At 57.0% G+C, this 89270-nt stretch carries 78 protein-coding genes, 4 tRNA genes, 6 pseudogenes and 1 other annotated feature; of the genes and pseudogenes, 43 read left to right on the top strand and 45 right to left on the bottom strand.

Annotation, left to right across the window (positions count from 1 at the left end):
* Window positions 1–533 (bottom strand): glutamate--tRNA ligase family protein (locus AD944_RS13015; RefSeq protein WP_248845821.1); only part of this gene is annotated, 533 nt, incomplete at its 3' end.
* A gap of 392 nt (window positions 534–925) precedes the next feature.
* Between AD944_RS13015 and AD944_RS13010 the strand changes: the two genes are divergently transcribed.
* Entirely contained in the window at window positions 926–1489 is a 564-nt protein-coding gene (locus AD944_RS13010) for an HNH endonuclease (protein WP_035382261.1), read from the top strand.
* 27 nt (window positions 1490–1516) lie between these two features.
* Here AD944_RS13010 and AD944_RS13005 read toward each other — a convergent pair whose 3' ends face one another.
* Window positions 1517–1816, bottom strand: a complete 300-nt coding sequence (locus tag AD944_RS13005) for a hypothetical protein (RefSeq protein WP_035382322.1) — start codon at window positions 1814–1816, stop codon at window positions 1517–1519.
* A 207-nt stretch (window positions 1817–2023) separates the two neighbouring features.
* The gene (locus tag AD944_RS13000) at window positions 2024–2272 is read right to left on the bottom strand and encodes a heavy-metal-associated domain-containing protein (protein ID WP_006560329.1); all 249 of its coding nucleotides are present in this window, start codon (window positions 2270–2272) and stop codon (window positions 2024–2026) included.
* A gap of 82 nt (window positions 2273–2354) precedes the next feature.
* Between AD944_RS13000 and AD944_RS12995 the strand changes: the two genes are divergently transcribed.
* Window positions 2355–3035, top strand: coding sequence for a hypothetical protein (locus tag AD944_RS12995; protein WP_045541584.1), 681 nt, complete (start codon window positions 2355–2357; stop codon window positions 3033–3035).
* 182 nt (window positions 3036–3217) lie between these two features.
* Here AD944_RS12995 and hpnR read toward each other — a convergent pair whose 3' ends face one another.
* Together hpnR and ndk are read right to left on the bottom strand one after the other, a co-directional pair.
* Window positions 3218–4759: a hopanoid C-3 methylase HpnR gene (gene hpnR / locus AD944_RS12990; RefSeq protein ID WP_045541585.1), complete on the bottom strand. Its 1542-nt coding sequence runs from the start codon at window positions 4757–4759 to the stop codon at window positions 3218–3220.
* A gap of 393 nt (window positions 4760–5152) precedes the next feature.
* A complete protein-coding gene (ndk, locus tag AD944_RS12985; RefSeq protein WP_045541586.1) occupies window positions 5153–5575 on the bottom strand; it encodes a nucleoside-diphosphate kinase in 423 nt (140 codons plus the stop codon).
* A 129-nt stretch (window positions 5576–5704) separates the two neighbouring features.
* Here ndk and AD944_RS12980 point away from each other — a divergent pair, with 129 nt between their 5' ends.
* The 4 genes from AD944_RS12980 (at window position 5705) to AD944_RS12965 (ending at window position 11009) form a co-directional block, all read left to right on the top strand.
* Window positions 5705–7603 (top strand): ABC-F family ATP-binding cassette domain-containing protein, encoded by a 1899-nt coding sequence (locus tag AD944_RS12980; RefSeq protein ID WP_045541587.1) that lies wholly within the window; start codon window positions 5705–5707, stop codon window positions 7601–7603.
* A 386-nt stretch (window positions 7604–7989) separates the two neighbouring features.
* Window positions 7990–9114 carry an AI-2E family transporter gene (locus tag AD944_RS12975; protein ID WP_045541588.1) on the top strand — a complete coding sequence of 375 codons (1125 nt, stop codon included), beginning with the start codon at window positions 7990–7992 and terminating at the stop codon, window positions 9112–9114.
* A gap of 73 nt (window positions 9115–9187) precedes the next feature.
* Window positions 9188–9865, top strand: a complete 678-nt coding sequence (locus AD944_RS12970) for a response regulator transcription factor (RefSeq protein WP_035382268.1) — start codon at window positions 9188–9190, stop codon at window positions 9863–9865.
* A 418-nt stretch (window positions 9866–10283) separates the two neighbouring features.
* Window positions 10284–11009, top strand: a complete 726-nt coding sequence (locus AD944_RS12965; protein ID WP_045541589.1) for an SIMPL domain-containing protein — start codon at window positions 10284–10286, stop codon at window positions 11007–11009.
* Window positions 11010–11252: 243 nt separating this feature from the next.
* On the opposite strand, the gene infC is transcribed toward AD944_RS12965, so the two are convergent.
* The 4 genes from infC to AD944_RS12945 all read right to left on the bottom strand — a co-directional run bounded on the left by infC (window position 11253) and on the right by AD944_RS12945 (window position 15963).
* Window positions 11253–11774, bottom strand: coding sequence for a translation initiation factor IF-3 (gene infC / locus AD944_RS12960; protein ID WP_035382270.1), 522 nt, complete (start codon window positions 11772–11774; stop codon window positions 11253–11255).
* 173 nt (window positions 11775–11947) lie between these two features.
* The gene (thrS, locus tag AD944_RS12955) at window positions 11948–13879 is read right to left on the bottom strand and encodes a threonine--tRNA ligase (RefSeq protein ID WP_006560201.1); all 1932 of its coding nucleotides are present in this window, start codon (window positions 13877–13879) and stop codon (window positions 11948–11950) included.
* Between the two features lie 204 nt (window positions 13880–14083).
* Complete coding sequence (locus tag AD944_RS12950; RefSeq protein ID WP_045541616.1) at window positions 14084–15025, bottom strand: glycosyltransferase family 9 protein; 942 nt, start codon at window positions 15023–15025, stop codon at window positions 14084–14086.
* Between the two features lie 20 nt (window positions 15026–15045).
* On the bottom strand, window positions 15046–15963 hold the full coding sequence (locus AD944_RS12945) for a tetratricopeptide repeat protein (RefSeq protein WP_236709143.1): 918 nt from the start codon (window positions 15961–15963) through the stop codon (window positions 15046–15048).
* Between the two features lie 108 nt (window positions 15964–16071).
* Here AD944_RS12945 and AD944_RS12940 point away from each other — a divergent pair, with 108 nt between their 5' ends.
* From AD944_RS12940 to AD944_RS12915, 6 genes are all read left to right on the top strand, one after another.
* On the top strand, window positions 16072–17334 hold the full coding sequence (locus AD944_RS12940; RefSeq protein WP_045541590.1) for a glycosyltransferase family 4 protein: 1263 nt from the start codon (window positions 16072–16074) through the stop codon (window positions 17332–17334).
* Window positions 17335–17379: 45 nt separating this feature from the next.
* Window positions 17380–18201: an NAD kinase gene (locus AD944_RS12935; protein ID WP_006560487.1), complete on the top strand. Its 822-nt coding sequence runs from the start codon at window positions 17380–17382 to the stop codon at window positions 18199–18201.
* Between the two features lie 82 nt (window positions 18202–18283).
* Window positions 18284–19306: an OmpA family protein gene (locus AD944_RS12930; protein WP_052427092.1), complete on the top strand. Its 1023-nt coding sequence runs from the start codon at window positions 18284–18286 to the stop codon at window positions 19304–19306.
* A 32-nt stretch (window positions 19307–19338) separates the two neighbouring features.
* A complete protein-coding gene (locus tag AD944_RS12925; protein ID WP_006559967.1) occupies window positions 19339–20400 on the top strand; it encodes a hypothetical protein in 1062 nt (353 codons plus the stop codon).
* Between the two features lie 2 nt (window positions 20401–20402).
* Window positions 20403–21383 carry a peptidoglycan -binding protein gene (locus tag AD944_RS12920; protein WP_045541592.1) on the top strand — a complete coding sequence of 327 codons (981 nt, stop codon included), beginning with the start codon at window positions 20403–20405 and terminating at the stop codon, window positions 21381–21383.
* 212 nt (window positions 21384–21595) lie between these two features.
* Window positions 21596–22630, top strand: a complete 1035-nt coding sequence (locus AD944_RS12915) for a TraB/GumN family protein (RefSeq protein WP_236709144.1) — start codon at window positions 21596–21598, stop codon at window positions 22628–22630.
* Window positions 22631–22799: 169 nt separating this feature from the next.
* Here the strand turns inward: AD944_RS12915 and rnhA are convergent, their stop codons facing one another.
* Genes rnhA through ispH form a run of 3 tightly spaced genes read right to left on the bottom strand, consistent with a single transcriptional unit; the run spans window position 22800 to window position 25274 of the window.
* Window positions 22800–23288, bottom strand: coding sequence for a ribonuclease HI (gene rnhA / locus AD944_RS12910; protein WP_006559970.1), 489 nt, complete (start codon window positions 23286–23288; stop codon window positions 22800–22802).
* On the bottom strand, window positions 23278–24252 hold the full coding sequence (locus AD944_RS12905; protein WP_045541593.1) for a homoserine kinase: 975 nt from the start codon (window positions 24250–24252) through the stop codon (window positions 23278–23280). The genes rnhA and AD944_RS12905 overlap by 11 nt, the downstream gene beginning before the upstream one ends.
* A 20-nt stretch (window positions 24253–24272) precedes the next feature.
* Window positions 24273–25274, bottom strand: a complete 1002-nt coding sequence (ispH, locus tag AD944_RS12900) for a 4-hydroxy-3-methylbut-2-enyl diphosphate reductase (RefSeq protein WP_006559972.1) — start codon at window positions 25272–25274, stop codon at window positions 24273–24275.
* On the opposite strand from ispH, the gene AD944_RS16845 reads away from it, so the two are divergent.
* Complete coding sequence (locus AD944_RS16845) at window positions 25273–25443, top strand: hypothetical protein (RefSeq protein ID WP_006559973.1); 171 nt, start codon at window positions 25273–25275, stop codon at window positions 25441–25443. The two genes, ispH and AD944_RS16845, sit on opposite strands and share 2 nt — an antisense overlap.
* An 80-nt stretch (window positions 25444–25523) precedes the next feature.
* The gene (locus tag AD944_RS12895) at window positions 25524–26114 is read left to right on the top strand and encodes a hypothetical protein (RefSeq protein ID WP_035382328.1); all 591 of its coding nucleotides are present in this window, start codon (window positions 25524–25526) and stop codon (window positions 26112–26114) included.
* 279 nt (window positions 26115–26393) lie between these two features.
* Here the strand turns inward: AD944_RS12895 and AD944_RS12890 are convergent, their stop codons facing one another.
* Window positions 26394–26573: a CsbD family protein gene (locus tag AD944_RS12890; protein WP_035382276.1), complete on the bottom strand. Its 180-nt coding sequence runs from the start codon at window positions 26571–26573 to the stop codon at window positions 26394–26396.
* A gap of 252 nt (window positions 26574–26825) precedes the next feature.
* Window positions 26826–26972 (bottom strand): annotated as a pseudogene (locus AD944_RS16470) (TetR/AcrR family transcriptional regulator); the annotation flags it as partial.
* On the opposite strand from AD944_RS16470, the pseudogene AD944_RS17655 reads away from it, so the two are divergent.
* Both AD944_RS17655 and AD944_RS17745 read left to right on the top strand, forming a co-directional pair.
* Window positions 26928–27721 (top strand): annotated as a pseudogene (locus tag AD944_RS17655) (aldehyde dehydrogenase family protein). The pseudogenes AD944_RS16470 and AD944_RS17655 sit on opposite strands and share 45 nt — an antisense overlap.
* 38 nt (window positions 27722–27759) lie before the next feature.
* Window positions 27760–27960 carry a hypothetical protein gene (locus AD944_RS17745; protein WP_261763917.1) on the top strand — a complete coding sequence of 67 codons (201 nt, stop codon included), beginning with the start codon at window positions 27760–27762 and terminating at the stop codon, window positions 27958–27960.
* Between the two features lie 69 nt (window positions 27961–28029).
* On the opposite strand, the gene AD944_RS12880 is transcribed toward AD944_RS17745, so the two are convergent.
* Together AD944_RS12880 and AD944_RS17280 are read right to left on the bottom strand one after the other, a co-directional pair.
* Window positions 28030–28851 carry a lipid II flippase Amj family protein gene (locus AD944_RS12880; RefSeq protein WP_201785443.1) on the bottom strand — a complete coding sequence of 274 codons (822 nt, stop codon included), beginning with the start codon at window positions 28849–28851 and terminating at the stop codon, window positions 28030–28032.
* A 534-nt stretch (window positions 28852–29385) separates the two neighbouring features.
* Window positions 29386–30234: a hypothetical protein gene (locus AD944_RS17280; RefSeq protein WP_179946461.1), complete on the bottom strand. Its 849-nt coding sequence runs from the start codon at window positions 30232–30234 to the stop codon at window positions 29386–29388.
* Between the two features lie 238 nt (window positions 30235–30472).
* Here AD944_RS17280 and AD944_RS12870 point away from each other — a divergent pair, with 238 nt between their 5' ends.
* Together AD944_RS12870 and AD944_RS12865 are read left to right on the top strand one after the other, a co-directional pair.
* Window positions 30473–31066, top strand: coding sequence for an energy transducer TonB (locus AD944_RS12870; RefSeq protein ID WP_045541595.1), 594 nt, complete (start codon window positions 30473–30475; stop codon window positions 31064–31066).
* A 222-nt stretch (window positions 31067–31288) separates the two neighbouring features.
* The gene (locus AD944_RS12865; RefSeq protein WP_045541596.1) at window positions 31289–31867 is read left to right on the top strand and encodes an energy transducer TonB; all 579 of its coding nucleotides are present in this window, start codon (window positions 31289–31291) and stop codon (window positions 31865–31867) included.
* 245 nt (window positions 31868–32112) lie between these two features.
* On the opposite strand, the gene AD944_RS12860 is transcribed toward AD944_RS12865, so the two are convergent.
* The 5 genes from AD944_RS12860 to AD944_RS12840 all read right to left on the bottom strand — a co-directional run bounded on the left by AD944_RS12860 (window position 32113) and on the right by AD944_RS12840 (window position 42623).
* Window positions 32113–33474: an ABC1 kinase family protein gene (locus AD944_RS12860; protein ID WP_006558310.1), complete on the bottom strand. Its 1362-nt coding sequence runs from the start codon at window positions 33472–33474 to the stop codon at window positions 32113–32115.
* 3 nt (window positions 33475–33477) lie between these two features.
* Window positions 33478–35313, bottom strand: coding sequence for a M3 family oligoendopeptidase (locus AD944_RS12855; RefSeq protein WP_006558311.1), 1836 nt, complete (start codon window positions 35311–35313; stop codon window positions 33478–33480).
* A 156-nt stretch (window positions 35314–35469) separates the two neighbouring features.
* Complete coding sequence (gene gltB / locus AD944_RS12850; protein WP_045541597.1) at window positions 35470–40026, bottom strand: glutamate synthase large subunit; 4557 nt, start codon at window positions 40024–40026, stop codon at window positions 35470–35472.
* Window positions 40026–41474 carry an NAD(P)-dependent oxidoreductase gene (locus AD944_RS12845; RefSeq protein WP_045541598.1) on the bottom strand — a complete coding sequence of 483 codons (1449 nt, stop codon included), beginning with the start codon at window positions 41472–41474 and terminating at the stop codon, window positions 40026–40028. The genes gltB and AD944_RS12845 overlap by 1 nt, the downstream gene beginning before the upstream one ends.
* 195 nt (window positions 41475–41669) lie before the next feature.
* A complete protein-coding gene (locus tag AD944_RS12840) occupies window positions 41670–42623 on the bottom strand; it encodes a complex I NDUFA9 subunit family protein (RefSeq protein WP_045541621.1) in 954 nt (317 codons plus the stop codon).
* A gap of 294 nt (window positions 42624–42917) precedes the next feature.
* On the opposite strand from AD944_RS12840, the gene AD944_RS12835 reads away from it, so the two are divergent.
* Both AD944_RS12835 and AD944_RS12830 read left to right on the top strand, forming a co-directional pair.
* A tRNA-Leu gene (locus AD944_RS12835) sits at window positions 42918–43004 on the top strand.
* A gap of 688 nt (window positions 43005–43692) precedes the next feature.
* The gene (locus tag AD944_RS12830; RefSeq protein ID WP_169794908.1) at window positions 43693–44775 is read left to right on the top strand and encodes a PAS domain-containing protein; all 1083 of its coding nucleotides are present in this window, start codon (window positions 43693–43695) and stop codon (window positions 44773–44775) included.
* A 226-nt stretch (window positions 44776–45001) separates the two neighbouring features.
* Here AD944_RS12830 and AD944_RS12825 read toward each other — a convergent pair whose 3' ends face one another.
* From AD944_RS12825 to AD944_RS12795, 7 genes are all read right to left on the bottom strand, one after another.
* The gene (locus tag AD944_RS12825) at window positions 45002–45772 is read right to left on the bottom strand and encodes a hypothetical protein (RefSeq protein ID WP_045541600.1); all 771 of its coding nucleotides are present in this window, start codon (window positions 45770–45772) and stop codon (window positions 45002–45004) included.
* Window positions 45773–45947: 175 nt separating this feature from the next.
* Window positions 45948–46070 carry a hypothetical protein gene (locus tag AD944_RS17605; RefSeq protein WP_254906878.1) on the bottom strand — a complete coding sequence of 41 codons (123 nt, stop codon included), beginning with the start codon at window positions 46068–46070 and terminating at the stop codon, window positions 45948–45950.
* A 178-nt stretch (window positions 46071–46248) separates the two neighbouring features.
* Window positions 46249–46815: a hypothetical protein gene (locus AD944_RS12815; RefSeq protein ID WP_052427093.1), complete on the bottom strand. Its 567-nt coding sequence runs from the start codon at window positions 46813–46815 to the stop codon at window positions 46249–46251.
* A 65-nt stretch (window positions 46816–46880) separates the two neighbouring features.
* Window positions 46881–47177, bottom strand: a complete 297-nt coding sequence (locus AD944_RS12810; RefSeq protein ID WP_045541601.1) for a hypothetical protein — start codon at window positions 47175–47177, stop codon at window positions 46881–46883.
* On the bottom strand, window positions 47174–47590 hold the full coding sequence (locus AD944_RS12805) for a cell wall hydrolase (RefSeq protein ID WP_045541602.1): 417 nt from the start codon (window positions 47588–47590) through the stop codon (window positions 47174–47176). The genes AD944_RS12810 and AD944_RS12805 overlap by 4 nt, the downstream gene beginning before the upstream one ends.
* Complete coding sequence (locus AD944_RS12800) at window positions 47587–47979, bottom strand: hypothetical protein (RefSeq protein WP_035382287.1); 393 nt, start codon at window positions 47977–47979, stop codon at window positions 47587–47589. The genes AD944_RS12805 and AD944_RS12800 overlap by 4 nt, the downstream gene beginning before the upstream one ends.
* A gap of 252 nt (window positions 47980–48231) precedes the next feature.
* On the bottom strand, window positions 48232–50550 hold the full coding sequence (locus tag AD944_RS12795; protein WP_045541603.1) for a TonB-dependent receptor: 2319 nt from the start codon (window positions 50548–50550) through the stop codon (window positions 48232–48234).
* A 129-nt stretch (window positions 50551–50679) separates the two neighbouring features.
* Between AD944_RS12795 and AD944_RS12790 the strand changes: the two genes are divergently transcribed.
* A complete protein-coding gene (locus AD944_RS12790; RefSeq protein ID WP_045541604.1) occupies window positions 50680–51012 on the top strand; it encodes a hypothetical protein in 333 nt (110 codons plus the stop codon).
* A gap of 15 nt (window positions 51013–51027) precedes the next feature.
* A complete protein-coding gene (locus AD944_RS12785; protein ID WP_045541605.1) occupies window positions 51028–52521 on the top strand; it encodes a PepSY-associated TM helix domain-containing protein in 1494 nt (497 codons plus the stop codon).
* A 513-nt stretch (window positions 52522–53034) separates the two neighbouring features.
* Here the strand turns inward: AD944_RS12785 and AD944_RS12775 are convergent.
* Together AD944_RS12775 and AD944_RS12770 are read right to left on the bottom strand one after the other, a co-directional pair.
* On the bottom strand, window positions 53035–54708 hold the full coding sequence (locus tag AD944_RS12775) for a S10 family peptidase (protein WP_082741157.1): 1674 nt from the start codon (window positions 54706–54708) through the stop codon (window positions 53035–53037).
* Window positions 54709–54813: 105 nt separating this feature from the next.
* Window positions 54814–55611, bottom strand: a complete 798-nt coding sequence (locus AD944_RS12770) for an N-acetylmuramoyl-L-alanine amidase family protein (RefSeq protein ID WP_086898429.1) — start codon at window positions 55609–55611, stop codon at window positions 54814–54816.
* Window positions 55612–56428: 817 nt separating this feature from the next.
* Between AD944_RS12770 and AD944_RS12765 the strand changes: the two genes are divergently transcribed.
* From AD944_RS12765 to AD944_RS12730, 8 genes are all read left to right on the top strand, one after another.
* Window positions 56429–59359, top strand: a complete 2931-nt coding sequence (locus AD944_RS12765) for a ribonuclease E/G (protein WP_045541607.1) — start codon at window positions 56429–56431, stop codon at window positions 59357–59359.
* A 125-nt stretch (window positions 59360–59484) separates the two neighbouring features.
* Entirely contained in the window at window positions 59485–60234 is a 750-nt protein-coding gene (hisG, locus tag AD944_RS12760) for an ATP phosphoribosyltransferase (protein WP_006560086.1), read from the top strand.
* Window positions 60231–61544 carry a histidinol dehydrogenase gene (gene hisD / locus AD944_RS12755; RefSeq protein ID WP_045541608.1) on the top strand — a complete coding sequence of 438 codons (1314 nt, stop codon included), beginning with the start codon at window positions 60231–60233 and terminating at the stop codon, window positions 61542–61544. Before hisG ends, hisD begins: the two co-directional genes overlap by 4 nt.
* Window positions 61545–61615: 71 nt before the next feature.
* Window positions 61616–61834, top strand: a complete 219-nt coding sequence (gene infA / locus AD944_RS12750; RefSeq protein WP_003622234.1) for a translation initiation factor IF-1 — start codon at window positions 61616–61618, stop codon at window positions 61832–61834.
* Between the two features lie 4 nt (window positions 61835–61838).
* Entirely contained in the window at window positions 61839–62471 is a 633-nt protein-coding gene (locus AD944_RS12745) for a Maf family protein (RefSeq protein ID WP_045541609.1), read from the top strand.
* Entirely contained in the window at window positions 62468–63559 is a 1092-nt protein-coding gene (locus tag AD944_RS12740; protein WP_045541610.1) for a ribonuclease E/G, read from the top strand. Before AD944_RS12745 ends, AD944_RS12740 begins: the two co-directional genes overlap by 4 nt.
* Window positions 63552–63734, top strand: a complete 183-nt coding sequence (locus AD944_RS12735; RefSeq protein WP_006560082.1) for a DNA gyrase inhibitor YacG — start codon at window positions 63552–63554, stop codon at window positions 63732–63734. Before AD944_RS12740 ends, AD944_RS12735 begins: the two co-directional genes overlap by 8 nt.
* A 55-nt stretch (window positions 63735–63789) precedes the next feature.
* Window positions 63790–63865: transfer RNA gene (locus AD944_RS12730), tRNA-Phe, on the top strand.
* A 1478-nt stretch (window positions 63866–65343) separates the two neighbouring features.
* Here AD944_RS12730 and AD944_RS12720 read toward each other — a convergent pair.
* Window positions 65344–65643 carry a YggT family protein gene (locus AD944_RS12720; RefSeq protein WP_006558819.1) on the bottom strand — a complete coding sequence of 100 codons (300 nt, stop codon included), beginning with the start codon at window positions 65641–65643 and terminating at the stop codon, window positions 65344–65346.
* A 116-nt stretch (window positions 65644–65759) separates the two neighbouring features.
* On the opposite strand from AD944_RS12720, the gene AD944_RS12715 reads away from it, so the two are divergent.
* Window positions 65760–65835, top strand: a tRNA-Ala gene (locus AD944_RS12715).
* A 311-nt stretch (window positions 65836–66146) separates the two neighbouring features.
* On the opposite strand, the gene AD944_RS16840 is transcribed toward AD944_RS12715, so the two are convergent.
* Window positions 66147–66323: a hypothetical protein gene (locus AD944_RS16840; protein WP_156105402.1), complete on the bottom strand. Its 177-nt coding sequence runs from the start codon at window positions 66321–66323 to the stop codon at window positions 66147–66149.
* A gap of 431 nt (window positions 66324–66754) precedes the next feature.
* Between AD944_RS16840 and AD944_RS12710 the strand changes: the two genes are divergently transcribed.
* Window positions 66755–67249: a Spy/CpxP family protein refolding chaperone gene (locus AD944_RS12710; RefSeq protein ID WP_035378602.1), complete on the top strand. Its 495-nt coding sequence runs from the start codon at window positions 66755–66757 to the stop codon at window positions 67247–67249.
* An 84-nt stretch (window positions 67250–67333) separates the two neighbouring features.
* Here AD944_RS12710 and AD944_RS12705 read toward each other — a convergent pair whose 3' ends face one another.
* Complete coding sequence (locus AD944_RS12705; RefSeq protein WP_035378604.1) at window positions 67334–67795, bottom strand: hypothetical protein; 462 nt, start codon at window positions 67793–67795, stop codon at window positions 67334–67336.
* 123 nt (window positions 67796–67918) lie between these two features.
* On the opposite strand from AD944_RS12705, the gene AD944_RS12700 reads away from it, so the two are divergent.
* Both AD944_RS12700 and AD944_RS12695 read left to right on the top strand, forming a co-directional pair.
* Window positions 67919–68128 carry a hypothetical protein gene (locus tag AD944_RS12700; RefSeq protein WP_035378606.1) on the top strand — a complete coding sequence of 70 codons (210 nt, stop codon included), beginning with the start codon at window positions 67919–67921 and terminating at the stop codon, window positions 68126–68128.
* A 113-nt stretch (window positions 68129–68241) separates the two neighbouring features.
* Window positions 68242–68490, top strand: a complete 249-nt coding sequence (locus AD944_RS12695; protein WP_145912782.1) for a hypothetical protein — start codon at window positions 68242–68244, stop codon at window positions 68488–68490.
* A gap of 82 nt (window positions 68491–68572) precedes the next feature.
* Here AD944_RS12695 and AD944_RS17600 read toward each other — a convergent pair whose 3' ends face one another.
* The gene (locus AD944_RS17600) at window positions 68573–68701 is read right to left on the bottom strand and encodes a hypothetical protein (RefSeq protein ID WP_261763918.1); all 129 of its coding nucleotides are present in this window, start codon (window positions 68699–68701) and stop codon (window positions 68573–68575) included.
* A gap of 367 nt (window positions 68702–69068) precedes the next feature.
* Here AD944_RS17600 and AD944_RS12685 point away from each other — a divergent pair, with 367 nt between their 5' ends.
* Window positions 69069–69446: a hypothetical protein gene (locus tag AD944_RS12685; protein ID WP_045541615.1), complete on the top strand. Its 378-nt coding sequence runs from the start codon at window positions 69069–69071 to the stop codon at window positions 69444–69446.
* 194 nt (window positions 69447–69640) lie between these two features.
* Window positions 69641–70180, top strand: coding sequence for an RcnB family protein (locus AD944_RS12680; RefSeq protein WP_231873651.1), 540 nt, complete (start codon window positions 69641–69643; stop codon window positions 70178–70180).
* 127 nt (window positions 70181–70307) lie between these two features.
* Here the strand turns inward: AD944_RS12680 and AD944_RS12675 are convergent.
* Window positions 70308–71276, bottom strand: a pseudogene (locus AD944_RS12675) (MIP/aquaporin family protein).
* Between the two features lie 916 nt (window positions 71277–72192).
* Window positions 72193–72273 (top strand) — a sequence feature (AL1L pseudoknot).
* A gap of 99 nt (window positions 72274–72372) precedes the next feature.
* Between AD944_RS12675 and AD944_RS17740 the strand changes: the two are divergent.
* Together AD944_RS17740 and AD944_RS17735 are read left to right on the top strand one after the other, a co-directional pair.
* Window positions 72373–72498 (top strand): annotated as a pseudogene (locus AD944_RS17740) (IS3 family transposase); the annotation flags it as partial.
* A 73-nt stretch (window positions 72499–72571) separates the two neighbouring features.
* A pseudogene (locus tag AD944_RS17735) lies at window positions 72572–72922 on the top strand (integrase core domain-containing protein); the annotation flags it as partial.
* Window positions 72923–73104: 182 nt separating this feature from the next.
* Here the strand turns inward: AD944_RS17735 and AD944_RS12665 are convergent.
* From AD944_RS12665 to AD944_RS12655, 3 genes are read right to left on the bottom strand one after another with little or no spacing between them, the layout of a single operon-like run.
* Window positions 73105–74454 (bottom strand): CotH kinase family protein, encoded by a 1350-nt coding sequence (locus AD944_RS12665; protein WP_045541625.1) that lies wholly within the window; start codon window positions 74452–74454, stop codon window positions 73105–73107.
* 8 nt (window positions 74455–74462) lie between these two features.
* Complete coding sequence (locus AD944_RS12660) at window positions 74463–75491, bottom strand: tail fiber domain-containing protein (protein WP_045541626.1); 1029 nt, start codon at window positions 75489–75491, stop codon at window positions 74463–74465.
* A gap of 3 nt (window positions 75492–75494) precedes the next feature.
* The gene (locus AD944_RS12655) at window positions 75495–75989 is read right to left on the bottom strand and encodes a hypothetical protein (RefSeq protein ID WP_082741159.1); all 495 of its coding nucleotides are present in this window, start codon (window positions 75987–75989) and stop codon (window positions 75495–75497) included.
* A gap of 831 nt (window positions 75990–76820) precedes the next feature.
* On the opposite strand from AD944_RS12655, the pseudogene AD944_RS16460 reads away from it, so the two are divergent.
* Window positions 76821–77572 (top strand): annotated as a pseudogene (locus AD944_RS16460) (IS5 family transposase).
* 334 nt (window positions 77573–77906) lie between these two features.
* On the opposite strand, the gene AD944_RS12645 reads toward AD944_RS16460, so the two are convergent.
* Both AD944_RS12645 and AD944_RS12640 read right to left on the bottom strand, forming a co-directional pair.
* Window positions 77907–77983 (bottom strand) — tRNA-Arg (locus AD944_RS12645).
* A 232-nt stretch (window positions 77984–78215) separates the two neighbouring features.
* Window positions 78216–79268 carry an alpha/beta fold hydrolase gene (locus AD944_RS12640; protein WP_236709150.1) on the bottom strand — a complete coding sequence of 351 codons (1053 nt, stop codon included), beginning with the start codon at window positions 79266–79268 and terminating at the stop codon, window positions 78216–78218.
* 476 nt (window positions 79269–79744) lie between these two features.
* Here AD944_RS12640 and AD944_RS12635 point away from each other — a divergent pair, with 476 nt between their 5' ends.
* Window positions 79745–79960, top strand: a complete 216-nt coding sequence (locus tag AD944_RS12635; RefSeq protein ID WP_006558838.1) for a zinc-finger domain-containing protein — start codon at window positions 79745–79747, stop codon at window positions 79958–79960.
* A 604-nt stretch (window positions 79961–80564) separates the two neighbouring features.
* On the opposite strand, the gene AD944_RS12630 is transcribed toward AD944_RS12635, so the two are convergent.
* A complete protein-coding gene (locus AD944_RS12630; protein ID WP_045541628.1) occupies window positions 80565–81050 on the bottom strand; it encodes a hypothetical protein in 486 nt (161 codons plus the stop codon).
* 258 nt (window positions 81051–81308) lie between these two features.
* On the opposite strand from AD944_RS12630, the gene AD944_RS12625 reads away from it, so the two are divergent.
* On the top strand, window positions 81309–81845 hold the full coding sequence (locus tag AD944_RS12625; RefSeq protein WP_035379926.1) for a DUF1269 domain-containing protein: 537 nt from the start codon (window positions 81309–81311) through the stop codon (window positions 81843–81845).
* A gap of 126 nt (window positions 81846–81971) precedes the next feature.
* On the opposite strand, the gene AD944_RS12620 is transcribed toward AD944_RS12625, so the two are convergent.
* Together AD944_RS12620 and AD944_RS12615 are read right to left on the bottom strand one after the other, a co-directional pair.
* Window positions 81972–83204: an MFS transporter gene (locus AD944_RS12620; RefSeq protein ID WP_045541629.1), complete on the bottom strand. Its 1233-nt coding sequence runs from the start codon at window positions 83202–83204 to the stop codon at window positions 81972–81974.
* A 62-nt stretch (window positions 83205–83266) separates the two neighbouring features.
* Window positions 83267–84172: an amidohydrolase family protein gene (locus AD944_RS12615; RefSeq protein WP_045541632.1), complete on the bottom strand. Its 906-nt coding sequence runs from the start codon at window positions 84170–84172 to the stop codon at window positions 83267–83269.
* A gap of 276 nt (window positions 84173–84448) precedes the next feature.
* Between AD944_RS12615 and AD944_RS12610 the strand changes: the two genes are divergently transcribed.
* A complete protein-coding gene (locus AD944_RS12610) occupies window positions 84449–84967 on the top strand; it encodes a thioredoxin family protein (RefSeq protein ID WP_052427096.1) in 519 nt (172 codons plus the stop codon).
* Window positions 84968–85115: 148 nt separating this feature from the next.
* Here AD944_RS12610 and AD944_RS12605 read toward each other — a convergent pair whose 3' ends face one another.
* Together AD944_RS12605 and AD944_RS16835 are read right to left on the bottom strand one after the other, a co-directional pair.
* Window positions 85116–86237 carry a glycosyltransferase family 61 protein gene (locus tag AD944_RS12605; protein ID WP_052427097.1) on the bottom strand — a complete coding sequence of 374 codons (1122 nt, stop codon included), beginning with the start codon at window positions 86235–86237 and terminating at the stop codon, window positions 85116–85118.
* A gap of 318 nt (window positions 86238–86555) precedes the next feature.
* The gene (locus AD944_RS16835; protein WP_156477260.1) at window positions 86556–86729 is read right to left on the bottom strand and encodes a hypothetical protein; all 174 of its coding nucleotides are present in this window, start codon (window positions 86727–86729) and stop codon (window positions 86556–86558) included.
* A gap of 73 nt (window positions 86730–86802) precedes the next feature.
* Between AD944_RS16835 and AD944_RS12600 the strand changes: the two genes are divergently transcribed.
* Window positions 86803–89070, top strand: a complete 2268-nt coding sequence (locus tag AD944_RS12600) for a protein-disulfide reductase DsbD family protein (RefSeq protein ID WP_045541635.1) — start codon at window positions 86803–86805, stop codon at window positions 89068–89070.
* The last annotated feature ends 200 nt before the right edge of the window (window positions 89071–89270 follow it).

Genomic DNA, 89270 nt, shown 5'->3' with positions numbered 1-89270 from the left:
TCTGCTTCTGCTTCTGCTTCTGCTTCTGCTTCTGCTTCCAGGCTGGCTTTTTCACGCACCAAGGCAAGTGCTTTTTCCATATCCAACCGCAGAACGTGTGGCTTGCCTTCCGCCAGACGCCGCGCCCGCTCCGGCCCGCTGAGGTGACGGCAGGTTCCGGGATAGAGCAGACTGCCATCCGGGGCAGTATGTGGGGCGGAGAACATGCCCGCCTGTTCCCGTGCGATTTCCGAGCGAGTGCAAAAGCACGGATACAACACCCCCAGCCGGTCAAGCTCCGCCAGCGTGCGGGCATAAGCGGTCATGCGGGCCGACTGATACAGCACCGCGCCATCCGGCTTCAGGCCCAACCAGTCCAGATCTTCCAGAATGGCGGTAGCGTATTCAGCGCGGCAGCGTTGCGGATCAATATCCTCCATCCGCACCAGCCAACGACCGCCCGGTTTTGCGTATCGCCACCCGAACAAAGCCGACGCCACATGGCCAAGATGCAGGAACCCGGTTGGACTCGGTGCAAAACGGGTGACCCACATTCACACTTTCCCCTTTACAGTCTGCAACAATCCCTTCCCACCAAAATGCCGTTTGAAACGCCGGCATCTGAAGGCCGATAACCGCCCTCCGGGGCTGAAAAACCAGATGTGCCAGCAGGGTGGCTGGCATCGAAACGACACACCAAGACAATCAGCCACAAACACGCCTGCCCGACCACCCTGACAGATTTTTCAAACAGCCTCCAGATGACGCCAATAGAGAAATAATACTGTTTTATGAAATACTTGCGCGTTTTCTTGCTGCAAGCCCGGTTATCTGCAATACTGTTGACACAAAGTGATCTCGACGACGCACCTCCAACGGCGTTCCGCTCAGAGTTTATAACGCCAGTGTTGAAGCTGCGCCCTCACGAGAAACAGGGAGGCGGGTTTTGGCTGATGGCAGTACGCTGAATTTTCCGGCACTGGTCCTTAATGCGGATTTTCGTCCGCTCTCTTACTTTCCGCTCTCGCTCTGGTCTTGGCAGGACACAATGAAGGCCGTGTGTCTGGACCGGGTTTCTGTCCTGAGCGAATATGATGCTGAAGTTCATTCCCCCCACCGCACCTTCCGCCTCCCCAGCGTTATTGCGCTGAAAGACTACGTTCCAGCCGCCCGGAAACCAGCTTTTACCCGCTTCAATGTTTTCCTGCGGGATAATTTTTCCTGCCAGTATTGCGGTGACAAATTCCCCACACATGATCTGACATTTGACCACGTGATTCCGCGCTGCAAGGGTGGGCGCACCACGTGGGAAAACGTGGTAACGGCCTGCGGTGTCTGTAATCTGCGCAAAGGCCCGCATCTGCCGCATGTTATTGGCATGCTGCCCCGCGCACGGCCTGCACGGCCTACATCATGGCAGTTACAGGATAACGGGCGCGCTTTCCCGCCAAACTATCTGCACGAAAGCTGGCGTGATTACCTGTATTGGGACACGGAACTGGAAAGCTAGGGCAACAGCCCAACCGCCTTTCGGCGCTTATTTGGTATAGCTGTAACCGTATTCATCCGCCTGCTTTTGCAGGTCTGGCGCATCTTTCAGGTTCAGGGGCAGCGGGTGTGCGTTTTTCTCACCCAACACCAGATTATGGTTGCTCATACGCTGGCAGGTATTGGCTGCAAGCGGAAAGCTGAGAAACATGGGGCCCTTCATCTGCTTGCGCAGGCAGGACACATCCGTATCCAGCAGCGGCACCCGTCCAATTTCAGAAGAACAGCCGCCCAGCAGCGCCAATCCACCCAGCATCATGCCAAGGCCGAGGGTCTTTTTTGCTCGCATTCCCACCAAACTCACCATTTCCGTGCGCCATGGGGCTTTTGCCCCAGCCTTACCGGCGTCACATTGCCACGCCTGCTGCACGCAGCATAGAGCACCGGCTGGCACATCCCCCCCGTGCACACCGCATGACATGTCATGCCCAAGGAGGACTTTACTGCACCGGATGTTATCCGCACGTTCTGGCCCCATAATGAGAGCCACAATGCATCAGCTTACGTCGTACCCGGCACCCCGAATGGCGTTCTGTAGGGAAGACGTTCCAGCCCGCTGAGGGTCATACTGAATCTTCACTTCCCCGGTTGCCAGATTGACATCCGTATCCTGCACCCCATCCACGGCGGCCAGCGCGCGCTTGATGGCAGAAACACACCCGTCGCAGGACATTCCTTCGACAATGAAACTTGCCGTAGCCATAAGTCCATTCGCCTCCCATTTTGTCATGACTGCATGCAGCATACCGCACTTATTGGCCTGCCTAAAGCGGGGTCCTTACTTTCATCCCCTGTGCGCCGTGCCACAGGTGCGATAAAACCAGCCTATGCAGAAAATTCGCTCTGTTTCCCCATCGGCTTCCGCGCTTCCGTCTGCCTGGCGAGATACCGCGCCCCACCGGCTGATGCTCACAGCTTTGCTGAACATGCTGGATAACGCGCTGCTCACCACAGACAGCGCCACCCGCACACTGGAACACTGGTGCCGCACCCATCACCTTGCCGGAGGCACGCCTGCCGCACCCGCTGTCAGAGCAATTCTTGTGGATACCCCCCAGCGCCCGTGCCCAGATAGTTTACGTGTGCATCTGGCCCTTCCCGCACAAGGAGAGAAGGCTCTGCGCTATCGGCATGTGCGGTTGATGTGCGGCAGTCTGGTACTATCCGACGCAGAAAACTGGTATCTGCCTGAGCGCCTGACGACAAAGATGAACACAGCGCTGGAAACCACAGACACCCCATTCGGCCGTGCCATTGCAGATCTCGCATTCACCCGGCAGTTGGTGGTGGCAGAACGGCTATGGTCCCCTCTGCCACAGGGATGGGAAAACACCCCTATCCCCTCCGGGACAGGCGAGACTCTGGATCTGCCACCGCAAACCCTGCGCCATCAGGCCGTGCTGCATCAGCCCGATGGGTTGCCACTCAGTGCCGTGATTGAAACCTATACCAGCGCGGCCTTCCACTTTCCGCCGCCTGACATGCCGGACGACCAGACTAAAAACTGACCGCGCCCCGTCTGATCGTCTGATCGTCTGAACGTCTGAACGTCTGAACGTCTGAACGTCTGAACGTCTGAACGTCTGAACGTCTGAACGTCTGAACGTCTGAACGTCTGAAGCGTGCTGACTAGACCGGGGCCTGTGTCAACAGGCTCCGGCAGGTCTCACGTGGCTGTTTCGTTTTCCGTTCAGACGTTTTCGCCCATCCGGGTTTCGTCCACAAACTTTTCTGTCTTGTCATCCAGCGCACGGGTTTTGCGTCCACCGGGGCCGTGCACATACAGATCCTTGCGGTCGATGGATTTCACCACATCGGGCTGGATCGGCATCAGGTAACGGGCCTTGCGCATATGGTCAGCAAGCTGCAACTGCGGGTTGAAGACCGAGTTGAACTTCCACAGCATCTTCACAAAGTTGGTCTGCCCCTTCAGGAGCAGCCGTCCGGCAATGCCTGCGGTATCCTTGAGCGCCTGCCACCCCATATGCTTGGTGTTGAGCACCTGCTGGGTTTTCACCAGTTCCTCATAAAACTCAGGCAGTGGCAGCTTGGTGGGCAGAACAGCGTGCTGAATATCAAACAGGCGATAGTCACGCGTGGTCAGGCGGCGCGCTTCCCTGTGCCAGATTTCCGTGCCCGGATAGGGGGTGGTGACGGAAATATTCACAATTTCCGGAATTTCCAGACACCACTGGCGCACGGCTTCAAAGCGGCTACGGTCCCAATCGGGGTCAGCAATAATGTTGATCGCCACAATCAGACCTAGTGAACGGGCGTAATCCAGCGCTTCAAAATTCTTGTCGAGAGAAACGCGTTTGCGGAACTGCTTCAGCCCTTCCTCATCCACCGCTTCCATACCGATGAAGATGTAGGAAAGACCAATTTCGCTCCAGACCTTGAACACTTCTTTGTTGCGCAGCAGCACGTCTGCACGGGTTTCAAGGTAGTATTCTTTCTTGATGCCACGTTTCTTGATCTCATTGGCAATGGCCATGCCGTGCTCTTCATGCACAAAGGCCACGTCATCCACAATGAAGATACCCGGCTCCTTGATCTCCTCCAGCTCATCCGCAATCACCTGCGGGCTGGCGGTGCGGTAGGAGCGACCATAGAAGGTCCAGGCGGAACAGAATGTGCAGTCCCACGGGCAACCACGCGCAAATTCGATAGACGCCGCCGGATCAAGCGTGCCGATAAAATACTTGTTACGGTGCCGCAGAAGATCACGCGCAGGGCGGATATCATCAAGGGATTTCACAAAAATGGGCGGCGGGCCTTCCCCATCCATGGTGACCACACCAGGCACTTCCAGAATATCCGTACCGTCTTCCACCGCCTTCAGCAGCGTGCCAACGGATGCGTCACCCTCCCCTTTCAGGATGCAGTTGACCGCCCCTTCAGACAGCGCCAGCACATCCCGCGCGATAAAAGAGACGGAGTGCCCTCCAATGAACTGGAAAATATTGGGATAATGCAGGCGCGTTGCGCGGCAGAGATCAATAATTTCCGGTACATTGGCCAGATAACTGCCTGAAAAACAGACCGCATCAGGCTGGAAATCATGCACCAGCTTCCAGTAATCCTTATGGGTCTCAACCTGTAGATCAATAATCCGGACATCGTGCCCGGCATCACGCGCCGCCCCGGCCACCAGTTCCAGGCCAAGAGGTTCGAGCCTGAGAAACACTTTTGTGTACATCAGAGCACTGGGATGAACCGCCAGAACTTTCATGCCATTCCTTTCGGTAGCGGCAGATGCAAACGCAGCATCGGGCCGAATGTGTCAGCAAGAGTTGAAGGCGCAAACTATAAACTATTCGCCTGCGGGAACATGGAGACAACCTGCCATCACCCATGCATCTGACGGCCACCTTGCTGAAAGGTGTATCAAAAAAGACAATAATGCCTTGATTTGAAAGATTTTACTTTTGGCCGTCTTATAAAACGCACGCGCCGATCCGTGGATGCATGTCACTTATAACTTCTGCGTGCAGCACAGGCCCAAAAACAGAACAGGCCCGCACCCGGCATCCTGACGCATCATGCGCAGAATGCCCGGCCGGGCCTGTTGCTGAACCGTGCCTGCGCCCTGTTCAGGGCATCAGGCGCGGTGCCTCAATTCTTCTCAGGGAAGAATTTCGGTTTCCGCAAAGAAGAAGCGGATTTCATTGGCAGCGTTTTCTGCGCTGTCAGAACCGTGCACGGAGTTTGCTTCAATGCTTTCAGCAAACTGAGCGCGGATGGTGCTGGCTTCGGCCTTTTTCGGGTCCGTAGCGCCCATCACGTCGCGGTTTTTGGCAACGGCGTTTTCGCCTTCCAGAACCTGCAGCACAACCGGGCCGGAGATCATGAAGGACACCAGATCGTTGTAGAACGGGCGTTCCTTGTGCACAGCGTAGAAAGCGCCAGCCTGGGCCGGGGTCAGCTGCACGCGCTTCTGAGCCACAATTTTCAGGCCAGCGTCTTCAAACACGGCGTTAATCTTGCCGGTCAGGTTGCGGCGGGTTGCGTCGGGCTTAATGATGGAAAGAGTGCGTTCTGTCGCCATCTTGGGTTCTCCTCTGTGGTTCAGCCGCCAGAAACGCGGCCTTTCAGCCTGCTCCTCTAGAGCATATTCGCGCAGGCTGGTAGGTACTTCCCTCATCAAACGACACTTGCAGCAGAAACGAGAGCCCCGTTGAGTCTTCTTGTCATCTCAGACCTTACCCTCCGCATTGCAGGCCGCACCCTGCTTGATCAGGCTGACCTCTCTATAGAGCCAGGCCGCAAGGTTGGGCTTGTGGGGCGCAACGGTGCCGGAAAATCCACCCTACTGGCTGCCATTGCGGGCGATATTGCGCCAGATGGCGGGGAAATCCGCCTCTCTGCCCGCGCACGCATGGCCCGTGTGAAGCAGGAAGCTCCAGCCGATGGTGCCTCGCTGATCGAGACGGTTCTGGCCGGAGACACCGAGCGCACGGCCCTGTTGACCGAGGCTGAAACCGCAACAGACCCCGTGCGCATTGCCGAAATTCACGAACGCCTGCGCGCCATCGGGGCGGAGAGCGCCCCTGCCCGTGCGGCTTCGGTTCTGGCGGGTCTTGGGTTTAACGCAGAAGCCCAGCTTCGCCCTGTGTCAGACTTTTCGGGCGGCTGGCGGATGCGTGTGTCTCTGGCTACGGCGCTGTTTCTGGAGCCCGACCTGCTGCTGCTGGACGAACCAACCAACCACCTGGACCTTGAAGCCACGCTCTGGCTGGAAACATGGCTGATCCGATTCGCCGGTGCGGCGCTGATTGTCAGCCATGATCGCGGCCTTCTGGATTCGTGTGTGGATGCCATTGCCCATCTGGACAAAGGCAAACTGACCCTGACCCCCGGCGGATACGAAAATTTTGTACGAATCCGCACCGAGCACGCCCTGCAACAGGCCCGGCAGGCAGAAAAAATTGCGGCCCAGCGTGCCCATATGCAGTCCTTTGTAGACCGCTTCCGCGCCAAGGCCACCAAAGCCCGGCAGGCACAGGCACGGCTGAAAGCGCTTGAAAAGCTGCCCGCCATTGAAGCCGTGGTGGAAGATGCGCCCACTCGCTTTGCCTTCCCTGAGCCGGAACAGCTTCCGCCCCCCATGCTGACCATGAACCGCGTGAGTGTGGGCTATGGCGGCAAGCCTGTGCTCTCCAACATCTCGCTGCGGCTGGATATGGAAGACCGTATTGCTCTGCTGGGGGCCAACGGTAACGGGAAATCCACCTTCGCCAAACTGGTGGCGGGGCGACTTGAACCACTCTCAGGCACGCTGGAACGCAATCCGCGATTGAAGATCGGCTATTTTGCCCAGCATCAGGCCGAAGAACTGGTGCTGAATGATACCCCGATAGACCATATGGCCCGCGCCCTGCCCAAAGCGCTGCCCCCCGTTATCCGTGCCCAGCTTGCCCGCTTCGGGCTGGATGCGGACCGGGCAGAAACCCCTGTGCGCGACCTCTCGGGTGGTGAAAAAGCCCGCCTTCTGCTGGCGCTGGCCACACGGGATGCGCCCCAACTGCTGATTCTGGACGAACCGACCAACCATCTTGATCTGGATGCGCGAGATGCGCTGGTGCGTGCCCTTTCCGAATTTGAGGGCGCCGTGCTGCTTATCAGCCATGATCCGCATCTGGTGGAACTGATGGCAGACCGCCTGTGGCTGGTGGCAGATGGCAAAGTGACGCCTTTTGAAGGCGATATGGCGGAATACAAAAGCTGGCTGATTGAACAGAACCGCTCCGCCAACCGCAGCGCCAAACAGCAGGACACAGCCTCCCAGCAAAGCAGGAAGGATGACAGGCGCGAACGGGCAGAGGCCCGCAAGGCGCAGGCCCCCCTGCGCAAGATCATCAAGGATGCCGAATCCCGGCTGGCCAAACTGGCCACCGAACGCACCAAGATAGAAGCATCGCTGGCAGACCCCGCCCTTTATACGGATGGCAAGGCAGAAGATGTCACCCGCCTGAACACCCGGCTGGCCGCCATTGGCAAAGAACAGGCAGAGGTTGAAGAACGCTGGCTGGAAGCCGAAGCGGAACTGGAAGCCGCCAACGCCGAGGAAGACTGAATGAGGCAGCAAGGCGGCCTCCTATCGGGGCTAGCCCTCCTGCTGCTCGGCATATTTTTCACGGCCTCTCTTACTATCGTGCGTCCTTATCCTCACCGTCTGTTTCCGTGAGTCTGCGGCTTTCTGCACCTGTATTCAGGACGCATCCTGCAATGTTCTTCCGTCCACTCCTTGTCCTTCTACAACAGGGGCGCAGGAAAAGTCCTTGAAGTGCCAGCTCTTTCCCGCCAGACATTTCTGCAATGGTTTAGGGAATACATCCCGCAAATTGTTTCAAAAATGACACTCCCTTACGGAATATCTGACTTTATTACAGTCCGTAATGCACCCAGGGCGCCTGTTCTGCCGTTGTCTGACCTACGCCTTATTGTGAAAGAGCCTTTTTTATGACGTCCGACTCTTCTTCTTCCACTGTAGATACTGCAACAGATACGCCGCTCCCTGCTCCGAATGCTGATAACAGCCCCGCCGCATGGCTGGGCAGCATCACGCATATTCTCCGTCTGACGCTAGCCCTTGCCGTCATTGCCCTGACGGTCTGGCTGCTGGGTGATGTTCTGACCGTTATTTTTGCCGCCACACTGTTTGCCGTGGTTCTGCATGGTCTGTCGCGTATTCTCGTGAAACATCTGCACATGCGGTACGGTTGGGCGCTCTCGGCTGTCACGGTTGGGTTGATTGCGGCCGTGGCGCTGCTGATCTGGGGCAGTGGACCGGCCATTGTCAGTGAGGTCTCACGCCTGCAGGATGCGCTGCACCAGCAGGAAACCTCTCTCCGCGCAACGCTGGAGAGCAGTCCTACCGGCCAGATGATTCTGAATTACCTGCCTGCCTCTCTTGGCGGGAAACAGGGTGGCGGCAGCAGTCTCGCTTCTCTGGGGTCGCGCATTGCAGGCTCCATGACGGGCATTGTGGGCTCCGCGTTTGGCGCACTGGGCACCATTGTGGTCATTCTGATTGCTGGCCTGTATTTTGCCATGTCTCCCTCACTTTATGCCAACGGCGCGCTCCGGCTGGTGCCCGTAACCCAGCGCCCCCGCGCCAAAGCCCTGATGCTGCGCGCAGGCCAGAGCCTGTGGGCGTGGGTGGCCGGGCAGTCTCTGGACATGCTGGTGGTAGGCACGCTTTCGGGCATTGGACTGTGGTTTATCGGGGTACCTCTGGCGCTGGCGCTGGGCGTGCTGGCGGGCCTGTGTAACTTTATCCCGTATATCGGGGCGATCATGGGGGCGGTGCCTGCCCTGCTGCTGGCACTTTCTCTTGGCACGCGCGAAACCATAATGGTGGCGGCGCTTTATAGCGTCATCCAGTTTGTAGAGGGGAATATTCTCGCCCCCGTCATCCAGCGCCATGCTGTGCAGATGCCCCCAGCCATTACCATTCTTTCGCAAACCTTATTCGGTGCCATCCTCGGCTTTCCGGGTTTGATCTTCGCCTCGCCTCTCACTGCTGCACTTCTTGCCATTTTTGATGGCCTGACACCCCCGTTAGGAGAGGACGAACGCGTATAGACACGCTATCGTGACACTGGAGTAGGAAGACCGTAATCTTTTGGTAATTCGTTCCGGAGTCAAAGTTCAGGTAATGCGCATTCTTGTTATCGAAGACGACCTCACGGTCAGAAATTTCATCGCCAAAGGCTTATCAGAGGCCGGACATCTGGTAGAGCAGGCTGACAACGGCAAAGATGGCCTTGCGCTAGCCATCAATGAAAAATTTGACATCGTCATTCTAGACCGTCTGCTCCCCCATGGAGTGGACGGCCTGCACCTTATCAAAACCCTGCGCGGGCAAGGCAACCTGACTCCGGTGCTTATGCTCTCCGCTCTGGCAGAGGTGGAAGACAAGGTGGCTGGCCTTAAGGCTGGCGCGGACGATTACGTCACCAAACCGTTTTCCTTTGCCGAACTGGAAGCCCGCGTTGAGGCGCTGGTCCGCCGCAGCAGAAACGAAATCCAGCCCCAGACCCGCCTGACGGTAGGAGATCTGGAAATTGATCTGCTGTCCCGCGGTGTGAAACGGGCCGGACAGAGGATAGACCTTCAGCCGCGTGAATTCCGGCTGCTGGAATTTCTGATGCGCCACACAGGGCAGGTGGTTACCCGCACCATGCTGCTGGAAGGCGTGTGGGATTACCATTTTGACCCGCAGACCAACGTGATTGACGTGCATGTCTCCCGCCTGCGGCAAAAGATCGATAAACCCTTCGGTCGTCCGTTGGTGCATACTGTGCGCAACGCTGGCTACATGCTTCAGGAATAGGTTTTCCGTAAACAGAGCAGTCCTCCCAAAGCGGGAGTAACTTTACTCTGTTTGTTGCAACTTACTCGCATAAGCGCCGCTGCGAACCCCGCGGCGGCGCACTCTCTCCCTTATCTGAAAATACATTCGGAAACCGGCAACCAAGGTTAACTGTCTGCGCAGATACACACGCCAGATCCGGCACCCTCTACCATTCCCCTCTGCACACGGTTTCTCCCGTCCCTTTCCCGCTTCTTCTCTTCCATTCGCCGAAACAGACGTAAAAAAGGCATGCTCTCCAGATTTCCGCCATGGATGTCCTGTAATATTGAAAATGAAGACTGTTTCAGAACGTTGCGGTGGGGCTGGTTTGAAAGATCCTCTTTCCTGGCCAGTATTGCTGTCTTTGCCGCGCTATAAAATAAGGACAATATCTGCCATGAGCCGCTTCTTTTCTCTCCGCTACGCAGCCCCGGTCGCTTGCGCCATGGCCATGTTCAGCATTGGGCCGGCCCATGCACAGGACAGTAAAGCCGAAGACTCTTATACCAAACTGGACCTGACAGGCTCGGGCTCAGTGGAAGCTCCACCGGATCAGCTTACCGCCAGCTTCCGTGCCCAAAGCCGCGATAGCAGTGCTGCCGCCGCCCAGCAGGCCGTTAACACACAGGTGCATAAGGCCGCTGAACTTGCCGAGCAGGCTGGTGGCGTAACCGCAGCCATTCTGCATTATTCGGTCTCTGAAATTCGCGGCGAAAAGGAAAAGCAGGCGTCCTCATGGTCCGCCAGCCAAACCATGACCTTCACCGCGCCAGACGGCAAAACCCTGCTGCCCCTGACCGGAAAACTTCAGGCCAATGGTCTGCTTCTGGAAGGGCTGGAATGGTCCCTTTCTCCGCAGAAGCAGCAAACCCTTCTGCTGGAAGCCGAAAAAGCGGCTGTTGCTGATCTAAAAAAACAGGCCGAGACTCTGGCCGCGTCCCTTGGGCTCCATGTGGTGCGTTTTGTCACGGTCTCTGTTTCTGGCACGCCGTTTCCGCGCCCTATGTTCATGGCCGCCATGGCCGCCCGTAGCGTTGCGGATGCTGCTCCCCCGCCTTCCAGCACTATGGAAACGCAGACGGTCCGCGCTTCCGCCAACGCCACAGTACTTCTGGCCCCCTGAACTGAGAAGAACGCAAACGCACCTCTTCCCCGCTTATCCGGTAGGCCCAACTCTCACGCCATTGGTTCTACCGGCCAACCGAAAGGGACGTGCTACCAGACTTGCAGGATCTTCCGCCAAAAGGCCGCAACCAGAACTACCCCTCAACAAAAAAGCGCGTTGTGCAAGATCCTGCACAACGCGCTTTTTTATATCAGTCAGACACAAGCCTGAGAGGTCTCTGACAGGCCGTCCTGCCCCCTGTTACCGCGGTGCGAGCACCATGATCATCTGGCGGTTTTCAAGGCGCGGCATCTGCTCCACCTTGGCCAGTTCATCCATTTCCGTGCGGATACGCTCAAGAACCTTGATCCCCAGTTCCTGATGCGCCATTTCACGCCCACGGAAGCGGAGGGTCACCTTGACCTTATCGCCATCCCCCAGGAAGCTTTTCACGGAACGCATCTTAACCTGGTAGTCATTTTCGTCGATATTCGGACGAACCTTGACTTCCTTGATTTCGATAACCTTCTGCTTCTTGCGGGCTTCGTTGCGCTTTTTCTGCTGCTCGTACTTGAACTTCCCGTAATCCAGAATCTTGGCAACGGGCGGCTCAGCGTTCGGGCTGATTTCAAGAAGATCAAGCCCAACGCCGTAAGCACGCGCAAGCGCATCACGGGTGGTCAATACACCGGCCATCTCGCCGTTTTCGTCAATCAGACGAACCTGCGGTACACGGATCTCCTCGTTAACACGTGGTCCCTCGCGGGTGGGCGGCGCGGGAATAGGGGGTCTGGCTATGGTCAGCTCCTGTCATGGATTCAATAAACAAACAAAAGCACCCGCTTGGGTGCTTCCGCTCTGCACAGTATTATGTGCGCAATTCCGGGGCATTTATCAAGCGTGTCCGCGCAGAAAACGCCGTCATCCCTGCCTTGTTCCAGATCGCACCCTGGTTTTTACATTTTTTTGCGCATATCCGGCGGTGTGGCCTCTGCGGCAAGACGGGTAACGGCCTCATCAAAGCCCAGATTTTCCTGATCCGTGCTGCCCAACCGCCGCATAGCCACGGTGCGCTGCTCTGCCTCACGTCGGCCAACAACCAGAATAACCGGCACACGCGCCACGCTGTGCTCACGAATCTTGGCGTTGATCTTGTCGTTCCGCACGTCAGCCTCAGCCGCCAGACCAGCCTCCCGAAGGGCGGCTGTCACTTCCTCGGCATAGGGTGCGGCATCACTCACAATGGAGGCCACCACAACCTGCACAGGCGCCAGCCACAGCGGGAAGCGGCCCGCATGCTGTTCGATCAGGATACCCAGGAACCGCTCAAAGGACCCCAGAATGGCGCGATGCAGCATGACCGGGCGGTGCCGCGCGGAGTCCTCACCGATATAGCTGGCATCGAGTCGTTCCGGCAGAACCAGATCGACCTGCAAGGTGCCGCACTGCCAGTCCCGCCCAATGGCGTCACGCAGCACAAACTCCAGCTTCGGCCCGTAGAACGCGCCTTCACCGGGGTTATATTCATAGTCCACGCCAGCCACGGTGCAGGCTTCTTTCAGCGCGCTTTCCGCCTTGTCCCACGTGGCGTCACTTCCGGCCCGCTGTTCAGGGCGATCAGCAAACTTCACGCGCACATGTTCAAAGCCCAGATCCTTGTAAACCGCATGCAGCATGTGCACGAACTTTACAGTTTCATCAGCAATCTGGTCTTCGGTGCAGAAGATATGGGCGTCATCCTGCGTAAAGCCACGCACACGCATCAGGCCGTGCAGCGCGCCTGAAGGTTCATACCGGTGGCAGGCCCCAAATTCCGCCATGCGCAAGGGTAACTCACGGTAGGACCGCAGGCCATGGCGGAAAATCTGCACATGGCACGGGCAGTTCATGGGCTTGAGGGCGAGTGTCTTGTCCTCATCCTCAACCGTGGCCACAAACATGTGGTGGCGGTATTTGTCCCAGTGGCCGGAGGCCTCCCACAGGGCGCGGTCCACCAGTTGCGGCGTGCGCACTTCCTGATAGCCGTTGCGGGTCTGGGCCCGGCGCATATAGTCCTGCAACGCGGAATACAGACGCCAGCCCTTGGCGTGCCAGAAAATCTGGCCCACGGCTTCTTCCTGAAAATGGAACAGATCCATTTCCCGCCCGATGCGGCGGTGGTCGCGCCGTTCAGCTTCTTCAAGCTGGTGCAGGTGTGCATCCAGCTCCTTCTGGTCACGCCACGCCGTGCCGTAAATGCGGGTCAGCATGGGGTTGCGATGGTCCCCACGCCAATAGGCCCCGGCCACCTTCATGAGCTTGAAAGCGGTGCCCACATCCTTGGTGGAGCGCAGGTGCGGCCCACGGCACAGATCCAGCCATTCGCCCTGACGGTAGATGGAAATGTCTTCATCTTCCGGCAGATCACGGATCAGTTCGGCTTTGAAGCGCTCGCCTTTTTCTTCAAAGAAGGCAATGGCTTTATCCCGTGGCCACACTTCCCGCACAAACGGTTCTGCGTTGGCCACAATTTCCTTCATCCGCGCTTCAATGGCGGCAAAGTCTTCCGGGCTGAACGGCTCGTTGCGGTAAAAATCGTAATAGAAACCGTTTTCAATGGACGGCCCGATGGTGACCTGAGTTCCGGGGAACAGGGATTGCACGGCCTCGGCCAGCACGTGGGCCGCGTCATGCCGGATCATTTCCAGCGATTCCGGGTCCTTGCGGGTAATGAAGCGGATGGATGCGTCCTGTTCAATCGGACGGCTGATATCCTGCAACGCCCCATTTACTTCCATGGCAAGCGCCGCCTTGGCCAGACCGGGGCCGATTGACCCGGCGATGGTCGTGCCCGTTACCGGCCCGTCAAAACTGCGAACGGATCCGTCGGGCAAGGTGATGGCAGGCATGGAAGAACTCCAGAATACTGAAAAGATGAAAAAAAAACGTTCAGAAACCGTCTGATACACCCGCAACCGGCGGCAGGGAGAGGGCTTGGGGGCTGAAAGGATGGATTTTGAAAGCCCGATGCGAAACACCGGGACAAAAAGCCAACGCATTCAGACGCAAAAAGCCCCGCCAGACCACGCTGACAGGTGTCTCAAACAAGCCTCTTAATGACGCCACGAGAGCGCGGCTGCAACCCTATCAACAGAAAGTAGAGCCAGATCACGCACAGAAAGCACACAAACCTGCCCCGGCGCGGCCCCTAAAGGCGCGGTAAGGGCCGGATTGCTCTCGGCAGAGAACAGCACCACACAACGGCACCCCATCAGGGCGGCCACATGCATGGGGCCAGTATCATTCCCCACGGCCACTGCGGCACGGCCCAGAACACCGGCCAGATCTGGCAGGCTGGTCTGGCCGGTCAGATCAAGGGCTTGCGGGCATAACTGGCGGATCATTTCGGCAAGCGGTTTATCCGCCGCGCCCCCCACCACCACGGGCAGAAGCCCCTGCGCCACCATTTTCTGCGCCAGTTCTCCGTAACGGCGCGCAGGCCAGCGCTTGGCAGGCCGATGCGGCGCAGCCCCGGGCACCAGCACAGCGTAAGGGGATGGAAGATGCGGCCCTCTTCCAGCCAGCCAGCTTACATCCGGCTGCACAGGTACATCCTCAATCCCGGCCATGCGCAGCTGATCACGCTGGCGGGCGCGGGTGTGCATGTCATCCCGCCATGGATTGGCATGAGCCAGTGCGGCGTGCGCCACATGGCCTGACCACTCCGGCCGACCCGCCAGCCAGAAATACCGGGCCGTGCGGCCAGAGGTCTGAAGATCATAAACCCGATCATACCCGTGCAACTGCGCGCGCAGAGCCATGACCCCTTTCAGGTTGCGCCAGCGGGAACGAGCATCCACCTCGACCGCGTCAAACCACGGCGCGAGCCTGCCTAATTCCGCAAATGGTCGCGTGGTCAGGAGCGTGATATGAGCATGCGGGTGCGCCTGCCGGATGGCCTGAAACGGACCAAAGCTCTGCACAAAATCTCCCAGCGCGCCTAGCCGGATCACCAGAATACGCTCTGGCTCCGTCTTCTGTGGCCCGCCCCGCATGACACCCTGCCCTTGCGTTTTCACGGAGACTCCGCATCCGCAGCATCAGGATCTGCCGCCAGCACAGCCAGATCCTGCCGGGCCAAGTCGGCCTCATGCCCATCCGGGGCCAGATCAAGCACACGCTGCCAGTCTGTCCGTGCGCCCACGGCATCGCCCACCTGCTCGCGGATGATCCCTTCCTCAAGCAGGGCAGCAGGGTTTTCTGGCGCACGCGCAAGGGCAAGGGCCACATGCTCCCGCGCCTTGTCCAACTGGCCGCATCGCCGCTCGGCCGAGGCAAGAAGCACATAAGCCTCTGCTCCCGCTGTGGGGGTATGCGCCACCAATGCGCCCAGTTCCGCCACCACCGCCTGCGGGTTGTTCAGTTCCAGCAGGGCCCGGGCCTTGGCGACACTCAGCGCCTCATCTCCGGGGCGAATGGCAAGGGCGTAATCCGCCACCCGCACTGCATTCTGCGGCATCCCGGCGGCAAGCCACGCATCCACGGCCTCTACCGCCATGATGGCCCGCACACTGGCCGAACTATCCGGCCCGGAAAATGGCTCCTTGGTCACCAGATCATCCAGTTCCTGCGCGGCTGTCTGCTCGTCCCCCAGTTCAATCAGCGCCAGAGCATGGCAGTGCCGGGCTGCGCGATCTCCCCCATGGTGCAGCCAGTCCTGCGCGTAATCCCGTGCGCCAAACGGATCTTCCCCCACCATGGCCAGACACGCATCAGCCGTCCATGCAGCCGCTGCATGCCCTGCCCCGGGGGTGGCGGAGCGATCACCTGCCTGCCCAGGAGACGCCGCACGGGGTTGTTCATGAACATGGAGGGTGCTGAGCGTTTTATCCGCCTGCGGCAGGGCGCGGGCTGGCTGGGCCACCAGCAACAGCCCCAACCCCAACGGCACGCACAAGGCCGAACCACGCACGGAAAAAGACAAATCAGACATCACACCCGCCATAGGGAAACAAGCCTGCGTACCGGTCAACCCGCAACTTGGCAACGCAGGCACACTGCGGAGTGGTCTGTGGCGTGAAAACCATGCTAACAGCCGAACATGACTAATCCGCCATCTTCTCCCGTTATCCTGCAAATCCTGCCTGCGCTGAATCAGGGTGGGGTAGAACGGGGCACGCTGGAAATGGCGGATGCCATTACCCAGGCTGGGGCAAAAGCGGTGGTTGTCAGCGCCGGGGGGCGGCTGGTGCCCGCGCTGGAACGGCTGGGGGCCACACATATCATGCTGCCAACCTGTGGCAGCAAGAACCCGCTTATTATCATGCGCAATGCCCGGCATCTGGCACGCATCATACAGGAGCATCAGGTCTCTCTTGTTCATGCCCGCTCCCGCGCGCCAGCCTGGGTGGCACGGCTGGCGTGCCGCCGCACGGACACACCGTTTGTCACCACCTGGCACGGCGTGCATGCCAACTCTTTTCCCGGCAAGAAACGCTATAACGCCGTTCTGGCCGCAGGGGACCGTGTGATCGCCATCAGCCGCCATATCGGCCAGCGGCTGGCGGAGGAGTATCATGTGGGGCCAGACCGGCTACGCGTTATTCCCCGTGGCGCGGATATCCGGCAGTTCAGCCCGGAAGCCGTAAGCGGCCAACGTGTCCATACCCTTAGCGAGGCATGGGCGCTTCCGCCGGATACGCCCGTTATTCTGATGCCCGGCCGGCTGACGGAGTGGAAAGGCCAGCGGTTTCTGCTTGATGCCCTCGCCCGCCTGAAAAAACAGGCCCCAACCTTGCCGTGGTATTGCGTGTTTGCAGGCTCCTGCCCCGCCAAAAGCAGCTACGGGCAGGAACTGGCCACCTATGCCCAGACGCTGGGCCTTGCCGAACAGGTGCGTTTTGCTGGCCATTGTCAGGACATGCCAGCGGCCCTCGCACTGTCAACCGCTGTGGTCATTCCGTCCCTGCGGCCCGAACCCTTCGGGCGTGTGGTGGTGGAGGCCCAGGCCATGTGCCGCCCGGTGATTGTCACCAGCCATGGTGCCGCGCTGGAAACCGTGCAGCACGGCATGACGGGCCTGAGCGTGCCGCCCGGTGATACCGAGGCCCTGGCTGATGCGCTGTCCGCCGTGCTGCATGCCGCGCCAGAAGGACGGCAGGCCATGGGGCAATCCGCCCGCGCCATGGTGCTGGAACACTACACCACCCTGACCATGCAGACCGCCACCCTTGCCGTGTATGATGACATTCTGGGCACCTGCCTGGCTGAACAGTTCGCCCTCCATGTGGCGGAAGCCCAGTGGCAGGCGGAAGCGGAGAAAAATGCGTTCCCCCTCCTTCACCCCACCGCCGTTGCAGGATAAGGAAAACCCTTTGTTTTCCGCACAATCAGCCATGGGGCGACTGCCATGACCTTCAGCCCGATCCCGGCCCAGCCGCCCTTGCCTGCTGCACAGGATGTTCCGACCCGCATTGCCTTCATGGCCGCCCCCACCGAGGCCGCACGCCATGAATTTGACCGTCTGGCCCGCCAGTATGGCAACGTGCACCCCGGCGAGGCCGAAGTGATTGTGTGCCTGGGGGGCGATGGCTTCATGCTGGAAACCCTGCGCGTGGTGCTGGAAGAAAACCTGAACGTGCCGGTCTATGGCATGAACTGCGGCTCCGTCGGGTTTCTGATGAACCCCATGCTGGAGGAGGATCTGCCCCAGCGGCTGGCCACCACCCAAGCGGCCCAGTTGCACCCGTTGCGCATGAAGGCCACGCAGGTTTCTGGCGAGGTTTTTGAAGCCCTTGCCCTGAATGATGTGTTCCTGTTCCGCCAGACACGGCAGGCCGCCAAACTGCGGGTGGATGTGGATGGCATGGTGCGCATGCCCGAATTGATCTGTGATGGCGCACTGGTGGCCACGCCTGCAGGCTCCACCGCCTATAACCTTTCCGCCCATGGGCCCATTGTGCCACTGGCGGGCAATATGCTGCCGCTAACCCCCATCTGCCCGTTCCGCCCCCGGCGCTGGCGGGGCGCGCTGCTGCCCTCTACCGCGCATGTGGGCTTCACCATTCTGGAACACGAGAAACGGCCCGTTGCCGCCGTGGCAGATTCGATCGAGATCCGGGATGTTGTGTCCGTTCATGTGCATGAAGACCGGAGTTTGGCCGTAACCGTGCTGTTTGACCCCGGCCAGACCCTTTCTGAACGCATTACGGCCGAACAGTTCTCAGCCTGATGCCGCATATTCGCCCCTTTGCGGGCGGAAAATGCGTTCACCCATTCCACCCGGCCTCTTTTCTGGTTTAGTCTTGCCCGTAATGCAGAGCACCCTTCTCCCATCGCCGCGTCTCGCTGCGCTGTGCGCCCTCCTCCTGCTGCCCGCCGCTGGCGCGCAGGCTCAGGTTGTCACCAATTCTCAGGCGCTGGATGCTCTGGGCGGCGCACCCGCACAGCAGGCTGCCCCCGCGACCAAAACCCCGCACGCTCCGGCGCATCCCTCCGCCGGGCACCGGCCCGTGGCGCATAAGCCGGTCATGCAGCCGCCACTCACCAGCGCCCCTGCGGCATCATCCCAGCAGACGGCTACGGCTACGGCTACGGCTACGGCTACGGCAGTAGGCACCCAGTCATCCGACCGCACCAACAGCAATTCGGTCTCAAAAACCACCCAGCCTGCCCAACCGCAGACCACACCCGCAACTGGCACTGGCACTGGCACTGGCACGCAAGGCCACGCTGCCTCACCGGGGCACACAAGTTCCTCTGTTCCAAACGGCGGACAGGCAACCAGAGCAACCACCGCGCAACCAGCGGCAGGACGGACAACAGGGCAGAGCACCACACAGGCAGGCAAACCTAGCAACGGGCATGTGCCGCCCTCACCCACCATTCCACCTGCGCCGCCACCGGACCCCACCCTGACCCCGGCCCCGCCGGATATCGAGATCCACCCCTTCCCCGTGCCGCCGCAGCCTGCGGTTGATCTGAACGCAAAGGGTGCGGTCACCACTATTCCCGGCGGCGTAAGGCTGACCTTTGCACCGGGCTCCTCCGCCCTAAACCCGGAGACCCATCAGGCCATTCTGGCGTTTGGGCAGCGTCTGTCTGACAAACCCCATGTCCGCGCACTGATTGATGTTTACAGCTCCGGCGCTGCGGATGATCCCTCCCTGCCGCGCCGCATGGCGCTGGCGCGCGGGCTGGCGGCCCGCAGCGTGCTGATGAATGGCGGTACGCCCTCCACCCGCATCTATCTCCGTGTGATTGGTGTGCCCAAAACACCTGCTCCGGATGGCGTGCAGGATTACATGGACATTTATCAGTCTGACGCTGTCCCCTGACGATTCCCCTCTAAAAATCGGAACCGAAGAGCATGACCCGTCCTACACAGTATCTGTTCAGAATGATCGGGTTCCTCGTCTGCGTGGCGCTTGTGGCCGCCACGCTCTGGCGGCCCCTGCGGGATGCCTTCTTCAGCAACCCTCTGCTTGACGGCCTGATTCTGGGCATTCTGGCCGTGGGCGTGGGCTGGAACATGATGATGGTCCGCCGCCTGATGCCGGAAGTGCGGTGGGTGGAAACCATCCGCCAGTCCCGCGCCGGGCTGACAACTGCCCCCGCCCCCCGCCTGCTGGTGCCACTGGCCACAGCGCTGGGCTCCCGGCCTGATCATCGCGGGCAACCTATTGCGCTCTCCACACCGGCCATGCAGGCCGTGCTCGATTCCGTCTCCGGCAGGCTGGATGAGGGGCGTGAAGTCTCCCGTTACATGACGGGCCTGCTGATCTTTCTGGGCCTTTTGGGCACCTTCTATGGCCTGCTGCTGACCGTGGCCGCCATTGCAGATGTGATTGCGGGCATGTCCGTTGGCAGCGGGGATCTGGACGCCATGTTCGGGCAGCTTAAAACCGGGCTGGCCAAACCGCTGCACGGCATGAGCACGGCGTTTTCAGGCTCTCTGTTCGGGTTGGCGAGTGCATTGGTGCTTGGGTTTCTGGACCTGACGGCAGGACAGGCCCAGAACCGCTTTTTTAACGAACTGGAAGAATGGCTGGCCGAACAGACCCGCTTTGGCGCGACAGGCTCCGCATCGGCCCCCGCCACGGAAGGCGGTGCGCCCATTCCCGCCTATATTCAGGCCCTGCTTGAACAGACAGCGGAAAATCTGGAATCCCTGCAAAATCTGGTGCGGGTGAGTGAAGCCCGGCGCGAGAAGGAAAGCGCTGTTCTGAGCAAACTGTCTGACCGGCTGGAAGGCACCGCCACCCAGACGGAGACCCTGCACAATATTGAACGCCTGCTGCAAATACTGGTGCAGACTTCAGAAGAAGGCCGCACCCGCATGACAGCGGATTTGCGGAATGATCTGCGCGTGCTGGCCCGCACCATTGCGGCCGCGGCCGATAACGCGCCTCATACCCCGAAAGCACCCTGACCATGGCCCGCCGCCGCAGAAAACTGCATGCCGGGCTGGATGCATGGCCCGGTTATGTGGATGCCCTTTCCACCCTGCTGATGGTGGTTATTTTTGTGCTGCTGGTGTTCGTGATGGGGCAGACCCTGCTCTCCGCGGCGCTCAACCGGCGTGAGCATGTGCTGGAAAAGCTGGAGGGACAGGCAGCCGAACTCTCCCGCCAGCTTGATACGGAACACGCCCGCAACCATGCGCTGAGCGATACCGTAACCGGCCTGCAAACCCAGCACCAGAAAGATGCCTCGGCCCTGGCCGCTGATGCCGCCGCCATTGAAACCGCCAAAAAAACAGCCGATGCCGCCACAGCCCTGACCGTGGCCGATCAGGCACGCATCACCCAGTTGGATGATACGCTGACAGACCTCAACGCCCGTCTGGCCGCCTTGGGTGAGGCGCTTGATGTCTCGCAAAAAAACGTTCAGGCGCGTGATGCCAAAATTACGGATCTGGCCGCAAAACTGAATACGGCACTGGCGAACAAGGTGACGGAACTCAGCCGCTATCGCTCGGAATTTTTTGGTCGCCTGCGGGATATCCTGCACAACCAGAAGGGCGTGCATGTGGTGGGAGACCGCTTTGTCTTCCAAAGCGAGGTGCTCTTTCCCGTTGGCAGTGCTGATCTTTCTGCTGAGGGCAGGAAGGAAATCACCACGCTGGCGCATACGCTCAAAGAGGTAACAGCCCATATTCCGGCAGATATCCCATGGATTCTGCGCGTGGATGGCCATGCAGACCGGCAGCCCATTCACACTGCCTTCCCCAGCAACTGGGAGCTTTCAAGTGCGCGCGCCATTACCGTGGTCAAGCTTCTGGTGGCGGAAGGGATTGACCCGCACCGTCTGGCGGCCACCGGCTTTGCGGACTACCAGCCGCTCGACGCCCAGAACACGCCAGAAGCCTATGCCCGCAACCGCCGTATTGAATTCCGCCTGACAGACCGCTGAGAAGCGGCCTGCACACGCAGAAACCGGTGCCAACAGGCACAACCCGCCGCAAAGAGCGTTAGCCAAAATAACCTGTTAGTCGTCTCTGCCTCCAACACACACGAGGCAGAGACATACAAACAAATTCTTCACACAGTTCTTTCGCGCATCTGGTATTTCAACAGGATACACACTCAACAGTGTCCTTATCTCTGAGCCAGAATAGGTTTTTTATGAGATCCCATTCAAAGCGCACCGTGATTACAGCCGTTCTTTCAGTCACCACCCTTTTCAGCACCAGCATGAGCCTTCATTCCTCCGCAGCATGGGGGCAAGCCGCCACGCCGCCGCCAGCCGCATCATCCTCCTGCCCTGTCGCTGCGCACATGCCCTCTGCTCCAGAACTCAAGGACATTGCCCGCACGGCCACAGACCGGGGGTTTTTATGGCAGGTGACCAGCGACGGTCATTCCTCTTGGTTGTATGGCACCATGCATGTGGCCAAGCTGAACTGGGCCTTTCCCGGCCCCCTCATACGGGCAGCCCTCCGCCAGAGCGACACCATTGCCGTGGAGCTCTCCCTGTCTGATCCCGCCACCTTGCAGGTATTACGCGCTAAAGAAGACCCTGCCCGCCTTCAGCATCTTGTTGATACACACCGCAAGGCCCGGCTGGATGAGATTGCCGCACAGCAATGCCTGCCGCCTTATGCGTTTGATGCGCTTGCCACAGGAATGGAAGCTGCCGCTCTTGTTTCCCTCAGTGGCCGCAAGGATGGGATTTATCCTGATTACGCCATTGATTCCGTCATACAGGGATATGCCCGTTCCGTACACAAACCCATTGTGCCGCTTGAAACAGCCACTGCCCAGCGGCAGTTACTGATTGGGACCACCGCAGCAGAAGAAGATGCCCTGATTGATGACGCCCTGCATGATCTCAGCTCTGATACAGGCCGTAAGGAGCTCTTGGCCATAGCCACCATGTGGGCCAACAGTGACCTGAACAAACTTGAGCATTATCGGGAGTGGTGTGACTGCTTGAAGACCGCGCAGGAAAAAGCCCACACCAAAGCCATGCTGGATGACCGCAATATAGAAATGGCAAGGAAGATCATCCAGATGCACATCAGCGGCCATAAGCTGTTTGTGGCGGTCGGTGCCCTGCATATGAGCGGCCCTAACGGCCTGCCCGCCCTGCTGCGCAAGGAAGGGTTCAAGGTCACGCAGATAGTACCCGCACCATCAGCGACAGCAAGCCAGCTTTAAAGGCCATATGGGCAACCAGCGCGGCAGAACCGCGAGGGGATTTCGAGTCTGAAAAGGCGGATTTGATCAGATGCTGCGGGTCTGGCTGAACGAAATTCCAATGCGTTCAGCCGCAAAAGGACCCGCTTCATACTCCCCTGAAAGACGCTTCACGCTGTCTTTCAGATTTTCAGGAGAGCGTTTCTTCAATCAGCTTGCGGGCTTCCGTCGCCAGAACGTCCACACGCTCGTTTTCCGGCACGCCGGAATGGCCTTTCACCCAGTGCCAGGACACATCATGCTGTTTGGCGGCATCCAGCAGCCTGCGCCATAAATCCATATTGGCAACCGGATCACCCGAAGCATTGCGCCAGTTGCGGCGCACCCAGCCCGTGTGCCAGCGGGTAATGCCGTTGCGCACATATTCGCTGTCCGTATGCAGGCGCACCACACAGGGGCGCTTCAACGCTTCCAGCGCCTCGGCCGCGGCGGTCAGTTCCATACGGTTGTTGGTGGTTTCCGCCTCCCCGCCTGAAAGCTCCCGCTCCGTGCCCTTGAAGCGCAGCAGCACACCCCAGCCGCCAGGGCCTGGGTTCGGGCGGCATCCGCCATCGGTCCAGATTTCCACCACATCCTGCGCTGCCTCTGGCGCATTTGCCGGTGCGTTTTCAGACGCCATATCCATCCACATTCTCCGTCGCCAGATGGAAGCGTAGCCGCTTGAGGTAATCCAGCGGGTCTTTGGGGGTTACCAGCGCATCCGCCGGGGTGTTGATCCAGTCGTACAGCCGCGTCAGCAAAAAGCGCATGGCGGCACCCCGGGCCAGAACAGGCAGGGCCGCAAGTTCCGGCGCGCTTAACGGCCGAACATCCTGATATCCCTGCAAAAGCTGGCGGGCAAACGTTACGTTAAAGGAGCCATCCACGTCAAAGCACCAGGCGTTCAGGCAGATGGCAATATCGTAGGCCAGAATATCCGTGCAGGCGAAATAGAAATCAATCAGGCCGGAAACGCTATCACGCAGAAAGAACACGTTATCCGGGAACAGATCAGCATGAATCTGCCCACGCGGCAGGTCCGGGTTGCCGTCACGGCCCGGCCAGAGGGGCAGAATATGGGCAAAAGCGGCATCAAGCTCTGCCTCCAACCCCCGCTGAACGGTTTCTGCTCCACTGCGGCAGGAATTCAGCAATGGCTGCCACGCCGCAGGCCCAAGGCTGTTGTGCCGCACGGGAGCGTAGCTGCGTCCGGCCTCATGCAGTTGGGCCAGCGCCCGCCCCAATGGGCGACAATGGCAGGTACGAACCTTACGAGGCCACACGCCGGGCAGAAAAGTGGTAATGGCGGCAGGACGGCCCGCCAGTGTTTTCAGGGTGGCGCCTGTTTTATCTGCCACAGGCTGCGGGCAGGTCACCCCCTGCACCGCCAGATGCTGCATCAGGCCGAGAAACCAGGGGAGTTCACGCACATTCACCCGCTTTTCATACAGAGTGAGAATAAAATCCCCCTGTGTGGTGCGCAGTTGAAAGTTGCTGTTTTCCACCCCTTCGGCAATGCCACGGAAGGCAACCAGCCCCCCGATGGCATAGTCAGCAAGAAACGCCTCAAGCGCCTCGTCACTCACATCCGTGTAAACGGCCATATAGCAGCAGCAGCCTCTTTTTAACCGAGCGGGGCCGGCAGGCGGAAGGTCACGTTTTCTTCCTTCACCGTGCGTTCATCAATGCACAGCGTGTACCGCTTGGCCAGTTCCGCCACCATTTCCTGCACCAGCGCTTCCGGCGCGGAAGCCCCGGCCGTAATGCCCAGCGTGTCCACGCCTTCCAGCACGGACCAGTCCAGCGCGTTCAGGCGCGGCACCAGCAGCGCACGGGTAGCCCCAGAACGTTCCGCCACTTCCCGCAACCGCTGAGAGTTGGAGGAGTTGGGAGAGCCGATCACGATCACCAGATCACATTCCGGCGCAATGGCCTTCACGGCTTCCTGGCGGTTGGTGGTGGCGTAGCAGATATCCTCACGCCGGGGGCCTTCAATCAGCGGGAACCGCTCACGCAGGATATCCACAATTTCCGCCGTATCATCAACGGAAAGGGTGGTCTGGGTGATAAAGGCCAGACGGGAAGGATCAGCAGGCTGCACGCTGCGGGCTTCATCCGCATCATTGATCAGCGTCACGGCACCCGGCGGCAACTGGCCCATGGTGCCCACCACTTCCGGGTGGCCCGCATGGCCAATCATCAGAATATGGCGGCTTTCCGGGCCACCACCGGCAAAGTGGCGCTCGGCTTCACGATGCACCTTGGACACCAGCGGACATGTGGCATCCAGATACAGCAGATTGCGGCGCTCGGCTTCAGCCGGAACGGTCTTGGGCACACCATGGGCGGAGAACACAACATGGCCATCGGGCGGAACCTCATCCAGTTCCTCCACAAAAATGGCGCCCTGGGCTTCCAGCTCTTCCACCACCGTACGGTTGTGAACAATTTCATGCCGGACATACACCGGCGCGCCATAACGGCGGATGGCTTCCTCAACCACACGGATGGCGCGATCGACCCCGGCGCAGAACCCGCGCGGGCCAGCCAGAAGCACTTTAAGAGATTTGCCATGAGAGGCCGTGGCGGTCTCTGCTGTGGCAAGGGTTTGAGTTTGATCGGGCATGGTGTTCCCCAAACTTGCGGCGGACGGTATAGAAGAAGTGGCTATGACAAAGCATATTGAAAAAAGGCTATGCCCGAAACCCGGAGAAGGCACGGTAACCGTGCGCATGGCCTACGCAAAGCGCGGGGCGGATGCAAGCCGTTTTCGGGCATCGGAGCCCCACGTTTGATAGGTGTGTCTGTCTTTAGTCCTTTTTTGGTCCTGTTTTCTGCCTGTTCAACCCTTTAACTGATGAGCCCGGATTCGCACATGCCGCATGACCTTTCCCACCCACACCGCCTGCTACCGCGCGTTGCGCTGTCCGGCTTTGTGGCACTTGGCCTGCTGACCGCACTGGCCGGATGTGGAGATGAAGAAAGCCAGTCCGTCTCATTCGCGCCCAGCTGCCCGCTGACCCATATCCCCCCCGAAGCGGCGGATTACTACCAGTATGAAGGCAAAACCTTCACCTTCCCGCATCTGGTCACGCGTGCCAGCATTCTGAAGTTGCAGGGGGATTGTCTGGCCGCAGGCCGCAAGGACCTGCAAACCCGAATCGCGCTGCGGTTTGTGGTCAGCCGTGGCATGGCCGCGCATGATGGCACGGTCACCCTGCCGTGGTTCATTGCCGTGGTGCATGGCGATAAAATTGTGAACAAGCACGTGTTCCACCACACGTTCCAGTTCCCGGCCAATCTGTCCAGTTACACCACAGATACGCATGTGGTGACGGTTGATCTGCCCATTCCGCCCAAGAACACGGAATCCGACTACCGCTTTGAAGTGGGCTTCCAGTTGACCAAGGACCAACTGGATTACAATGAAACACACCTGAAAAAAGTGGACTATCAGGCCTACTAAGGCCTGATACCACCGAGCCGTACCTTACCTAATAAAGGAGGGATACGGCTCGGTGGCCCACTGGAAAACTCGCCCTCTACCTGACACTCATACGAATGTCTGACATAGCCGCCTGCCCTATCGGAGAGAAGGTGCCCTACGGACTACGCGCTCTTTGAGACAAGGTCATCGTGCATCGCATTGGCGGACAAAAGAGCCTCAAGAGAGCTTGCGCGCTCCCGCCATAAAAAAAGAGCGCCTTGTTCAGGCGCTCTTTCCCCAAAAACCTGTCAGATCCGATCAGAGGTCGTTGAGTTTACCTTTTACGGTGCCCTTGGCCTTTTCAGCATCACCTTTGATTTTCTGTGCCTTGCCTTTGATTTCCAGTTCCGGGTCGTTGGTCACTTTCCCAACGCTTTCCTTGACAGAACCCACAACCTTGTCAGCAGCGCCTTTAACTTTGTCAGTAAATTCGCCCATCGGAATTCTCCTTGATACTTTTGGGTCCGGTCAGCCAGACCCTTACCAACATTAACGCGCCATGCTCTTCCGGGTTCACACGCCTCCACTTCTTCTCGTGTTAAAAACACTCAGCCTGCTTTTTTTTTCCGGTCATGCCCGAAATTAAAAAAATGGTGCGGAACCACTCCCCATCGCTCTCCCCATAGTGCCGGCGGACGCCGCGCTCCCTTCTGGTCCATGCGCCCCGTGTGTGGGCTTTGACCACTCTCCGCAACACACACCATCCAGCAGCACGTCCAACGTGGCGGGAACGGGGTCTGGCCCCACTTTTTTCTCCAGAAGCTGACCGTTGATGCCCAACAGCGCCAGACCATGGACCTGCGCCCAGCACGCTGCCGCCAGTGCGCTGATGGCAACCGCGCCATGCTCAAACCTTCGGAACTCACACCTGCCACATCGGCAGTCATCACCCAGATTGTGCAGGCTGTTTTTACCCCAGAGCAGGTTTCCGTTGTGATGGGCGACGCAGAAACCGGGGCTGCATTCACGGCTTTGCCGTTTGATCATATCCTGTTCACAGGAAGCACGGCAGTTGGTAAAAAATTGCCGCGGCGGCCGCCAAAAATCTTACGCCGGTTACACTTGAACTGGGCGGCAAATCTCCCGTGGTGATCGAACCCGGTTTTTCCATGAAACGTGCGGCGGAACGTATTGCATTTGGTGAACTGATCAATGCCGAACAAACCTGCATCGCACCGGATTATGTGCTGGTCCATAAAGCGGATCAGAACGCTTTTGCCACAGCCTTTCAGGACACCGTAAAAAAGCTTTATCCACACGGCTATGCTGGATCTCCCGATTATACAGCCATCCTCAACCAGCATCACTACGAACGGCTGAACCGCCTGATTCATGACGCCCAGACGCTTAAGGCGCGTGTTATCCGGCTGGGAGAGGATTCACCTGCCGATCATCTCCTCGCCCCCGTTCTTGTGCTGGACGCAACACCCGAAATGGCCGTCATGCAGGAAGAAATTTTCGGGCCTGTCCTGCCTGTTCTGACATACTGGCATCCCGATGAAGCCATCGCCTTCATCAACGAACGCCCTCGCCCGCTGGCACTGTATTATTTTGAAAAAAACGCCATGAACTCAACAGGGTTCTGAAATATACCGTTTCAGGAAATGTCACGGTCAATGACACATTGCTGCATTACGCTCAGGAAGATCTGCCCTTTGGCGGCGTAGGAGAAAGCGGCATTGGAGCCTATCACGGAAAGGAAGGTTTCATGGCCCTCACCCACCCACGCGGCATTTACAAACAGGGCCGCTTCAACGCCGCACCCCTCCTCCAGCCCCCGTTTGAAAAGCTGACCGATATCATCACAAATTTTATGACACGATGAGAAAGAATAGTTTACCAGAAAGCGAATAAAAGAAATGTTTGCGACGCCGACCATTGCCTTCGTCAAAATTTAAACGTGATTGGCAATCCATGCGATCATGAGGGCTGCGGGAAGAAAAAATGCCTGTGCGATCACCGTGCCCACCAACCGACTTAGGGATATCCAGACAATAGTGCGACGAAACAGACTGGCGTCCACGCGCCCTTCAACGACATCATCTGTCATGACCGAGAGCTGGGGATCTATCAACGCAAAAAGCAGTATTGTTGCAACGCCGTTGATAACCGCGGAAAGCTGTGAAGCCGTGACGCGATAGGCGGGGTTAAGATAACCAGCATAAAGCGATGCCAAGACCCCTACCGTAATGAGCGCTTGGGCCAAAACATTGCCCAGAAGGACACCCCACCCTACCCCGCGTTCTTTCTTCATGGCACGCATATGCCCACGCGTAGGCCAGGCTATTGATTGTCTGATGGCCATCAGCCCGGCTGGGCTGGCTGTTCTCGCCAATAAGCGCGCTGTCGATCGATGGCGTTGAAAATAGCCTATGGCTTTTACAAACATTCGTTGTCCGGTCGGCACCATCACAATGCCGATAAAGACTGCGATTGTCGCACTCAATAGAACAAGACGAAAATCGCCGAGCAAAGCATCGCCACCACCCGAAGCGAGACGCATCTCGATCCTCTTTGCAAGAAATGGCCCAAGAAAACTGTTCGAAGTCCGACTGACCAAGACCAACATATTGAAAAGCGCAAAGCTCATGGCAATCCGTCCTGTCCGACCCCCCGCGATGCGTGCGGCGTACGCCAGTGTGCCGATGAGGTTGATGCCTGCCGTCAGCAGACAGATGATGACGAGTTGCTGGTCCATGCCGCAGAATACACGCATTACAGAAATCTACTCTACCTGTTTTTCTGCTCCAACATGGCGGGCTGATTTCTCGCTGCGGCTATCCTTCCCTCAGTGGAAAGAGATAGACTAAAGAACTGGTCAGGGCTGCGACCCGCGTTTCAAGATCTGCACCCCGATTTGAATTGTAACAGACCCAGAAAGCATCCATTAAATTCGTTGATTGATCTGGAGAAGCTGCGGTTACAACTTTAGGGGCAAGTAAAGAGGCAAAAATGGTCGTAAGAACGGTACGGCGCGTTATTGAAGGCTTACAATCAGGTTGCCAGAACAAATAAGACATTATGCGAAAACTCCCTCCATGCCTTCTACAATCTCGGCATCATGATCTAAAATCAACGTCAATCCGTTCACGTGCGCCTACACCCGGGCTCAGGACTGGTTGCAGCGTCGGTCTGATGTGACTTGACTGGTATCAGATAGAACGGTCCCCACTACCCGATCCGGCAAACGTATCGACAGGTAAGAACCTGTGGCTTTATTAGACACTCTGAGATTTCCTGAAGAACGTTATCAAAACCACGCATCAAGAATAGCTGGCTCAAGATAGGGCATCAGTTGCACAAGATACGACCATTGCGCGTCAAAGGCCGCCTGCTTGAGGAGGGGGCGGTCGAACATCTCCAAGACGGCGCGTCCAAGTTCATCGTTCGATGCATCATATCCGACGTGGATATCCATCGCACGCCTGTCAATCATCTTGGCCTTGGAGAGACGAAGGCAATCGAAGGTTGAGCTAATTCTGGTGACACTGTGGCTATTGAGCACCTTGTCTGCTTCCACGCCGAACTCGGCTTTCAGTTGCGACTTGAGGGTAACGCTTCTCTCCCCTGCCTTCTGATGGATGCTGGCGATATACTCCTTTCGCACTTCTAAACTATCGTTCCGAATGTGCGTATGACAGGACGAGTTTGACAGAGCGTGTCTTACATAGGCTCCAAGTTGGGCAGGCGACATCGGCAGCGCCGCATACATGATGGGGTGGTCAGGATCGCACGTAGATGTATCGTACGCCCACTGCACGCTGACAACACACTTCTTATGCCGTCCAATGCTGATGGACCGTCTCTGCGCAGGCGGCTTGTAAGGATGGAAGCGATTCAGCATTGGGCTGGCAGCAGGCCGGGCTACAACGTCAAACCATGTAAGGTTCATGAGACGGCTTTGAACCCAGGTCCTGTTTTCTCGGCGATAGGCGATTATCCCCATTGGCGGAGCGTCCTTCCCAAACTCAGTCCGGTTCAGGACCAAGGCTGGCCTACGCTTCAGGAACCAAGGTTTATATAATCTGGAGTAAGGCGCGTTTGGTTTCTGCACCGCTTTGGGGCGGATGAGGTCTCCTACGAGGTAGTCATCAAACATGCCACTACTGCTCCGCTCATGCGTCTGAACCTTTTAACAGGCTCAGGGCTCATAGCCAGAATATAATGGTTGCGCGAAGCAGATAACTGAGGAGATGGCTCTTCTATTCACCTCTTATCGGCCGTTTATTCAAACTGTAAGCCTCATATATGTATACCTGTGGCACGATGCTTTCATTTGAAAAATACTGATCTCTTCCTGTAGTCTCACGTCCATCTTACCAGCATAAGGCCTGTCGATGGCTCCCGCGCCTTTTGATCCACCGCCTTCCCCTGGTCGTTCTCCGCAGGAGGATGAGCAGCCTGTGCTCTCTGCCCGGCCCCAGAAGCAGAAGAAAGCGGCTCATGCCAGAAGCTGGATTGTTGGTGCGGCCGCAGCCTGTTGTGGTCTTTATGTGCTGATTATGGGTATCGCCCATCAGCCCGATACGTCTCCAACCCAGACATCCGCATCATCAGGCAGCTACGCCTTTCTGGATGACAATCACAAGCCTGTCTTGAACAGAGTAGAGACACCACGCCTGCGCACTCCACCAGAAATGAGGGACAAAGGTATTTCCGGTATCAGTATTGTAGGGTGCGATATTGGTGAAGATGGCAAGGCCCATGCCTGCCGTATAGAACGGGGCACCAATCCTTATTTCAACCGCGCGGGCATGGAGTATATGGCCCGCGCGGTTTTCTTTCCTGCCATGGAGCACGGCAAACCGGTTACACGGCATTTTCGTATGCGGTTGTTTTTCGGCATAAAGCCGGAGCAGGCACAGTCCTTCGCCAAATATGGACCACCGCTTTTTACCGGCGGCCCCACTCTCCTACCTTATCTTCCGTGAAAAAAGGTCTGCGAAAAACACGAGTATTTAAGAAACAAAAAATCAGATGCAGCCCATAGAAAACAAAGAGCCACTAGCCCCCCAGACAGATTTTCTTGAGTGCTCTTTGCAAAAACGGAACTATAGAAAACGTGAGGATGGTCCTGTACGCTTTTTATTGAAACGGGGTAGCCTCTGCCGGTAGCCTGTCCTCTTGCTCCGCTCTCCTGATGAGGCTGCTTCATGGCTTCTGCCCCGCCTGACCCTGATGAAACTCAAAAACATCAGCCGCCTCCGGTAGAACCAGTCGCGCACCCACTGCTACAAAAGCAGGAAGAGGCCCCCAATGCCAAAAGCTGGATACTGACCGCCGCAACGGCATGCTGCGGGCTGTATGTGCTGGTGATGGGGATGACACAGCCGAAGCCACACCCTGCGCCGCCCCCGCCTACACAGTATAATGGCTTTGTGGATGATAACCGTGGACCACACCTCAACAAACTGGCCACGCCCCCACCCTATTACCCGACGCTCATGGAGCAACGGAACATTACCGGTATGGCGATAGTGGGATGCGACATTGATGAAAAAGGGAAAGCCCATGGCTGCCACATTGAAAAAGGGACCAACCCTTATTTCAATCAGGCCGGACTGGATTTTATGAGCCACGCCGTTTTCTTCCCGGCAATGCAGCACGGCAAACCTGTAAGCCACCCTTACCACCAGCGAATCAATTTTCGCATGGGGGCGCCCCAGTCCACCCCGAAATATGGTCCCCCTCTTTTTACGGGTGAGCCAATATTCCTGCCCTTCCTCCCATAAGAGTCTGTTTAAAAACTCAATGGTTGGAAATTACTGCGGGCTTTTGGGGAATGAAAAACAGAAAATTTGGAGGCTTGATGAAACGTTGTTGGGATGCCCGCCCAACACACTCAGCCCCCAGAAACGTAGTCCGGCTGATCTGGCTGACGCTTCAAACAAACCTGCATGAAGAAGGCAGAACCCGATTGGCAGGAGAGACTGAAAGAGCACGGGCCTTTGCCGTCTCTCCTGCGGCAGATAACCCGTTACGTTATCGGCGTTTCAGGAAAGCGTGCGGCTGCCACGGCAGCTTTCTGGCGTTCAGCCAAAGCCTGCTCATCAAATTCCGCAATGATTTCATGGAACAGTTGATACCAGTTCATCTTCACCTTCAGGCGCATGAAGACTGAACCAAGCCCCACGGCAGAACGGTCCACCAGCACAAATTCGCGCGGCAGGCGAACGCCGCCCGTGCGCTGCAGACCTTCATGCACTTTTGTCAGCACTTCGCGCCCGAACACAGGGTTGCTGTCTTCCTGAATGAACCGTTCACGGTCGTCCATCAGCGGAGCGTACAGGAAGCCCGCCCATTCGTTCAGTACGTCCACCTTTTCAGGCGTCAGGTTCGTAAAGCCCCAAGCGGCGTAAGCCTCCGTCGCCATGGCTTTGTCGCCACTCTGCAAGGCCCGGTAGAGGTCAATGTTCCCCTTGATAAAGGACGGCTGGAAAATACGGATCGCCCCGAAATCCAGCAGGTTCAGCCCGTAATCATCGCGCAGGGTGAAGTTGCCCATATGGGGGTCACCATGCACCACGCCATATTGATACAGCGGCAGATACCATGCACGGAACAGGGAGCGGGCAATCTTCTTTTTCTGCTCCTCGGTCAGTCCGGCTTCAATCGCGGCGTTCAGACTGCGGCCGCTCACCCACTCCATGGTCAGCAGGCGATGAGTAGAAAGTTCATCAATCGGCGCAGGAACCGTGATCTCCGGGCAGTCAGCCAGAATAGCGCGATACAGCCGCATGTTTGCGGCCTCCCGCGTGTAGTCCAGTTCCTCCCGCAGGCGTTCGGCCAGTTCCTCCACCACATCATCCTGCCGGATGGCGTTATCCAGCCGGTGGTAGACACCAATGGCCATACGGAACTGCCGCAGGTCAGACTCCACGGCGGCTTTCATGTCCGGATATTGCAGCTTGCACGCCACGCGACGGCCGTCTGTCAGCACGGCCTGATGCACCTGCCCCAGACTGGCAGCCGCCGCAGCTTCCCGCCCGAAGGAGCGGAAATGTTTTTCCCAGCCCGGGCCGAGTTCCGCTGCCATACGCCGGCGCACAAAGTTCCAGCCCATGGGCGGGGCGTTGGCCTGAAGTTCGGCCAGTTCCTTGGCATATTCCTCCGGCAGGGCACCGGGAATGGTGGACAGAAGCTGGGCCGCCTTCATCAGCGGGCCTTTCAGCCCCCCCAGCATGGATTTCAGATCTTCCGCGTGGGACGCGCCACCAGACCGCAGGCCTATCTTGTGTCCGGCCATGCGGGCGGCAATGCCGCCTACCGTGCCCGTGGTCTGCACCATGCGGCGCAGTTCCCCGAACATGCCGCTGTTATCAAGATCACGTTCTGCCATTGCTCAGGCCTGCTCCAACTGGTCAATAAAGCCGGAAATCACATCCAGCCCCTTGCGCCAGAAATTGGGGTCGGACGCATCAAGCCCGAAGGGGGCCAGCAGTTCCTTGTGGCGCAGCGTGCCACCGGCTTCCAGCATGGCAATATATTTGTCCTGAAAGCCCGGAGTGCCATCCGTGAACACACCATACAGGGCGTTCACCAGACAGTCCCCAAACGCGTAGGCATACACATAGAACGGTGAGTGGATGAAGTGCGGAATATACGCCCAGAACACATCATAGTCCGGGGTAAAGTTGAAGGCCGGACCAAGGCTTTCCGTCTGCACCTGCCGCCAGATCTCGCCAATGCGTTCGGGCAGCAGTTCACCGCTCTTGCGTTCATCATGCACGCGGGTTTCAAATTCGTAGAACGCAATCTGGCGCACCACGGTGTTGAGCATATCTTCCACCTTGCCAGCCAGCAGGGTGCGCTTGCGGGCAGGGTCCTGCTCCGCATCCAGCAGGGACTGGAAGGTGAGCATTTCACCAAACACACTGGCCGTTTCAGCCAGTGTAAGCGGCGTGTTGGACAGGAAGTAGCCCTGCCTGGCTGCCAGAACCTGATGCACGCCATGCCCAAGCTCATGCGCAAGCGTCATCACATCCCGCGTGCGGCCATGATAGTTGAGCAGGATGAACGGATGCGCGGACGGCACGGTGGGGTGCGCGAACGCACCCGGTGACTTGCCAGGTGCAGGTGGCACGTCAATCCACGGATGGGTGAGGAAGGTGTTGATCACCTTGCCCATGCGCGGGTCAAACCCATCATAGGCTTTCTGCACAATCTGCTTGGCTTCGTCCCACGGGATCTTGCGGTCTTCACAGCCGGGCAGCGGTGCATTGCGGTCCCAATGCTCCAGCTTGTCCAGCCCCATCCATTTGGCTTTCAGCGCGTAATAGCGGTGCGCCAGACGCGGGTAATCCTGCCGCACGGCGGAAACCAGCGCATCCACCACCTCGTCTTCCACCATGTTGGAAAGATTGCGGGAGGATGTGGGCCGCGCATAATGGCGCAGACCATCAGAGATAGCCTTATCCTTGGCCAGTGTGTTAGTAATCAGCGCAAACAGGCGAATATTGGCTCCGAACACGGCCCCAACGGCCTTGCCTGCGCGTTCACGCACACCGCGGTCAGAATCGGAAAGCCGGTTCAGCGCATCGCCAACCGTCACCTCCTCGCCATCCAGCGTGACACGCAAGGCGGCAATGGTCTCATCAAACAGGCGGGACCAAGACTGCGCTCCGGTAACGGATTTTTCCAGCAGTACCTTTTCCACCTCATCAGAAAGCTGATGCGGGCGGAACAGGCGCGTATCACGCAGGAAAGGCTTCCAGTGCGCCAGTGCGGGGTCCTGCAACTTCTGCTCCAGATCCGCATCTTCAATGCGGTTCAACTCCAAGGTGAAGAACAGCAGATAAGCAGAGATATCGGTCAGTTTTTCATTGATGGACTGACTGAACCGGCTAATGGCGGCATCGGATGAATTGGCGGCAAACAGCAGGGAGGCGTAGGAGCCTGCCTTGCCCAGAAGCTCCTCAATGGCTTCCCCTTCCGCAATGGCCTTGGCCAGATCCGCGCCGGACAGATCTGCCAGCTTGCCCTGATACCGGGCAGCAAAGGCTTTGGCCTGCTTTTCAGCCGTAGCCAGATCCTGCGTCAGGGCGGGATCATCCATCCCGGCATACAGCGCGGAAAGGTCCCACCGGGGGAGCGCCGGAGCCTCGGCAGAGGCAGGAGAAGACACAGCCGTTTCAGCGGCCAGAGCCGGAAACTGCTGAAAACGGGGGAGAAGCGTCATGTGTTGCATGGGGCCACTGTAACGCGCAATTTTGCTACGCGCGACCCCACAGAATGCAAGACGGATCACACTGCAAACAGAACGGGCGGGGAGAAGGCTTTCGCCCCCTGCCCCGCCCGTTTGCGGCTGGCCTGTTCAGTGTGCCTTGCGGCCTGTTCAGGCAGACTGTTTCTGCGCTTCCTGCGGCACCTCAAAGCCGATAATCCGCGCATAATCCTGCGGAACAATCTGCCAGAAGCGCGGCAGAACCTCATCCCACTTGTGCAGCAGCATGGTGGCGTAGGGGGAGCCCGTTTCTTCAACGTGGCGTTCCACCAATGCTTTCAGTTTATCTGCCCATTCGCCCTGTGCAACGCGCGTCCAGAGCAGAGACTCCGGATTCACCTTGCGTTCAAAGCTGTTGTCATCATCCAGCACAAAGGCCATGCCGCCGGTAAAGCCCGCGCCAAAATTGTCACCAATGGGCCCAAGAATCACCACTGTGCCGCCTGTCATGTATTCACAGGCGTTAGACCCACAGCCTTCAATCACGGCAACCGCGCCAGAGTTACGCACGGCAAAGCGCTCACCGGCCTGACCTGCGGCGTAAAGCTCGCCCGCCGTGGCGCCATACAGCACCGTATTGCCGATAATGGCGTTCTGGTTGCACACCAGCAGCGAGGACGGAGACGGCCGCACGCTGATGGTGGCGCCGGAGAGGCCCTTGCCCACGTAATCGTTGGCGTCCCCCAGCACTTCCAGCTTGATGCCCTGCACCGCAAACGCCCCCAGAGACTGCCCGGCAGACCCGCGCAACCGCACCGTAAGGTGGCCCGGCGCCAGCGTTTTCATGCCAAACTGCCGCACAATCAGGGAAGACATGCGCGTGCCAATGGCGCGCTGCGTGTTCTGCACATTATAGTGCAGTTGCATTTTCTCCCCGTGGTCAAACAGCGGCTTGGCATCACTGATCATCTGCGCATCCAGCGTGTCCGGCACCTCGTTCCGGCCATCCAGCGTGCAGTAACGGGCAAACGGCCCCGGATCTGCCTGAGAGAGCAGAGAGTTCAGGTCCAGATCATCCAGATAATCCGCACCACGGGAGACCTGCCGCAGCAGATCGGTCCGGCCGATCACCTCGTTCAGGGTCCGGAAGCCCAGAGACGCCAGAATATTGCGCACATCTTCCGCAATGAAGGAGAACAGGTTGATCACCTTCTCCGGCGTGCCTTCAAACTTCTTGCGCAGTTCTTCATCCTGAGAGCACACACCCACCGGGCAGGTGTTGAAGTGGCACTGCCGCACCATGATGCAGCCCATGGCCACAAGGCTGGCCGTGCCAATACCAAACTCCTCAGCCCCCAGCATGGCAGCAATCACTACGTCACGCCCGGTCTTGATACCGCCATCCGTGCGCAGCTTCACACGGTGGCGCAGACGGTTGAGCATCAGCACCTGATGCGCTTCCGCCAGACCCAGTTCCCACGGCAGGCCCGCATATTTCACGGATGTCTGCGGGCTGGCCCCTGTGCCGCCGGAATGACCGGAAATGAGGATGGCATCAGCTTTCGCCTTGGCCACGCCCGCAGCAATGGTGCCAATACCAGACCGCGCCACCAGCTTGACGGTGACAGTCGCCTCCGGATTGATCTGCTTCAGATCATAGATAAGCTGTGCCAGATCCTCGATGGAATAGATATCGTGATGCGGCGGCGGAGAGATCAGCGTCACACCCGGCGTAGCATGGCGCAGTTTGGCAATAAGCTGCGTCACCTTGAAGCCGGGAAGCTGCCCGCCTTCACCCGGTTTAGCACCCTGCGCCACCTTGATTTCAAGCTCACGGCAGTCATTCAGATACTGCGCGGTCACCCCGAAGCGGCCGGATGCCACCTGCTTGATGGCGGAAGATGCGTTATCACCGTTCGGGCGCGGCTTGGCGCGTGCAGGGTCTTCCCCACCCTCACCGGAATCAGACTTCGCGCCAATGCGGTTCATGGCGATGGAGAGCGTTTCATGTGCTTCCGGGCTCAGCGCGCCCAGCGAAATGGCAGGCGCAATCAGCCGCTTGCGCAGCAGAGTGATGCTTTCCACTTCATCTACCGGAATAGGCGTACGCCCTTCACGGAAGTCCAGCAGATCCCGCAGGGCCACAGGGGGCTGCGCCCGCACGGCATCCGCGTAGCGTTTGTAGATGGTAAAACTGTCCGTTGCCACGGCGGTTTGCAGCATATGGATCAGCGTGCCATCAAACGCGTGCTGCTCCCCACTGCGCCGCATTTTATACAGGCCGCCCACAGGCAGGGCGAGGGTTGTGGCATCCCATGCCTCGCCATGGAAGGTCAGCACATTGCGGGCAATACCGGAGAGGCCGATACCCGAAATACGAGACGGCATGCCGGGGAAGAATTCCGCCGTCAGCGCGCGGGAAAGACCGACCGCTTCAAAATTGCACCCGCCACGGTAAGACGCCACAATGGAAATACCCATTTTGGACATGATCTTGAGCAGGCCCTTGTCCACCGCCTTGCGGTAGCGTTCCATGCATTCACGCAGGCTGAACGTGCCAAACAGGCCCCGGCGATGCCGGTCTGCAATACATTCCTGCGCCAGATACGGGTTAACCGTGGTGGCCCCTACCCCGATCGTGACGGCAATGGCGTGTACATCAAGCGCTGTGGAGGTCCGCACGTTCAGGGACGTGAAAGTCCGCAGGGAGGTGCGCACCAGATGCGTGTGCACCGCGCCGGTGGCCAGAATCATGGGAATATAGGCACGGCTGGGAGACTGGTTCTCGTCACTCAGGAACACATGCGTGCACCCGCCGCGCACGGCTTCTTCCGCTTCACGCCGGATACGGGCAATGGCTTCGCGCAGCCCTGTCTCGCCATCCTTTACCGGGAAGGTGCAGTCAATCACGCAGCCAGAAGCACCGCAGAACGCCCGCAGAGATTCATACTCGCCAGAGGTCAGAACCGGGCTGGGCAGTTGCAACATTTCACACTGGTCAGCAGACTGATCCAGAATATTGCCCAGATTGCCCAACCGGGTGGCAAGGCTCATCACCCGCGATTCCCGCAGGGAGTCAATCGGCGGGTTGGTAACCTGACTGAACCCCTGACGGAAATAATGCGCCAGCCCCCGATAACGGGGAGAAAGCACGGCCAGCGGCGTATCATCCCCCATGGAGCCAATGGCTTCCGTGCCATTTTCAACCATGGGTTGCAGGATGGTTTCCAGATCTTCCAGCGTGGTGCCAACGGCCAACTGGCGGCGGCGCAGTTCCTCGCCCTGATAATTCACAGGCTCCGTCACATCGGAGCGCACAATGGAACCAATTTTCTGGATACGCCCCACCCAGGAAGAAAATTCCTGACGGGCGGCCAGAAGATCCAGCAGTTCTTCATTGCCATACAGTTTGGGTGCTTGCAGATCCACGCCGATCACGTCACCCGGCCCAAGGCGGCCACGCTTGACCACATTGGCTTCGGGCACCCGCACCATGCCGGTTTCAGACCCTACAATCAGCAGGCCATCAGCCGTTACGGTATAGCGCAGGGGGCGCAGGCCGGAACGGTCCAGCCCGGCGATCACCCACCGGCCGTCCGTGGCGCACAGGGCGGCGGGGCCATCCCACGGTTCCATCACGGCGTTGCAGTAGGCAAACATGTCCCGGTGGGACTGCTTCATGGAGGAATTGCCCCCCACGCTGGCAGGCACCATCAGCGCCTTGGCCGCAGGCGCATCCCGGCCAGAGAAGGTCAGCAGTTCAAACACGTTATCCAGAATGGCGGTATCAGACCCACCCGCCTGCACCAACGGTTTGATATCCTCCATCCACGGGTCAAGCTCTGGATGAGACAGCCGTGTTTCATGGCTTTTCATCCAGTTGACGTTACCGGAAATGGTGTTGATTTCCCCGTTATGGGCCAGCCGCCGGAATGGCTGCGCCAGCTTCCATGTGGGGAAAGTGTTTGTGGAATAGCGCTGGTGATAAATGGCAAACCGGCTGACAAAGCGCTTGTCCAGAAGATCCGGATAGAACTCGGTCAGATGCTCGGCCAAGAACATCCCCTTATAGATGATCGAACGGCAGGAGAGCGAGCAGATATACAGGTCCACCTGCGCCGCAATGGCCGCTTTCTCGATCTTGCGCCGGATGACGTACAGATCACGCTCAAACGCATCTTCCGCCTTGCCGGGCAGATTGCGGATCATGATCTGTTCAATTTCCGGCCGGGTGGCGTTCGCCTTTTCCCCAATGCAGGACGTATCAATCGGCACCTGACGCCAGCCGTAAATGCCGTAACCAAACGCCAGAATCTCGGTTTCAATAATCTGGCGGCACTGTTCCTGCGCGGTCAGGTCCGTCTTGGGCAGAAACACCTGCCCCACAGCAATAATGGTGCCGTCTTCCGGCTGATCACCCGTGCTGGTGATGGCATCGGCAAAGAAATCCTGCGGAATTTCAACGTGAATCCCCGCGCCGTCACCCGTTTTACCATCAGCATCCACCGCGCCGCGGTGCCAGATGGCACTCAGCGCCGCAATGCCGGCTTCCACCACATCACGCCGGCTTTTGCCATCAAGGGCGGCAATCAGACCAACGCCGCAGGAATCACGTTCATCCGCAGGGTCATACAGCCCTTCAAGCGCGGCAACGTTGTTGTCCCATGCTTCCAGAAAAGCCTCGGCGCTTTCACCCATTCCGGTGTTCGGGAGCTTGTCCATATCCATTACCCCTGCTCCGCCACGGCATCGGCCGATGCGTTTGCTTTAATCCATTTATGAATGCGTTCGGCGGCATCCCGCCCATCCCGGATGGCCCACACCACAAGGCTGGCGCCGCGCACAATATCACCCGCGGCAAACACGCCCGGCAGGGTGGTCATGAAGCTGTCCTGCCGCACCTTGAGCGTACCCCAGCGCGAAACTGCCAGATCAGGCTGTCCCCACAACTGCGGCAGGGGTTCCGGATCAAACCCAAGCGCCGTGATAACCAGATCGGCATCCAGCGTGAAAGAACTGCCTTCCAACGGCTCAACGGACTGACGGCCCGTAGGGTCCGCCATGCCCAGCTTCATGCGGGTGGCGCGCACGCCTGTCACATGGTCATCACCCAGAAACGCTTCCGGGGCGGCCAGCCAGACAAACTCCACACCTTCCTCTTCCGCATTTTTCACTTCCCGTGCGGAGCCCGGCATATTGGCCTTGTCACGCCGGTAGAGGCATTTCACGGATTTTGCCCCTTGCCGGATGGCGGTGCGCACGCAGTCCATGGCGGTATCCCCACCACCCAGCACCACCACGTTCTTACCTGCGGCATCCAGCCCTTTGGCGTCCTCAGGCAACGTATCACCCAGAGAACGACGGTTGGAGGCGGTCAGATAATCCAGCGCGCGTTCAATGCCGGGCAGGCCAGCACCGGGGCCACCAATTTCACGGGCCTTGTACACGCCAGTGGCAATCAGCAGGGCTTCATGCTTCTTGCGCAGCTCCGCAAACGGGATCTCGCCCTCCGCATCTCCAACACCCTGCCCCAGATGGAAGGTGACGCCACTGTCTTCCAGCAGCCTGTGGCGGCGGGAGACAATGTCCTTCTCCAGCTTGAAACCGGGAATACCATAGACCAGCAGGCCGCCTACGCGGTCATATCGATCATACACATGCACCTGATACCCAACGGCGCGCAGGCGTTCCGCTGCAGCAAGCCCTGCCGGGCCAGCACCCACAATACCAACGGATTCCGGCCGTTCGCGCAGCGGGCGGGTGGGCTTGACCCATCCGTTCTCAAACGCGGTATCGGTAATGTACCGCTCCACAGCACCAATGGTCACGCTTTCAAAACCGGGCTCAATCACGCAGTTGCCTTCGCACAGGCGATCCTGCGGACAGATGCGGCCACAGATTTCAGGAAACGTGTTGGTGGCGGAAGAGACCTCATACGCCTCCTCCAGCCGACCGTTTGCGGTCAGCATCAGCCAATCGGGGATATTGTTGCCTAGCGGGCAATGCACGGAACAGAACGGCACGCCGCACTGGGAGCATCGGCTGGCCTGTTCCGCTGCCTTAACCGGTTTGAAATCTTCATAAATCTCATCGAAATCGGCCCGCCGGTTCTGGGCGGTCCGTTTTTCAGGCTGCTGCTGCGCAACAGAGACAAATTTCAGCATCGGTGTGGTCATGCGGCAATTCCCGGAGAAAGGGCGCGTCAAGACAGACCTCGCCCCCAGACAAGCGAACCTCAGGTAGCGCCTTACCCCATGCAATGAAAAGACAGTATTGCTGTCCTTTCTTTCTTTTTTACCGATTCAGATCAAAATAAACCAAAAATCCTATATGATTTAAGTATCAAACCGGACCTATATGCCCCTAACCTCTTATTCTGGAACCATAACACCAGATCGACCACCGCCAGCCCGATATCGGTCCAGATAGAAGGGCACGGTGTTCTCAATACTGCGCGGCGCGATACCGAGTTCCTCAAATCCCGGCTGGCCGGGGGGCACCACATTATCCTCGGACAACATCCGCAACTGATCACGCGTGATCAGCTTGCCCGGCAGCCGCTCAAAAATACTGGCCTGCAAGGATGCCAGCGCAGAAGGCACAGTAAACAGCAGGCGGTCACGCTGCGTTTCCTTGAGCACCCACTGATAAATCTGCCGCATGGTGAGAACTTCCGGCCCGCCCAGAGACCAGATCTTTCCCGCAAGCGTGGTATCAAGCGCAATGCGGGCCAGTGCCTGCGCCACGTCTCCCACAAAAACCGGCTGCACACGGGTATTGGCGCCATAGACCGGCAAGATCGGCAGATAGCGGGCCATCGTGCCGAACAGATTGAAGAAATGATCTTCCGGGCCAAAGATAATGGAGGGCCGCACGATCGAGGCGTGCGGAAGATGGCGTCTGACAGCATCCTCCCCGGCAGCGCGGCTACGCCCGTAAGCGGAAGCGGCTGAGGGAGATGCCCCCAGGGCGGACATCTGAACAAAACTGTCCACACCGGCAGCGGCGGCAAGACGCGCCACACGCTCAGCGCCCAGCACATTCACGGCCTCCAGCCCCTGCCGGGATGTGGAGCCCAGCACACCTACCAGATTGACGACGATGGACGCGCCTTCCACCACGCAGGCCACGGAAGCATCATCCAGCACGGAGGCATAGAAAGGCGCAATCTGCCCCACCCGCCCCAGGGGGCGCAGAAGAGTCGCACGGTCGGGCCGCCTGCTGGCCACCCTTACGGTATAGCCGGCCTCGGCCAGATTCTGGACCACATACTGCCCAACAAAGCCATTGCCACCCAGAACTGTTGCAATCTTACCTGTGCTCATTCCCAAAAAACCTTCTACTTCCCTCATCAGGACTGGGGGCGTTCAGCACGCCTTAATCTTTTAGTGCGCGCCGTCACGTTTCGGTCCGCCCTCTGGCTCCTGCCCACCCCTTTGAAATACGGCCAAAAGCCTTTGGCAGGCGGGCGTTTCAGACTGTGTTCCATTCCACTCCACAGGGCCAGAGCGCTGCACCACACAAATCTGTCAGATATTTTTCATTTTCTCTGTTGACGGCCCCTTAAAGGCAGAGTAAATCCCCCTTCACCACCCCGGAACACTCCGGGTTGCCTCTGAGCCCAGATGGCGGAATTGGTAGACGCGCAGGTTTCAGGTATCTGTGGCCGCAAGGTCGTGGAAGTTCGAGTCTTCTTCTGGGCACCAACATATCGCAGTTTACTGCGAATGTTTACAGGGTTTGGTGTAATTTGGTCGAGTGACTGGCTCACTTACCAAATTACACCCACCCCCTCTTATTTTACAATTTTGATTTCGTAAAATGTGCGTAAGATACCCTTCGCGCCTCTGCGTGGTTGACTTTGTCAGGGTTAACCTGTCCCGCGTAAGTCAATGACAGCATAGCACTCTCCAACCCAAGACACTGCGTAAGACTCTGTCAGGTCAACCAGAGGCTATTTTGTTACCGCTTAGAAGCGCCAGCTTTCCCTGATGCTTTCCGGACTCCAAGCTCTCAACTCCTGTTTTTCCGCCCACAAAATCCAGCCCCTCTTTTTACGGCTGATTTTTCACACAGACTCCGGCACAGAGAGACGTAAGTTGCCTACTCTGAACACCCTTCCGGCTATGCTGACAGTGCAGATGGAATATTCATAATAAAAACAAACAAAAATAACGGCTCTGCTGACATTCCGCGTCATTTCCCGATATTCTTGACTATGTCATGAGAAATTTAATCAGTGTTTATCCATAGTGAATATAACGGAAACTAATTTTAATATTTTCTTTACTCTTTCTTTACCTGCAAAATATTGCCATTTTTTCATGAAACCCTAATATTCAAAGGTCATCGCGTCCTCTCCCGCCTATCCACACAGAGCTGAACATGGAAAATATGGAAAAAGCAGCCGAGACATATGCCAAGACTCTTTTTCCTGCCTTGAATACGGCCTCTCCCATTGCGCTTCCTGATATGCAAAACGCCATGCTTGATGCCACACCAGACTGCATCAAGGTGTTAGCGCTCGATGGCACTCTTCTGATGATGAATCGCGCAGGATGTCAGGCACTGAACGTTCCGCAACATACGGGCTTTGGCATGCCGTGGCTGTCCCTTCTGCCACCCGAAGTCCATGAGGAAGGAGAAAGGGCGCTCAAGAAAGCCGCACGCGGTGAAAAAGCCCGCTTTCAGGGCAAAAGCCGTGTGGAAGATGGATTTATGTATTGGGATAATATTCTCATCCCCCAGATTGCTGCTTCTGGAAACACGGCCACTATTTTATGTGTCTCCCGTGACATCACGCAAACCACCACACTACGGCTGAAACTGGAGCATGCGCTTGAGCGGGAACGCATGCTGACACAGGAAATGCATCACCGCATTGGCAATCTTTTTGCCGTTGTAAACGGGCTTGTCACCCTTTCTGAAGAAGAAGCCTCACACCCTGACGCCACGGAAAGCGCAACCCATATTTTAAAAAGAAAACTCTGTGCCCTTGCCCGTGTCTCCTCTCTGGCGCGCCATGCAAAAGGGGATGATCCGCTTCAGGCCGAGGCCATGGATTTACACGGCATTCTGCAAGCCGTGCTGCAACCTTACGGAACACGCTGTGCACTGCATGGAGCCCCCATCAGCGTTGCCAAAAATGAAGTCACCCGGTTTTCCCTCATTTTTCATGAACTGGCAACAAACTCCATGAAGTATGGCGCTTTGAGCAGTTGCCATGGCCTTGTCTCCCTCGAATGGGCGCAGGAAGACCATCACCTACGTTTCAAATGGAAGGAAACGGGCGGCCCACCTGTTTCTGCCCCTCCGCATGCAGTCGGCTTTGGCAGTGGCTTGCTTGGGCGCCTTATTTCTTCTGCAAAAGGAGAGGTTACAAAAGACTGGCAGCCGAAAGGGTTGATTGTCACTCTCTGCTTCCCCCACCAACCTACGCTCCCCTCCGCAGAGCACGTCTCGTCGGAGGCGCTCTGAACACAGGGACCAATACGCTTTCAGGTGCAGGGACCATACCTCCCTTCCGATCCCGTTTGCACGACAGATTTCAGGTTTGCAGAAACCACCGCGCCAACGCACTCCCTAGCGCTGGGCACGCCAGCCTGCCCGAACAGAGCAGGCAGCTTTTCCACTTATCCCCAGATTCTGCGGATGGTTGCGTGGGTAAGCCTGTGGATAGCGGGTACAGTTTTGGGGGATTATGTCAGCAGCTTAAAACCGCTCCCAGAAAAGCAGCATTCTCAGCCCTCAGCTTTTCCAGATCATCCCCTGTTGGGTAAAGGCCGCCCGGCAGCATGAGTTGCGGCCATAACACGCCATGCACTTCCATCAGGCGGGAGCGCAGCCAGCGCCATGTGCATTTCTGGCGCGTCCCCCACGTAAGCAGCGTGACCAGATCATCATCCGCCGTTCCGGCATAATCCCAGACCAGCACACAATGCCCACCCCAGGAACCGGGCCGCTGGTCTCCCGGCGTAAGAGTGTCCCACACGCCCGAGGCCTGATCAGCCAGCGCCAGTTGCACCCCCACGTAGGCCGCACCAAGGCCCGCAACAATCAAGCGTAGGGTGTTAAAGTCCCCCTCCTCCGCCGTGCCCCACAAAGGGTAGAACGTCTGCGTGGCCAGTCCGTATCCGGTACGCCCGGCACAGGCCAGAACATCCACCTCCACTCCCCCTTGATCCGTTACGGGGCGGGAGGGGTCATAGCCTGTAGAAAGACTATAGAAACGAAGGGCATCCTGCTCTGTTACGGCCACCTGAAATCCGGCAAGCGCTGCCGTGGCCCGAATATGGTTGGCCAGCCCGACCGATGTGCAGTCCCCCACCCGGTCGTTCCCCAACAAGAGAGGGGCCGGATCAACATGGTCACGCACCAGACGCGCGGGAGCCTTTCGCGCCATCATCCGCAAACCGGACAGCCGCGGTTGCCCAGCCCGACGCTCCGCAGGCCGACATCCCAATTTTCTTTGCATAGGTATCCTGAAAAAAAATAACGCCGCATCAAGTGTCAGGCTGACATCTCTTTGCGGCGCAGAATCAGACAGGCAGCACACCTGCCTGTCCGGCTACGTTTCTCTGATAAAAACGTAGTTTAAAAAGCAAAAATACTCTCCGGACAAGGAAAGCATGGTCACACTTTCAAGGGCCTTATTTATTCCGTAGTGCCTTGGCCACCATCATGAAGAACACGGCCAGCGCCACGCTCACGGACACAATAACCCGCGCGGCTGGTTTCTGCCGTTTCTGAAAATCTTCAGAGAGTTTTTCCATTGTCTCATTCCTTGTTGCTATCATGACACAACGTTTGCCTGCACCTGTTGTTCCCGCCCCTGCAATCACATCAGGCATCCGGCCATTGCTGCTGACGCCGACACAAGACAAACAGAACAACCAGCATGGTCTGGCCACCCAATACCTGCCAAAGTACATAGCAAAGCATGCAGCCCCATCACAGGCGCACTCCGAGCACAGCAAGGGCTGCGCTCTCACTCATACGCGGCACTCTTTCCTCTGCCCGACTGCTCATGCTCACCATGGCCTGCATGAGAGACACAATGGTTTCCGCCGCAGTCACGCCAAGGGCAAGTCTGCTCTGAACCGTGGGGGAGGGGTGTCCCTTCACCTGTGCGTGCAACAGCGTTGTAGCAGCCGTAATGACGGTTTGAAAATCAGCCAGAATGGACTGAAATGCCTGTTTGACAGAGGCCGAATTGTAAGAAACAGTCAGGCTTCCATGCGCCTCTTTTTTTAGAACATCCAGAGCAGCCAGAACATTTTTCGCACACACTTCTACAACTGCAACGGCGGGTGCGCCCAGCGCCTGCGCCACATTGGGCACAGCCAGAACCATCTGTGCAAAATTATATCCAGCCTGCGCATAGGCCTCCACTTTGCCCACATCCAAAGTCAAGGATGTTACAGCCCCTTTGGTGGTCACCGTGCAGGCTGTCAGCACACTCCCCAGGCAGGCCAGACCACCTGACCGTATCACCCCGCGGCGTGAAATCTGCTTCATACATCTTGCTCCATAAAAAAAGCCGCCCTGAGGCGGCCTGTTATTGTGCATCTGAAAAAGGAAAACTACTGTCTGGCTTTGCCTGACGTATCAGGTGCCTGCGGCTGCGGCACCGTATGCTGCCCCGCCGCAAGATGGTTGGCGGCCCACCCAAAATTCAGGCCGATAACAGAAACCAGTTTATAGGCCATCATCCAGCCAGACCCGGTCTGCGGCGCGGGTACCGCCGTGGCAATGGCCCCGCAGATAATCACGATTGTGCATAAAACTGTATCCCACGGTCCGGGAACTTCAGAAACCAGAAGGGGAACAAGCGCAACAATACCGCTGATCTTCCCTCCGGTGACAAGAGCCTGCTTCATGATCCATCCCCCTTAAGGCCCACCCGATAAAACGCGTGATGACCAATTGTTTTTCTGTAAAACCTGCCACGCGCCCAGAAGGGCGGTGGTGTACGGCAATCAAAGTAATGATCCGCGCCATCTGTCAGGTCCGGCAGTTGCCCCAGCTCCATCTGAAACGCCAGTAACAGGGCTTCATGAAACTGTGGATTTTCTGCAGTTACGGTCAGAAGTTTTGTCCGGTTTGGGTCCTGTGTTCTCCAGCAGGAAAACTGGGATGGCGCACGGCAGACAGAGATTACATCCCGCCCCCACCATCCCGGCTTGGCCACGCGATTATGCACCACGTTCAGTACGGCCTGCATACCCTGCGCGCCCTCGCCTCTGGCTTCCCCCCATGCCGTACGGGCGGCAATATTCACAGGCGTCCTCATGCACCACCTGCCAGAAAATGCGTCCAGAAACGCCACAGGGCATCCCCCATCTGCGCCCAACTCAGCAATGTGGTTGCGCCTGCAATCACCGTTACAGTAATCCAGTTTGCCAGACGGATTCCGCCTTCTATGCGGGCAAGCCGATCAGAAACTTCCGCATCGCGCCGGTGTGTATTGCGGCTCATGGCATCAACACGGCTCATAATCTCCTGCCGCGTGCAGGCCGCATTATCATCTACAGCCTGTGTCAGATCCCGCCGCAATTCAGAAAACTGGCGTGAAAGGATGTCCAGACCATCGCGCAGATGATCATGGCCGCCTTCCACCCGCGCCACACGTTCACGCAGAACAGCGACTTCCTCCGCCGTTGCGCATCGATTATCTTGCATGATGTCTATCCAGAAACAGAAAAACCACCCCGAAGGGTGGTTTCAAAAACAGAAGTGTCTGTAACAGACATCTCCCAATCTGGTTCTGTCCTAAGACTGACCACGCGCGGGCTCAAGCTTATTGTTGAAATTGCTCGCACGGTGGGGAGACACCTCCCTGGAGCAACACGGCAGGGGCCGGGGGGCGACTGTCAAAAAGAAAGGCTGAACAGCCGCCCGTAACGTATGCGCCTGATACTGTCTTCCCGTTTTTTACAAATCTGCCGTGAAGGAGAATTTGAATGTTCTTGGCAGGCCCTGCAATAGATAGCCATTGAACGCGGATGACCAGTAACGGGTGTTTGCAATGTTATCCACGCCAAAACGCAAGGTAAGCGGTTTATGTTGCACCGCAAACGTATAACGCACGCCCAGATCAAACCGTGTCCAGACAGGCAGATGCAGCGTATTGGCGGTATTGACCCACTGTTTGCCGGTATTGACCACCCGCCCGACCACAGTGCCCCCTTTCAGGAAAGGCAGATCATATTCCAGATTACCGTTAATGGTATAATTCGGCACACCAATGGCGCTATGGCCATTATTTTCTCCCCCTGCCGTACGCCGCAACTGTGCATCAATCAGCGTTGCACCACCGTTAAACCGCAGGCCGGGCAGTATCTGCCCGTTAATATTCAACTCCACCCCACGGTTGCGTTGCAGGCCGTCTGCACGGAAAATCAACGCCCCCTCATTCCCATACGGTTCCGTGTAGGAATTGGGCTGGGAGGTTTGATAAAAAGCCAGTGTGGTCGTGAAACGTCCAATATCGTATTTAGCCCCCACTTCATACTGCACGCTTTTGTAAGGCGGGAAAATCTGCCCCAGATTGACAACATTCGCGCCGGTGGCTCGTGGCCCCTGCGCCAACCCTTCTATGCGGTTGAAATAAAGGGAGGTGCGGCGTGTTGGATGAATCACCAGGCCGACAACAGGCGTAATGGCACCACGATCATAATGGGCGGTCAGCCCACCGCCATTATAGGCGTAGCCGTTGATCAACATGTTCTGATACCGGAAGCCCGCCGTAAGCGCGATGCGATCATGCCAAAAGGACATGGTGTCTGAAAAATACAGGCTGTAGAGGCGTGTCTGGCTGTTGCGTTTGGGATTATTGATGTCCCCACCCACCAGATTCTGCACCAGTGGCGCCGCATAATTGGGATGATACAGATTGGTCGCCACGGAGGAGCCCCACGCCATGGCATAAGCAGTGTCAAACTCCTCCCACAAGCCAGACCCACCGGCATTCATTTCATGCTTGACCGGCCCTGTAGTGAAATGGGCCCGCACCCCGGCGCGCGTACTCTCATTGGTCTGCACAACGGGCACATACATGCTGCCGCTGGTGCCTGCGCCGGTCCGACCATCAGAAAGAGTGAGGGAAGAATAGTCCCCCTTTTCGTTCCCTCCCATGCCGCCAAAAGCAGCATAGGCTGTAAGATGTTTTGAAAAATCATGCTCTACGTTCAGCATGCCGAAAATGTAATTGAGTTCGTTATATGTCCAGGCCTGCCCATAATTATGGGCGGGAGACGGCGCGCGGGGCACATGGGTTACGCCACTGCCCAGAAACACACCGGGCCGCCCCCAGTCCACGCCCTGATTCTGGTAATTCATATCCACGGAAATACGGGTGCGATCATCATGCCAGTCAAAATCTGCGCCCACTGCGGCGCTGTGTCTGCGTTCATGATCAATGGATGTCTGGCCGGAAAGCCCGGCCACGTTCAGGCGCAGCCCATAGGCTTTATCCTGCCCAAAACGCCGCCCCACATCCAAACTGCCGCCCCCCGTGGCCTTGCTGGTATAATCTCCCGTTATGCGAGTAATGGGCGTATTTTCCGCATGTTTGAACATGAGGTTAATGTTGCCACCAATGCCAGTGCCGCCGGGGGCTGCCCCGTTCAGAAACGCACTGGCTCCGTTGAGCACCTGCACCTGATCATACAGTTGCGGAGAAACAAGCTGACGCGGCGTGATGCCATACAGACCATTGATTGCAATATCATCACCATACACAGGAAAGCCGCGTATAATGAACATTTCAGAGAAATTGCCGTAGCCGTAAGTGGTGCGCACGGACGGATCATTCTCCAGCACCTGCCCCAGTGTCTGCGATTGCTGGTTGAGAATAAGGCTGGACGTATAACTGCGGATATTGAAGGGCACATCCAGCCCCTTCTTGGTGCCCAGAGCCCCCAACTGACCGCCGCTGATAACTTCCATCTGGTTCCGGCGCTTGGCCTTGACCACAATCTGCTCGTCCGCACTGGCGGAGGATGATACACCGCTCTCTCCCTGCGGGGCACCTGCGGGCGCGGGCGGAGGAGCTATGTCCGATCCTGCGGGCTGCGAATTGCCCGCATGGGAAGGTGTCTGCGCTACAGCAGGGATTGCTTTGCCCTTGGACGCTGGCGTTTCCGCCGCGCCCGCGCGGGCAGTTCCCGCACCTGTTACAATGATAGCAGTCGCCAACAGGAGGTGACGCCTATACCGGCCAAGGGAGAACAGGCATCGCGTCATGATCATTCAAACCTTCACAAAGAGCATCTTGATTGACCCCCTCATACGCAATTGATAGCTATTCGCAAAATTGATTTATTGTCATACACTCCACAAACCCTGTCCTCCTCCTTTCAAACGCTGTACCACACCCCCATGCCAGACGCCGTCAGAAAGCCCGTTTCCCGCCCCGCAGCGCCTGCTGCGCGGAGGCGGATTGAAAAACGCCATGCCGTTTACAAACGCATGGCGCAGTTGGCCACTGCTGCCGTGCTCGCCTATCTGAGCGCTCATTTTATTGTCATGCATACGGTGCTGCGCGACGGTGTGGAAAACAGGGTGGCCATTACAGTGGCAGAAGCGGTTGCCACGGCAGCGTTGCCGCTTTTGCTGCTGCTGGGGTATGGCGCACGCACCCATGGGTGGGGGCTGTGGATTTTGTTGGCGCTGTGCGGCCTGATCGCTGCGTGTAACCTCATCATGCCATGAAAGACACCGTTCTTCATGCGTGACACATTTCGGGTTCATATGGGATGGCTGCACAGCTGGGTCGGGTTTCTGGCCGGGCTGGTGCTGACATGCGTGTTTGCCACCGGCACGCTCAGCGTGTTTGACAAAGAAATAACCCAGTGGATGCAGCCGGAAGTCTCTCTGGACAAACCGCCTGCGCCCACTGCCGTGGCGCTGCAACGTGCAGCAGAAACCATGGTGACGGAGCAGGAGAAAGACCTGTTTGCCTTTATAACGCTCCCCTCCCGCCGGGACCCGGTTATCCGGGTGCTACATTATGATGGGCATGAATTTATTGGCCCGGTGCTGGACCCTGTGGATGGTCACCGTTTTCCGGCACGCCAGACAGCAGGCGGCCAGTTTTTCTTTGATTTTCACTACGCCTTGCGCAATGGCCCGGTACTGGGCTGCACCATTGTCACCCTGCTGGGCGTCTGCCTTCTGCTTACGGTAGGTTCTGGCATCGCCATTCAGATCAAGGCCATGTGGCCGGATCTAATCCTGTTTCGTCCCTTTGGCGCACGCCCCCGTGCGTGGCTGGATGCTCACCTTGTGACCGGCGTTCTATTTCTACCTTTTCTGATCATGATCACCTACACAGGCACAGTTATACGTGCGCGCGATATCCTTCCGCCGCACCCCTTCCTGCCTGCGCAACAGGCGGCTGTTCCGGTTCCTGCGCCAGCCACACCCCCGGCAAAAGGAAACACCCCGGCTCCCACATCGCGCACAGGCCCCATGCCGCCCCCACTGGGGCCGTTGATCAGCCGTGCGCAAGAGATCATGCATGCCGAACGGTGCGAACTGATCATATTTTCCAAAGACCAGATCCGTATTTTTCGCAATGATGACGCCAGTCTGTTCCTGACACGTGATCTGGTAACATTCAGCCGTACAGATGGACATTTCATCAGTTCCCTTATTCAGAAAGGGGCAGCTGTCCGCACGGTAGAACTCCTGCACGGCCTGCATTACGCCCGTTTCTCCTCGCCTCTCCTGTCCTGGCTTTATTTTCTCTCCGGTATGGCCTGCACCGTGCTTATGGGCAGTGGGCTGGTGCTGTTCCTGATGAAGCGCCGCAAAACATCCGGACAGATGATCCTGTTCCAAACAGCGGAAGGCCTGACCATAGGGGTTCTGGTTGGTCTTCCGTTAGCCATTGCAGGGTTGTTATGGGCCAACCGCCTTTTGCCCGCCCACATGCCAGACCGCATGCACGCGGAAATTCAGGTATTCTTCGCACTCTGGATGCTTTCTGCCCTTCATGGGCTTGTCTGCGCGTTCAAAAACACGGCCTCCTCCTGCTGGCGCACGCAGCTTACAGGGCTGGCCTTTGTGGCGCTCGGCCTGCCGGTGGTTGACGTTCTTACCCACAGTCATGGCTGGCGGCATGATGCAACACGCTATTACACGCTGGACGCGCTGATCATACTCATGGGGCTGGTAGCATTGATCATAGCCAGAAAACTGCACAGGCACGCGTCATGATCAGCCTATATGTGTTTGTTGCGTGGGCCTGCGCATTCTGGGCGCATGAACGCCTCCAGCCCCGCACCTGCAAGCTTTTTCCGCTCGCCCAGAGCCGGAGAAAAGCGTATCAACTTCTCCGGTTCTGCTGGCCTGTTCTCGCACTTTTTCTGTGTCTGTATCGGGACTTTGAGAAAGGTCTTCTATACTGGTTTGGTTTGGGAGCATTGGCAGGGCTTGCCGTCAGCGTCCTCATGGCCATCCTGAAGCACACGCAAAGCAGGCTACCTTAACGGAAAGAGACGTCTACGCCCCAATCTCTGGAGACATGCGCTCTCTCCTTTACCACATCAGATGTCAGGCACGCAGGGTAGAACGCCACAGCCGTAAGCTGACACCGTACCTTGAAAGCCGCAAAGATCATAGGAAACGCCGCAGCGAGACGACTGGTTAAGACAAGCCACTGCTTTCACATATAAAAAACCCGCCAGACTGATCTGACGGGCTTTTTCAAAATAGGCTGAACGGACTATTTTATTTACCAGCAAGCGGTGAGTAGGTGCCGGTAATGAACTTAGCCACGTTATCATGCAACTGGGCCAGAGAGTCCTGATGCGCATAGACCATGTGCCCGGATTCATACTGCACAATCTGAATATTCTTGCTCAAATCATGAGAAATCGGCAGATGCCGCATTTCATAAATCCCCTCGAAATACGGGGTTCCCAGATCATAATAGCCCTGGTTGAGCATCACTTTCAGGCTGGTGTTATGCTTCATGGCCGAGGCCAGATCAGGCAGCACATTTACAGCCCCATGAATGGGGAAATCCGTATTCGGCTGCGCGTGTGAGAAATCCCACTTTGTAATGGCGTCTGAGAAGAATTTGTATTCCTGATACCCATCACCCACCACGGAGCTATTGCCGTAATGCAGCGTGTTGCGCGCGTAATCATTAAACGCAGCAATATAGGCGGAAGACATGGCCGAAGATTGCGGATCATAAAACGGATATTGGGAAAGCTGGTCCATGGTGGGGCCAGAGAAGCGGCTATCCAGACGCCCTGTATCAACCCCTTTATCCCCAAGAAGGGTTTTTTCAAATTCTCCGCCGTTTACGCGCAGATCTGCCTTTTTGATGTAGTCCACAGGCAGGCCGGTATAGTCATGCAGTTTCTGGGCAATGGCATCCCGTTTTTCTGGCGTGATGCTGTTTCCATCCTGCAGGGCGGCCGTATAGTCCGTTAGCGCAAAATGCTCCACTTCCTGCAAGAAGCCCTTCAGATCGTTCGGCTGATTGGGAATACGCTTGTGATACCACGCCGTGGCGGCATAGCTGGGCAGGGCCAGCACATAAGGCTGATCCACCGAGGGATTCATCTGCGCGGCATCAATATCGTTATCGTAGTTCAGAATTTGTGAGAGCAGGATAACGCCGTTCAGATCAATGCCTTTATCATCCGCCAACTGGTTGGCAACAATGGCGGAACGGGTGGTGCCGTAGCTTTCCCCAAACAGATATTTGGGGGAATTGTAGCGCCCATAGCGGGAAAGAAACTGGGCAATGAAGTCCGTAAAGGCACGGGCATCTGCATCCGTGCCAAAGAACGTTTTTTCCTTGTCCGTGCCGGTCAGACGGCCATAGCCGGTGCCGGGCGCATCAATAAACACAAGGTCAGATACATCCAGCAGACTGTCATTGTTGTTCACAATGGCATAGGGCGCGGCAGGTGTGTGTGCATCATCCGCCGTAACAACCTTTTTGGGGCCAAACGCACCCATATGTAGCCATACGGTGGAGGAGCCGGGCCCACCATTATAAATGAATGTAATGGGGCGATTTTCCGGGCGAACACCTTTCTTGAAATAGGCCACATAAAAAATGGAAGCCGCTGCTGGTGTTTTTTTATCCTTGTCCTCATCAGGCAGAACGGCGTCATCCCAGCCTTTGGGATGCACTATCAGCGTGCCGGAGACAGCCTGATAGTCAATATGCGCCCCATGCACCGTAACGGAGCCGGTGGAGGTCACGCTCTGCGGTTTGGTAAAAAAGTCTGCCGCGCCATCCTTGGCCTTGGCAGTTTCAGCGGCGGGTTTGGCGTCTTCAGCCCATGCGGCTGGCTGCGCAACCAGCATACCGGCCCCCAGCACGGAAACGCTGGCCAGAAGGGAGGCCAGTTTTACGCCGGCACGATAGCTCTGTTTCATCTCTTTGCATCACTCAGTCATGTTATAATATTTCATTTTATAAACAAACCGAGCCACCCGCCAAGAGGGTTCCTTTCCGTTTGGTAACAATTTTCCCGTTGTCTTTTACCCCAACCCAACCCCGGCGGAGGCAAAATACCGGTTGACCGCGTTACACATGGCCCCCGCCACCATGGCCCGGTGCCCGGCCTGCCGCAGCGCGGCTTCATCCAGACGGTTGGACATGAAGCCCATTTCCACCAGAACAGATGGGATCTGCGCCGATTTCAGCACGGCAAATGCGGCGTGCCGATGTGGGTGCGGCAACAGCGCGATGCGGGTCTGGAAGGAAGACACCACGGCACTGGCCATATGGGCCGAACCCCGGCGCGCCTCTTCCGTCACCAGACTGGCCAGAATCTGCTGCACTTCTGGCGATGCCCCCTGCACCAGCGGGCCGCCAAACCGGTCTGCACTGTTTTCTGTCTGGGCAAGGGCCGCAGTCTGACTATCAGATGCGCCATGGGAATGTGTGTAAACGCTTGCCCCCCGCACGGAGGCATTATGCAGCGCATCCGCATGCATGGAGATAAACAGGGACGCCCCGTGCTGTTGCGCCAGTTCCACGCGGCCATCCAACGGAATGAAGCGGTCAGACGTGCGCGTCATCGCCACGCGGTAGCGGCCCGTGCCCACCAGTTGGCGTTGCAGTTCCGCCGCCGCTGCTTCCGCCACGTGTTTTTCATACGTGCCAGAAAAGCCAATGGCTCCGGGGTCCTTCCCGCCGTGGCCGGGGTCCAGCATGACAAGAGGCAGGGCTGGCTTGGCCTTGCCCACAATGGCAGGGGCTGACAGCGTATGCTTTGCAGCGCCGCTACCACCATGCGCGGCGGCCTGCGCTACAGAACCAGTTGCCCCCAACATCACCAGACCTGCCCCGCCCCTGATGAGCCCGCGCCGCGTGGGCAACAGAAGGGAACCTGCCGAAAAACCGGCCTTGGCATGATATGGGAACACGCTGCTTTGCTCCTTTGGCTCCAGCCCCGCGGCATCCCCTTCAGCAGAACTGCCCGGAGAGACACCAGTGGCAACCTGACACAAACCGCCCTCTGCAGCAAAGGGGCCTGCGGCCTCCCCTGCCTGGCCTTTCAGCCCGGATGCCGTAGCCCTATGGCTGGCCCACACAGGGGCTGGCGCTCCCTCCACCGTATGGAACGTGGGCATGAAGAAAGGCTGTAATGGCTGGTGCTCTGGCGGCATGATTTCTCGCACCCTGAAAATTGCGACGATACTGAAGAAAGATAATGTCCAAACCATGACACCGTAGAAAGGTCTAAAAAACAGTTATTCTGAATGGCTTGCGGTTTGTTGCACTTTGCGTCATGGTGAGTAGGCATGGCCCAAGGCAGATTGCCCGTCATGCATCCTGTTTCCGCTCCTTTTCACGTCAAAGGGCGCGGCTGGCGTTACAGCGCCGCCCCGCGCGGATGGGAGCAGGAAATTTTGGTTGAAGGATACATGACCATCGCCCGGAGCCTATACGTTGAGCGCATGACCAGAGGGGAAACAGACTCCTGTTTTCGTGCCTCTGCCGTCACCTCACTGTCCGGGTTGGCCGCTGCCCCTCATTATGTCGTAAATACCTATTCTCGCCTGCCGGAAGAGCCCCCGTTCCGTGCCCACCCGCCCAAGCGGACGCACCGGACAGGCCGGCCACCGGCACACCGGAGTTTTTCTTTTTATGTCAAAGCGTATGCTGATCGATGCGACGCACGCGGAAGAAACGCGCGTTGTCGTTATGGATGGAAACAGACTTGAAGATTATGATGTTGAAGCGGCTGCAAAAAAGCAGCTCAAAGGAAACATCTACCTTGCCCGCGTTGTTCGCGTAGAGCCCAGCCTTCAGGCCGCCTTTGTTGAATATGGCGGCAACCGCCATGGTTTTCTGGCCTTTAGCGAAATCCACCCGGACTACTACCAGATTCCGGTTGCCGACCGTGAAAAGCTGCTCGCCCTGCAGGCTGAAGAAGAAACCCTGCTGGATGATGCCGACAACGGGACCGATGAGACCGAAGCCGAAACGGATCTGACGGAGTCTGACGAGTCCGAAGACGCGGAAACCGAAGCCTCCGCCGAAGGGAACGAAGACGCTCCCCGCACCAATGGCCGCAGCAAGACCCCTGATTATGTCGGCGGTGAAACCGACACTGGCGAAGAAGCGCTGATCCAGAAGCGGATTGCCCGCTTCATGCGCAACTACCGTATTCAGGAAGTCATCCGCCGCCGCCAGGTGCTGCTGGTTCAGGTGGTCAAGGAAGAACGCGGCAACAAGGGTGCGGCCCTTACCACTTATATCTCGCTGGCTGGCCGCTATTGTGTGCTGATGCCCAACGCGCTGCGTGGCGGCGGGGTGTCCCGCAAGATTACATCCGTAGCAGACCGTCGCCGCCTGCGGGATATTGTGTCCGACCTCAACCTGCCCCGTGGCATGGCCATGATTGTGCGGACGGCAGGCGCCCAGCGGCCCGGTCCGGAAATTACGCGTGACTGCGAATATCTGCTGCATCTGTGGGATGATATTCGTGAACTCACGCTTCAGTCGGTCGCTCCCGCGCTGATTTACGAGGAAGCAAGCCTTGTAAAACGCGCCATCCGCGATGTGTACACGCGTGAGATCAATGAAATTCTGGTGGATGGAGAAAGCGGGTGGAAAGCCGCGCGGGACTTCATGCGCCTGCTCATGCCCCAGCACGCCGAGAAGGTGCGCCTGTGGAACAAGGAAAACCAGCCGCTCTTTACCCACTATCATGTGGAAGGGCATCTGGACGCCATGTTCTCGCCCGTGGTTTCCCTGCGGTCTGGCGGGTATCTGGTCATCAACCAGACAGAAGCCCTTGTTGCGATTGACGTGAACTCCGGCAAGGCCACAAGCCAGCGCAACATTGAAGAAACAGCCTTCCGCACCAATCAGGAAGCGGCTGATGAAGTCGCGCGCCAGCTCCGCCTGCGTGATCTGGCTGGCCTGATTGTGATCGACTTCATTGATATGGAGTCCCGCCGCCACAACACCATGATCGAGCGCCGCCTGAAAGACGCGCTGCGCCATGATCGCGCCCGCATCCAAATGGGCTCCATCTCCCATTTCGGGCTACTGGAAATGTCCCGCCAGCGGCTGCGCCCGTCCGTGGCGGAAGCTGCGTTCACGCCCTGCCCGCACTGTCAGGGCACCGGCATGGTGCGTGGCATTGAAAGCTCGGCCCTGCATGTGCTGCGCGCTGTGGAAGAAGAAGGGGCACGCCGCCGTGCGTCCGCCATTACGGTGCATGTGGCCGGAGAGATTGCGCTGTATGTGCTGAACAACAAGCGCGACTGGTTGGCGGAAATCGAAAAACGCCACCACATGGAAATCCTGTTTGCGGCGGATTCCTCCCTGCCTATCCCGGAAATCCGGATTGAGCGCCGCCAGCCCCCGCGGGTAAACCGTGCGCCAACCGTTCTAGCACCCATTGAAAATGTGGTGGCAGATGAAGCGCCGGTGATTGAAGCTCAGGCCGAGGCTCCTGTCGCTGCCGCTGCTATTGCAGAGACAGCCGCCGTGCCGGAAACGGCTGCCGCAGGTGAGGACGAGCCGCGTCGTCGTCGCCGTCGCCGTCGTCGCCGTGGTGGCAACGGGAATCGGGAGGAAGCTCAGCACAGCCAGGATCAGGCACCTGAACAGATTGCACCGGTTGCCGCAGCGGAACAGCCTGCCCCCACACAGGCAGATGCCGACTCCGAGGCAACAGATAATCTGGTTCCGGGCCGTCGCCGCACACGTCACTCCCGCGTGCAGCGTGAAGAGCAGCCCCAGATCCGGGTTGCGATTGAGGAAGGTCCGGCTCCGCGGCCGTCCCGTCCCACATGGCAGGGGCCGACCCCTGCCAACCCGTTTGGCGGCAGCATCGATATTTTCGATCTGATCGAAAGCAGCATGGCCGAGCCGGAACCGGCTCCACAGCCTGCCCGCACCCCGGCCCCTGCCAAGACGTCCGCTCCGGTTGAGCCCGTAAAGGCTGCCCCGGTCATTGTGGAAACGGAAGCCGTGGTGGAAGCCGAAGCGCCTGCTTCAGTCTCCGCTGCCCCGCAGGTGGAAGAAACGGTGGAAACCGTTGCTGTTGAGCCGGAAGAGGCAAAGCCTGCCCGCAGACGGCCCACACGCCGCCGCCGCACGGCAACGCGGACCGCAGAAGAGGAAGCCCCCGCAACTGCGGCGGAGGCTCCGGAACCTGCTGCTGAAAGCGTTGACGCAACTGCCGAGGAAGAAGCCCCAAAACCGCGCCGCCGCCGTGTGACGCGCAAAAAGGCCGACCCCACAGCCAAAACCGAAGCCGCACCTGAAGCGGATGCCGAGGAAGAAGCCAAGCCCCGCACCCGCCGCCGCACCACGCGGAAAAAGGTGGAGACGGCTTCCGTTGCAGACGCTGCTGACGCTGAAGCTCCGGCTGTAGAGGCCGAAAAGCCGGCAGCACGCCGCCGCCGCACGGCAGCCAAAGCGGCCTCTGTCGCCACAAAAACCGAGGCAGCTCCGGCGGAAGACAGCAAGGACGCGGCTGATCCTTCCGTGGTGCAGCCGATTGTCATTGATGATGAGCAACCAGCTTCCCGCCGCCGCACTGGATGGTGGCGCCGCTGAGCTTTCTGCCCGGAGAGACGCATTAAGTCTCTTCGGGCAGGTGCTCTGCCTTTGATACCGGGCCGCCTTGTGCTAGGAGTGCCGCCGTCACGCACTCTTGCCCCTGCTGCCCGACCGGAGTTTTCATGACCGTGCCTCAGCCTGACCTTCAACCCGTACGCCCTTTGGGCACGGAAGAACGGGCCCCCATGGTGCTGGCTCTCCCCAAAGGCCGTATCCTGAAAGCGGTTACCCCCCTGCTGAAACAGGCAGGGCTGGCGCCCAGTGATGATTGTCTGGGCGATAACAGCCGCAAGCTACGTTTTCCCACGCAAGACCCCTGCGTGGATGTTGTGCGCGTGCGCTCCTTTGATGTGGCAACCTTTGTCGCCTCTGGCGGGGCGCAGGTAGGCATCTGCGGCGCAGACGTGCTGATGGAATTTGACTACCCTGAAATCTATGCCCCGCTTGATCTGGGCATTGGCGCATGCCGGATTTCCATTGCCCAGCCCAACACCCTGCCGCATGACCCCGCCGAATGGGCGCGCTGGTCCGAGGTTCGGGCTGCCACCAAATATCCCGCCGTCACCCGCCGTTATTTTGCGGCTCGCGGCATCAACGCCAATATTGTCCATCTGCATGGCGCGATGGAACTAGCCCCCATGCTGGGCCTTTCCCGCCTGATTGTGGATCTGGTGGATACCGGCTCCACCCTGCGCGCCAATGGCCTGCGCGAAGTGGAAACCATTGCGCACGTAACCAGCCGCCTGATTGTGAACAGAACGGCGCTGAAAACGCGGCCTGAAGAGATTTCAGCCATTATCAACAGTTTTCGCACCGCCCTTGAGGCCAACGCCCGACAGACCGAAAAAGCTGAGGCAGAACAGTCTTCATGAAACGCCTTGATATCCGTGACCCCGGCTTTGAAGCCGCTTTCTCCTCCCTTCTGGATGCGCGGGAAGAACAGGGGCAGGAAGTGCATGCCCCCGTTGCGGACATTCTGGCCCAGGTGCGGCGTGACGGAGATACGGCCCTCTGCGCGCTGACGGAAAAATTTGACCATCTTCCCCTCACGCCCGAAAAACTGGCGTTTACAGCAGAGGAAGTGGAAAAAGCCCGGACGCAGGTCAGCCCGGATCTTCTGGCTGCGCTGGATGTTGCGGCAGACCGCATTGAATCCTTCCATAAGGCCCAGATGCCACAGGATATCCGCTACACGGATGATGTGGGGATGACACTGGGGCTCCGCTGGATTCCCTTGGATGCCGTGGGCCTGTATGTGCCGGGTGGCAAGGCGGCCTATCCTTCCTCCGTGCTGATGAACGCCATTCCCGCCCGTGTAGCCGGGGTGGAGCGTCTGGCCATGTGCGTGCCCACACCCAACGGTGTGATCAACCCGCTGGTTCTGGCCGCGGCACACCGCGCCGGCGTGACAGAAATTTACCGTGTGGGCGGGGCACAGGCCGTAGGGGCCATGGCGTTCGGCACCAAGACCATTCGCCCGGTTGACCGTATTGTTGGCCCCGGCAATGCCTATGTGGCGGAAGCCAAGCGGCAGGTGTTCGGCCATGTGGGAATCGACAGCATTGCCGGGCCGTCTGACGTGGTGGTGATTGCCGATTCGGCAACAGACCCGCGCCTGATTGCACTCGATCTTCTGGCGCAGGCCGAACATGATGAACTTGCGCAGGCCACGCTGATCACCCCAGATGCCGCGTTTGCTGATACCGTTATTGCGGCAGTTGAAACGGAACTGCGTACCCTCACCCGGTCTGCCATTGCGGGCGCAAGCTGGAAGCGTAATGGCGCTGTTCTGATTGTGCGCTCGCTGGAAGAAGCAGTCACATTGGCCAACCGTCTGGCCCCGGAACATCTGGAACTGATGGTGGATGATCCGGAAAGCCTGTTTGCCCGTGTACGGCACGCTGGCGCGGTTTTCCTTGGCCGTTTCTGCCCGGAAGCGGTGGGCGATTACGTGGGTGGCCCCAACCACGTACTGCCCACATCACGCACCGCGCGCTTTGCCTCTGGCCTGTCTGTTTTTGATTTCATGAAACGTACCACGTTCCTCTCTGGCGGGCCGGATGCGCTGCGGCGTATTGGCCCTGCCGGGGTGGCGCTGGCACATGCGGAAGGGCTTGAAGCCCATGCGCTGAGCATCTCGGCCCGGCTGGATGTTCTGGCAAAGGGAACACCTAACGCTTGACCGGATACGGTCCCTCACCCATATCTGCTCATCCCAACTGTAACGAGGCTTGAAAATGAACGAAGGACGCCATGTCTAAAGAAGACATGATTGAATTTAGCGGCACAGTGACCGAACTGCTGCCCAACGCGATGTTCCGTGTGAAACTCGACAACGAACACATGATTCTGGCACACACCAGCGGCAAGATGCGCAAAAACCGTATCCGCGTTCTGGCTGGTGACCGCGTGAACGTTGAAATGACACCGTATGACCTTTCCAAAGGTCGTATCACTTTCCGCTTCAAGTAAGACGATGACCGCCTCCGGGCCTGCTGGCGCGGAAACAGCGGTGCGTCCTGCATTTGTGCTGGCTTCGGCATCGCCCCGTCGGCTGGACCTTCTGGCCCAGCTGGGGCTGACGCCAGACCGCGTTTTTCCCGCCAATATTGATGAAACACCGCAGCGTGACGAACAGCCGCGCCCATACGTGCGCCGTATGGCGGCAGAAAAGGCCGCGGCTGTTGCCCATCAGATAACAGAACCTGCCCTTGTGCTGGGGGCTGATACGGTTGTGGCCCTTGGCCGCCGTATTCTTCCCAAGGCGGAAGACCGGGAAACGGCACGCAAATGCCTGACCCTGCTTTCCGGCCGCCGCCATACGGTGCTCACAGCCTTGCGCTGCGTGCCTACTGCTGCGTGGCCTGATGGCCGCACGGGAGAGCGCGTGGTGGAAACGGCTGTCACTTTCTCCCGCCTCACCGACCATCAGATTGAGGCCTTGCTGGATGCCGGAGACTGGCAGGGCAAAGCGGGGGGGTATGCTTTGCAAGGGCATGCTGCCGGGTTTATCCGCTTTATTTCCGGTAGCGCCTCTGGTGTCATCGGCCTACCCCTGTTTGAAACGGCGCAACTGCTCCGTGGTCAGCCGGGCCACTGGCTTCCGTGAGCACCGTTCTCCGCGTTGCCTTCTTCCCCGGCGAGCTTCGGCTTGCCGTTACCCAGCACAACACTCTTCTCGACTACGCTCTGTGGCGGCCTGCCGCCCCTGATGGGGTAGGAGACGTGTATCAGGCCCGCATCAGCGCCCTTATGCCCGCCATGGGTGGTGCTTTTGTGGATCTGGGCAAAGGGGAAAGCGGTTTTCTTCCCATACAGAACGGAAAGGACCCCGTTACGGAAGGCCAGATGCTTACCGTGCGCGTAACCCGTGCGGCGCAAGGCGGCAAAGGCCTGCGTGTGCAGGCACAGGAACCACCTGCCACACCCCTGCCAGACAAACCCTGCCTGCTAACCCGTGGCCCGACACCACTTGAGCGACTGGCAGACCGCTGGCCACAGGCGCGCATCACTGTGGATTCCGCTGCTGCGGCGGCACTGATCCCCCCAACCTTGCGAGACCGTCGTGAGCAGGCCCTCAGCCCTTTCCCTGAAGCCATAGCCCACGCCTGCGATGCACTGGCGGAGGCAAGCGTCTCCCTGCCCGGCGGCATGACGGCGAGCATCACGCCCACCCCTGCGCTGATCGCCATTGATATGGACGCGCCCCCAACGGCAACAGGCTGGACGAAACAGACGGCCCAGTTTGCCGCCAACCGGGATGCTCTGCCCGCCCTGTTTCAACAGATCAGGCTACGCAACCTCTCCGGGGCTATCCTGATTGACCCTGCAGGCCTTTCCACCCGCAAGCGTCAGGCCCTGCTGGAACCCATTAAAGCGATGCTACAGGCAGACCCATTGCGCCCACGCTGCCTTGGTATTACGGCGCTGGGGCTGGTGGAAATTGTCCGGGCCCGTATCCACCCTTCCCTGCCGGAACTCCTCTCCTGCCCGCATGGACAGGCTCTAGCAGCCTTGCGCATTATTCTTGCCAATCATCCCGACGCGACCCAAATTCGAGGTGGGCTGGGGATCATCACCGCGCTGGAAAAAGACCCGCAGGCACTGGCGGACTGCATTACCCAGCGCGGCAAGGCTCTGGCCGTAACACTTGACCCTTCCCTGCCGGATTTTTTCTGGACGACTGACCATGACTAAAACAGCTTCCTGCCCCGTGTGCGGCAAACCTACCCAGCAGGCCACACGGCCGTTCTGCTCCCAGCGCTGCGCGGATATTGACCTCGGGCGCTGGTTTACCGGGCAGTACCGCATCCCCGGCCCCCCGGTTGACGAAGAAAATATGGAGAAAGACGAAAGAAATGACGAAAGGTGACTTGATCCCGCACGCAGGCTGAGATAAACCCCCTCTCACGCCGCGAGGCTGCGGTGCCCAAGTAGCTCAGTTGGTAGAGCATGCGACTGAAAATCGCAGTGTCGGTGGTTCGATCCCGCCCTTGGGCACCATTTTAGACTCCCCCTAGAATCGTGAAGCTTTGATGTGTATTTTCACAGATGTTTGTGCATCTGGCAGGAAATACTTCCTCAGACTTTGGGCCATAAGCGCGTCGCACAGACACAGTCTGTTTTTTTGGTGCTCTTCCAATGGCGGCATCTCTCATGGAAAGCGCATAATATTCTCAGGCCAGGATGCACGCCTGAAGGCGTCCCATAGCCCTCACTTCGGGCGTTCCCTCTGACCATCAGCAGGAACGCCGCGAGGTCACGCCATCTGCGGAATCGTGGCGCTATTTTACAGGTGTGTTCAGTTGGTTGAGGCTCTTCTATTCGTGTGATGCGAAAGCCGGCAGAAGCAACGGCATTGAGATAGTCTCCGATAGTCCTTGGAAAACGAGGGACAGAGAACGGCATTACATTCTCATCTTTGGGGCGATCCCCAAATTTCCAGTTCTCTATAAAACTTTGTTTGCTGAAATAGCGTGCAACGCAGAGGCCGGTTGTCTGACCGTGGTCATCCTTCTGCCATTTCAAGCCCGGTGTAATAAAACAAGGATGCAGCACACTGAATGCAATGAACCCGCCCGGACGAAGCAGAGCGTCTTCTTGATGCTCCAGCCCAGCTTCATGCGTCTTACCGGCGCATGTTACCTTGCTGCCCCTCTGTCTGCCTGCACATACGCAATTATATCACTCCTTCTGCACAATGCCTGACCAGCAACGTTCGCATCTGGAGTTGCGATGATGAAATCTGAAAGAAAGCAGATTTTATAAACAATATTCTTGAATACTCCCGCCTCTTCAATTACCGGAAGCATCGTGCCCTTGAAAAAACCTGGGTGTTACCATGATCAAAAAGAACAAAAATGTTTGACCAAAAAACATAATATGCAGAACTTTGAAAATTGGCATATCTGTTGATTGCGCCTTTATGGCCTGCAATAACACCATGAAAATCCTCATCTGGAGGGTTCTAAAAACCCCTATTTTAATTTTTATAATAGTAGAAATATCAATGGGTTACGATTTTTTATACGGGCGGGAAAGAAGGGGTTTTGAAACCCTCCATCTCCTCTGGTGAAGCCTATAAAATCAGGACAGACAAAATATCGAATCTGTTTTCGTAAATAAAACCCATTCGGAAAATTAAATAAATAACGAGAAGGTTATAAAAATAGTTGAAACGCTATGGCAGAGTAAAAAACGTTTCTCATAAGACCTGATCAGGAAAACGTTCTCCACCCACAAAACATTCAGGCCAGCATGATACAAACTGCTCCAAAAGTGCTGGTATTTGTTCCTACCTAAGAAGAGCGACCTTAGCCTCCCTTTGCAGCTATGCGCTTGTAAGACAGAAAAGAAGGTGAGCTACCCCTGTTTAATAGTAATGGAAAACCGTGCACTCACAAAAAAGGGCGTTCGTGACCGAACGCCCTTAGGATAAAAAACAAGGCGATGCGAACTGCTTCACATCGCCCCTCTGTGGCCTAACGCATTATCAGCATTCTGAACAATTCAACCAGAATGGGTTGCACAACATATTGAATACCCAGCAACACAACCATGGGGCTGAAATCTATTCCCCCCGGCATGGGCAACAGGCGCCGCACGGGTTCCAGCACCGGTTCTGTCAGGCGATTAAAGAACACGCCCACCTTCCAGACCAACTGGTTACGGCTATCCAGAATGCCGAACATGCAAAGATTGATGAAAATGCAGGACAGGAGCAGAATCCAGCAATAAATGTTCAGCAACCGCATCAACAGTGAAAAAAGGCCAAACAGCAAGCGGCAACTCCTTTGAATTCAAAGCATTGAAGGCGAACACCTCCATGCCAAAACCATGCCACAATACAGCTTGACACGCTATTAGTAAGCCCTATACACCCAAAAACCATACAGGCGGGGCTGTAGCTCAGTTGGGAGAGCGCCTCGTTCGCAATGAGGAGGTCAGGGGTTCGATTCCCCTCAGCTCCACCATCGCCTGTCTTAATTCTTTGATTTAAAACGTTTTCCCTGAAAAATTGTAAACTTGACCGTCGTGTTTTTAGTGATGCCCAAGTTCTTTGGCTTTTTGGGTGACTTCATTTTAATGGGGATTATAGTGCAGCACAGAAGCAGTGGGCGGCCCTTACTTTAATTTCGCAATAAACGAATAAGCTAAGCTCTGTTCTCGTGCGCGTTGAGATTAAGAACAGGCTCGAAACCACCTGCTATAAAAAATGCCTGCATGGGCGGTCCCATACAGGCATGATGTCAGCCCGTTGCAGCAGGCCACCTGAAAAACAAATTCAGGCCTGTTCAATATTGTCCTGCTTCACGCCGTGTCCTGCATAGGCCCCCATAATAATGCCGGGCAACACGAATGCGGCTGTGAAAGCAGCAAAACTGATATCATGCAGCCCCAAGCCGAACAGAATAAGATCCACCCCGAAAAAAATGATAGCGCCGTACAAGCCCATATCCATGCCTCCAATGTGCGCCAGTGGGAAAAGCGGCTTTTTTCACCAGCCTTTTTGGCCACAGGCAGCATAAAAAACATGAAGTTTCCGCGCCTCCATCTATGCAGGAAACGCAGTAACCTCTGTTTTTGGAGGCTACTCTTTTTTCTTGATACGTCAATTCTGTATTTTATACCTGAAGTAACAGAACAAATTTGGTCTTGTTTTATATCACACTATATTGAGTTATTTTATTTTTAAATAATTCCTATTTATTCGTTTTTTGGATTAAATTCTGTTTTTTTAGCCGTTTTCCTTCCAGATCAGGCGGGAGCATCATTTTATCGCTTCCTCCACAAATGCGCCATTTTATCACCACATATCCCTTCCTATCATGGCTCTATGGAAAGGTGCCTGCACGGTGCCTCTCCCTTTGATGACGACATAAGGCATTTGGAATGAAAAAAGCTTTGCTGGCCACGGCCCTTACTTTTGGAATGTTCACGGCGGCAGGCTCTTTGGCCCGGGCTGATGAAACTTCCGCGCCGCCGCCACCTCCGCCGCACCATGGCATGTGCCACCCGCACGGCCACATCCTCTCTCTGGATGGCGTTAAGCTGACATCTTCTCAGAAAAAGAAGATCAAGGCGATCATGGAAGCAAACCGTCCAGACCCCAAAGCGGATATGGAACAGGAACACGCCATTCATGAACAGATCCGCACACTACTGACCACACCAGGTCAGGTTGATACCAACCAGCTCACAGCGCTTACGCAGCAGTTGGATACCCTGCGCACCAACCGCGAAACCCAGCACCTGCAAAAAGAAGTGCAAATTCATGATGTGCTGACCAAAAAGCAGCTTGCTCAGATTGCTGCCAAGAAAGAAGAAGCACCCTGCCTTCCGCCGCCCCCGCCGCCTGCCCCTACTGCCCCCGCAGCGGACAAGTAAAACCACAAGAAAGGCTGCCTCTCGGGGCAGCCTTTTTACTGGCAAGCAGGCTTCCTATGCTCCACGGTATCGACGCGAACCAGACTAGCGCGTCTCTTCCATATGAATATCCTCCGCATGCAGATCGGGCATATCGTCTTCTTCCGGCCTGCAGGGAATAGTTTTAACGTTTCTCTGGCTCTGCGCGGCGTCCTCCTCATCCTCAGTAGGCGGTTTGTGCCGATCAAAGCCATTCTGACGGAACCCATCATCCTGCCCCAGGGAATGACCGGGACCGCCTGTAAAGCCACCCATGGCCTGCTGCATACCCATACCGGCAAGGCCACCCGCCACACCCCCTACACCGGGTATGGCATTCAGGGCCATTGGCATGGCACCCCCAACTGTTTTTCCTACACTGCTGAGAAATGTGCCGTGCATGCCATGACGGGCCTGGCCTGATGGCCCTTGCTGGCAGACACTCTGTGCGTCATCATGCCGATGAGAGGCGCATCCCGCCAGAAACAGGCAGACACACGCAAGGCCCACGGCCGGATTTTTGATCATTCACACGCCTGACAGTTCGTTTTTGTGCCAGATCGACGTGCGGAAGCATTGTGACGAAAACAGGGCTCTTTCTGTCAGACTACGCTACAAGACGCACATATTTGCCGCAGGAGTATCTCCCCTATGCCAGAAGAGAACTGGACCGAAGAAAACCCCGAAGATGCCGAAGCGGATGCGCGGGCAGACGCCATTTTCCGCGAGGCAGGTATTCCCGCACCCCAGCCAACAAACCGGAGTTTTCTGGTGGCGGTGATCCTCCCCGTTATTGTGACAGGCGTTTTGCTGATTGCCGGATTATGGATGTTTGCTGGCCCGCTTGGCCTTTATAATTGACGTGGGCTTCCTGATTTTTTCATCCCGGCCTTTATTGCCTCTGGTTCTGCCATAAATTTTTCGTTTTCCTACCGGATGCTTCTTTTCCCATACGCTTTTTGGAGATGTTATTCGTGAAACCGAAAGCCCTCACTGCCCTTGCTGCTCTTCTGGCAACGTGTACTCTGGCCGCCTGCATGCCTCCGCCCCCTGGAGGCGACAGAATGGGTGGTCCTGGTGGCCCCGGCGGAGGGGGAAATGGTGGCAAACATGGCGGACATTACAGTGGCCGGGAAGGCGGCGGCCCTGGTGGCGGCTACGAAAACCAGCAGGGCGGCAGACAGTCTGGCCCCTATGGCAGCATGGGCGGCGGCGGTTACTGAAGCAGTATTTCCACAAAAAAGCCTGCCCTCCAGCACGGAGTGGCAGGCTTTTCCACACGATTTTCAGGCTAGCGCAGCCGTATCAACGCCCTACCTTTTTATCCGGATCTTCCTGTGAGGGCGGATCACTGGCCGGAAAACTTTCTTTCAGAGACTCATCAAGTTCACGCTCTTTCTTCGATGGTTTCTTCTCTTTTTCAGTTTTCGTCATCACGATACCTCCCGCGTTTTTAACGCACGGAAAGTCATCCTGCTCCACATTAGCGCGTACACACTTTTGCGAGGCCTTTTTACCTCCCCTTGAAACAACCCTCACAAAACGGGCGCTCTTACGTCACACAGCAACGTACATGCCCCATTCTGTCCAAACAAGCCTCATCAGGCCGTTGTGTGTAACGTAAATATGTCTGCCCTCCCGGCCTATAATCATAATTACACCATGGTTCATTTGCTGGTTTTCAAAACATCCTTTGTGAATAGCTGATATTTTCATCCAGCCCTTTATTAAAATCATCCTGATCCATAACGTCCGCCTGAACGCTGGCAAACAAATTGGCCAGCGGAAAGGATATTACGAGATGAAAAAAGCACTTATCCTCGCTGCGGCCTTTGGGCTTGCCCTGCCTGCCATGGCACAAGCTCAGGATGACTCTTCCTATCAGTCCCAAAACGGTCATTTCTCCCATAATGGTGAATCTGGTGAACGCGGGCATGGCACTGGCAGCCAGTATGGTGACCGGGGCCCGATGAACGGCATGCAGGATATGCAAAGCATGGGGAGCAATTCTGATAATCGGCGGGGCGGCAACATGGAGCGTATGAGCAACATGCGCGGTAATCGTGAAGAGGGAGACAGTAACGGTGGCAGCCGCCGGGAGAACAGGAGAGAACGGGGTAGCCACAACCACCAGTCTCGCAGCGATAACGACCAGCAGGACGGCAACCAGCAGAACTGATCTACTCCTCCAGAGTTTCCCTCAAGAAAGGCGGCTTTACGGGGCCGTCTTTTTTTAATGTGATTTGTATCAAAACAGATACACCGCAATCAGACCGATACGCGGCAAATACTAAACGCAAAACATGCGCTTAGGGCTCACAAAAACACCCACTGAAGGCAGCGACACCTATCCTTCTATGTTGGAGGAACTCCATGCTGCAACGCCACAATACAGCCTCAAAAACAGGCCACCGTTTGCATGAGGGCATTTTCCCCCTGCACGACAGAATGCTCCCTTATGCGAAGGAAAAACGGGTGAAAACACAGTCTATTGCGGCATTTCTGGCAACCGGCATCCTGATGCTTGGTTCGCCTGCTTTGGCGCAGCAGTTTGGTCCAGGTAACCAGCGCGGAGGCTTCTATCAACAAGGCGGCCGAGACATGCGCGCTACTCCCCCGCCCCCACCGCGTGGTGGACCGGGCGGCCAGATGAGGCATGGCCCCAGAGGCGGCCGAGGCGATAACTTTGATAATTATGACATGAACCGCAGATGGCAGCGCGGGGACCGTTATGACGGCCCATACAGTGACCGCTGGGTTGTTAATAACTGGCGCGGGCGGCCCGGTCTGTGGGCTCCACCTTCCGGTTACCGCTGGCTCCAGTATGGCAATCAGTTCCTGCTGACCAGCATTGCCACGGGTGTTATTGCGGGGGTGGTGAGCGGAGCCATTGCATCTTCCATGGCTCCTTAATTTTTTCTCTCCCACAAAGGCTACCCGCTCCGCGCGGGTGGCCTTTGCATCATGGCCTGTAAAAGCAGGAAATAAAAAAATCCTTACATATTCTGGTGTGTCAGGCTACCGCCTTCACCAACCAATTTCATATGTCATCTTCTACTGTGCGTTGTTTTTGTAATTCTGAGATCATTTGAAGATGCTGTTTATACTCCTCATAATGCTCAGGGGCCTCGTGGACAAAATGCGGGTCATCCATATGCGGCACACGCCCATGATGCCCGAAATTGACCAACCGTGCTTCCATAAGATGAATTTTGCCCAATATATCCGCCTGAATGGCGATAACAGCAAGAGAAGACCCGATAAAAGGGCCTAGCAGATAAATCCACAAGCCATTCCAGTTACCTGCAAACAGATCTGGTCCGAACGAACGCGCAAAATTGGCACTGTTGCCGGAAATCCAGGCGGTAAGTGGGTTCATCACAAAAAAGAAGATCCCTCCAATCCAAGGGGTGATCCACTTGAAACGCGGATGCGCCGCCAACCAGTATAGTGTGGCAATCAACAGACCCGTAACCAGTATTTCAGAACCAAGCGCAAACCAGACAGGCACGCCCGTATAAGGCACGGTCGCGCCGTAATGCACGGCCAGCGCATGCACTTTCCATGAAGAGAGAAAATATCCTGCGCCATAAACAAGCGCTGTTCCCAAAACAGCACCGATAATCTGAGAAATGATGTAACCCAGCGCATCAATCTACACGATTTTTTTTGAGAGCATGAAAGCCAGTGTGACTGATGGATTAAGATGCGCCCCGCTGACCTTGCCAAAGGGGGTCATTGCCGCGACTGTTCCAGCCGGCCCGAAACATAATCCGCACAATGCCGCCTGAATGGCAGGATGCAGAGCGAGATGATCCCCTATCCATGAATGGGGTGCTGAGAGCAGAATAACGCAGGCAAGCCCGACCACCATGAGCACCGCAGTGGCAACCATCTCACACCCATAAAGCCGCCAGTGAAAGGGGCGTTCAGGATGCGGCTCCCCCGCCAGCGGTCGATCATGAAAATGAATGTGGAAATGCGGCCAGTGAATGTGGGGTAATCGGATATGTGGAAGGTGGAAGTGCGGCAAATGAAGATGCGGCAGAACGTGGGACCAATCTCTTTTCTTCTCGTCTTGTGGCATCTTGCATTCCAGTAATATTCATACAATACGCACATTCTGAATATCTGCGCTGTGCGTGTCATGCTCAATACAGAATGTGGCCATTACAATCATAAAATTCAACATAACGTTTTGTTGATAAACATTATAATTACAATACTTATTTAACATTATTATTTATATGGAGAACCTTGATTATTCTGACCATCTATTTTTCGGGACTTATCCTGCTCAGAACTCTTCATGCACGCTTATGCGGCATACGTTAGGCGCTTGATGTTCACGTGGAGGATTTGCAGTCCCTATCCCGGCTTTTCTACCCGCAACTATATTAACAGATTGTGATGCTAGTGTGACTTAAAAAAGAAACACCTTGAGAGACCTCAAGACAGCATAGTGTCCAGTCGGCGTTGCCGCTCGTCCCGTTGTATTCGATTTGCGCCACTCGTCCCTACTGCAACCGCGCAACGAGGTGGCAGGGGCCCCGCCCACCGATATCAAGCTCCAGACTAAAAGGGGTCTTGATGTTAAGCAGTCCCTCTAACTGCTAGGTCAGGTTGAATTGCCCTGGGTTTTGTGGAGACAGCCGGACCCGATAGGTAAGAGATAATTATGAGTAACAAATCGTAGCGTTTTCCGCCTGAATTCCGCGACAGTGCAGCCCGCATGGTTCTGGAAGAAGAGAAAAACCATCCGTCCCGTTGTTCAGCAGTGATGATGATAGCGCCAAAGCTGGATATTCATCCTGACACGCTGTCAAAATGGACCCGTCTTCATGAACGAGCAATGCACCTGCGGTAAGTGAGCTTCCTGATCGGGAGAGATCAGGCAACCGGAGCGTGAGAACCGCGCATTGCGGCAGGCCATGACACGCTTCATTGAGGAACACCGGCAGACATATGGTGTCGGGTCAATCTGCAAGGTTCTGCCGATTGCGCCATCTGTCTATTATGCCCCTGTAGCCAGGCAAAAAAATCCCTTTGTGTGCAACCAGAAAGACAAAGAGCTGTGTCATGAAATCGGCAGAATATGGAACGATAACTTCCGTGTCTACGGAGTACGCAAGGTCTAGCATCAGCTCAGACGCGAAGGCAGGACTATCGCCAGCTGCACGGTAAAGCGGCTGAGGCGCCAGATGGGACTAAAAAGTGTTATTCGTGGCAAAGGGACCAGACCCGCAACGTCCCTGCCGATAGGATCTGTTTCAGCGTCAGTTCCATACACCTGCCTCTGACAGGCTCTGTGCCAGAGGTAGCCTGAGGGAAAAGTGATCCATCATTCCGATAAGGGTAGTCAATATGTGTCTATTCGCTACACGCAAAGGCTGGTTGAAGCAGGCCTCGTTGCCTCTGTCGGAAGCGTTGGGGATTTTTCTATGATAACGCCTTGGTGGAGACTATCAACGGCTCTACAAAACCGAACTCATCTATCGGCAAGGACTATGGAAAAACAAGGAAGCTGTTGAGCTGGCAACGCATAAGTGGGGCGACTGGTTCAACAATCGGCAGCTCCTGTCCTCCATTGGAAACATCCCGCCAGATGAATCACACTTTTGTGCACAACAGAAATCACATGCATTAGCCGCTTAGTTCAGATAAAAAACGTCTCCACAAACCTGAGGCAATTCATCTTCCGTATGCCCATCGACAATGGACCGCAGGTCATCATCCGACGCGGAGGCATCAGCCTCGCTCATGTGCCTGTTATGTGTTTTTAGGATACAAAAAAACCGCCCAACGGCGGCAAAAGTCATCGTCAGACGGTCAGGTTTTTACCCGCTGTAGCCCCACTGCTGATCCAACCAGGATATACGCCGATTAATCCAGTTCAGGATATAACCGATCTTTGCCTGAACATTCGTACCCCACATGGTGTTGTCAGTCTCAACATCATCAGGGTCCATCAAATGGGTTGTTTCAAAGACCATTTGAAACAAGGATGTCTCAGAAATAACACCTATTTTTCTAAGACTGGCATACCTAAACCGAATAACCTGCGCAAAAAACTGGTTGAGATCGTAGAAAATACCATTGGTAAAACGGTTTACGTTGCTCACAAACCCCATCCCCTCTGGAGTGTTTAGTGTGCTTGTTCCAGTGTTTCCAAATAATATCCCGAAAGTTTCATCCAGATCATAAGCGCATAGATGCCAAAGTCCTGATGTACTGGTAGCATCCCATGAGGCGAGCATGACATTATTCATGAACGCGTCGTTACTTCCAACAACTTCACAAAATAGAATATAGTCTATCCATGAAGAAACATTGATATACTGCTCTGCATTGGCCAGAGTATCCGCCCCAGAGTAAACATTCCCAAAATATGTAAACAGCCTGTTTATGACAGCAAACTGTTTTGGAAATTTCTTTGATATGTCATCCTGGTCATCATAACCCTTGAGTTTCGGACTACTAATGGCCCACCCGCTACTATCAAACTGATACCAGGAATTAGCACCCGTTCCATGAATGTGCTGCGGCTGTAGCAGATAATGCATAGGATTTTTCTCATCAATGAGATAATCCTCATTAGGAGCCGTGGACCGGAATGTATAAAGACCGTAAAAATCCGAACCAAAATACAGAGCACAAGGAAACCCTTCTGTGGAAAAAAGGGCGCCGGATCTTAATCCATTATCGTTTACCTGATCGTAGGCCCAGGCGTGCAATGGCACGATCATATTGTCCGGAAAAGAGCTTGCACGCCGAATTGCGCGCCATACTTTCCCGGCAGTCGTATCCCGCACCATGGACCGATCAGAATTGCCATAATTCTTGTTGGGACCCTGACCATAGGCTTTCAGGTCAATCTTGTTCGTAGGCACCCACGAGCCAAGTTTGACGGAAAATTTGTCCTCTGTTGCCTCGGTTTTCAGTTTCAATTTGAAATTGTGCTTTGGGTCAGCCATGGAAGACTGACCTTGCCATGAGATATCAGCAGCACACCTGAAAAGCATATTTTCACCCTGCATCAGAGCACATTTCACACTTGTTGTATCACTGGATGATGCAGGCAAATCTCCCGTCAGAATCATACGAAATTGCCCTGACGGACGCGGGATCTGCACAGAGGTCTGGGCGCTGTTCAGCGCCCAGATTGTATTGTCAAGAATATCGCTCATACATCACCTCAAGCGGCTATAGAAGACGTGGATTTGCTTTCCAGCGCAGCCACACGCGCCTCAAGATCAGCACGTTCCAGTTTTTCACAAAACAGACCAAGAGAAAGCAGTTCAGCATATCGAATGGTTTCTTGAGTTGCCTGGGTCTTACCATCGGTCTCGTAAACAGGCTCGATAGACATTATTTTCTGACCATCAACGGCCTTGGTGACAATCTGCTTTTTGGGTGTGGAACACCACACACCAAAGTCAGCAGCATCCAGTCCCTCCGCCTTGAACGCAGCGGCCACATACTGTGCAATGACACCAATATGCTGTCGGCCGGACTGACCGGATTTGAGGGTATAGACGACACCAGAAATGGACGCCCATACGACACGAAGCTTAGCAGTTACATCCGCATATGTAGCATTTCCAAGCGTGCCGATGATATTTTTGTCATTCAAGTCAGAAATGACATCAACAGCGGTCTGAGACGTAATACCAGACCATGCATTATTAGATGACCCAAGGGTCATTGTATTAGAGGACAGGGGTTGAAAAGCCGTCCCCTGCAAAGCGCAAGTCCCATCCGTATTGCCTGTACCATTCATACCGATAAAAACAAAGTCTGGGTTGGCCGCGACACCTGTCCCTGTATAGAACTGAAACCTGATCCAGTCTTTAAGACCCGTATGGCCAATGGAAAAAGATCGTGCTCCAGAGTTGCTGGCACCCACAGCCATATTTCCAGGAACATTGGCATTCCCTGAACCATCCAGCGCAGCATATCCGCCAGCGATGTTAGCACTGCTGGACGTAATTGCCTTGCTGGCCTGAGACAGCGCCTCTGTAGCCTGCGCTGCTGCGGAATTGGCTGTGTTAAGCGCAGAAGCAGCATTGGCTTTTGCCGTTCCTGCATCAGTCGTATTCGTCACGACCTGTGCGGCCAGATCAGCCAAGCTGCCAGCCGTCGTTCTGCCAGTTGGTGTCACAGTGGCGGCGGAAGCATCACCACCAACAGTTTCAAAAACAGGATTACCAGTTGCTACAGACATAATTTATACTCCAGCGGCGCACAGGACGCCGTTATTGTTCCAGGTATTGGGGAAATAGATGGTACCGTCGGTCATGATGACGCCACCATTTGAAGTAAGGCCTGTCGGCAGAGCAGTTGCGCCTGCCATGTAAACATTGCCGTTCAGCGACACGTCATCTGGTAGCTCACCTACCTGACGCGCCAATCGAACAACATCGTTCTGATCAACGTAATATGTGCCTGACGGCAGTTGATCGGCCCGCGCCAGCACATCGGATAAAGTCTTGCCTGTGCTGCCAATTTTTGTGGCATCGTCTAGCGGGATATCAGGCGTAAGCACCGCAGGCTCGGTGTCAGTCGCGGCCTGGCCGCCCTGCTCCGCAGATACTGCAAATTTCGCAGCAGCAGTCACGCCGCCCGATGTCACAACGCCAATGACCGTATCCGTCACTGAGACGGAGGATGCCAGCGGCAATGCAGGGATAGGTGTCCCTGAGGACGTGGTTGTCCTCGACACTATGGTGTTCCGTCCATATGGACGCCTCCAGTTTTGAGTTGAGCATCAGACACAAAAAACTGGCTACATAAAAGCCGGTTTTCAAGAAATCCTGACAGGATATGTCCTGAGTAAGGATGACCACGCGTGCAAACAAGGACATTTTTAGAACATCCACAAATAAGGAGCGTGTCTGCATCTAACGTAAAACGCAAGGTAATGCGCACCAAAGAGGCAACAGAGTACCTTGCGTTGTCAGTAAGCGCATTTCGAGCATTGGCGATAAAAGAACTTGAAAGCATCAAGATCACAGAAGGCCGGAAGGAAACGCGTCCAATTAGGCTCTCTCGAATTTCTAATCATCCAATGGAAAAAATCTGATGAATACCTAAACTTGAGGAAAAGCACTCAGGCCGTGTATAATCTGTTCTTGCAACGCATACGCTCAAACCCGGCTGGATGCGGTCCTTTTGCTGAAACGAAAGCTCAGCATGCGATGGCCACAATCAACACTCTTGGCGATGCCACCACCACTCGAACGCACATCCGCGACTTCTCAGCCAGTTGATGCTGTTCGCTATTGGCAAAAGCTGGCGAGAGGATGATCCAACGGTATCGGTGAAGGTTAAACGACAAAAAAGCGAAGGTATCCATGCTTGGACAGATGCAGAAATAGATCAATACCTGCAAAAATGGACGAGTGGAACGCAGCAGAGGCTAGCGCATGTCTCTGGATACCCATCCACTCAGATCTGAAGGGATGAGCTAGGGTCAATCGACATTCAGGATTCCCAAATAGGCTAATCGCTGCTTCATAGGTCTCCGTGTTGATGGGGAGAGCATGCGATGGGGATCAAGCGATACGAATTGAGCACAGCGCAGTGGGAGCAGATCAGGGTTCTGTTGCCTGGGAAAGCGAGTGATCCTGGGCGGACTGGATCGGATAACCGTCTGTTCGTAAAAGGATGTTTAGGGGTCTTGCGATCTGGCGCTCACTGGTGCGACCTGCCTGAACGCTAAGGAAACTGGAAGACGGTCCACCGGCGCTTCAGTCGTTGGTGCCATGCCGGCGTGTGGGAGCGGGTACTCACTGCGCTGACCGCCGATCGCGACAATGCGCATCTGATAATCGATAGCACCATTGTCCGTGCCCACCAGCACGCGGCGACCGGAAAAGGGGGGCGCAAGATCAGGCGCTGGGGCGTTCCCGAGGTGGATTGACCATCAATATCCACATGCTGGCCGACGCTCTGGGTCGACCGTTACGGTTCATTATCACCGGCGGTCAGGTTCATGACGCCACCCAGGCACCTGCATTGCTCGAAGGCCAGGCTGCGAGCGCGGTCATCGCCGATAAGGCTTATGACAGCAATGGGTTCCGCGAAAAGATTGCCGTCATGAACGCAGAGGCTGTCATTCCGTCAAAACGGAACCGCAAGGTGTTCATCTCGCACGACCTGGCTCTTTATAAAGACCGAAACCGTATCGAACGATGCTTCAATCTCCTCAAACATTTTCGTCGTTTCGCAACGCGCTACGATCGCAGAACCATCCATTTCACCGGCTTCATCTATATCGCAGCAGTCATGATTTGGATCGCATGAATGTCGATTAGCCCAGGATGCTTGGAACGGACGCGACCAGACTGACCTATCGCGCATCAGTGATGGGAAGCCATATGGCGTGAATGGCTTTTTATAATGTCTTCAAGGACTGGTGCGCTGCGGCGACACTCCCATTGTGCCGCTCCCCGCATCAAAATAGCTGCGATTCTAGGCCACCGATCCCTTGCCAAAGTCATGCGCTATACAAAATCAGTCGAGCAAAAAAAGATGGAGCTTGAAGCTATGGCAAAATTTGAGAAAGTGTCTAACGCCAAAAACAATAGCGTCTAACACCATGAAAAAATGGCTATAAACTGCGGTTTTGTTCCATAGATGGCGGACCCGAAAGGATTCGAACCTTCGACCTTCGCCTTCGGAGGGCGACGCTCTATCCAGCTGAGCTACGGGTCCACGGGCCTTTCCCTAGCGCAAAGGCGGGATGCTGCCAAGCCTGTATTGCGGACAAAGAGACAATTCCACCAGAAAAAGCATCTGCCCGTAGTGCCCTTAAGGTTAAGAGCACCAGCAAAAGGCCGGCTTTACGTTCTGTCGCGCAATGAGGAAGGAATATATTCTCCTGTAAAAAGTGAGTGATACGCGTGCGGCACTGCCACAAATAGCGGGAGTGTGTTCCGGTACCCAATCAGGGCCCTGCGAGTGTGTCCATCTGGGCGGGGAGGAAGAGCGGCAGAGTGTTTTTCCCCCACCCGTTTTCTCCCACGCCCTGCGCCAGCCATGCGGCTGTGGCACTATCGCCACCAGAGGGCAGCCATGTATTTGGCGTGTTCATCCATCCCAGCATGTCCTGCATCACCAGCTTGCCATTGCGGTCCCGCAGAAGCAGATGGTGGCCACCGGGCACCAGATCCAGCCGCACATGCGCGGGCATGCTGCGCCAAACTTCCGCCATGGCAGACGGCGGCACCAGTTGGTCCTTGTCTCCGTAAACGCACAAGGTGGGGCCATGGATGTGCCGGGCGGCGCGGGCGCTCTGCTTCATGAGGGCCACCAACCCCTGCAAGGCTTCCAGCCGCGTAGCACGCAGGGTAAGTGGGTCATAATACAGACGAATCAGCGCGGCCATATTGTCACTGGCCACAACATGCACGGGCAGTTCTCTCCCTGTTACCAGATTTCTGGGAAAGAGAGTGGAGAGCACCCGCAGCGGAATATCGGCCCCCGCCCCCAGATTCCATACGGCAGGCGCAAGCAGCATCGTGCCGGCCACCCTTGGCGCTTCCGACTGGGCCATGAGCAGAATCAGCACAGCGCCGCCCATACTTTCCCCCGCGAGATAAAGCGGAGTCTGCGGATGTATTTTCTGAATTTGCGCTACTTCCTCACGCACATCCGCCACCATGCGCGCTGTTCCTGCCCAGCCACCACGGAGGGGGGCCTGCCCGAATCCCCGTTGATCTGGCGCGATGACCGTAACACCGTGCTGAGTGAAAAACGGGGCCGGTGCCTCCCACGCGTCCCGGCTGTCATTAAACCCATGCAGGGCCAGCAGGACTGCGTGTTCGTGCTGCTGTGCGGGCCAAACGCGCGCAGGCATACGCGCGCCATCAGAAAGAACAAAAGTGTGATCTGGCGGAACAAGCCGCGCTGCAGCCGCGAAACGGGCAGGCGGCCTGGGTGGTGGCGGTAGGGTTGTTGTGCATCCAGCCAGCCCGACAGCAAGTGCTGCCAAACCCACCCTTCCCCGCAAGATAGCGCAGGCGACACCCGCGTGGCTTCTGGTGCGCCAAAACCTGACACTCAGAAGGCGCGTCAACCGGGCAAGACGAGCGTGAACACAGGCAAACTGCGCCACACCTCGCACAATCGCAAGAAAAGAGGCCTGCCTGAACGGAATCTGCCCCAATGGTGCCCTATCAAACCGGGCGGCCCTGCATCCCGAAGGCACATGCATCCTTACAGGGGCCACACCAGCCCCCTCTGTACGGTGAAAGACCCTACTGACACGGGGAAGAAACGGTAGAAAAAACAGCATGCTCACGCGGATGGGATGAGAGGGATGGTAGGAACTCGACCCTCAACCGCGTATCATCCCCGCCATATCAGCGCCAGTCATGCCCATGTGAAAACCATGCGGGGGCTGAAGGCTGCACGAACAGGCTGGCCGCACACCTCATGAAAAGAGTACCGTGCGCCAGAGGGAGGATTTGCGGAATGCTCATTCAGCCAACCAATCCGGTGCCTCATCCCCGGCTTGGGCATGTGGAAACCATTGTGGTGGATAGACGCAAGATTGCCTGCGATGGCGGCCTGGGCGCGCTTGGGCACCCGCGTGTCTGGTTGAAAATTGGTGGTCACCAGACCGTCTGCCCCTATTGCTCTCGGCTGTTTGTGCTCCAGCCCGGCGCGCATGACGACCACGGACATTAACCCGGCCTCCTGCCTGTCCACGCCTGCCAGCCCTTTTTATACTGCCACTCCTCTGTGTGCGTGACGATCTGACGCCACCTGTTTCCCGGTGCCCTCAACGGACAACGGGGTAAAGCATCAGGCTGGCAGGAAAGCAGAAAAGGTCCTGATCCTTCTCATTGAAGGAGACGTCACACTTACCAACTTTCTTGCTGTGTGTTCCAGTAGAAGGAGAAGATGAGAACCTGTCGTGTCGATGGGGCTTACTGGTGCGTTCCTTCGATGTCTGCCTATAGACATTCTAGATACCCGAAAAATAGTTCTATCGTGCCAGGCTGGATCTGCCAGAAACAATCTGTATCCAAAGACATCAGATTAGAAAAACCGTTCTTAAAGAATGAGTTTTCAGGAGAAATCCCTAATCTGGAATGCAATACACTTTTTGCGTGTGAATAGAACGACTTGCCCCTATGCCCATTGGATTTTGGTAGGGAGTGTCACCTCACGCGCTGCAAAGAATAGAGAAGAACTGAATTTTTTTATTGTCTAACTTACAAAAAATATTTTCGGACATCCCTTTTACGCAGAAGCCACACTCTGCGTAAAAGGGATCTTGCCTGAAAAATCAGGACGGCAGCAGGAAGGAACCGTCATCCAGTTCAATGCCGCGCTGGGCAGCATGGGCACAGGTTGCGGTGCGCTGATCCTTGCCAAGGGTATTCAGGTCAAGCAGACGGCCACCGCTGCCAACCAGCAGCAGTCCTGCCCCACCACTGGGGTATGTGGCATCAGACTGAACATCACCGCGTTTGGCCAGAGAACGGCCAAGGGACCGCACGGTTGTGTCGTCATCAATGTCGCGGGCATAGCAGTAATACATCAGCCCGGCGATATTGCCTGCGGTGGCGTTGTCAACCGTGGGCACACCATCATGATCCAGCACGCCGGATGCGGCGTTTGATGCAGTCATGGGGGCTTCACTCCCCAACGTGGCGGTTGGTACAATAGCGGCTGGCGCGGGCGCCGTGTTCAGTGCTGTCTGGGCGTGTGCAGCGCCAGCAAAAGCCAGACCGCAGGCTGCCAGCAGGGCAACGTGACGAAACCCCTTCATGTCAAACCTCCTGATATATGTTTGTGCGCACTATCAGGCGAGGCCGCCATGCGGACAAGTGAGCTGCATGCCGGTCTGTTATGCGTGCTGTTTTCAGGAACTTATCGGTCCTGTTTCATGAAATTATAAAATTCATGAATGTCTGATTTCTGCAAAACGCATTAGGCAAAGGTGCTGTGCTTCTGCATCCTTACGTCACAGCGTGGAGAATGACTGACGGAATACTCTGTCTCCCCTACGCTATAAGGAGCGAATTTCATGTCTGATCTTGTTGTTCTGGGGTTTGACCATACCAATGACGCCACACTGGCGTTGGAAGAATGCCGGAAACTACAGAAAGAATACCTGCTCGATCTTGAAGACGCCGTGGTGGTGGTGCGTGATGCCGAGGGCAAGGTGCATTTGCACCAAAGCATCAACCTTGAAAAAGCTGGTGCATCCTGGGGCCTTTTTTCCGGCGGGTTCTGGGGCGTGCTGGTGGGGCTTCTATGCCTGAACCCGCTGGCCGGGTTTGTAGCTGGCAGCGTGGTGGGCGCCGGGGCTGGCGCACTGGCGGGCAAGCTCTCGGATTACGGTATTGATGATAATTTCATCAAATCTCTGAGCGAGACCATTCCGCCCAATACCTCTGCCCTGTTCATTCTGGTGCGCAAAGCGCAGCCTGAAAAAGTGCTGGCAGATCTTCAGAAGTTCAAGGGCCACGCCCGTGTGCTGCAAACCTCCCTTTCCCCTGAAAGTGAAGCTCAACTGAAAAACGTACTTGAAAAAGCCGCTGTGCCACAGCCTGCCGCCTGAAACCCCACAGGCCAGGTAAAGACACAACAGGAATAGGGTGACAGAAGCGGTGCCCTATGCAGGGGCATGAATCCTTTTGCCAGCACGGGAAGGGATTCATGCCTGCTGTTGTTTTCCTATGAATAATCAGAAATTCTGCAAAACCTTACCTTTTGTTTCCGGCAGACACATCACAATCAGCAAGACTGCGCCATACGCGCAGGCGGCAAACAGGCAGATGGCCCTGCCCAGACCCATGCTCTGGCTTAAAAAGCCGATAAGGCCGGGGAAGAACGCCCCCATGGCGCGCCCAAAATTGTAGGCAAATCCCTGCCCGTTTGCCCGCAACGCCTGCGGAAACAGTTCGGACAAATACGCCCCCAGACCGCTATAGATGCCCGATGCAGAAAACCCGAGCGGGAAGCCTGCAATCAGCATTTCCATATTGGTAAGCGGCAGCAGCAGGTAGGCAATCACGCTGCACAGGGAAAGCACGGCAAAAAAGGAAAATGTGGGTTTTCTGCCCCAGGCATCAGCCAGAAACGCCCCGCACACATACCCCAGAAACGAACCGATAATCACCACCATCAGATATTCACCCGTATGGATGACAGAAAGCCCATGCTCCCTTTCCAGATAGGTAGGAAGCCATGTGGTAATGGCGTAATATCCACCCTGAATACCAAGGCACAGCAACGCAGAAAGCGCGGTTGTTCTGAACAGAGCGGGGCTGAATATGGCCCAGAACGGCTGAGCCTGCGCTTTCTGCCGCGTGGCCTGTAGCGCCTGGAACCCCGCAGGTTCCGGTACATGACGCCGCACATACAGCACCAGAAAGGCGGGCAGAATGCCTACCCAGAACAGGCTGCGCCACGCCAGATGGGGCGGCAGCACACTGAAGGCCAGCGCATAGAGCGCCGCCGCCGCACCCCACCCCACGGCCCAACCACTCTGGATCAGCCCGACCGCCTTCCCCCGGTGTTCGGGCCGCACAATTTCCCCCACCAGAACGGAGCCTACGGCCCATTCCCCGCCAAAGCCGATACCTTGCAAGGTGCGGACAATAAAAAGCTGTGTAAAATTCTGGCAAAACCCGATAAGGCATGTGCAGGCGGAAAACCACAGAATGCTGGCCTGAAGCAGCCGCACGCGGCCAAACCGATCTGCCAGAATGCCTGCGCCCCATCCCCCAATGGAAGAAAACAGCAACGTGACTGTCACCAATGCCCCGGCAGAAGCCGCGTTGATGTGCCACTGCGCAATAAGCGTGGTAATGACAAAGGTGAAAATCATGTAGTCAAATGCATCAAGCATCCAGCCACCAAAGGCGGAGAGGCAGGTTGCTTTCTCTGCACGGGAAAGCCCGGTCAGCCACGTCATACTGTTTTCCAGTTTTTCTTATTATTGGAACAGACGATTTTAAAAAGAGTTTTGCTACGGGTTCAGTCTGGCGTCTTTTGCGCAAAACCGTAGAGCACCGCAGGGTTCCGCACCAGAATATGGTTGCGTGTCACATCATCCGGTGCCCATTCCGCCAGCATGGAAAGCAGATCTGTGGTGTCTGGCATGTCACGCACGGCCACATGGGGCCAGTCACTCCCCCACACCATGCGCTCCGGGTTGGCGCGGATCAGCGCCTGTGCAAGCGGCGTGACCTGCCGCATGTCCTCAAGGTTTTGCACCAGACGGTACGCGCCGGAGAGTTTTACCCACCAGCCTTCCTCCGCAACGCATTTTTCAAGTGCCCGCAGTGCCCCAACATCCTGCGCAACGGAAGGCGTAAGATAGCCCATATGGTCTATCACCACCCCGCACCCAAGGCGCGCAATGCGGGGCAGCAGTTCCAGCCCGCGCGCGACATCAATCAGAAACTGCATGTGCCAGCCAAAGGGCGCAATGCGTGCGGCAATCTGCTCCATGCTGTCCAGCGCCACACCACCACGAAACAGGGCGTTAATGCGCACGCCCCGCACGCCTTCAGCATGCATCTGCTCAAGTGCTGCATCGCTGACAGTGGCATCAATCACAGCCACGCCGCGCAAACGGTCTGGATGGCGCGCCAGCACATGACGCATATAGCGGTTGTCCGTGCCGTAAATGCTGGGCTGCACCAGAACACCACGCTGCAACCCCAGCGCATCCAGCATGGCCAGATAGGCGGCCTCCGGCGCGGGCGGCGGCGTGTAGCTGCGGTCTGGCGTGAAGGGATAACGGGCGGTATCCTCCGCAATCACGTGGGCATGGGTATCACAGGCAAGATCAGGCACCACAAACGTGGGACGCTGCAACGTTGCAAAGGGTGCCGGGCAGGTTACGGTTTCATCCACAGGCGCAACAGAGGAGGGCATGGGCAGACTCACTCAAAAAAATCGAGCGGATTCAATCCGCTTTCCGGGTGTTATGACACAGCAGCTTAACAAGCGTTTCCCGCGCCACCGTTTTTATTTTCCGTAACAACGGCGTGAAGATCACCCCATCCGCATGCAAAAAAGACCTGTGCCCAACCTGCCCACAGCATTCGGTCCACTATCCGCCCGTTTCCGTCCGTTACAAGGATTGACGGCAGCCCCCTGTCTCAGCCTACAGTTGGTTTCTTTTTGTACCCTTTTCTGGAGCATCTGTGCATGGTTGCGTCACGGTCTTTTTCCGCCCTTATGCTGGCAACCACCCTTACGGCTTTTTCCGGCACCGGTGCGGCCCTTGCGGCCCACCCCTTACCGCAAGTTGGTAACGCGCAGATTACCGCCGTTGCCCACCCCTACGCCGCACCGGAAGAGGCCCCGCAGGCCGTGGAAAACGCCTTTGCCGCAGCCCGCAAGACCAACCGCAAGGTGCTGATTGATTTTGGCGCAAACTGGTGCCCGGACTGCCGCGTGCTGGCAGGTGTGCTCAGCCACCCGGCCATTGCGCCATGGGTGCAGGAAAACTTTGTTGTGGTCTCAGTCAATGTGGACCACTTCAACAAGAACATGGATATTGCCCGCAAATATGGTGTGACAGTCAAAGCCATTCCGGTGGCTCTTATTGTCACGCCAGAAGGCAAGGTGCTGAACGCGGATACCACGTTGGAACTGGGCAATGCCCGCACTATGTCCGCGCAGGCCGTGGTGGACAAACTGGCGGAATGGTCCAAACGTTCGTAAGCCTTCTTCTCTCCGGGAGGCAGCGTTTTCCCGGCAGCTTTTTTGTTGTTAGCCAGCACAGATCCAAAACGGTGCTGGCAGGCTGCATAGGGGGCCTACTACCCCACCCACCATTGGGTCCATCCAGGGCAGCGCGCACGCTTCAAAGCTATTGCACATGAGCCTGCGCGTATGCGGCCAGTTGTTGGGCGCGCTGCACCAGTTCCGGCACATTGAACCCCTTTTGAGACGCCGCCACATGGCTTTCCGTCTCCACCCCCGTTTCCACCAGTTCGCCCCAATAGGGTAGGTTCATTTGCATGGCCAGCGCCAAATTGCAGGGGTTCTGATGCTGCTGGGGCACCAGCTCACACACCACCGTGCCGGGCCGACACCATGCCAGATTGGCCATACCCGCGCCTAACGCCCCCACAACCAACCGCGCTCGCGCAAACAGCCGCATCTGACCGGCCACACTCAGGGTTTCCGGCCTTACAATGGTAAACCCGGCCTGCGCCAAAGCCTGTGCCAGATCACCCTCATTGGGCATCAGACGGTTGGCGGCACCTCCGCGTTCAATAAACAGATCAAGCGTTCGGGCCTCCTGCCCTGTCACCCCGGCCTGCGCCGCCAGCGCGTGATAGGCCTGACGGGATGTTGGTAGAATGGAAAAATCCGCTGCGCCGCGCACGCAATCTGTGTAAATCACTTTGCGGAAAGCATATTGCCGCCCTGGCTCTGTCAGGGTGGCACGGGCCGGATCAAACCCGTTCATCCGCACGGTTTCCTCCTGCCACTCTGTCAGATGGGGCAGGATCAACCCGCCTCCAAACCCGCTTTGGCGCAGGCTGAACAGGGGGGGCACGGTGTGCACAACCCAGTGGTAATAATTGGTGCTCCAGTGGTCAAAACAGGCGGCCATGGCGGGTTGCCCCGGTGGTACGGGCACCAGATCCTCCTTCCGCACGGTCAGCTCCGCCACGGCCTGCTGTGGTTGCAGATAGGCGGTATCCATAATGGGCCGTCCATCCTTGAGAAACACCATCAGCGTGCGGTCAAGCACCACATCTTCAAGCTCGTACTGCCGCAGAACAAGAGGCTCTGAAACCCAGCCACGGAACAGGGAGCGCCCCCCCTCTGGCAGGAACCCATCGTCCACCAGCCCGGCTGGCTGTGGCTGCGCATTATCCAGCACCCGCACATTGGACGCCGCTTCCGCCAACGTAAGAGGCGCAGAAACGGCTGACGCCACGGAAGCCTTGCGGCGAAACAATCGGGCAAAAGAAAACATAGGTACTGCTTTGGCTAAATGAGACGCACCAGCCCCACGAACGAACTGGCACCCCGCATATCAGGCGGGCTGACCGATTTTAGGCCAGCGGAACACCAGATAACAGCCCCTCTCCCTGCACAGTATAAGCCTATGAGAGGCCGAGCATGGCCCTACTGCCGGTTCTCTTCTGCTAAGGGGGGCTCATTATCCGCAACTGTGGCATGCTCGTAACAGTCGGTCCTGTTGCCTGCGTGGCGACATCCTACAGCCGGCGCTGAGAACCGAAAGGACCCGCTTGAACAAGACACGGCACGCCGCCTGTCTGCTCAGACGCGTTTAGCCCCCCCCAGTTAGAAGAGCAGGATGTTCCCCGCAGAGGAAGGGGCCCCAATGGGGCCATTCCGCCATGGCAGCGCCACGCCCCGCAGACCGTCCGTGCAGCGTGTTTACCATGCCCCCAAGCCTGTGCCATTTGCGCAGCCGCGTTATCTGCACCAATTTTGTACGCATCCTCTGCCGTCCCTGGCCCGTTCTGGTCTATAAGAGAACCACATCTGTTTTTTTCCTACTCGAAAGTCCGTGCATGCCTTGCCGAGCCCTGCCCTGCTCTGTTCCGCCTGATCAAACCGCTGCCCCGCGCACGCGTGCTGTGTTGCGTAGTCTCTGGGCCGCAGGGGCCTGTGCCCTGCTGGCTGCGGTTACCATGGTGGCGGCAGGAGCCTATCTGCCGCAGGCACAGGCGGCGGAAAGCGCGGCAGTCAGCACCGAGCACAGCGTTGCCACACTGATAACCGACAGTGACACGGTAGACAGCAGCACGCCCCTGCGTGTGGCGCTACGCCTGAAGTTGCAACCGGGCTGGCACACATACTGGCAGAACCCCGGTGATGCCGGAGAGGCCACGGCAGTCACCATAACGGCGGAAGGTGGGCTGACGGGCAAAACCGACGCCATCCAGTGGCCCACACCTCAACGCATCCGTGATGCCTCACTGATGTCCTATGCCTATACGGGCGATGTGGTGTTGCCGCTTTCCCTGTCGTTGCATGCGGCAAAAGAGGCTGCTTCTGCCGAAAAAACCTCCGCCACAGGCGCAGGTTCTGGCACGGATGCCCCCACCACGCTTAAAGCGCACGCAAGCTGGTTGGTGTGCGCCAGTGTCTGCGTGCCGGAGGAAGCAGACCTCAGCCTGCCTCTGGCCGCAGGCGCACCACATCCTTCCGCTCAAACGCCCCTGTTTGAGGCCGCTATGCAGGCCACGCCGGTTCCTTCGCCTTATACCGCTACCCTTGCCGCAGATGGCACGCTGCGCGTGAGCGGGCAGGATCTCTCGCCCCGCGCGGTGAAAGAAGCGTGGTTCATGCCAGACAAGCCGGGCCTGATTGATCAGGCGGCCCCGCAGAACGAGGCCGTGCAGAACGGCGCTGTGGAACTGCACCTGAAACGCCTGCCCGACCTTGCATCAACCCAGTCCCTTTCCGGCATTCTTGTTCTGAAAGACGCAGCAGGCAGCGAACACGCCCTGTATCAGACCGCCAAGCCCGCGCCGGGTGCCGTAGGCGGAGTGGCGCCTCGTGGGGGAAGCGCCACAGCCGCCAGCAGCCTGACACAGGCCGGGTTTGGTCAGCAGGTTGTATTTGCGTTTCTGGGTGGGCTGATTCTGAACCTGATGCCCTGCGTCTTCCCCATTCTGGCCATGAAGGCTCTTTCCGTCGCCAAACTGGGCAAGGCGGAACGGCGCACACAGATTACCAGCGCCGGGTGTTATGCGCTGGGGGTGATGGTCACGTTTCTGGCCCTTGGCGGGTTGATGATGGCGCTGCGTGTGGCCGGTGCAGCAGAAGGCTGGGGCTTTCAGTTCCAGTCTCCGGTGTTTGTCACGCTCATAACATGGCTGCTGTTTGGCATGGCACTGAATCTGCTGGGTGTTTTTGAATTCATGCCGGTATCTGGCGGGGTTTCCGGCACACCCAAGCACGGCCACTGGCATGATGTGCTGACGGGTATTCTGGCCGTGGTGGTGGCAACGCCCTGCACCGCCCCGTTCATGGGGGTGGCCATTGCCGGTGCGCTTTCCGGGCCGCCGGTTGCGGGGCTGGCGGTGTTTGCCGCCATGGGGTTGGGGCTGGCCGCCCCTTACCTGCTGCTGACCGCCATACCGGGCCTTGCTGCCCGCATGCCGCGCCCCGGCCCGTGGATGCAGTATCTGCGCCAGTTTCTGGCCTTTCCCCTACTCGGCTCCTGCGTCTGGCTGCTGTGGGTGGCGGCGCTGGAAGGTGGGGCCTCCGTTGTGCTGCTGCTTGCCACTGGCATGGTGCTGCTGAGTTTTGCCGCATGGCTGTATGGCGTGGCGCAGACCCGCTTGATCCAGCAAGGGCACACGCGCACCAATGCCGCCCTGCATGGGCTGGCGCTTCTGGGGTTATTGGGCGCACTGGCGCTTATTCCCGCCCTTCTGCACCAGCAGGGTTCGGCAACGGCCAGCCCACAGACCTCTGCCCTGCCCAAAGGCGTGGAGCCCTTCAGCACCGCCCGGTTTGAGGCCCTGAAGGCCGCAGGCAAGCCAGTGTTTGTGGACATGACCGCCGCATGGTGCATTACCTGTCTGGTGAATGAACGGGTGGCGCTGGATGTTCCCGCAACCCAGCAGGCATTTGCAAAACAGGGCATTACCATGCTGCGCGGAGACTGGACCAACCATGACCCCGCCATCAGCGCTTTTCTGAAAGAACGCGGGCGTGATGGGGTGCCGCTTTACATCTACAGCCCCGCCCACGGGCCGGAGGTCACCCTGCCGCAAATTCTGACACCGGGGCTGGTGATCAGCACACTCGAAAATCAGACAAAATAAGAAACAGTGGGACGCGGCGGGAGGGGGTAAACTACTCTCTCCCGCTTTCGCCTTTAGGGGTTTCTAAAAACCCTCCTTTGGGGAATGGGTGACAAGCATAACCCTGTGGTAATCCTGCGCTTGGGAAATTCAGAATAGGGTTTTCAGCGCCTTACCCCTTCCACTCTTCACTCTTCACTCTTCACTCTTCACTCTTCACT

This window comes from Acetobacter tropicalis (assembly GCF_001580915.1).
Classification (GTDB): domain Bacteria; phylum Pseudomonadota; class Alphaproteobacteria; order Acetobacterales; family Acetobacteraceae; genus Acetobacter; species Acetobacter tropicalis.
The sequence above is the reverse complement of the archived record's forward strand: the minus strand, read 5'-3'. Positions and strand labels throughout refer to the sequence as shown.

Excerpts from the sequence above, each read along its gene's own strand:
- AD944_RS13005 (WP_035382322.1), bottom strand. The coding sequence starts at position 1,816 with ATGCGAGCAAAAAAGACCCTCGGCCTTGGCATGATGCTGGGTGGATTG.
- AD944_RS13000 (WP_006560329.1), bottom strand. The coding sequence starts at position 2,272 with ATGCTGCATGCAGTCATGACAAAATGGGAGGCGAATGGACTTATGGCT.
- AD944_RS12995 (WP_045541584.1), top strand. The coding sequence starts at position 2,355 with ATGCAGAAAATTCGCTCTGTTTCCCCATCGGCTTCCGCGCTTCCGTCT.
- hpnR (WP_045541585.1), bottom strand. The coding sequence starts at position 4,759 with ATGAAAGTTCTGGCGGTTCATCCCAGTGCTCTGATGTACACAAAAGTG.
- ndk (WP_045541586.1), bottom strand. The coding sequence starts at position 5,575 with ATGGCGACAGAACGCACTCTTTCCATCATTAAGCCCGACGCAACCCGC.
- AD944_RS12975 (WP_045541588.1), top strand. The coding sequence starts at position 7,990 with ATGACGTCCGACTCTTCTTCTTCCACTGTAGATACTGCAACAGATACG.
- AD944_RS12970 (WP_035382268.1), top strand. The coding sequence starts at position 9,188 with ATGCGCATTCTTGTTATCGAAGACGACCTCACGGTCAGAAATTTCATC.
- AD944_RS12965 (WP_045541589.1), top strand. The coding sequence starts at position 10,284 with ATGAGCCGCTTCTTTTCTCTCCGCTACGCAGCCCCGGTCGCTTGCGCC.
- thrS (WP_006560201.1), bottom strand. The coding sequence starts at position 13,879 with ATGCCTGCCATCACCTTGCCCGACGGATCCGTTCGCAGTTTTGACGGG.
- AD944_RS12950 (WP_045541616.1), bottom strand. The coding sequence starts at position 15,025 with ATGCGGGGCGGGCCACAGAAGACGGAGCCAGAGCGTATTCTGGTGATC.
- AD944_RS12945 (WP_236709143.1), bottom strand. The coding sequence starts at position 15,963 with ATGTCTGATTTGTCTTTTTCCGTGCGTGGTTCGGCCTTGTGCGTGCCG.
- AD944_RS12940 (WP_045541590.1), top strand. The coding sequence starts at position 16,072 with ATGACTAATCCGCCATCTTCTCCCGTTATCCTGCAAATCCTGCCTGCG.
- AD944_RS12935 (WP_006560487.1), top strand. The coding sequence starts at position 17,380 with ATGACCTTCAGCCCGATCCCGGCCCAGCCGCCCTTGCCTGCTGCACAG.
- AD944_RS12930 (WP_052427092.1), top strand. The coding sequence starts at position 18,284 with ATGCAGAGCACCCTTCTCCCATCGCCGCGTCTCGCTGCGCTGTGCGCC.
- AD944_RS12925 (WP_006559967.1), top strand. The coding sequence starts at position 19,339 with ATGACCCGTCCTACACAGTATCTGTTCAGAATGATCGGGTTCCTCGTC.
- AD944_RS12920 (WP_045541592.1), top strand. The coding sequence starts at position 20,403 with ATGGCCCGCCGCCGCAGAAAACTGCATGCCGGGCTGGATGCATGGCCC.
- AD944_RS12915 (WP_236709144.1), top strand. The coding sequence starts at position 21,596 with ATGAGATCCCATTCAAAGCGCACCGTGATTACAGCCGTTCTTTCAGTC.
- rnhA (WP_006559970.1), bottom strand. The coding sequence starts at position 23,288 with ATGGCGTCTGAAAACGCACCGGCAAATGCGCCAGAGGCAGCGCAGGAT.
- AD944_RS12905 (WP_045541593.1), bottom strand. The coding sequence starts at position 24,252 with ATGGCCGTTTACACGGATGTGAGTGACGAGGCGCTTGAGGCGTTTCTT.
- AD944_RS16845 (WP_006559973.1), top strand. The coding sequence starts at position 25,273 with ATGGTGTTCCCCAAACTTGCGGCGGACGGTATAGAAGAAGTGGCTATG.
- ispH (WP_006559972.1), bottom strand. The coding sequence starts at position 25,274 with ATGCCCGATCAAACTCAAACCCTTGCCACAGCAGAGACCGCCACGGCC.
- AD944_RS12895 (WP_035382328.1), top strand. The coding sequence starts at position 25,524 with ATGCCGCATGACCTTTCCCACCCACACCGCCTGCTACCGCGCGTTGCG.
- AD944_RS12890 (WP_035382276.1), bottom strand. The coding sequence starts at position 26,573 with ATGGGCGAATTTACTGACAAAGTTAAAGGCGCTGCTGACAAGGTTGTG.
- AD944_RS12880 (WP_201785443.1), bottom strand. The coding sequence starts at position 28,851 with ATGCGTGTATTCTGCGGCATGGACCAGCAACTCGTCATCATCTGTCTG.
- AD944_RS17280 (WP_179946461.1), bottom strand. The coding sequence starts at position 30,234 with ATGTTTGATGACTACCTCGTAGGAGACCTCATCCGCCCCAAAGCGGTG.
- AD944_RS12870 (WP_045541595.1), top strand. The coding sequence starts at position 30,473 with ATGGCTCCCGCGCCTTTTGATCCACCGCCTTCCCCTGGTCGTTCTCCG.
- AD944_RS12865 (WP_045541596.1), top strand. The coding sequence starts at position 31,289 with ATGGCTTCTGCCCCGCCTGACCCTGATGAAACTCAAAAACATCAGCCG.
- AD944_RS12860 (WP_006558310.1), bottom strand. The coding sequence starts at position 33,474 with ATGGCAGAACGTGATCTTGATAACAGCGGCATGTTCGGGGAACTGCGC.
- AD944_RS12855 (WP_006558311.1), bottom strand. The coding sequence starts at position 35,313 with ATGACGCTTCTCCCCCGTTTTCAGCAGTTTCCGGCTCTGGCCGCTGAA.
- gltB (WP_045541597.1), bottom strand. The coding sequence starts at position 40,026 with ATGGATATGGACAAGCTCCCGAACACCGGAATGGGTGAAAGCGCCGAG.
- AD944_RS12845 (WP_045541598.1), bottom strand. The coding sequence starts at position 41,474 with ATGACCACACCGATGCTGAAATTTGTCTCTGTTGCGCAGCAGCAGCCT.
- AD944_RS12840 (WP_045541621.1), bottom strand. The coding sequence starts at position 42,623 with ATGAGCACAGGTAAGATTGCAACAGTTCTGGGTGGCAATGGCTTTGTT.
- AD944_RS12830 (WP_169794908.1), top strand. The coding sequence starts at position 43,693 with ATGGAAAAAGCAGCCGAGACATATGCCAAGACTCTTTTTCCTGCCTTG.
- AD944_RS12825 (WP_045541600.1), bottom strand. The coding sequence starts at position 45,772 with ATGCAAAGAAAATTGGGATGTCGGCCTGCGGAGCGTCGGGCTGGGCAA.
- AD944_RS17605 (WP_254906878.1), bottom strand. The coding sequence starts at position 46,070 with ATGGAAAAACTCTCTGAAGATTTTCAGAAACGGCAGAAACCAGCCGCG.
- AD944_RS12815 (WP_052427093.1), bottom strand. The coding sequence starts at position 46,815 with ATGAAGCAGATTTCACGCCGCGGGGTGATACGGTCAGGTGGTCTGGCC.
- AD944_RS12810 (WP_045541601.1), bottom strand. The coding sequence starts at position 47,177 with ATGAAGCAGGCTCTTGTCACCGGAGGGAAGATCAGCGGTATTGTTGCG.
- AD944_RS12805 (WP_045541602.1), bottom strand. The coding sequence starts at position 47,590 with ATGAGGACGCCTGTGAATATTGCCGCCCGTACGGCATGGGGGGAAGCC.
- AD944_RS12800 (WP_035382287.1), bottom strand. The coding sequence starts at position 47,979 with ATGCAAGATAATCGATGCGCAACGGCGGAGGAAGTCGCTGTTCTGCGT.
- AD944_RS12795 (WP_045541603.1), bottom strand. The coding sequence starts at position 50,550 with ATGATCATGACGCGATGCCTGTTCTCCCTTGGCCGGTATAGGCGTCAC.
- AD944_RS12790 (WP_045541604.1), top strand. The coding sequence starts at position 50,680 with ATGCCAGACGCCGTCAGAAAGCCCGTTTCCCGCCCCGCAGCGCCTGCT.
- AD944_RS12785 (WP_045541605.1), top strand. The coding sequence starts at position 51,028 with ATGCGTGACACATTTCGGGTTCATATGGGATGGCTGCACAGCTGGGTC.
- AD944_RS12775 (WP_082741157.1), bottom strand. The coding sequence starts at position 54,708 with ATGAAACAGAGCTATCGTGCCGGCGTAAAACTGGCCTCCCTTCTGGCC.
- AD944_RS12770 (WP_086898429.1), bottom strand. The coding sequence starts at position 55,611 with ATGTTGGGGGCAACTGGTTCTGTAGCGCAGGCCGCCGCGCATGGTGGT.
- AD944_RS12765 (WP_045541607.1), top strand. The coding sequence starts at position 56,429 with ATGTCAAAGCGTATGCTGATCGATGCGACGCACGCGGAAGAAACGCGC.
- hisG (WP_006560086.1), top strand. The coding sequence starts at position 59,485 with ATGACCGTGCCTCAGCCTGACCTTCAACCCGTACGCCCTTTGGGCACG.
- hisD (WP_045541608.1), top strand. The coding sequence starts at position 60,231 with ATGAAACGCCTTGATATCCGTGACCCCGGCTTTGAAGCCGCTTTCTCC.
- infA (WP_003622234.1), top strand. The coding sequence starts at position 61,616 with ATGTCTAAAGAAGACATGATTGAATTTAGCGGCACAGTGACCGAACTG.
- AD944_RS12745 (WP_045541609.1), top strand. The coding sequence starts at position 61,839 with ATGACCGCCTCCGGGCCTGCTGGCGCGGAAACAGCGGTGCGTCCTGCA.
- AD944_RS12735 (WP_006560082.1), top strand. The coding sequence starts at position 63,552 with ATGACTAAAACAGCTTCCTGCCCCGTGTGCGGCAAACCTACCCAGCAG.
- AD944_RS16840 (WP_156105402.1), bottom strand. The coding sequence starts at position 66,323 with ATGGATATGGGCTTGTACGGCGCTATCATTTTTTTCGGGGTGGATCTT.
- AD944_RS12710 (WP_035378602.1), top strand. The coding sequence starts at position 66,755 with ATGAAAAAAGCTTTGCTGGCCACGGCCCTTACTTTTGGAATGTTCACG.
- AD944_RS12705 (WP_035378604.1), bottom strand. The coding sequence starts at position 67,795 with ATGATCAAAAATCCGGCCGTGGGCCTTGCGTGTGTCTGCCTGTTTCTG.
- AD944_RS12700 (WP_035378606.1), top strand. The coding sequence starts at position 67,919 with ATGCCAGAAGAGAACTGGACCGAAGAAAACCCCGAAGATGCCGAAGCG.
- AD944_RS17600 (WP_261763918.1), bottom strand. The coding sequence starts at position 68,701 with ATGACGAAAACTGAAAAAGAGAAGAAACCATCGAAGAAAGAGCGTGAA.
- AD944_RS12685 (WP_045541615.1), top strand. The coding sequence starts at position 69,069 with ATGAAAAAAGCACTTATCCTCGCTGCGGCCTTTGGGCTTGCCCTGCCT.
- AD944_RS12680 (WP_231873651.1), top strand. The coding sequence starts at position 69,641 with ATGCTGCAACGCCACAATACAGCCTCAAAAACAGGCCACCGTTTGCAT.
- AD944_RS12665 (WP_045541625.1), bottom strand. The coding sequence starts at position 74,454 with ATGAGCGATATTCTTGACAATACAATCTGGGCGCTGAACAGCGCCCAG.
- AD944_RS12660 (WP_045541626.1), bottom strand. The coding sequence starts at position 75,491 with ATGTCTGTAGCAACTGGTAATCCTGTTTTTGAAACTGTTGGTGGTGAT.
- AD944_RS12635 (WP_006558838.1), top strand. The coding sequence starts at position 79,745 with ATGCTCATTCAGCCAACCAATCCGGTGCCTCATCCCCGGCTTGGGCAT.
- AD944_RS12630 (WP_045541628.1), bottom strand. The coding sequence starts at position 81,050 with ATGAAGGGGTTTCGTCACGTTGCCCTGCTGGCAGCCTGCGGTCTGGCT.
- AD944_RS12625 (WP_035379926.1), top strand. The coding sequence starts at position 81,309 with ATGTCTGATCTTGTTGTTCTGGGGTTTGACCATACCAATGACGCCACA.
- AD944_RS12620 (WP_045541629.1), bottom strand. The coding sequence starts at position 83,204 with ATGACGTGGCTGACCGGGCTTTCCCGTGCAGAGAAAGCAACCTGCCTC.
- AD944_RS12615 (WP_045541632.1), bottom strand. The coding sequence starts at position 84,172 with ATGCCCTCCTCTGTTGCGCCTGTGGATGAAACCGTAACCTGCCCGGCA.
- AD944_RS12610 (WP_052427096.1), top strand. The coding sequence starts at position 84,449 with ATGGTTGCGTCACGGTCTTTTTCCGCCCTTATGCTGGCAACCACCCTT.
- AD944_RS12605 (WP_052427097.1), bottom strand. The coding sequence starts at position 86,237 with ATGTTTTCTTTTGCCCGATTGTTTCGCCGCAAGGCTTCCGTGGCGTCA.
- AD944_RS16835 (WP_156477260.1), bottom strand. The coding sequence starts at position 86,729 with ATGCGTACAAAATTGGTGCAGATAACGCGGCTGCGCAAATGGCACAGG.
- AD944_RS12600 (WP_045541635.1), top strand. The coding sequence starts at position 86,803 with ATGCCTTGCCGAGCCCTGCCCTGCTCTGTTCCGCCTGATCAAACCGCT.